We start from the raw sequence: 115,343 nt of genomic DNA, 5'->3' as shown, positions 1-115,343 counted from the left end.
CCCCGACGCAGGTCGTCATCACTTTCTCCGCCGAAGCCCCGACCCTCGACGACGCACGCTCGCCGATGCTCGACCTGCTCCGCGGAGTGGTTTCGGAGCTCGCGCCCGATGAGATTCGGCGTCTGCGCGGGGCCGGCGCGGGCGCCGGCGCGCGGGCGGCCGAGGTTCCTCTCGACGCGCCGCCCCCCACGTGGTTCGCGCACGCCTCGGGCGATCGCGGCGGGAAGATCATCGAACTGCACCACCTCTCCGACGGGCGCCTCGTTGCCCGCGAGCAGGGCGCCGGCAAGGGCACCGAACTCGACCGCGACAAAGTCCTGGATCTCGCACGCACGTGGGCGCGATTCGACCCGCGCCGCCCGCCCGCCCACCCGGTGCGCCCGGGCGTCGCGGGCGCGCTGGCCGGACAGCACACGCGCGCGCTCGACACGATGGACAAGCGCTCGCTCGGCGAGCGATTCCTGAACGGGCGGCCGACCTCGATCGCCGGGGCCGTGCGGCGGGCCCCCGAGCCGTTCCTGTACCGCGCGCCCGCAACATACGACCCGCGCACGCCCGTGGGCGTGATCGTGTGGATCGACGCGCGCCCGCGGGCGGCGCTCGACGAATCGCTGTTCGACGCCTGCGACCGGCTGGGGTTTGTGCTGATCGGGGCCGCGGCCACGGGCAACGACCGTCCGACGGCCGATCGCTTTCAACTGGCGCTCGATGCGCTCGCGACCGCGCGGGCGCGCCACCTCGTGGACGCCCGGCGGGTGTACGTGTCGGGCCTGTCGGGCGGAGGGAAGATCAGCACGCACCTGTGGGCGTGCTTCCCCGACGAGTTCACCGGCGCGCTGCCGATCGTCGCCCTCGCCTCGTACATCGACGTGCCCGCCGGGCCGGGAAAGGTCTGGAAGGGCGACTACCAGCTCCCGCGCGACCGGGCGCGCCTCGCGTTGCTGCGGACGCATCGCATCGGCGTGATCACCGGCGGGGCCGACTTCAACCACGCGCCGATCGTCGGCACGGCGATCGTCATGGAGCGCGACAAGCTCCCCGTCCGCGTCTTCGACTACCCCGACATGTCGCACACCATGCCCACCTCCGAGCGGTTCCTCGAGGCGATGACATGGGTCGACGAGCCGAACGCCCAGGCGGTGCGCGCCGAGCAACAGGCCGCCCGCGAGCGCTGGGCCGCCCTGCCCGGGCCGCAGGAGCCCGCACGGCGCGGCGGGCTGGTCGAGATCACCCGACGTGCGCCGTGGACGCCCGAGTCATGGAAGGCGGCCGAGGAACTCGGCATCGCGCTCCCGCCGCCCGTCGCGCCCGCCCGCTGACCCGCTGACGGGCCGGCGCCGACCAGGCGTCACGCCGCGTCCGTCGCTTCCCGTGCTCCCTGCGCTTCCCGCAAGGCCGGCGTTCCCTTGATCTCCCGGAACGCCTCGATGGCCCGCTCCCGCGACGCGCCGAGATCCACCAGCGGGTCGGGATACTCCACGCCCGCGCGCAGCAGCCCGGGGATCGTCCACGGCTCGTGGATGCTCTTCGCGTCCAGCCCCGCCAGTTCGGGCACGTACCGCCGGATGTACGCGCCGTCGGGGTCGAACTTGCGGCTCTGGCTGACCGGGTTGAAGATCCGGAAGTACGGGGCGGCGTCGGTCCCCGTGCTCGCGCTCCACTGCCACCCGCCGTTGTTGCTCGCCAGGAATCCGTCGATCAGGTGACGCATGAACCACGATTCGCCCAGGCGCCAGTCCAGGAACAGGTTCTTCGTGAAGAACATCGCCGCGATCATGCGCACCCGGTTGTGCATCCAGCCGGTCGTCAGCAGTTGGCGCATGCCGGCGTCGACGATCGGCACGCCCGTGCGCCCGCGCTGCCACGCGTGCAGGTGCGCGGGGTTGTCCGCCCAGCGGATCCGCTCGGTCGCCGGCTGGAACGCGCGGTGCATGCACACGCGCGGGAAGCCGACCATGATGTGGATGTAGAACTCCCGCCACACCAGCTCGCTGATCCAGTGCACCGGGCCGGCCAGCCCGCTGTCCAGCGGGCTGCGCGCGCCGCGGTTCGCGTCGATGGCCGCCGCCAGGCACTGGCGCGACGAGATGGCGCCGACCGCGAGATACGGCGACAGGATGCTCGTGCCGTCTTCGCCCGGATAGTCGCGCCGGTCCTTGTACGGGCGGATCGATTCCGCCGCGAAGTGCGCCAGGCGCGCCCGCGCGTGCGACTCGCCCGCCGGCCACAGCGCCGGATCGACCGTGGACTCAAACCCCGCGATCCGCTCGGGCACGTCGTGCGACGGGCAGGGCATCTCGGGCTGGCGGGCGGGCGTGCCCCGCACTTCCGGCAGGCCGATGCGCTGCATCCGCGCGTACAGCGCCTTCTTGAACGGCGTGAACACGCTGAAGTACCGGTCGTCGCCGGTGCGCACCTCGCCCGGGGGCGCGAACACCTGGTCGTCGTACGCGTCCACGCGCAGGCCACGCGCCGCGAACGCCTCGCGCACGCGCTCGTCGCGCCGGCGCTCGTTGAGTTCATACTCGCGGTTGAACGCCAGCGCGCCGCACCCGCGGCCCGCCGCCACCTCCAGCAGCACGCCCGGGATGTCCGCCGGCGTCGGGGCGTGCGCGACCAGCAGCGGGATCTGCAGCGCCGCCAGCGACGCCGACAGTTCCCGCAGCGTTCGCAGGATGAAACCCACCTTTACCGGCGCGTACTCGTGCGACCGCCACTCCCCGGGCGAGACCACGAACACGCCGACCACCCCGCCCCGCACCCGGGCGGCGTGCCACAGCGCGGTGTTGTCCTCGACCCGTAGATCGCTGCGGAACCAGACGAGTGTGCGCATGGCGATGACGACCTCTTGCCCTCCGGGTTCGTCGTCGTCGGACGCCCGGATGCGGGGCGACGCGGGGGAATAATCGCCCGTGACCAACGCGGACGTGCTGCAGATGACGGAACGCGGGCTGTGGTGCCCCGCGGGGGGGTTCCACATCGACCCCGCCGTCCCCGTGCCCGTCGCCGTCGTCACGCACGCCCACGCCGACCACGCCCGGCCCGGCAGCGCGCTGTACTACTGCGCCGAGGAGGGACGCACCCTGCTCGCCCGGCGCATGCCGCCGGATGCACGCATCGTCGGCGTCGACTACGCCGCCCCGTTTCATCTCGGCGGGGCGCGCGTCTCGTTCCACCCGGCCGGGCACTTGCGGGGTTCGGCGCAGGTCCGCGTCGAGGTCGGGGGCAGCGTCTGGGTCGCCTCCGGCGACTACAAGCGCCAGCCCGACCCGACATGCACGCCATTCGAGGTCGTGCACTGCGACGTGTTCATCACCGAATCCACCTTCGCGCTGCCGATCTACGCGTGGGACCCCACCGAGCGCGTCGTCGCCGCGCTCGCCGCGTGGTGGCGCGACAACGCCGCCCGGGGCCAGGCGAGCATCGTCTGCACCTATGCCCTGGGCAAGGCGCAGCGCCTGCTCGCAGAACTCGCGCGCCTGGCGCCGGGGTCGCTGCCCGCGGGCGAAGACGCCGGGCCGCCCCGCGTGCTGCTGCACGGGCTCATGGAGCCCCTGACCCGCGTGTACCGCGACGCGGGGGTGGCGATGATCGACACGGCCCCCGTGCTCGACGACGACCGCCCCCGCGCACGCCGCGCCCGCGGATCGTTCGCCGGGGCGCTCATCGTCGCACCGCCGTCGGCCGTCGGCACCCCGTGGGTGCGTCGCTTCGGCGCGGGGGTCCGCACCGCGTTCGCGTCTGGGTGGATGCTCGTGCGGGGCGTCCGTCGTCGGCGCGGGTTCGACGCGGGCTTTGTCATCTCCGACCACGCCGACTGGCCCGATCTGCTCCGCACCGTGCGCGAGACCGGCGCCACGCGCGTCCTCACGACGCACGGCTCGGGCGCCACGCTCGCCCGGTTCCTGCGCGAGCAGGGCGTCGACGCCTCGCCCCTCCAGGGCCCGCCCGCCCCCGCCGGCGAGGACGACGCGTGAACCGCTTCGCCCGCCTGTTCGAGGCCCTGGACGCGACCACGTCCTCGGGCGAGAAGGCCGACGCCATCGGCGCGATGCTCGCCGAAGGGGCCGACGAGGAAGCCTCGTGGATCCTGCACGCGCTGCTCGGGCGGACGATCGCGCGCACCGTGACGCCCCGCACGATCGCGCGCTGGGTGCGCGACGCGGCGGGCCTGCCCGACTGGCTCTTCCGCGAGTGCTACGTCGCGACCGGCGACCTCGCCGAGGCCGTCGCGCTCGTCATCGACGCGTCGGGCCTGGCGCGCGGGGGTGGTGGCGACGCGTCGCTCCCGGTGCACCGCTGGATCCGCGAGCGCCTCGAGCCGCTCGCGCTGCTCGACCCCGCCGAGCAGCGCGCGCACGTGCTGCGCTACCTGGGCGAACTGCCGCGGACCGAGCGGTTCCTGCTGATGAAGCTGCTGACGGGCGCGATGCGGGCGGGCGTCGCCAAGGGCATGGTCGTCCGCGCGCTGGCGCGCCACGCGTCGCTCGACGAAGAACTGATCGCGCAGCGACTCGCCGGCGCGTGGTCGCCCGGGCCCGACGCCATGGCGCACCTGCTCGCGCCCGCCGACGCGCCCGACCGCACGCCCCGCCCCGCCCCGTTCTTCCTCGCCTCGCCCGTCGAGGAGCACCCCGGCGCACCCGACGCGCTCGGGCCGATCTCCGACTGGCTGCTCGAATGGAAGTGGGACGGCATCCGCGCACAACTGCTCCGCAGCGCGGGCGAACTCTCGCTCTGGTCGCGGGGCGACGAACTCCTCACCGAGCGGTTCCCCGAGATCGCCGACGCCGCCGCACGCCTGCCCGCGAGCGTCACCCTCGACGGCGAGATCGTCGCGTGGCGCGACGGACGCCCGCTGCCCTTCAGCGTGCTGCAGCGGCGCATCGGGCGGCGGGCGCTCTCGCGGGGCGTGCTGCGCGACGCCCCCGCCGCGTTCCTCGCGTTCGACGTGCTCCGCGTGGGGACCGACGACCTGCGCGAGCGCCCGCTCTCCGACCGGCGCGCCCTGCTGGAGCAGGTCGTGGCCCGAGCCGCCCACCCGCGCCTGCTGCTGTCGGAGGTCGTCTCGCCCGCGACCTGGGACGACGCCCGCACGCTCCGCGCCGCCTCGCGCGAGCGCGGGGTCGAGGGGCTGGTGCTCAAGCGCCGCTCGTCGCGCTACAGCGCGGGCCGCGTGCGGGGCGACTGGTGGAAGTGGAAGATCGCCCCCCGCACGTTCGACGCCGTGCTGCTCTACGCCGAGCCCGGGCACGGCCGGCGCGCCGGGCTGCTCACCGACTACACCTTCGGCGTGTGGGATCGCGGCGTGCTCGTGCCCGTCGCGAAGGCGTACTCGGGCCTCACCGACGCCGAGATCGCCGAACTCGACCGCTGGCTGCGCGCGCACACGCTGGAATCGTTCGGTCCCGCACGGCGTGTCGAGCCGACCCGCGTGTTCGAGATCGCGTTCGAGGGGATCGCGCGCTCGCCCCGCCATCGCGGGGGCATCGCCTTCCGCTTTCCCCGCATGCTCCGCCAGCGCCCCGACAAGCGCCCGCACGACGCCGCCACCATCGAGAGCCTGCTCGCGCTGCTCCCGCCCGCCCCCCGCGAGGAGACGCTCTTTGGCTGAGCCCTCCCGCCCCCGACGCGCACGCTCGCCCCGCGCTGCACGCCGCCCCGACGCAGACCCCGCGCTCGCGTGGCGGCCCGGCGAGCCCGGGCGCGCGGCCCTCGAACGCTGGTTCGCCTCGCGCGGGTGGACTCCCTGGCCATTCCAGCGTGCCGCCTGGGACGCGCACGCCACGGGACGCAGCGGGCTCATCGAGGTCCCCACCGGCGCCGGCAAGACCTACGCCGCCTTCGGCGGCGCGCTCGCGCACCTGCTCGACGACGCTGGCGCGCCTCGCCCCGCCCCCGCGCCGGGCGAGGTGCGCCCGGGCAGCCTGCGCGTGCTGTACCTCACGCCCCTGCGCGCGGTGGCGCGCGACATCGAGCTGGCCCTGCGCGCGCCGGTCGAGGCGCTGGGCCTGCCCTGGCGCGTCGAGGGGCGCACCGGCGACACCACCACCGCCGCGCGTGCCCGCCAGCGCGTCGCGCTGCCCGAGGTGCTCGTCACCACGCCCGAATCGCTCACGCTGCTGCTCGCCTCCGACGAGCCGCGGGCGCTCTTCGCGGGCCTGCACGCCGTCATCGTTGACGAGTGGCACGACCTGCTCGCCACCAAGCGCGGCACGCAGGTCGAGCTCGCGCTCGCGCGCTTGCGCACATTCGCCCCGGCGCTGCGCGTGTGGGGCATGTCCGCCACGATCCCCAACGTCGACGACGCGCTCGCGACGCTGCTCGGCGCCCAAGCCGACGCCAGCCCCCGCGCGGGCGCGCTCGTCCGGGGCGGGATGTCGCGCCCCATCCACGTCGACAGCGTGCTGCCCAGCGACCCGCGCCACCTGCCGTGGGCCGGGCACCTGGGCCTCACCATGCTCCCGGACGTGCTCGCGACGCTCGACCCCGCGACGCCGACGATCGTGTTCACGAACACGCGCTCGCAGGCGGAGCGCTGGTTCCACGCGCTCGCCTGGAGCCGCCCGGCGTGGGAGGGCGTGCTCGCGCTGCACCACGGCTCGCTCGATCGCGACGAACGCGAGCGCGTGGAAGCGGGCCTCAAGGACGGCACCATCCGCATCGTCGTCGCGACCAGCTCGCTCGACCTGGGCGTGGACTTCGCGCCCGTCGAGCGCGTGCTGCAGATCGGCTCGCCCAAGGGCATCGCGCGCGTCGCGCAGCGCGCGGGCCGCGCCGCACACCGCCCCATGGCCCCCTGCCGCATCACCTGCGTCCCCACGCACGCGATGGAGCTCGTCGAGATCGCCGCGGCTCGGGCCGCGCTGCACGCGGGCGACCTCGAACCCCGCAGCCCGCACGAGCGCCCGATCGACGTGCTCGCGCAGCACCTCGTCACCTGCGCGCTCGGGGGCGGGTTCCAGGCCGACGACCTCTACGCCGAGGTCCGCACCGCCTGGTCGTACCGCGCGCTCGACCGGCGCGACTTCGACCACGCCCTCACGCTCGTCACCAACGGCGGGGTGCTGCACGCCTACCCGGACTTCACCCGCGTCGTGCGCGAGCCCGACGGGTCGTACCGCGTCCGCGACCGGCGTATCGCCCAGCGCCACCGCATGAACGTCGGCACCATCGTGTCAGACTCCACCATCGAGATCCGCTACGTCGGCGGGCGATCGCTCGGACGCATCGAGGAGCACTTCGTCGGCAACCTCCGCGAGGGCGAACGCTTCGTCTACGCCGGCAAGGTCCTCCAGTTCGCCTTCCTGCGCGACATGATCGCGTACGTCCGCGCCGCCCGCGGCTCCACGTCGCTCACGCCCATCTGGGGCGGCACGCGCCTGCCCATCTCCGAATCGCTCGCGCAGGCCATCCGCGAGGCGCTCCAGGCCGGCGGGCGGGGCGAGTTCGCCACGCCCGAGATGGACGCCGCCCGCCCGCTCATCGAGACCCAGCGCCGCCTGAGCGCGTTGCCCGACGCCGACGAAACGCTCGCCGAGATCCACGACACGCGCGAAGGGCGCCACCTGTACCTGTTCCCCTTCGAGGGACGCCTCGTCCACACCGGGCTCGCCGCCCTCATCGCCCTGCGCCTCACGCGCCGTCGCACCGCGACGCTCGTCACGTCGACGAACGACTACGGCCTGGAGATCCTCGCGCCCAAGGCCTTCCCGTTCGAGGACCACCTCGCCGCCGACCTCTTCTCGCCAGAGCACCTCGCCGCCGACGCGCTCGAGAGCGTGAACAGCGGGCAGCTCGCACGCCTCCAGTTCCGCGAGATCGCCCGCGTTTCCGGGCTCGTGATGGAGAACGACCAGGGCCGGCGCAAGACCGGGCGACAGACCATGGCCTCGGCCGGGCTGCTCTTCGACGTGCTCAGCGAGCACGACGCGGCCAACCCGCTGCTCGAGCAGGCGCGCCGCGAGGTGCTCGAGCGCCACTTCGAGGGCTCGCGCCTCGCGCGCACGCTCGCGCGCCTCAGCGCCGGGGCCCTGCGCCTCACACGCCCCGCGCGCTTGACGCCCCTCTCGTTCCCGCTGCTCATCGAGCGCCAGAGCGCGCTGCTCTCCAGCGAGACCATCGCGCAGCGCGTGGAGGCGATGCGCCGGGAATGGCAGGAGGCCGCGTCCCGCCCGTAGCCCTACGCTCGCGCGTGCTCGACCTCCCCGCCCAGCCCACCGCCCCGCCCGACGCCCCCGACGCGCTGGCGCCGGGCACGTTCGCGCCGTGCGCGGCCCGCGACGCCTGCCTCACCATCGCGGGCCAGCGCCTCGTGCTCCTGCCCGAGCGGGCGATCCTCTGGGGCACGACGCTGCTGGTCGCGGACCTGCACCTGGGCAAGGGCGAGGCGATGTGCCGCCTGGGCGTCGGCGTGCCGCGGGTCGTGCTCGACGAATCGCTCGACCGCCTCTCGCGCGCGGTCGTCCGCACCGGCGCCTCGCGCGTGCTCGTGCTGGGCGACCTGCTGCACGCCCCGCTGGGAATCACCCAGGGGCTGGTCGAGCGCGTCCGCGCGTGGCGCGATTCGTACCCGGGCGACGTCACGCTCGTGCCCGGCAACCACGACCGCGCGCTCGCCCGCGTCGCCGACGCCTGGCATCTGCGCCTCGCGCCCGACGTGCTGCACGAGGCGCCGTTCGCCTTCGCGCACGATCCGCAGGCGCTGCGCGAGCACCACTCTCCCTACGCCTGGTGCGGGCACATCCACCCCGCGGTGCGCCTCGGCCCGCCCCGCCTCGCGACCTCCCTCCCGGCGTTCCTCCTCTCGCGTGCCGTCGGCGTCCTCCCTGCCTTCAGCGCCTTCACCGCCGGGGCGCCCGTCCGCCCCGCGCCCCACGACCGCCTGTACGTCGTCGCCGACGGGCGGGTCATGGAACTGACGGCGTAATCGAACGCTCCCGCGGGCGCGCCGGCGATTGACAGACCCGAACCCTCGCTCGCGCGTGGCGCTCGCACACCCTCGCTCGCCAACGGGCCCGCACGCAATCTCCGCTATCCTCCGCGCATGTCCTACGTCGCGCAGCGATTCCGACCCTTCGGCCACTCCATCTTCGCCGAGATGACCGCCCTCGCGCAGGCGCACCACGCCGTCAACCTCTCGCAGGGCTTCCCCGACTTCGACGGCCCGGACATCGCCAAGCTCGCCGCCATCGACGCCATCCGCGACGGGCACGCCCAGTACGCGCGGATGGCCGGGCTGCCCGCCCTGAACGCCGCCATCGCCCGCGCGTGGCAGCGCGACGGGCGCCCCGCCATCGACCCCGAGCAGCACGTCACCGTCACGAGCGGGTGCTCCGAGGGCATCGTCGCCTCGATGCTGGGCCTGCTGAACCCGGGCGACGAGGTCATCCTGTTCGAGCCCTTCTTCGACTTCTACGTCACCGGCGCCGCCATGGCCGGCGCCACCGTCCGCCCCGTGATGCTGCACCCGCCCCGCGATCCCCGCGCCCCGGGGGCGGCGTTCTGGTTTGACGAGGCCGACCTCGCCGCCGCATTTTCGCCCCGCACGCGCGCCATCATCGTCAACACGCCCCACAACCCCACCGGCAAGGTCTACACGCGCGACGAACTCGCGTGCATCGCCTCGCTCGCCGCCAAGCACAACGTGATCGTCATCACCGACGAGGTGTACGAGCACCTCACCTTCGACCCCGCCCTCCCGCACGTCAGCCTCGCCACCCTCCCGGGCATGTGGGACCGCACGCTCACCCTCTCCAGCCTCGGCAAGACATTCAGCCTCACCGGCTGGAAGGTCGGCTGGGCCATCGGCCCCGAGCCCCTCACGCGCGCGATCCGGGCGGCCCACCAGTTCATCACGTTCTGCGCCCCCACCCCGCTGCAGCACGGCGCGGTCGCCGCCCTCGACGGCGCCCCCGAGTACGCCGCGTGCGTGCGCGAGCTCTTCACCGCCAACCGCGACACGCTCGCCGCCGCCCTCTCGCGCTGCGGGCTCACCGTCTTCCCGTCGCACGGCACGTACTTCGTGATGGCCGACCACACCCCGCTGGGCTTCGCCTCCGACCGCGCATTCTGCGAGCACCTGACGCGCGAGGTCGGAGTCGCCGCGATCCCGCCCTCGGGGTTCTACCTCACGCCCGGCGCCGGCCGCTCGCTCGTGCGCTTCGCGTTCTGCAAGCGTGCCGACACGATCGCCCAGGCCGTGCGCCGCCTCGAGCGCCTCCGCCCGAGCACGCCCGGCTGAGACGCCGCTAGAACGTGCCCCGGCGCGCGGACCGCAGCATGCCGATCAGCACCGGCGCGCCGATCAGGCTCGTGAGCGCGCCCAGGGGCAGGTGCCCCGCCCCCAGATCCACCGCGCGCACCAGCACGTCGCACCCCACCACCAGCGCCGCCCCCGCCAGCACCGACCCCGGCACGAGCGTCCGGTGCCCCGGCCCCGCCAGCAGACGCACCACGTGCGGGCACACCAGCCCCACGAACCCCACCGGCCCGGCCAGCACCACCGACGCCGCCGTCAGCACGCCCGACGCCACGAACAGCACGCCCCGCAGCCGCCCCAGCCGCACCCCCGCGCTCCGCGCCTCGTCTTCCGACAGGCTCGCCACGTCCATCGCGCGTGCGCCGACGCACCCCACCGCCAGCCCACCCGCCAGCGCCAGGCCCGCCGCACCGATCTCCCACCACCCCGCGTCGCGGATCGATCCCAGCAGCAGCCGGGCGGCACTCTCACCCTGGTCGGGCAGCAGATGGCGCACGATCATCGTGCCGGCGCTCGCCATGATGCTCACGCCCACGCCCACGAGCACCAGCGTGATGGGATCCAGCACGCCCCGGCGCACGCTGAGGGCGTACACCAACGCCAGCGCTACCAGGGCCCCCGCGACCGCCGCACCGGCCGTCGACACGCCCAGGACGTCCGCCGACGCCAGCCCCTGCCCGCCGAGGTACCCGACGTACGCCGCGATCATCACGCCCAGCCCGGACCCCGACGCCAGCCCCAGGATGTCCGGCGAGGCGAGCACGTTCCGAAGCAGCGACTGCAGGAACACGCCCGCCAGGCCCAGGCACCCTCCCACCACCATGCCCGCGCCGACCCGCGCCCCGCGCAGGTCCAGCGACTCGAACGACCACGTCAGCCCGCCGCCCGGCGCGCGCCCGATCGCCAGGCGCAGCGCCACCGCTCCCAGCAGCAACGCGCCAAGCAGCAAGACTGTCGGGGCCGGTTTCAGCCGGGGCACGCCACAATCTATCGCCCCCACGCCCGCCGCGGCGTACCATCACCACTCCGCCGGAGTCAGCACGTGGCCAAGAAGTCCTTCGTCTGCACCGTCGTCACCCCCACCGCCTCGCTCGTCAGCGGCGAGGTCTTCTACGCCAACGTCCCCGCCTGGGACGGCCAGATGGGCTTCCTCCCGGGACGCGCGCCCATCCTCGCCCGCCTCGGCAAGGGCGAACTCCGTCTCGACTTCGCCGACACCCAGAAGTTCAAGGGCGGCACCGCCTCGTACCGCATCGACGGCGGCTTCATCAAGATGGCCGACGACAAGCTCGTCATCCTCGCCGAGAAGGCCGAACCCATCAACGCCTGATCGCGCCCGCCCCCGCCCGCGCTCGTCAGTCGGTCTTCGTCGGGTCGTCGGGCTTCACCACCAGCGGCTGGTCGGGCAGCCTCCCCAGCCACGGATCCCGCTCCAGCGTCTGCGCCCCCGTAAAGATCGCCCCGTCGCGATAGACGTGGTTGATCACCGGCGGGATGTGGGGCCACCGCAGGTCCATCCGGTTGTACTCGCGCGGCAGCCAGTAGTGCCGGATCTTCACGCCCCGCCAGCGCTCGAACACCATGTCGAGCACCGTGTCGTCGGGAATCGTCGGCTCCTGCTCCGCCGCCTTCACCCACGCGTACATCAGTTGCAGCGCCGGGGGCGTGTAGTTGAAGAACACCACCCCGCTCGTCGCCTGCAGACGCTTGCACGACTGGTCCGGACCGTTCGTCCCCGGGTCCGGGTCCGCCGCCCAGTTGTACACGGCGAAGTCGAACTTGGGCGCGTCCAGCAGCGCCGGGAACTGGCACACCTCGCAGTCGGCGTCGCACCAGATGATCGGACGCTTCAGCCCCAGCAGCTTGCGCTGCATGAATCCGGGCTTGCGCGAGTTGTTCCGCGCCCACACGCCGGTGGACTCCAGCTGGTCGACGTGCGGCGTGATCCCGAACCGCTCGCAACTCGCGCGCAGCTTCGTCGCGAAGTCCTTGTACGCCCCCTCACCCGTGTAGAAACTCACGATGTCCATGGAGGTCAGAAGCGTACGGCGCGCGCCGAACCCCACGGCCCCCCGTGGCCAGCAGAGCGCACCGCCGCCCGGGGGAATCTCCTCCGGTCCCCCCGGGCGGGCGATCTCGAATGTCCGGAAAGACCCGCGTCCTTGCACGCCGCACGCTCGGCCGGGGAGATTCGCACGCGATTGGGCGCGCGGCCCGCATCCGCCACGCCCCCGGGGCGGATGCAACGCCGGCGCGTGGTACCATCGCGTCCTTCGAAAGGAACCAGTTCTGTGCCGCGTTCGGCGCTCCTGGCCGCATGGCGGGGTCGGAATCGGACATGCACCCGTGAGCGACGAATCGGTCCAACCTGGAATGTCCGAAGACATGGGCACCGGCGGGCCGGCAGATCGCCTGTCGCCGCAGGAGTTCGCACTCCGACTCCAGGAGTCCCGCCGCGTCGTGTGGACCATCGCCGCCGCCATTCTGCACGACTCGAGCCAGGCCGATGACGTGGTCCAGGACGCCGCCGCCATCGCGCTCGGCAAGCTGGGCGACTTCGACCCGGCAACCAGTTTCACCGCGTGGTTCGGGCAGATCGTCCGGTTTGTGGCCCTCAACGAAACGCGCCGCCGACGCCGGCATCCCACCTCGGGGCCCGACGCCCTCGACGGCGCCCCCGCCCGCCGCGCCGACGGAGCCTCCCCCTTCGACCGCCGGGTAGACGCCGCACTTGCCACGCTCTCCGATGTCGCCCGAACCTGCCTCGTGCTCCGCACCGTGCACGGGCTCTCCTTCGCCCAGATCGCCGAAGCCCTCGACCTCCCGGAGGGCACGGCCATGAGCCACGTTCATCGCGCTCGCGCCGTGCTCCGCGAGCGGCTCGCCTCCAACGCCGAAGAAGGGGGGTCGCCATGACCGGCCTCCCGCCCATCTCCCCCGCCGACCAGCTGCTCCTCGACCAGTTCGTCGACGGGCTGCTCGCCCCGCCCGAGCGCGACGCGTTCGAACGCCGGGTGCAGTCCGAGCCCGTGCTCCGCGACGCTCTCGCGCAGCAGCGCGCCCTCGACGCGGCGATCTCCCGCCTCTACGCCTACCCCGAATCGGCCGCCGCCAATCCGACCGCCCCTGTCCCTGCCCCGACCCCCGCCCCTGCGACGGAGGCGGGCCCGGGGCCCTTCCGCCTCACCCGGCGCCTCGGCTGGCTCTCCGGCCTGGCCGCGGCCATCGTCATCGCCTCGATCGCGCTGTTCCTCTACCAGCCCTCCGGGCTCACGTTCCGCGAGCCCGATGCGCTCTACGCCCAGTACCAGGCCGCCGGGTTCAAGCCCGCCTGGAAGTGCGAGAACGACCAGGAGTTCGCCGACGCCGTCGCGTTCTACCTCGGGTCGGCCGTGGTCGTGCCGCAGGCGACGCCCGGCGTCGAGGTGATCGGCTGGTCGTACGCCGACGAGTTCGGCAAGGGCACCCCGATCTCGCAGCAGACGCTCTCGCTCTTCACCCGCGTCGAGGGGCAGAACGTGCTGGTGCTGATGGACCGGGCCGAGCGCGACCGGCGACTGTCGGTCGATCCCGACTCGGGCCTGCGCCTCTTCCGGCGCGAGGTCAACAACCTTGTCCTGTACGAGGTCACCCCGCTCGACAGGCCCCGCGTGCTGCCGCAGGCCATCCCCGCCACGCCCACCCCGCGCGGCGGCGAGCCCCCCGAACCCGCGCCCTTCGATCCCGAAGCGCCCGGCCCAGCGCGCCCGCCCGAGTAGCGCTACTCGCCCAACCACCAGCGCCGCTTGGCGAGCTTTGCCCGGCGCACCACGTCCAGGTCCATCCCGTGCCGCACAAACGAGATCGCTTCCGCCGGGTCGTCCGTCACGTGCACCAGGTCCAGATCCCGCGCGCTGATGGTGCCCGCCTCGATCATCCGCGTGTTCATGAACTCCACCAGCGGGGCCCAGTAGTCCCGCCCCATCAGCACGATGGGGAACGACAGGATCTTGTTCGTCTGCACGAGCGTCGCGGCCTCGAACAGCTCGTCCAGCGTTCCGAATCCGCCCGGCAGCACGACGAACGCCACGCTGTACTTCACCAGCATCACTTTCCGGACAAAGAAGTACCGGAACGTGATGAACCGATCCACGTACGGGTTGGGCGCCTGCTCTTCCGGCAGTTCGATGTTGCACCCCAGCGACCGGCCCCCGGCCTCGCGCGCGCCGCGGTTGGCCGCCTCCATGATCCCCGGCCCGCCGCCCGTGAGCGTCGTCAGGCCGATCGCGGCGATCCGCGCCCCAACCTCGCTCGCCATCATGCAGTAGGGGTTATCGGGCTTGAACCGGGCCGATCCGAAGACGGTCACGCACGGGCCCACAAAGTGCAGCGCGCGGAACCCGCGGAGAAACTCTCCCGAGATCCGCACGACGCGGAATGCCTCGGCCAACCGAGCCCGCGGGCCGCCGAGAAACACCCGTTGGTCCGCTTCCTCGGCCCCGGGCGACCATCCAGCGGGGCGGAAATTTCCAGTGTCTTCCATAGGTGGGCCCGAATCCAGCCGCCCGGCTACAGCGAAGCGCTAGCAGCACTCGTGAAAATCAGGGCAAGTTGACTGGGACATCCGATTTGGGATAATCCTTGGTGAGTGAATACTCTTTCACTTCCAGTTTCGAAACGTTCTGATGAAGGGATGGAGAGCCCATTGATGAAGAGTTCATTCATGACAACTCGGCCCACGGCGGTGGACGCGACGGTGATCTGGGAAGCCCTCATCGCGGACTCTGACGCCGGGGTGCTGATCCTTGACTCCAAAGGAGTTATTGAGTTCGCGAACGAGCGCGCGGTCGAGATGTTCGGGCTGCGGGATGGCGCGGCGTGCGTCGGGCACCCGCTCGCGGAGTTTGTTCCGCCTGATGTTTTTAGAGACCGCATGAGTCTCGCGCAGGAGAGTTTGGCCGCGGGACGAGCCGTCACTGTCGAGGGGATGATCGCCGGACGCCTGCAGCAAAGCACGTTCAGACCGATCCCCGGATCGGCAGGCGCGCCCGCGAGTGTTCTGGTGGTGAGCCGTCTGGCCGGCCCGAGCGATCCGCTGAGCCGTCTGCCCTCCCCGGGCACCGTGCGAGCCCACGTGGATGACCCCGGCGCGCTGGGCGTGCTGACCGCGCGCGAGATGGAGATTCTGAAGCTCATCGGGCTGGGCCTGTCGTCGGCCGAGATCGCCCGCCGCCTTGAGCGCAGCGTCAAGACGGTCGAGTGGCACCGCGTCTCCCTGGGCGACAAACTGGGCGTGTCGAACCGCGTCGAACTGGCGCGCATCGCCATCGGGGCGGGGCTGGTCGGGGTTGATCCCACCCCGCCGGGCGCCGCCGCCAAGCCCGTCGCGAGCGCTGATCGGGCCGATTGATCCATTCCCGTCCCGAAGCGCTTGACGCGCGGGCGGCGGGGTGGTTTACTTTCTTCTGATGAGACGGCATTCTCATCTTGAGACGGGCGGCCCGATGCGTGTGGCGGCGGTGATGCTGCTCATCGTGCTCGCGATGATCGCGCGCCCGCTCGCCGGATCGCTGCACGCCTGGTCGCACGAGGCCGATCCGCGTCTGGGAACCCACGCACACGCGCCGCACACGCACGCCGAAGACTGCGCCGGGCACGCGCACGAGCACGCGCCCGGGCACACGCAGGATCACGGGCAGCCCGCGCCGCACGAACCCACGGACCGCGACGGCGGGCACGATCGCCCGGCGACGTGCAGCACCTGTCACGACCTGTACCTCGCCAAGGCGGTGGACGCCGGCGCGGCCCCGCGGGCGCCGGCGCCGCAGGCCGCGGGCGAGTACGTGTGCACGCGAACGGGGCGCGACGCGCCGCCGGAACGCCGCTCGCTCGTGGCCGCCCCGCGCGGGCCGCCGGCGCGGGCGTAGCCGGTCGTTCGCTGCGCGCGTGTTCTCGCGCGTCCACCCGTTTCGCACCCCGTGCTCAATCCTCGCACCGTTGCCGGCGCCGTCGCCGGCTGGAGTTCGCGCATGCGAACCCGCGCGTTCACGCTCATCGAGCTGCTGGTGGTCATCGCGATCATCGCGTTGCTCATCGGGATCCTGCTGCCGGCGCTGGGCAAGGCCCGGCTCGCCGGGCGCGAGGTCAAATGCCTCGCCAACCTGCGCAGCCTGCAGGCGGGGCAGCTCGTCTACTGCGACGACTACAAGGGCCTGTTCGCCGACGTCGGCCTGCCGCACGGCGGCTCGGGCGACCCGCGCCTGTCGTTCATCTACACGCTGAGCGAGTACGTCGGGAGTCTGCCCCGGGCGTACGACCCGTCGTCGACCGGGGACGACTACTACACGCCCGAGCTGCTGCGCAGCCCGGGGGATGCGAGCCGCTTCTGGCTTTCGCGCGAGGGCGGGCAGCAGGAGCAGTCGAGCGGGGTGTGGCGGAAGACCAGCTATGGGATGAATAACTGGCTGAGCCGCACGTACAACCCGGGGACGTCCGATCGCGAGCCGTTCGATCGGCTGGCGAAGATCGAGCGTCCGTCGGGGACGGTGCAGTTCATGCTCATGACCGAGGCCGGGCACCCGACGACGGGCGCACCGGAGTTCGCGGTGTCGGACCACCCGCACGTGGAGAACTGGGGCACCGCCGTGCAGGCCCCGGCGCGCGCGGGGGCCGAGGCGCACATCGCGAAGTGGGGCGGGCGGGCGCGGACACCCTCGGCGGTGTCGACCTACTCGTTCCTGGACGGGCACGCGTCGGCGGCGGCGTTCGACCGCCTCTACGCGGGCCAGACTCAGAACTCGTTCTACCCCGACGGCGCGCCCTAGCGCCCGCGGGCTCTCGAACAATCGGAGACATCACCATGCATCGTTCCATGCGCGTTGCGGCGCTCGCCACGGCGGCCTGCGCCGGCACCTGCCTCGCGCAGGTCCACCAGGGAGACATCGAGCTGCGCGTCGAGGGCGCGCGGATCACCACGCACGCGCCGACCGGCCCCGACCGCGTGTTCGCGTCGGTCATGGGCACCATCGATCCGGGCTACGCGCGAGACCCCGGCTTCGACTGCGCGACGGGCACATTCCCCCTGAACTCGCGCATCGGCTTCCGCGTGCTCGACGCGCTGCGCGTCTGGGACGGGCAGGACTTCGACGAGGTCTCCCTCCCGCTCATGGAAGTCGCCTTCAGCACCCTCTCCGCGACGACGCCCGCCTCGCCCGGCGTCGTCGAGGGGTTCACGCTCTCCGTCGGGAGCAACGGCACGTGGCACCGGCACCTGGAGTACACGCTCCTGGCGCCCGCCACGCCCGGGACGTACCTGCTCACGCTCGAACTCTTCAGCACGGCGGGCACGATCGAGGACTCCGAGCCCTTCTGGCTCGTGTTCTCGCACGAGGCGCCGACGGGCGACCTCGCCGCCGGCGTGCAGTGGGTGCGCGACACGTTCATGAACCCGCCCCCGCCGTGCGATCCCGATGTGAACCAGGACGGCAACGTCGATCAGGACGACGTGGCGTGCCTGGCGCAGGTGGTCGGGGGCGACCCGACCTGTTCGAACGCCGATCCGGACTTCAACCGTGACGGCAACGTGGATCAGGATGACATCAGCACGCTCGCGCAGGTCGTTGCCGGCGCGGCGTGCCCGTGAGGAATGTGCCGCCCGCGTGCGTGCGCGAGCGGCGTGAGAACGTGGACATGAACCGTCTCCGGCCATCGGCCGGCGACTCGACCGAAGGAGCAGAGATCATGCGGACGAATGTGATGGCGATGGTGTGCGTGCTGGCGATGAGCGGCGTGGCGCTGGCGCACGAAGAAGGCGACGTGTTCCTCGAGATCGTGAACGGGCGCGTCGAGATCGGGCTCATCAGCGAGGACGGCTCGGAGATCATCCGCGGGCAGCGCGTGTTCACGGCGGAACTGGGCGCGGACGTGCCGAACGTCGGGGGCGAGCCGGGGTTCCAGTCGCTCGTGGGCGCGTTCGATCCCAACGGGTGGGTGCAGTTCAACTTCACCCGGGCCGTGCGCCGCTGGAACGGGACTGACTTCTCGACGCTCGACGGGTCGTTCACGGCCGAGTACGGGTCGCTGAGCGCCCTGACCCCCGCGACCGACGTGTACACCCCGGGGTTCCAGCTCCCCGTCGACACCAACGGCGAGTTCCACGAGCACCCGTTCTGGATCCTCAACGCGCCCGCGGCCGACGGGGTCTACCTCGTCTCGCTCTCGTTCTTCGCGAACAACGCGACGGAGTCTGACGAGGCGTGGATCCTCTTCGGCCAGAACGTCGACGAGCCCACGCTCGACGCGGCGGCGGACTGGGCGAACGCGAACATCCCGGCCCCGGGCGCGGCGATTCCGCTGCTCGCACTCGGGTTCGGGCTGGCGCGTCGCCGGCGGTAGGACATATGGGCGATCCGCTTGAGCAGGCGGTCGCCCGTCCCCTGGCCCCGCGTGGCGAACATCCGCGCGGGGCTATTCTCGGTTTCTCGCGGCGCACGGGCGTCCGCGACTTGGCGCAGAGCACCGCATGACGAACCAACCGGCCGCGCTCCAGCTCGTCGACCTTGAGTTCGAGTACCCGCGCGGGGACGTCGACGCCCCGTTCCGCCTGCACATCCCCGCGTTCACGCTCGCGCCGGGCGAGCAGGTGCTCATCACCGCGCGCTCGGGGGGCGGCAAGAGCACGCTGCTCTCGCTCATCGCCGGGCTGCTCGAACCCCGGCGCGGGCGCGTGCTGGTCGATGGGCGGGCGGTGCACGAGCTGCGCGGGGCCGCCCGGGACCGCTTCCGGGGCTCGCGCATCGGCATGATCTTCCAGACGTTCAACCTGCTGCAGGGCTTCAGCGCGCGAGAGAACGTGGAGGCGGCGCTCATGTTCTCCGACGTGCCCCCGGCGGACCACGGCGCCCGCGCGGGCGCGCTGCTCGGCTCGCTGGGCATCGCGGCCCTGGACCGGCGCGTCGAGCGACTGAGCGTGGGGCAGCAGCAGCGCGTCGCGGTGGCGCGGGCGCTCGCGTGCGGGCCGGCGCTGGTGCTGGCCGACGAGCCGACCGCGAGCCTCGACCCCGAGAACTCCGCGACGGCGATGGAACTGATCCTGAACGCCTGCCGCGAACGCGGGGCAGCGGTGCTGTGCGTCAGCCACGACCCGGCGATGCCCGCGCGGTTCGCGCGTCACGAGCGGCTGGAGGACATCGGTCGTGCGACGGGCGACAGCCCCTCGGCGTCCGGGCGTGCGCGAGCGGGGGGCGGGGCATGACCGACTGGACGATCGTGGCGCGCAGCCTGCGCGTGCGCCTGTTCTCGACGTGCACGACGGTGCTCATCGTGGCGCTGGGCGTGGCGCTGATGGTCGTGCTGCTCACGCTGCGCGACGCGGGACGCTCGTCGTTCGAGCGGGGCACGGGCAACGTGCACCTGCTGGTGAGCCGCGACGCGAGCCCGCTGGCGAGCGTGCTCAACGGGCTGTTCTACGCGAGTTCCCCGCCGCGCCCGCTGCGGATGGCGGAGTACGAGAAGATCGCCTCGCTCCCTCCCGTCGAGTGGGCGATCCCCGTGCAACTGGGCGACAGCTACCGCGGGGCGTACCCGGTGCTCGCGACGACGCCCGAGTTCTTCGCGAAGTTCCAGCCGGCGCAGGGCGCCGCGTGGCGGTTCGCCGACGGTCGCGCTTTCGCCAAGGACTTCGAGGTGGTCGTGGGCGCCAGCGCCGCCCGGGCGACGGGCCTGCGCCTGGGCGACTCGGTGGTGCTCACGCACGGCACGGGGGGCAGCCGCGCCGGGGGGCACGTGCACGACGAGTTCGCGTACGCCGTCGTGGGCGTGCTCGAGCCCACCGGCACGATCCACGACCGCGCGCTCTTCACGAACCTCCAGAGTTCGTGGCTCATCCACGCGTTCGACCGGCTCGAGCGCGCGGGCGGGCACGACGACCACGACCACGAGGGGCACGACCATGCGGGCATGCCCATCGGCGAAGAGGACCTCACCGACGCCGACCGGCTCATCACGAACATCTACCTCCGCGTGCTCACGCGGCCCGGGTCCGACGTGTCCGCGTCGGTGCCGGTCGTGATGGAGACCATCCGGCGCGATCCCGCGTTCGTCGCGTCGCCCCTCACGGTCGCGGGGCCCTTGCAGGAAATCCGGCGTCTCATGGCGATCGTCGGGAACATCGACCAGATCCTGGTGGCGATGGCCGCCGCGGTGATGATCGTGAGCAGCGTGGGCATCCTGCTCGCGCTCTACAACTCGATGGAGCAGCGCCGGCGGCAGATCGCGATCCTGCGGGTGCTGGGCGCCAGCGCGGGGCGCATCTTCTCGCTCGTCATGACCGAATCGGCGATCATCGGGCTGTGCGGCGCGCTGCTCGGGCTGGCGCTGGGGTACGCGGGCTCGCACCTGACGGCGGGGGTCATGCGGGCGCGACTGGGGCTGGTCATCGAGCCGGCGCTGCCGCTCAACGTCCCCGCGACCATCCTGCTCATGACCCTCGGGCTCGCGTGCCTCGCCGGGCTCGTTCCCGCGGTGGTGGCGTACCGCACGGGGGTCGCGAAGAATCTCCGGCCGGCGGCGTAGGCGGCGGGGTGGCAACGGTTGGGGGCTCGGGAGTCGTTCGCATGAAGATCTTCTGGCTCATCCTCGCCCTCGTCGTGATCCTCGCCGGCGGGGCGCTCGCCTTCCCGCTGCTGCGGGGGTCGGCGTCCCAGCCGACGCCGGCGCCCGCACGCGACGACGGCCCCATCGCCGCCGACACCGGCCCCGCGACCGGTACGCCTTCGACGCCCGCGAACGCGCAGCCGTCCCAGGCGGGCGCCACACCCGACGCCTCCGCGCCACACGCGGGGGCCGCACCCGGCGCGACGGGGGCGACGCCTGCAGCGCCCGACGCGACGCCGCCGCCCTCCGGTGCGGCCAGCAACGCCGACAGCAGCATCGAGACCGCCGCGCCCCGCGATGAGAAGGCCCCCGGCGGATCGATCGCCGACGCGCAGGAGCGCGCGCTCCGCGAGCGGCTGCCGGGCGTGTCGGTGACGGTCACGCCCGCGCCGGACGCGGACGCCCGCAGCGACGAACTTCCCCAGGGCGCCCCGGCCACGCTCCCGGCCCTGCCCGAGAAGATCGGCGCGTTCAACGTCTCTCCCGATGTGATCGAGGCCCGCGGCGACACGCTGGTCGTCGACGGCAAGTACGTCGTGAAGGGGTCGGGAACGCAGGCCGACCCGTACGTCGTGACGTGGGAGATGCTCACGTCGGTCGCGACGGCGTTCGATCCTCGCGCCGGCAAGCGCAGCATCCCGGGGCGCGTCGCCATGCTGCACGAGAAGCACGTGCGCATCACCGGGTACGTCGCGTTCCCCATGATGGTGAAGCAGCCCCGCGAACTGCTCGTCATGCTCAACCAGTGGGACGGGTGCTGCATCGGCGTCCCGCCCACGCCCTACGACGCGATCGAGGTGGAGCTCACCCGCGCGGTCGAGGGCAACACGCTCTTCGCCACCGCCGGGTCGGTGCACGGGGTCTTCGGCGTCAAGCCCTACGTCGTGGGCGACTGGCTCGTGGGGCTCTACGTCCTCGCGGGCGGGGAGCTCAACGCGACCGACTACGGCGGCGCGGGGTTCTAAGACCCACGCCCCCTCGCCCGCCCCGGGACGCACTTCCCCCGGTCGCCCCCGCGCGTCCTACGCCTCGTCGTCGGGGATGAACACCTCGTACCCGCGCGACAGCAGGCCCGTGCGCCCGCGGTGCCCCTTCAGCAGGCGCCTCACACCGTCGTCCACGCAGCGGGCGGCATCGGCCAGGATGTCCTCGCCCTTCGTGCTCGCCCCCGTGCCCATGAGGTACGCGAATGCCCGCGCCATCCCGCAGTTCGCGACGAAGTCCGGGATGATCTCGAAGTGCTCGTCGGCCTTGCGCTGCAGGTCCAGCATGTCGGCGACCCACTTGACCAGGTCGTGCTTCTTCGTCCGGCGCGCGAACGGGTTGTTCGCCCCGCAGCTCCACACCTTGACCCCCGAGCGGCGCAGCTGCTTCAGGCGGGCGCCGTCGATCGTGTGCGACGCCGCGGCGGGGATGAAGATGTCGGCCTCCACCTCGAACAGCTCGTCGGCGTCGTCGCTCGAGAAGATCGCGCTCTTGCGGGCCTTGGGCTTGGGCAGCGACGTCCCTTCGCGCGACGCGATGAGCGCCCGCACGTCGAACCCCTCCTCGTCGATCGCGACGCGGAACCCGCGCGCGTCGCGCGTCGACGCGGCGACCAGCCGGCACCCCCGCTGCTCCAGGTAGTACGCCGCGAACGCCCCCACCGCCCCGAAGCCCTCCACGCTCACGCGCTCGCCCTCGAGCTTCATGCCCCGGGCGGCGTAGTACGTCTCGACCGCGCGCGCCACGCCCAGCCCCGTCACGACGTCGGCGACCATCCACGCCCCGTCGCGCGGGCCGGGAAGATCGTCGAGCTTCACCATCGCCTCGCACCCGCTCGTCAGGCGAGCGACCTTCGCCGCCACCGCCTCCCCGTCCGCGGGCGACATGTGCCCGGCGCAGATTCCCTGCTGCGGGTGCCCGATGCCGACGACGGCGGCGGTGATCGCGCTGGCCTCCGAGACCTCGTCGACGTTGACGTCGCCCCCCGTCCCGTAGCAGTCCTTGAGGTACGGGCCCACGTGGCGGTACCAGCGCTCCAGCACGCCCCGCTTCTCCTTGGGGTGCGTGAGCGGATCAAAGCGGATGACGCTCTTGCCCCCGCCGATGTCCGGCCCGCACACCTGGAACTTCACGCCCATGGTCTTCGCGAGGAAGACGGCCTCTTCCCGCGAACCCTCGGCACGCATGCGCGTGCCCCCGCCCGCCGCCCCGCCCCGCAGCGTGTCGATGCACAGCCAGCCGACCGCGTCGGTGCGGTCGTCGTGCCATTCCACGACGATGGACGGCTGACGCTCGAAGAACCGCGCGTACTTCTTGAACCCCGCTGCGCCCATGCGTGCCTCCAGGTCCGCCCGAGGGGCGGGGAGCAAGCGTAGCGGCGCGCGCGGGCGAGGCTACAAACACGCACGCCCCGCGCGGGAGGCGGGGCGTGCGGACGATTGCTCAGAGAATCGATCGGGCCCGCGGCCCGCGGGGCGGGGCGCCCGGCACGAGGGCGCGCCGCGGATCAGCCCTTGCCGGCGAGGGTCTTCGCCAGGCCCAGGGCCTTGTCCTTCTTGGCGTCGAACTTCTTGTCGGCGACCAGCTTGTTGATGCGCTCCGTGCGGGTCAGCACGCTGCGCTTGCCGGACATGTTCGCGGAGATCTTGAGGGAGCGGTCGAGACTCATGGCTTCTTCCTTGCGCGACGCCGCGCGGGATCCTACTGATGCTTCATCCACCCGGGCTTCGCGAAGTTCGACGAGCCCCGCCGTTCCTTCTGCCACGCCGGGCCCACCTGCGCGATCCTCGCCTCCAGATTCGTGACGACGGTCTGGTTGCTTCGGAGTTCGTCCCGCGTGACCCCCGGGAGCGCGTACAGGCGGTACCGCGCGACCGGGCCCGGATTATTGACTTCCGCCCCCTTCGCGTCCACCGGCACCGCGAACGACCCCACATTGTTCTCGGACAGGAACGCCATCGCCGAGACGGCGTCCTCGCGCGGCAAGACCGCCAGCGCAAGGTAGTTCAGCCCCGATTCCCGCGGGTCGGCGATGTCGCCCGTCGCCCCCAGCACCCGCCCCGCGGGGATCGCCCGCGGGGGCGTCGCTCCGGGGCCCGGCGCGGGGCGTGCCGCCTCGCGCCGCTCCGGCTGCGCGGGCGCCGGCGAGGCCGGTCGCTCGACCGTCCCGGGCTCGTTCACCGCGGGACGCGCCAGCACGTCGCCGAGCTCTCGCTCCACCCGGGCGGCCTCTCGCGCCGACCCCCACTTCACTCCGCCGATCCACGCCCCCAGCAGCAGCACCAGCACCACCGCGACGGCGATGTACACCGTGTTCATCGGCAGGCGCAGGAACGTCGGCTCGTGCACGTCCTCGGCCTCGGGGGGCTCGGGACGCACGCCCGGGGCCGGCCGCACCGGCTCTCGCACCGGACGCGGGCGGGCCGGGGCGCTGACGCGCGCCGCCGCGGGCCCGCCTCGGGAGAGCAGATCGAACAGGGGAGTGGTGGAGCGCCCGCCGGCCATGACGCATGGTACATCGGCGGAACGGCTCGGGTATACTCCACCCGCGAATGGCAATCAGCGAACAGGACGTAGTGCGACTGACTCCCCGCCCGATGAGCCGGCTGGAGGCGGTCTACATCCCCGAGATCGTGAAGGGCTTCGGCACCACGCTGCGCCACATGATCACCAGTTTCGGGCACGGCAAGACCAGCCGCACCATGCAGTACCCCGAGGTGCGCCGCGAGGACCTGCCCGTGCTCGAGGGCGGGCAGAACGCGTCGAACTTCCGGGGCGTGCACCGCCTGAACCGCGACGAGCAGGGACGCGTCAAGTGCGTCGCGTGCATGATGTGCCCGACGATCTGCCCGGCCCGGTGCATCCACATCACCGCCGCCGAGAGCCCGTGGGAGGACCGCGAGAAGTACCCCGCGAAGTTCGAGATCGACGAACTCCGCTGCATCTTCTGCGGCATGTGCGAAGAGGCCTGCCCCGTCGACGCCATCGAACTCACCCCCGAGTACGACGTGGTCGGGTCGTCCCGTCAGGAGATGATCTTCGACAAGGAGAAGCTCCTGCACGTCTACGACGTCACGATCGGCCGCAAGCCGATGTAGCAGGGGCGGGGCAGCGAGGCAGCAAGACAGCGGAAAAGAAGAACGCCCGTCCAGGCTTGGACGGGCGTCGGTGTCTTTGGAGGTCGTGCTCGCGACCGACCCGCTCGAAGGGCGGGTCACGCGTGCTCAGCGCCGGCGGCGGACGATCGCCAGCCCGCCCAGCCCGAGGAGCACCAGGGCGCCGGGGGTGGGGACGACGCGGCCAGAGAAGCTGCCCTCGGCCGTGAACTCGGCGCCGATGTTGCCGCCGTTCTGAACCGGGACCGGGTTGCGGGCGAGGTCGAACAGGTCGGTGAGGGTGAACGCGAAGCTGTTGTCGCGCCCCGAGGCGATGATCCCGCCGAGGATGCCGCCGGTGGTGATCACCATGCTGGGGTCCGCGGCGGAGTTGGAGAGCACCGAGCCGGAGGGGCCCAGCGCGTTGGGGCCGGGGCCGAGCGACGTGAACGCGCCGTTCTGCCATTCCACGCGGAGGATCAGCCCGCCGCCGGCCGCTTCGTTGAACTGGAAGTACCCGCTCGTGTTGTAGACGTGCACGCCGCCCGCGTAGGCATAGGAGTTGAGCGTGGCGTCGAAGTCGAACGTCGCCGGGATGCTCACAGGGCCGCCCGGGCCCTGCTCGTCAAGATCGACGAGGAAGTTCACCGACACCGGGGCGTCGTCCTGCAGGCGCCCGAGGGCGGCGCCGACGGGGAAGCCGCGGAACGTGGGGCCGGCCGGGTTGGTATCGGACGCGAACGAAACGAAGGCCGCCTGGGCAAGGCCCGACGCGGCCAGCGTCGCGAGCGAGGCAAGAACTGCGGGACGCATGGGAAATCTCCTCTCAGACCGCCGCTCGCCTCCCGGGCGCGCGGTGGACGCATAGCCCCCGCCTCCGCGGGGGATCTCTTCATGCTCCACCGTGACACGGCTTCCGGCGTTGGCCACCGATCTGGCGGAAAATCTCGCCCGGATTGCCAGTCGCCCTGGGACGGACCATGGCAAGTCCGACCTTCCACCGAACGCGGGCGATGTGAATCGCATGTGAAAGGAGGCAACCCGCATCGAATTTATCGACAGTTCGGTTGTCACCGGCGCGACGTGTTGCACCTTCCCATTGGGTGATCGGGCCCGCGCTGCGTGGGAGCGCCGCGCGTCCCGAACGAAGCCTGAAGATCAGGGAGGGCGTCGATGCGCGCTATTGCCGTCTCACTGTGTGTGCTCGCGGGCGCTGGGGTGGCGAAGGCCGACTTCTTCAGCTTCGCGTCTGACATGAACACCGACGGTCCGACGTTCGCCGGGGCGCCCTTCCTGCCCCCGGGGCTGGGCACCATCACCGACGGCGCGCACATGAACATCGACCACACGGTGCGCGTCAGCCTGCTCTGGGACGCCGACGAGGACGGGCCCGGACCCGCCGTCCCCATCACGTCGAACTTCGTCATGCAGATGTCGCTCAACTCCTACAGCCCCGCGCCGGTCAGCGGCGGGTTCCTCCACTCCTACGCCGGCTCGGGCTCCTTCGAGTTCCAGGATCCCACCACGCTCGCGTCCTTCCTGCGGGTCGAGTTCTCGAACGCGATCTTCTCGACGTTTTCCGCCAGCGCATTGACCTGGGGCAGCACCGGCACGATCCAGGCGAACGCCGGCACCGATGCGGCGCTCGCGTACATCCCGGGCGCGACCGGCCCGCTCGCCGGCCGCTCGCTCACCGACAACGAGGGCTTCGCGTTCACGCTCACCGCGCTCCGCGCGATGGGCGGCGGGAACGTCCCCGTGCTCCAGAACGGCGCGGTCACCACCGAGTGGCTGAGCGAGGGATCGTGGTCCGGGCACGCCGTGCCCGCGCCCGCCGGTCTCGCGCTCGCGCTGGCCGGCCTGGGCGTGTTCGCCCGCCGCCGTCGCGCCTGAACGCCCCGCGCTTCACCCTGTCAGACGACTTCCACGGAGATTCGAGAGATGAAGAACATCGCCATCGCCGCGACCCTCGCGCTGAGCGCCGGCGCCGCCCACGCCACCACCTTCAGCTTCGCGTCGGACTTCGCCGCCGACACGAGCTGGACGTTCACCGGCGCGGGCACGCCCAGCGCCGCGACGATCCGCGACGCCGTGCCCGTCACCGATCTGCTCGCACTGTTCCGCGACGACGACAACGGCCCGCTCCCGCCCTCGGGACCATTCCTCGACTTCAACGCAAACATGGGTATCCGCTGGGTCTCCAGCACCCCCACCACCGGCGGCGCGTTCGTCCACATCTATGCGATGGATGTCGGCGCCTTCCAGTTCGACGACATCCTCGGCAACACCGAGTTCCGCGTGACGTACTTCAACGCCGTCATGACCGTCCTCGGCACCGAGTTCGCGTGGGGCTCCACCGCCACGATTCAAGGGGCGGACAACGCGAACGGCGGGTCGGTGACGTGGTTCGCCGCGAACACCGACGCCGCGTATGGCATCTTCGCCGGCAACTCGGTCGGGCCCGACGATTTCGCCTTCACCCTCACTGAGATCAACACGTCGGGCCGCCGCCCGCTGGGCAATCTGCCCCGGGGCGTCGCCATCGACCAGCAGACCCGGCTGCCGACGCAGCAGTGGTGGTCGGAAGGCTCGTTCTCGGGCGGCGCGTACTGGGTGCCCGCACCCGGCGCGACGGCACTGCTCCTCGCCGGCGCCGGGCTCGTGGCGCGCCGGCGCCGGATCTGACCGCTACGCCGAGGCCCGGACCACCGCGCCGATCTCGTCGCGCAGGCGCTCGGCCGCTCGGCGCACGCCCTGCGTCCAATCGGCGTCGCCCGCGCCCATCGGCTCGTAGATGATCGAGCGGCTCGCCGTCACGAGCACGCCCCGACCGTCCGGGCGCAGCAGCGCGCGGACATCGTCCGCCGTGCCCCCCTGCGCGCCGTACCCGGGCACGAGAAAGACCTGCTCGGGCATGCGCGCCCGCAACGCCGCCCCTTCGCCGGACTTGGTCGCCCCCACCACCGCGCCGACGCCCGAGAGCCCCGACGCGCCCAGGCGCCCGGCGCCCAGCGCGCGGACGGCGTCCGCCATCATCGCCGCCACGGTGCGCCCGTCGGCCAGGGGCGCCCCCTGCACCACGTCGCTGTCGGGGTTGCTCGTCCGCACAAGCACGAAGACGCCCAGCCCCGCGTCGAGGAACGGCTCCACCCCGCTGGGCCCGAGGTACCCGCTCACGGTGATCGCGTGCGCACCCGCCCGAGCGGCCCCGGCGGCGTAGTGGCTCGCCGAGATCCCGATGTCCCCGCGCTTCGCGTCGAGCACGACCCAGTACCCCTGCCCCCGCGCGTCGGACATGTGCTCTTCGAGCACGCCCACGCCCCGCGAGCCGTACCGCTCGTAGCACGCCGACTGGAACTTCACCGCGGGCACGACGCCCGCGGCGGCCCGGAGCAGCGCGTGCCCGAACTCGCGGATCGCGCCCAGCGCGTCGTGGTGCCGGGCGCGCACGTCCGCGTGCAGGTGCTCGAGCACGGGGTCGATGCCCATGCACACGGGCGACCCGGCGCAGCGCTCGACGCACGCGAGAAGGAGGTCGGTCGGGTGGTTCACGCCTCGGCTCTCCACGGGGCACCGGCGCCCCGGCGCAGCGTACACCCGCGTCTACGCTTGCGCCGTGGCGCCCGACGCACCCCGAACACTCGACGTCCGCAAGGATCGCGGGCTCACCATCGAATGGGCCGACGGCTCGACGTCGTTCTACTCCGTCGCGTACCTGCGTCGCATGTCGCCCAGCGCCGACATGAAGTCGCTCCGCGACGAGATGGCGAGCAACCCGCTGACGGTGCTGCCCGCGGGCGCCGCGAGCGGCCCGCTCACCATCCTCGAGGCCGAACTGCGGGGCAACTACGCCATCTGGTTCAGGTTCTCCGACGGGCACTCGACGGGCATCTACTCGTGGCAGTACCTGCGCGACATCAGCCCGCCGTCGGGCGAGTAGGCGCATCGGGTTCAACATCTCGGTCGGACTCGCCGCCGGAACCTTCCTCGTCGTGCGCTCTGGGCTCCGACAGATCGAGCCCCGCCGCCTCGCGCACGAGCCCCAGCAGTTCGTGCTCGCCGGATTCGAACCGCAGGTCGAGGGTGGGCACGTACACGGGGCACGGCCAGCGGGCGGGGTGCACCGCGTCGAGCTTGGTCCAGTCCTTGGGCGTGACGAGCAGCGCCTCGGCGCGGGTGCGCTGCAGCGCCTCGACCAGGCGCGCGAGCGTCGGCGGCGCGTACGGGTCGTGGTCTCGCAGGATCAACGCCCCGGCCAGCGGCCCAGCACACGCGCCCCGGGCGGCGTCCAGGAACGGGTCCGGGTTGCCGATCGCGCACGCCGCGAACACACGACGCCCGCGCAGGGCGCCCACCGGGGCCGCGACCGGCGCGCCCGCGGCGTTGCGATCATCGGTGCCCGGGTCGTGCCGCGTGAACCCGCCCCACGCGTGCGCACACGCCGCCACGACCGCGCGGGGCGGCAGCACCTCACGCACCCGGCGCGCGAGCGCCGCCACGCGCTCGCGCCCCGCGCGATCGGCGTGGGTGAGCAGCACGGCGTGCGCGCGCGCGAGCGACGCCACCGGCTCGCGCAGCCACCCGGCGGGCAGGAGCGCGTCGTCGAACGGGCTGCGCGTCGCGTCGATGAGCACGATGTCGCACTGGCGCGCGACGCGCCGGTGCTGGAAGCCGTCGTCGAGCAGCACGCAATCCACCGCGCGCCCGCGCTCGGCCGCGAACAGGTCGAGCAGCCCCTCGACCCGGTTGGGCTGGGCCACGATCGGCACGCCGGGGAACGCCGCCGCGTACAGGCGGGCCTCGTCGGAATCTTCACCCCGCCCGGTGGGCGAGGCGTAGCCCCGCATGGCGACGCAGGGGCGGCGCTGGTCGTCGAGCAGCGCGCGGATCAGGCGGAGCACGGCGGGCGTCTTGCCCGTGCCGCCCACCGAGAGATTCCCGACGCTGATCACCGGGCGGTCGAAGGTGATGACGCCCTCGCCCCGGTCCCAGGCGCGGTTGCGCCGGGCGATGACGCGGGCGTAGACGCGCGACGCAAGGCGCCCCAGCGGGCCGGCGAGCGGCGGACGCCGCGTCGGCGGCGAGGCGGTGGGCTGGGCGGCAAAATCCGCGACGGTCATCGGCCCGGCAGCGTACGCGAGGCGGCCTCGTCGCGGGCGTCGCGCAGCGATTCGCGCAGCGTCCGCCGCAGGGTCCGCAGGTCGCGCCGGTGCAGACGCCAGGTGTTCAGCAGGTCCAGCCCCGCCAGCGCCAGCAGCATCACCACCAGCCCCGTCGTCAGCATCCACGCCAGCACGAACGCTCGCTGGTCGCGCACCGGGTCGGCCAGCGACAGCGCGTACGAGCCGATCGGCAGCATGAGCATCATCACCATCGCGCTCGCCAGGCGGATCCGCCGGCGGCTCGCGGGCATCTCCGCCTTCGCCAGCGACAACGCGTGCGCCGCCACGATGATCAGCGACAGCCCCATGATCGGCAGCACGAGGAACGCGTGCGCGACCGGCCCCTGCCCCAGCGGCACCAGCATGCCCGGCAGATCCGTCACGCCGCGGTCCCCCGCCCGCCCGCGCCGCAGAACTGCGCGAGTTCCTCGCGCAGGCGCGGCATGGGCAGGCCCATGATCGTCGAGTCGTCCCCGTCGAACTCGATCGGCCAGCCCGCGTCGAGCCGCTCCGACAGGTTGTACGCCCCCGCCTTGCCCGCCCAGCCGCCCGACGCGACGTACCGGTCGACCTCGTCGTCGGCGAGCGCGCCGAACCGCACCTCGGCCCGCTCGGCGAACAGGCGCCGGCGCCCCGTCCCGCTCTCGACCAGCGCCACGCCGGTGATGACCTCGTGCGCACGCCCGACGAACGACTGGATGATGCGGCGAGCCTCGTCCCCGCAGGTGGGCGTGCCGATGAGGCGCCCGTCGACCAGGCACGTGGTGTCGGCCCCGATCACGACGCGCCCCGCGGGCGCCTCGAGCGCGCGGGCCCAGGCTTTCAGGTACGCCAACGCCATCACCCATTCATCGGGCGAGACGTTGCCCGGCTGCAGGATCGCGTCGTCGAACCCGGGGTGTTCGGAGACATGCGCAACACCCGCGCGTTCCAGGAGTTCACGCCGCCGGGGAGAGCGGCTCGCCAGCAGCACGCTCGGCACGTTCGCGGGTCCGTCGTGCACGTCGAAAGCCTCCGCCGGTTGCAGTTCGCAGATCATGCCGGTCCCTTCGGTCAGCGCTCGGTCCTACCGTGAAATCCGATGACCTCCGCGCTTCCCAGGGCCCACCTCGTGCAGTTGGACACCGCGTGGGAGGACCACGAGGCGAACATGGAGCAGGTTCGTACGCTGCTCGACGACGCCCGGGTCGCGCGGGGTGATTTCATACTCCTCGGAGAGATGTTCGATACCGGGTTTTCCTTCAGCACCGAGGCGACGGCCGACGTCGACGCCCGGACGCTGGGGTTTCTCGGTGAACTGGCCCAGGAGTTTCATGCAACCGTCCAGGGCGGACGGACGAGCGCGCCCTGCCGGCGGTGCGCCGCCAGGAACGTCATGAGCGCGCTCGGGCCCGCAGAACCCCATGCGACGCATCTGGCCGAATACGCCAAAGTTCATCTCTTTCCCAACGAGGCGGCCCACCTCGAACCCGGAGGCGCGATCGTGACGTACGGGTGGGAGGCCGCGGGGCTGCGCGTCTGCCCGGCGATCTGCTACGACCTGCGGTTCCCGGAGCTCTTCCGCGCCGGGCTGGCGCGCGGGGCCGAGCTGTACGCGATCGGCGCCTGCTGGCCCCGCCAGCGCGCGCACCACTGGCGGGCGCTGCTGCTCGCGCGCGCGATCGAGAACCAGGCGTTCGTGCTGGGCGTGAATCGCGTCGGCAAAGATCCCGCGCACGCGCCCAGCGCCGGCTGGGAGTACGCCGGGGGCTCCATCGCCATCGACCCCACCGGCGAGGTGCTGGGCGAGCTCGGCGACCGCGCGGGCGTGCTGAGCGTGCCGATCGACGCCGCCCGCCTGCGCGCGTGGCGCGACGCATTCCCGGCGTGGCGGGCCGTGCCGCCTATCCCGCCCGGCGACGCCCCGACCCGCGCGTGATCTTCACCCCAGCCCCGCGACGCGATCGACCTCGTCCAGGCTCGTCGCGCCCTCCGCGACCATCCGCCAGCCGAACTGCGCGAGCGTGGTGAAGTGCCCCGAGTCGATCACCTTCTTCATCGCGCCGATGCTCGGCTCGCCCAGCACGATGTCGCGCAGCTCGTCGGTGAAGTCCAGCAGCTCGAACAGCGCCCGCCGCCCGCGGTACCCCGTGCGCAGGCACCGCGCGCACCCGACGGCGTGGTAGATGTAGTTCTTCCCGCCCAGCCACTTGCCCAGGCGCGACGACTGCCCCGGCAGCACCGGCGTCTCGCGCTTGCAGTTGTCGCACAGCACCCGCACCAGGCGCTGCGCCACGATCAGGTCCAGCGAGTTCGCCACCAGGTACGGCTCGACCTTGAGGTCCAGCAGGCGGAACACCGCCGAGATCGATTCCTTCGCGTGCACGCTCGAGAAGACCAGGTGCCCGGTCAGGGCGGCCTGCATCGCCGTCCGCGCCGTCTCGTCGTCGCGCACCTCGCCCACCAGGATCACGTCCGGGTCCTGGCGCAGCACGCTCCGCAGCAGCCCCCCGAACGTGTTCCCCTTCGCCTCGTCCACGGGGATCTGCGTCACGTTGTCCAACTGGTACTCGACCGGGTCCTCGATCGTCACGACGTTGCGGCTTGTCCGGTCGATCGTCCGGATCGCGTTGTAGAGCGTCGTCGTCTTCCCGCTGCCGGTCGGGCCGCAGGCCATGAGCATCCCGCTCTCCTGCTGGCACAGACGCTGCACGCGGTCGAACATGTAGGGCAGCAGGCCCAGGTCGCTCATGCTCGTGGGCTGCCACTTCTGATCGAGCACGCGGAGCACCAGCTTCTGCCCCTGCACCGTCGGGGTGAACGACACGCGGTACTCCACCCGCCGGTCGGGGAAGACCACCGAGAAGTGCCCGTCCTGCATCGCGTCGCGCCCCGCGACCATCATGTGGCACGCCGCCTTGATCACGCCGAACACCAGCTCCGCCACCCGCTTGGGCAGGTCCACGATGTGCACCATGTCGCCGTCCACGCGCATCCGCACGTGCCCGGCCTCGGCCTTGGGCTCGATGTGCACGTCCGTCGCCCGCGCTTTGCTCGCCAACTGGATCAGCAGGCGCAGCGCGTTGGGCCCGTCGCTCTGCCCCAGCAGCACGTCCGTCGGACGCCCGTTCGCGTCGATCACCCGCACCGTCTCGGGGTCCGTGTCCTTGGGCGGGACGGCCTGGATCAGCTCCGATAACTCGAACATCCACCCGATCTCGCGGCTCTGCACCGGCGAGGCGTTTGCCACCTCCGCCGGCAGCTCGCGCAACGCCGCCCCGACGTGGAACGCCCCTTCCGCGTCCGTTTCGTCGGGCGAGGCCCCCGCCGCGCGCTCCCGCTCCACCAGGAACTCGTGCGACCCGACCTTCAGGACGTCGCCGGGCGAAATCGGCGACTCGGTGATCTTGACCTCGTTCAGCTTCGTGCCATTGCGCGAGCCCAGGTCGCGCACGACCCACCCGCCCTTGCCGTCGGGCTGGAGGACGCAGTGCTGGCGGCTCGCGCGCTCGTCGATGATGGGCACCGCGCAGTCGGGGCTGCGACCGATCACGACGCGCCCGCCGCTGAGCGTCACGGGCTTCGCCGATCCGCGGATGGGGGTGAGCTTGAACTCCGGCATAAGAGCCCATGGTACCGGACGCGTCGGGGCTGGATGCAGCCGGCGGGGCGCGGCGCCCCCGGTTTCCTACACTGACGCCCCATGATCGACCTGAAGGCCCTGCGCGAGAACCCCGCCCACTTCGCCCTCGGGGCCAAGGCCAAGGGCGTCCACGTCGACATCGAACGGCTCGTGGCGCTCGACGCCCAGCGCCGCCAGTTGCAGGGGGAGAGCGACCGGCTGCGGGCCGAGCAGAACCGGCTGGCCAAGGAGGTCGGCCCGCAGATCGGCAAGCTCAAGGGGCAGCTCAAGTCCAAGCCGCCCGAGGAGGCCGCCGCCCTGCAGCGCGAGATCGACGCGCTGAGCGCCAAGCCGACGGAACTGAAGGCGACGCTGCAGGCGATCGAGGCCGAGGTAGCGCGCATCGATCCGGAACTGCACGCGCTGCTGCTCCAGGTGCCCCTCCCGCCCGACGCGGACGTGCCGGTGGGAACCTCGAGCGACGACAACGTCGAACTGCGCCGCTGGGCCGCCCCGCCCAGCGACCTGCTCCCGCAGGGCTTCGACCCGGGAAAGACCTTCGAGGCGAACAAGGGGTTCAGGCCCAAGGGGCACATGGATCTCGTGCGCGACCTGCGCCTGTGCGACTTTGAGCGCGGCGTGAAGATCGCGGGCTCGCGCTCGTACATCCTGACCGGCGACGGGATGCGCCTGCACCAGGCCGTCCTCCGCTACGCGGTGGACTTCATGACCGAGCACCATGGCTTCACGCCCATCAGCGTGCCGACGGTGGTGCGCGAAGAGACGATGATCGGCACGGGGTTCTTCCCCGCTGGACGCGAGCAGGCGTACCACATCCCCGAGAGCACGCGGGGCGGCGGGTACGACCTGTACCTCACGGGCACCGGCGAGGTCGGGCTCATGGGCCTGCACGCCGACGAGATCCTCGACGAGGCGGCCCTCCCGCTGAAGTACGTCACGGTCTCCACCTGCTACCGGCGCGAGGCCGGGGCGGCGGGCAAGGACACCGCCGGGCTGTACCGCATCCACCAGTTCGACAAGGTCGAGCAGGTGGTGATCTCGCGCTCCAGCGAGAGCGAAAGCCGCGACTGGCACCGCGCGATGATCCGCTACGTCGAGGCGCTCTTGAAGTCGCTCGAGCTCCCCCACCGCCTGCTGCAATGCTGCACGGGCGACCTGGGCGTCAAGAACGCCGACATGATCGACATCGAGTGCTGGATGCCCGGGCGGGGCGAAGCCGGGATCGACGGCGTGCCGACGGGCGCGTTCGGCGAGACGCACTCGGCAAGCCGCCTGTACGACTTCCAGTGCCGACGTCTGAACATGCGCTATCGCCCGGGCGGCGCCGCGGGCAAGGGCGAGACGTTCTTCTGCCACTCGCTCAACAACACGGTGCTCGCGTCCCCGCGCATCCTGATCCCGCTGCTGGAGATCCACCAGCAGCCCGACGGGAGCGTGCGCATCCCCGCCCCCCTGCGCCCGTACATGGGCGGACGCGAGCGCATCGGGTGACGCGATGAACGACCATCTCGCCCAACTCGACGCCCGGCTCAACCAGGTGCACGGCGGGCTGCTCCAGGTGTGGCGCCAGTTCCTCGGCGTGCGGCGCACCGTCGCCCGGCTCGACGCGCTCGACCGCCTCGCGCGCGCCGGCCAGACGCCCCACCTCGCCCTCGACTTCAAGTCGCAGTTCGGCGAGGACATCACCTCCTGGGAGCTGCTCGGCAAGCCCCTGTCGGGGTTCTTCATCGAGGTCGGCGCGTTCGACGGCGTGTCCTACTCCACCACCTACGCCCTCGAGGCCATGGGCTGGACGGGCCTGCTCGTCGAGCCCACGCCCGCCCGCGCGGAGGCCTGCCGCGCGAACCGCCCGCACTCGCGCGTCGTGCACAGCGCGCTCGCCGGCCCCACCGCCCCCGCCGAGGCGACGTTCCACGTGCTCGAGGACGAGTACGGCGGGATGCTCTCGTACGCCGAGGGCCTGAGCCAGGGGCACCACGTCGAGCAGGTGCACGCCGCGAACGTCCGCAAGGTCTCGGTCCGCGTGCCGGTGACGACGCTCGACCGTCTGCTGGAAGGGCACAACCGGCCGATCGACCTCGTGACGATCGACGTGGAGGGCGCGGAGCTCGAACTGCTCGCGGGCTTCGACCTCGCCCGCTGGCGCCCGCGCCTGATGCTCATCGAGGACAGCACCTTCGGCAACAACCCCGCGCTCGACGCGCTGGTGGCCCGCGGCTCGTACCAGGTCGTCGGCTGGGTGGAATCCAGCCGCGTCTACGCGCGGAGCGACGAAGCCGACATCATCCGGCGCGCCCGCGAGGTGCTGTAACGCGCGACTCCGTGTGCCGGGGTGCCAGAGTGCCGGGGTGACGCCGGCGAGGTCCGCCGGAACGCCCCCGAGCCCGTTCGGCAATGCCGCCCGTTCCCGGGCGTTATGCCCGTCGCCGCGAGGGGGTAATGCTCGTCGGCGTGGAGTAAACGCATGGCGCGGAATCGAGCATGGAACGTCATCGGCGGTTTGCTGGGCATCATCGGCGTCTTCGGCGCGCCCGCGTGGGCCCAGCCCGAACTCGGCGAGCAGCCCCCGATGGAAGAGCAGGCCCCGGATCGCGAGCGCGGACCGGATCGCGAGCGCGGGCCGGGTCGTGAACGCGGGCCCGATCGCGAGCGCGGGCCGCAGCGGCGCGAGGCCGATCGAGGCAGGCCCGAACGCGGGCAGATGGGCGGGAAGCAGATGGATCGCGGGCAGAAGGAGCGTCGCGGGCCGCGGCACGCGGGCCCGGACGCACAACGTCAGGATGGTCCGAACGCACGCGGCGGAGAACGCCGCCGTCAGGGCGAGAAGATGGCGCCCGGCGGTCGCGGCCCGCAAGGGGACGGGCCGCGGCCGGGGCGCGGCGGGCGAAACGACTTCGCCCCGCCGCGTGACGGACAGGGCGGGCGCGCACAGCACGGCCCGCGCGACATGGACCGCCCTGCCATGGATCGCCGCGGCATGGGCGGCCGCGGAATGGAGCCCGGATTGGGCGGGCCGCCCCGCGGGCGTGAAGGCGATCGCGCCGGCCCGCCGCAGCGCCCGATGCCGCCGCACTTCGACGCGCCCCGCGGGCGCGGCGACGGACCCGACGCGCGACGCGGGCCGCACTTCCCCGAGGCGCGCACGCACCGTCCGGACGATCGCGCGCCCCGCGGCGAGTTCGGACCCCGCGGTTCGGGCGGTCCCCAGGACGCCCCGCACGACTTCGACGCGCCCCGCGGCCGCGGCCAGCCCCCGCGCGGGCGTGGACAGGGCCCGCGCCCGATGCCCTCTCGGGGCGGCCCGGGCGAAGAGATCTGAATCCTCGCGCGATCTTGACATACAGACGGCGATGTACAGGCCCGTTCGGACAGACACGTCCGCGCGGGCCTTGTACCATCGGCGCTTCGTCGCGGAGGAGCCGATGTTCGGACGCAAGCAGCAGGACACCCCACTCCCGGAAAAACGCAAGGGCCGCATCGACCTCGAGAAGCTCGCCAGCCAGGCGACCAGCACGTCCGCCGAGCGCGGCACGGGGAAGAAGCGGGCGATCGCCCCGACGACCAAGGCGGCGCCCGGCGGCGCGGGCGTGCAGAACTTTCTCGGCGCCGACAGCCCGTGGTTCACCGATCCCGTCCGCTTCCCGCGGACGGGCCCGCGGGGCGAGCAACTGCGATTCTGCGTGGCGTACGCGACGCTGGCGCCCTCGAGCCACAACAGCCAGCCGTGGAAGTTCCGCGTCGACGACGACGCGGTGTTCGTCTACGCCGATCGCACGCGCGCGCTGCCCGTCGCGGACCCGAACGACCGCGAACTCACGATCTCCGTCGGCTGCGCGGTGGAGTGCCTGTCGATCGCGCTGCACCGCTTCGGCGTGGAGCACACCGTCGAACTCCCGCACGCCGACGAGCGCGACCTGCTCGCGGTGGTGCGGACGGGCGCGGAGCGCGAGGCGACGTCGGACGCTCGGCGCCTGTTCGACGCGATGCTGCGCCGGCGCACGACGCGCACGCCCTTCGAGGACACGCCGGTCCCGGAGATGGCGCTGAAGGAGATGGTGGCCCTCGCCGCCGCCCGGCACGCGACGTTCTTCCCCATCACCGACGCTTCCACGCGCTTCCGCGTCGCGAAGCTGGTGCACGAGGCCGACGTCGTGCAGTTCGGCAACCGCTCGTTCCGCCGTGAACTGGCGATGTGGCTGCACCACAACCGCTCGCACGCGCTCGACGGCATCCCCGGCTACGCGCAGGGCATGGACGAGATGACCTCGCTCGTGGCGCCGCTGGTCGTGCGCACGTTCGACCTGGGCGAGAACCGCGGCGCCCGCGACGAAGACCTCCTGCTGCACTCGCCCCTGCTGGCCTGCCTGGGCACCGCGCGCGATACGCCCGCGGACTGGGTGAACGCCGGGCGCGCGCTCGCGGCGGTGCTCGTGCGGGCCGCCGGCGCGGGCGTCACCGCGTCGTACCTCAACCAGCCCATCGAGGTCGCGGAACTGCGCGGGCACTTCAAGCACATGGTGCCCGAGGCCGGCTGGCCCCAGATCCTGCTGCGCATGGGCTTCGGGCCCAAGCTCTCGCACACGCCCCGGCGCCCCGCCAAGGACGTGCTCATCATGCCCGGCACGCCCGAGGTCAGACCCAAGAAGAAGCCCGCGAAGCGGTAGCCGCGGCGCGACTCGTTCACATCGCGTCGCGCTCGGGCACGGCCTTCGCCAGGTCCACCGTCGCGCCGGGCGCGTCCACACCGGTCGTCTTCCCGCCCCGCAGCACGTGCACCAGGCGCCCGATGTCGCCCCGCAGCGGCGCGGTGAACTCCATCGGCGCCTCCGTCACGGGATGGCGGAACCCCAGCGTGCACGCGTGCAGCGCCTGACGGCGGAGGATCGCCCGCACGCCCTCGGGCGTCTCGTGGTCGCCCGCCGCGAAGAGCTCGAGCACGCCATCGCGCAGCCCCACGCCCTTCCCGGCGTACATGTCGTCGCCGACGATCGGCCACTGGTTGTACGACAGGTGCACGCGGATCTGGTGGGTGCGCCCGGTCTTGAGTTCCAGCTCCACCAGCGAGAACTTCTCGACGCCCGACGCCGCGGGCACCTCGTACCGCTCGCGCACCCGCGCGATGGTCACCGCGTGCTTGCCCAGCTCGTCGTGGCGTACGACGTACTTCTCGCGGTACCCCTTCTCGCGCGACGGGTGCGGGCCGATGGGCAGCTCGATCACCTGCACGTCCGGCTCGATCGCCCCGTGCGCGATCGCCAGGTACCGCTTGTCGACGCGCCGGTGCTCGAAGTGGTGCGCGAGCTTCCAGTGCGCCTCCTCGGTCTTCGCGAAGGCGATGCACCCGCTCGTGTGCCGGTCGAGCCGGTGCACCACGCCCGGGCGGGCGAACTCCTCCCCCACCGCCGACAGCCCGCCCCCCGCCTTCGACCGGTGCAGAAAGTGGTACGTCAGCGCCGACAGCAGCGTGCCCTTCAGGTGGCTCCGCGCGGGGTGCACGATGATGTCGGGCTGCTTGTTGAGCACGATGATGTGCTCGTCCTCGAACAGCACGTCCAGCGGGATGTCCTCGGGCTGGATGTTCGAGGGCGGCGGCGCGGGGATCACCACCTCCACCACGTCGCCCGCGCCGATCTTCGTCGAGGCCTTGGGTGCGCGGTCGTTCACCCGAACGCCCCCCTCGTCGATCAGCCGCTGCAACTGGTTGCGGCTCAGGAATCCGATCCGGTCCGTCAGGTACTTGTCCAGACGCTTGCCCAGATCCCGGCGGATGTGGAACACCACCGTTCGCAGCGCGCTGTCGTCATCCAGCCCGAGTTCCTCGGCCTTCTCCACCGCGCGGCGAACCGCCTCGGCGTCGACCTTCCCGCCCGGCAGCACCAGCCCCGCGGCCGAGGCCTCGTCGTCCGCACCCTCGCCTTCGCCGACCGGGCCGCGCGTTTCGCGTGCCATGACCCGCCCCTCCCGCGATCACTTCGGCGCGGGCCCGGGTTCGGTCGGCGACGGCGCGGGCTCCGTTGGCGCCGGCTCGCTCGGCGCGGGCAGCACCGGGGGCGGCACGGTCACCGGCACCGGTGGGGTCACGGCCTGCGGCTGCGGGGGCGTGGGCACCTGCGCCCGCGTCGGCAGCACCAGCGGCTCCTTCAGACGATCCATCGACGTGATGCGCCGCAGCGCCACCGCCGCGTGCATCGAGTACGTCCCGTCCTTCGTCAGGTCCGCGATCTGCTCGTACCAGCGCCGGGCGTCCTCGAGCTCGCCCCGCGACTCGTGCACCGCCGCCATCCCGTACATCGCGTTGAGCGCGAGCAGCACGCGTGCCGGCTCGTTCTTCGCGCGCTCGTACACCTCGGCGTAGAGCGTGCCCGCGCGCGCCAGGTACTGCTCGCGGTCCGCGTCCGTCAGCACGTCGTCGGCGTTCTGGAGCTCGCCCGTCGGGTTGCCCTGCGCGTCGAGCGTGATCACCGCCCCGACCTTGAGCCCGCGCGCCACGGCACGCAGGTACGCGTCCGCCGCCTCCAGGCGCGCCAGCAGCCCGACGGCGCGCACGCCGTCGTACTCGGCCGCCACCGCCGCGAGCGCGTCGGGGTTGGGGTTCCCCTGGCCCGACGCCTGGTGCAGCTCGATGAACGCGCGGTCGACCTTCTCCTTGCCCGAGCGCTCGAAGTAGTTCTTCGCCCAGACGACCGCCGACGCCGCCGCCGCGAGGAAGAGCAGGGGCGTGCCCCACTTGCGCAGCCAGTCGATGAACTCGACGTTCAGCCGCGACTCTTCAAGTCCTGCCCGCTCGCGAATCTGTGCCTGACGTTCGTCCATGTCCGCTCCGATCGGCGTCTCGCCGGCCCGGCGATGCGCCCCAAGAGGGGGATAGTAGGGAGCGCCCGATGTCGCCCGGGCACCGTGCGCCCCGACGCCCCGCCCTGCTACCCCGCCAGCCCGTCGTCCCAGAACCGCCACGGACCGGGGTCTTCCAGCACCTCGCGCGGCACCAGCCGCTCGCGGATCAACGCGACCAGTTCCTCGACCCCCGCGCCCGTCGGCGCGTGCACGCGGACGTCGACCGGCCCCCGCGCGGGGCCAAGGTCCGAGCGCAGCCCCACACGCAGCACGCGCGGGGCGTCCGCCTGTTCGCCCGGCCCCGGCGGCGCGGGCGTCGTCGCGTCCTCGCACAGCAGCAGCAGGTCGCAGCGGGACGCGAGCTCGCCGGCCATCTCCGCCGCCTCGCGCTCGACTTGCGGGGCGTCGGGCCGAACGCCGGGCGCATCGACATATCGCACCACCAGCCCGGCCAGGTCGAGCATGACGCCCACGTGGTCGCGCGTGGTGCCGGGCTCGTCGGCGACGATCGACACGCCGCGCCCCGCGAGCGTGTTCAGCAGCGTGGACTTGCCGATGTTCGTGCCCCCCACCGCGACGACCAGCGCGGGGTCGATCAGCCGGGCCAGCACGCGCGAGCGACGCTCCACGGCCGCCGCCGCCTCCGGCGCCCGCTCGTACGCCGCCCAGCGCGCCGGCTGGGCGAGCAGCAGATCCACGGCCAGAGGCGACGCCGCCCGCGCGAGCGCGTCCAGCATCCGCGCTTCGAGGAGCGTCGTGGCCTCGGGGTACGCCGCACGCGGGTCGAGGTCGTCCCCTCGCGCCGCCGGCCCGCCCAGAACGCACGCGAGTTCGCGCGCGAGCGCCCGGGTGACCGCGGCCCCGCCGTGGGGCATCAGGTGCACGCTCGTCGGCGTCCAGCGCGCGACGACCCCGCGATCAACGCCCGCGAGATCGCGCACGACGAGCGCCCCCGCCGCGATTCGTCCCAGCCCGAGCGTTGCGAGCGCACGGTCCATCGTGCCCGGGTCCGCGGCGCTCAGCTCGAAGATCGCGACCCCGCCCGGCACGCCCGCCGGCGTCGCCAGCCGCCAGCGCACCCCGATGGGCGGGCTCGGCGCGCGGTCCACTATTCCTCCCCGTCGGCGCGAGAAGCCCACACCTTGGCCACGCCGAGCAACTGGAGGTCTGGCACGATGTGCTCGACCAGGCCGTCGCCCTCGAAGAGCGCCGGCGCGTCGCCCCCGGTCGCGATGACCTGCGGGTACGCGCCGTAGTGGTCGGCGTAGCGCTCGACGACGTGGCGGACCAGGCCACGGGCCGCGTCGCGCACGCCCAGCAGCATCGCGTGGCGGGTGTCGCGCCCGAAGGGCCCGCGCGCTTCGTCGGGGAGTTCGAAGTCGATGAGGGGCAGGGCGGCGGTGTGCTCGTGCATCGCGCGGAGCATCATGTTGAGCCCCGGCGCGATGACCCCGCCCTGAAAGACCCCCTCGCCGTCGACAAAGTCCACGGTGATGGCGGTGCCGGCGTCGACGACGACGCACGCCTGACCCGCGCGGGAGTGGGCCGCCAGCGCGCACAGCGCCCGGTCCTGCCCGAGCGTGGACGCGTCGTCGAGGGCGTGGCGCAGCGGGATGCCGATGTCCTCGCCGACGAGCAGCACGACGCGCGGCGGGGAGGCGTCCTCGATCGCCGCCACCAGCGCATCCGCGGCGGGCGGGTTGACGCCCGCGACGAGAATGGCCAGTTCGGGCGAGGCGTCGGAGAGGGCGAGGACGCCGGCGGCGATCTCGTCGGGCCGCCCGGCGGGCGCGCTGCCGACGTCGTCGAGTTCATCGCCCCGCAGCAGCCCCCAGCGGGCACGGGTGTTGCCGATCGCCACACCGATGACCGGATCTTCGTGCGCCGTGTCGCTCATGCGTCGAGCGTAGACGGCGCGGCTTCGCCCGGCCCGAGCGCGTCCGGCCCGACCGCGCCCGGCGGCTACAGTGCCCGCGATGGAGGCGTGCAAGGTGGATCCCGCGCTCGCGCGGACACAGTTCGGCGATTTCCGGTTCCCGCTCGGCGCGTACCCGGTCGAGCCCATGACGCCCCGACCCGGCTACGCCCTGCAGTTCGAGCCCGCCGACGGCGGGGAAGACGACGCCGACTGGGAAGAGTGGCCCGACCGCTACGTCTTCGACATCGTCATCTCCGCCGAGCGCGTCGAGCCCCTCTGCCGCATGCTCTTCGCGCTCCTGCCCCCGCGCGTCTACCCCATCCTCGACGTCCTCGGGCACGACGCCTACCGCGAGATCGACCCGTACATCGCGTACGACCTGGTCTCGCTCGAGCGATTCCTCGACGGCGTGCGCCGCTACCGCGACTTCCTGCTCGAGGACGGGCTCGTCGGCTTCGGCGCCATGAGCGAGGAGCCCTTCGTCTACGTCTTCGTCGACGAGCACAAGATCCTCACCGTCCGCGTGCAGCCCGAGTACAAGGACCGCGTCGAGAAGATCCTGCACGCGTTCGACCTCGAGAACGTCGAGGAACCCGCCGGCGCCGACTCGGCCGCCCACGAGCACCGCACCGCGCTCCTCGCCCCCGAGGACCAGCCCGACCTGCTGGACCCCGACCAGATCGTCGAGCGCCTGCGCGACGACTGGCAGCTCGTGCTGAACATTGATCCCGATTCGAACGTGGACGACGACGCCCAGCCCCTCGGCGATACCCACTGGCGGTGCATCGCGCGCTGCCACGCCGACGCCGCGAACCCCGCGTACGCCGAGATCATCCTGCGTGCCCCGGACCTTCGCCACGCCGAGGAGACGGCGTTCGACGCGATCGACCTGCTGTCGGAAGACGCGACGGCGTGGGACGACGTGGTGATCGTGTCGTCGAACCGTCTGAAACCCGAACAGGTTCGGGAACTGAAAGGGCTCCGCAAGCTCCCGTCGCAGCCCGAATCGGGCGGGCACGTGGTGTCGGCGCGCTGGCTTGGTGAATAACTCCGAGGAGGGGGGTTTGCATCCGGCGGACGGGGCGTGTATCTTCCCCGCTCGGTCGGAACCCGGACCCTCAGGCATGCGCATGAGGTGACACCGGGGGCGACGCGGTGAGCAATCACCCGCGTCACGCCCACACCGCTGATCGACACGCCCGCGCCGCGGAGCGCGGGGAGCACGCTCGGACCATCGGGCCTGCGGCGTCGGACAGCACGCGTGTCTGATCGACGAGAGGCGCCGACCGGACTGGACCTTCCAGGGGGGCGGGACGTGGAGTTCCCGCCGAACGAACGGAGATGCACATGTTGACTCGCGACCGCGCTTCGATCCGAATCCTCCTCGCCGCCGCGGGGCTCGCCGCTTCCATGAGCCTGGCCTCCCCCGCGTTCGCCGACGGGGACAGCGTGCCCGCCGCACAGGCGGCGACCGCACGCGAGGTGCTCGATCGAGCCGCCGACCTGCTCGCGAACAACCAGCCCGTCCGGGCGCGGGCGCTGCTCGTGCCCCTCACGGCCAAGAGCAACATCTCGCTCACCGGCGCGGAGAGCACCCGGCTGTACTCCCTCCTGGCGAACGCGACCGCCCGCGTGAAGGCCCTGGGACCCGTCGAGGCCAGCACCCAGCTCGCCGAGGACGCCCTCCTGCACGACGACCTGGTCGAGGCCGACCGGCACGCGGCCGCCGTCATCGACGCGCCCCGCGCGACGAACGAGCAGGTCGGGCGTGCCCGGCGCGTGAAGGACGAGGCCGCCGCCCGTCGCCTCGCCGTGGCGCACACGGTGCCCGACACGCTGTCCCAGGCCGCCCGGGCGCTCGAAGAGGGCCGCCCCGCCGAGGCGCGCGACACGCTCGACCGCGTGGTGAAGCTGGGGATCGCCCTGCCCGAGCAGCAGGCGGCCGAGCTCGACACGCTCCGCGGGCGCGTGCTGGGCTTTGGGGCGATGGACGCGAACGCCGGCGCCATGCAGCAGCCGGGGATCATTCGTCGTCGTGAACGCGGAAGCGAAGACGCGCAGCCTTCTCCGCAGCCCCAGCCTTCTCCGCAGCCCCAGCCGGCCCCGGAGAACCAGCCCGCGCCGCAGGGACAGCCGGCCCCCCAGCCCGAGCCGGCGCCGCAGCCCGCGCCCCAGCCCGAACCGGCCCCGCAGGCGCAGCCCGACGTGATCCAGCAGGCCCAGCAGTTCGAGGCCGCCTCGATCCTCGCCGACGCCGACTTCGCGTTCGACCAGGGGCGCTACACCGACGCCGCGACCGGGTACCGCCGGGTGCTGGCGGCGTACGCGGGGGTCATCTCCGCGGAGCAGCGGACCCGGGCCGAGCAGCGTCTGGCGGAGACCAACGCCCGCCTGAACATCAACCCCGGCCAGGGCGGGGACATCCTGAGCGGCGCGCTGCGGGCGAACCAGATCGCCCGCGAGCAGACGCTGGCCGAGTTCAACAACGACGTCGAGCAGGCCTCGCGGGCGCTGGAGGCGGGCGACCCCGGCCGCGCCCGTGATCTGGCCGCCGCCGCCAATCTGCGCCTGAGCGCCGGGCGCCAGTACCTGTCCGCCGCGGAGTTCGAGGAGAACAAGGCGCGTGTGGACCAGCTCCGCACGACGATCGACCAGAACGAGGAGCGGATCCGGGCCGAGCAGGCCCGCATGCAGGAAGAGCGTCTGGCGGCCGAGGCGCGCCTGCGCGAGACCGAGGTCGCCCGCAACAAGGAAGAGCGCATCGACCAGGCCCTGCAGCGCGTCCGCGCCCTGCAGCGTGAGATGAAGTACGAGGAGGCCCTGCAGGTCGTCGACCAGGTGCTCTTCCTCGACCCGATCAACCCGTCGGCCCTGGTGCTGCGCGACGTGCTGCAGGACGTGATCCTGACGCTCCGCGCCCGCGGGTACATCGAGCAGCGCGCCCGCAACGTCGCCCTGCAGTCGACGGACAACCTGGGCGCCACCGTGCCCCCGGCCGACATCCTCGACTTCCCCGAGGACTGGCCGGCCATCTCCGAGCGCCGGGGCGAGCCGATCGCCTTCGCCGATTCCGAGGACAACCGTCGCGCGCTCTCGGTGCTCGAGTCCAAGCGCATCCCGGTGGACTTCACCGACACCCCGCTCTCGAGCGTGCTGGGCTTCGTCCAGGCCGTCACGAACCTCAACGTGGACGTCGACTACCAGAGCCTCGAGTCGGTCGGCATCGACCGCGAGTCGCTGGTGACGCTCAAGCTCTCCAACGCCTCGGTCCGCACGGTCCTCGACCGCGTGCTCGAGAAGGTGAGCACCGATTCCAGCAGCGGCGCCGCCTGGTCCGTGAACGACGGCATCCTCGTCATCGCCTCGCAGGACGTCATCAACCGCACCAAGAACCTCGTCATCTACGACATCCGCGACCTGCTCATCGAGGTCCCCGACTACACCGGCGTCCCCGACTTCGACCTCCAGTCCGTCCTCCAGAACACCGGGCAGGGCGGCGGGGGCGGCGGGCGGTCCCCCTTCCAGGAGAACAACGAGGAAGACGTCCAGCGCCGCACCCTCGAAGAACGCACCAACGACCTCATCAACATCATCACCACCAACGTCGACCCCCAGGGCTGGCAGGAGAACGGCGGCGACGTCGGCTTCATCCAGCAGCTCCAGGGCAACCTCATCATCACCCAGACCCCCGCGAACCACCGCGCGATCCACGGCCTGCTCGCCAAGCTCCGTGAATCCCGCGCCATGCAGATCAACGTCGAGACCCGCTTCCTCCTCGTCTCGCAGGACTTCTTCGAGCAGGTCGGCGTCGACATCGACGTCTACTTCAACGGGCGCAACAACCAGGTCCGCACCGCCCGCGGCACCATCCCCACCCTCCGCCCCTCCGAACTCTTCGACCCCGTCACGGGACGCATCAGCCCGACCTTCCCCACCGCCGGCCCGGGCGCCAACGCCAACCGCACCCCGCTCCCCTCGCCCCTCTCGGTCGTCGGCGCCGGGCAGAACAGCCTCGGCATCGCCGAGAGCCTCCTGCAGAGCGACTTCGGCTCGGGCATCATCGCCGGGGCGCCCGCCCTGGGCGTCGCCGGGCAGTTCCTCGACGATCTCCAGGTCGACTTCCTCGTGAAGGCGACCCAGGCCGACCGGCGCACCGTCAGCCTCACCGCCCCGCGCCTCACGTTCACCAACGGGCAGACCTCGAACATCTACGTCGCGACCCAGGTCTCCTTCGTGTCCGACCTCACGCCCATCGTGTCGGAGTCGGCCGTCGGCTTCGACCCCGACCAGGGCGTCATCAGCGAGGGCGTGGTGCTGCTCGTCGACGGCACGATCTCCGCCGACCGTCGCTACGTCACGCTGAACGTCGACGCCGCCGTCTCCCGCATCGAGGGCTTCACCGCCGTCCCCGTCACGGCCGTCGCGGGCGGGCAGCTCGTGAACTCCGCGGCCACTCAGTCGTTCATCCAGAACCCGACGCTGACGGTCACGCGGGTGCAGACCACCGTCACCGTGCCCGACCAGGGCACCATCCTGCTGGGCGGGCAGCGCCTGGTCACGGAGTCCGAGGTCGAGTCGGGCGTGCCCGTGCTCTCCAAGATCCCGATCATCAACCGGTTCTTCTCGAACCGCGTGATGTCCAAGGAAGAGCAGACCCTGCTCATCCTCCTCAAGCCCACCATCCTCATCCAGGCCGAGGAAGAAGAACGCAGCTACCCCGGCCTTGCCGATTCCATCCGCATGCCCTTCGGCAACTGACGAAGCCGAGCGATCCGGCGGCCTCGGGCGCCCACCGTCCCGAGGCCGCTTCTTTTTTGCCCCGTCTCCCGCGCGCGTTGGAGGCAACCCGGAACTTCGCTATCATCGCGTGAAGTTTCCACAGGAGGCAGTCGATGCCAGGCCAAGAGTCCCGCGTCCGTGTCAAGCGGATCGACGGCGTCATCCAGGTTGAGTTCGTCGACCGGAACATCCTCGACGAGAGCAACATCCAGGCCATCGGCGAGGAGATCAGCTCCCTGGTAGACGCCGAAGACGCCACGCCCAAGCTGCTCATCTCGTTCGCCAACGTCGAGCACCTGTCCTCTGCGGCGCTCGGCACCCTCATCACCATCAACAACCGCGTCCGGGGCCGCTCCGGGCAACTCCGACTCTCGGACATCGACCCGCAGATCTACGAGGTCTTCGCCATCACCCGCCTCAACAAGCTGTTCCAGATCCACCCCACCATCAGCGACGCCATGCGCAGCTTCGCGTGATCACCCACGCCATGACTCCCCCCTCGGGCGGACAGCACCTCCGGGCGGCGCTTGACGTGCCGCACGATCCCGGCGCGATCGGCAAGGCCGAGGAACGCGTTCTGGACGCCCTCGCCGCCTTCTCGTTCCCCAAGGCATCTGTCTTCGCCGTCCGCCTGTGCCTGCACGAGGCGATCAGCAACGCCTTCCGCCACGGGCACCGCAACCTCCCACCCCACACGCCCATCAGCCTCCGTTACGACGTCTCCGCCGAACGCGTGGAGATCCTCGTCGAAGACCAGGGCCCCGGCTTTGACCCCGGCGCCGTGCCCGATCCCACCGCCGATGAGAACCTGGAACGCGGGTCAGGCCGCGGGCTGCTGCTTATCCGGGCGTACATGGCCAGCGCGGAGTACAACGCGAAGGGCAACGCCCTGCGGATGGTCTACCAACGCCCCGCCGATGTCGGCGGAATCTCGAACTCGCCGAGCATCTAAAGCCTAGACTGAGACTAAGACTCAGAGGCGAGGTGCTTATGGCGACGTCCCCCCGAATCTACTTGGACCACGCCGCGACCACACCGTGCGATCCGCGCGTGGTCGAGGCCATGCTGCCCTACTTCACCGCGAAGTTCGGCAACCCCGGAAGCCGCAATCATCAGTTCGGCTGGGAGGCGGAAGAGGGCGTGGACATGGCCCGCGCCCAGGTGGCCGCCTTGCTCGGCGCCGACGAGAAAGAGATCCTCTTCACCTCCGGCGCGACCGAGTCCAACAACCTCGCCATCCGCGGCGTCGCCCAGATGTACGAGCGGGCGCCCGCGGGCTCGACCGGACGCGGGCACATCGTCACCGGGCTGATCGAGCACAAGGCGGTCCTCGACCCCTGCAAGCGCCTGCAGCGCGAGGGGTACGAGGTCACGTTCCTGGAGCCCGGGCCCGACGGCATCATCACCGCCGACGCCGTCCGCGCCGCCCTGCGCCCGGACACGATCCTGGTCTCCGTGATGTGGGCGAACAACGAGATCGGCACGATCAACGAGATCCCGCAGATCGGGGCGCTCTGCCACGAGAAGGGCGTGCTTCTCCACACCGACGCGACGCAGTGGGCCGGCAAGATGCCCGTTGATGTCGAGCGCGACAACGTCGACCTGCTCTCCTTCAGCGGGCACAAGATCTACGGGCCCAAGGGCGTGGGCGTGCTCTACGTCCGGCGTCGCAAGCCCCGCGTGCGCCTCACCCCGCTCGTCGACGGCGGCGGGCAGGAACGCGGCTTCCGCTCCGGCACCCTCAACGTCACCGGCATCGTCGGCATGGGCAAGGCCTGCGAGATCGCCCGCGCCGAGATGGACCGCGACGCCACCCGCCTGCTCGAACTCCGCACGCACCTCGAGCGCCTCGTCACCGGCGCGCTCGACTCGTGCCAGGTGAACGGGCACCCCACGAAGCGCCTCCCCCACCTCGCGAACATCTCCTTCGGCTTCGTCGAGGGCGAGGGCCTCATGATGGCCGTCAAGGAGATCGCGTGCTCGTCGGGCTCGGCCTGCACCAGCGCCAGCCTGGAGCCCAGCTACGTCCTCAAGGCCCTCGACCTGTCGGACGAACTCGCGCACTCGTCGCTGCGCCTCAGCATGGGCAAGTGGACCACGCGCGAGCAGGTCGACACCGCGGCCGAGCTCATCATCGCGGCCGTCCGCAGGCTCCGCGAGATGTCGCCCCTCTACGACATGCACAAGGAAGGCATCGACCTGAGCAAGGTCGAGTGGGGGCACCATTAGAAAAATGGGCAAATGGGCAAATGGGCAAATGCGGCAGAATGAGACGGGAGTGCACGCGGGGTGAGCAAGGGTCGGCTGAGAGCGGAGTTTCTCGAGCGAACCGAAGCGTTCGCGGATCGCGCCGTGGCGGTCGCGGAGCAGCTCGCGGCCGAAGGTCGCTTCGCGCGACTCGCCGAACAGCTCGCCGCGGCCGCCTGCTCGGTGGGCGCGAACTGCGCCGAAGCGGACCAGGCAATGAGCGACAAGGACTTCCGCAAGTGCCTCGCGATCGCCGCGAAAGAACTCGCCGAAACCCGATTCTGGCTGCGCCTCGTCGTTCGGCGCGCCTGGATCCCCGACTCACGCCTCCAACCGTTGCTCCTCGAACTCGCGGAGATCAAGCTCATCCTCGGGACCATTCTGAACAAGACCGATCCGCGGCGAAGATCCCGGCTTCCTCGGGTATCGATCGCCCTGCCCGTCACCCCCAACCCGGATGTCGCCCCCTGAACCACGTGACCATTTGACCATTTGACCATTTGACCATTTGACCATTTGACCATTTGACCATTCGCCTCCGGAGGCTCTCATGGCGTACGGCCCCAAGATCATTGATCACTACGAGCGCCCGCGAAACGTCGGCAACTTCGGCACCAGCGCCGAGATCAAGACGCGCAAGGACATCGGCGTCGGCCTCGTCGGCGCGCCCGAGTGCGGCGACGTCATGCAACTGCAGATCAAGGTCAACGACCAGGGCGTCATCGAGGACGCCAAGTTCAAGACCTTCGGCTGCGGGTCGGCCATCGCGTCGTCCTCGCTCGCCACCGAGTGGCTGAAGGGCCGCACCGTCGACCAGGCCGCCGAGATCCGCAACACCATGATCGTCGAGGAACTCAGCCTCCCGCCGGTCAAGATCCACTGCTCGGTCCTGGCCGAGGACGCCATCCGGGCCGCCATCGAGGACTACAAGGCCAAGAACGCCCAGACGACCGCCTCGCCCTCCGGCGCCTCGGCCTGAACCGTCGCCACGCCCCGATCGTAATTTGTTTGAGCAGTTCGACTTTTCTCAGGGAAACCCATGGCCACGCACACCACCGAACCGCAGACGCAGGACGCCACCCAGCAGACGGGCATCGTGCTGACGGAGTTGGCGGCGAAGGAGATCCACCGGATCATCGAGGAACAGGAGCTGAACAAGGAGGCCGTCCGCCTCCGCGTCGGCGTTCGGGGCGGGGGGTGCTCGGGCTTTCAGTACCTGCTCGACCTCACCGAGACCCAGAAGGACACCGACGAAGTGTCGGTCCAACACGGCGTGACGGTCATCTGCGACCCCAAGAGCCTGCTGTACCTCAACGGGGTCACCGTGGACTTCCGCGACGAGATCATGGGACGCGGGTTCGTCTTCAACAACCCCAACGCCTCGGGCACCTGCGGCTGCGGCAGCAGCTTCCAGGTCTGACGTCCCCCGGACCACGCCGCCCGCGGCGACACATCCGCCCGCGCGGTGTGCCGGCGCCCGGTTGTTCCTCCGCCGCGTGCGGGGTACTCTCATCCCGACGACCGGGGTTGGCGGGGTGCGGGGTGCGGGGGCGTGGGGCCCGGCCGGCAGGCGCCCGCCGACGCGTCGTTCTCGGACTTTGCGCCATGACGCACGCGCCCCTTCCGCCCGAGACCGCCCGCGGCTATTCCGCCCCCACGGTCACGCAGTACAGCGTCTTTCTGACGAACAAGGTGGGCAAGCTCTTCGACCTCGTGCAGGCCTTCGAGGGGTCGGTATCGTCGATCTGCGCCGTCTCGGTGCACGAGGCGTCGGACCACGCGGTGGTGCGCGTGATCACCACCAATGCCGACGCCGCCGCCGAGATCCTGCGGCGTGAAGAACTCCCGTACAGCTCGCGCGAGGTGCTCGTCGTCGAGATCGCCCCGCCCCACACGCTGTCGGGCATGTGCCTCTCGCTGCTGGCGGCGGAGCTCTCGATCCAGTTCGCCTACCCGCTCATGCAGAGCTACAGCGGGCACGCCAACATCGCGCTCGCCGTCGACGACCTCACCCTCGCGGGGCAGATCCTGCGGCGCAAGGAGTTCCGCCTGCTGGGCGAGGCCGACCTCGTCCGCGCCGAGGGGTAGCCCGTCACGACAGCAGCAGGACGTTCACGAGGGCGTAGCCCGCCCCCATCACCGCGAACGACGCCCTGTCCACGCGGATCGCGCGTGCCTCGTTGCCCGCGTGACAGAGCATCAGCGCGATCGTGGACTCGATGAGGGAGACCACGATGAACGCGATCGACCACATCACCACGCGATCGGCGATCGTGACCTGGTTGCTGTCGGGCAGTGTCGAGGAAATGACGTACGCGCTGGCCATGGCGGCGAACACGGCGCCGATGCCCAGCCCGAAGCGCGGGTCGAGGTCGGTCGGCTTGATCCAGAACGCGACGAGCGCGACGAAGACCGAGAGGTACATCGACCAGAAGAGCTTGAGCGTGTACCCCAGGCCCGGGCGCGCCACGGGCACGACGATCGAGAACATCGCGTACGACGACTCGGACTCGCTGGGCAGCGCCGGATCGCCGAAGTTGCTCGCGTACAGCTTCTCGCCCGCCTCGACGCGCGGGGCGCCGATCGTCCAGCCGGAGAGCGTGACGCCCGGCTCCAGCCGGCTGTTGAGCTCGTCGGGCACGTAGACGATGCCCGACACCGAGGCGGTGGTCTCCTCCACCGCGACGCGCAGGTCGTGGGCGTCCTGCGGGAACCGGGCGATGTCGAAGGTCTGGCGGATGGTCGCGCGGACCCGCGCGATCTGGTAGTGCTCGCCGTCGTGCGTGCGGGCGTCCTCGTTGTCGAGCGACTCGACCTGCCCGCCCACCACCTCGAACTTCTGCATGGGGTTCAGCGACTCGTCGCCCCGCCAGCGGAACCACAGCCAGAAGACGCTCTGGAACGTGCCCGCGCGCAGGTCGGGCTCGGTCAACTGCACGATGAAGATCCCCGCGCGCACCGGCGTGGGCGCGTCGTCCGCCCGGGACACGCCGCCGAAGCACGCGATCGCCACCAGCCACGCCGCCGCCGCCACCCAGTGCCGCATCACGCCACCTCCCCCAACGGGGACGCATGCTACCGGCGTTGCTCCGCGAACGCGAGTTCGCCCGCGCGCGTCAGGCGGCGTGCTCGGGCTCGCCCGGGCGGGGCTTGACGCCCTGCATGTTGAGGCTGATCGGCATGCCCCGGAACGTCATGTTCGACGTGTCGGGGAACAGGTTGAACCCGTCGACCTTCTGGATGCGCCGGAACCCCGCGGCGTGCATGAACTCGCCCATGAGCTCGAAGCTGTACCCGCCCTTGTGGTAGTCGAAGGCGTCGGTCTGCCCGCCGTAGATCATCCGCATCACGTAGAACTGCTCCTCGCGCGTGAGCGATGGATCGAGGAACAGCGCGCACAGCACGGACAGATCGGGCACGCCGAGCTTGAAGACCCCGCCCGGCTTCAGCACGCGGTGCACCTCGCCGAAGGCCTGCAGCAGCTCGGTGCTGTACGACAGGTGCTCGTAGATGTGCGAGCCGTACACCTCGTCGACCGTGGCGTCGGCGAACGCGGAGAGGTCGGTCGCGCTGCCGACGAAGTCGACGTGCGGCAGGGCGGGGTCGATGTTGACGATCTTCCAGCCCGGCGCGGCGTGTTCCCCGCCGATGTGCAGCCGCAGCGGCTCGCCCTGGGACGCGTGCGCCATTGCCCTCTCCCCGGTGCTCAGTGGATGCCCTCGGCCGCGAGCCACCGCTCGGCGTCCAACGCCGCCTGGCACCCCATGCCCGCGGCGGTGACGGCCTGGCGGTACTCGCTGTCCGCCACGTCGCCCGCGCCGAAGACGCCCGGGATGTTCGTGCGGCTCGAGCGCGACCGCAGCATCAGGTAGCCCTTGTCGGTGAACTCCAGCGTCGTGCCCTGCAGGAACCTGGTCGTCGGCGTGTGCCCGATCGCGACGAACAGCCCCTTCACCGGAAGCGTGCTCCGCTCGCCCGTGACGGTGTCCTCGAGCAGCAGCCCCTCGATGACGTCCTGCCCCAGCACGTCGACCACGACCTTGTTCCAGTGGGCCTTCACGTTCGGACGCGACAGGAACCGCTGCTGCATGATCTTGCTCGCGCGCAGCGTGTCGCGCCGGTGCACCAGGTGCACGGTGCCCGCGAACTTCGTGAGGTACGAGCCCTCTTCCATCGCGGTGTCGCCCCCGCCCACGATCGCGACGTCCTGCCCCCGGAAGATCGGCAGCGCGCCATCGCACACCGCGCACGCCGACACGCCCCCGCCCGAGCGGGCCAGGCGCATCTCGTTCTCCAGCCCCAGCCAGTTCGCCGTCGCGCCCGTCGCGATGATCACCGCGTGGGCCCGCACCACGCCCCCCTCCCCCGCGTGCAGCGTGAAGGGACGCGTCGTGAAGTCGCACCGGACGATGTCGTCCTCGATCACCCGCGTCTTGAACCGCTCGGCCTGGGCGCGGAACTTGTCCATCATCTCCGGGCCCATCACCCCGTGCGGGAACCCGGGGTAGTTCTCCACCTCGGTGGTCAGCATCAACTGCCCGCCCGGCAGCACCGGGCCGGGGTCCTGCTTGGGCACGCCGATGTAGACCACCGGGTCGAGGGCTGCCCGGGCGGCGTAGATCGCCGCCGTCCAGCCCGCGGGCCCGGATCCGATGATGACCACCTTGTGCACGTCGCCGGCGGATGCGCTCACTTCAGTTGCCCCAGGTCCATCAGGTGCTGGCGCTGCAGGCTCACGACCGGCGGCCAGATGAGATAGTCCGCTCCCTGCACCACCGACGACGTGTTCATCGTCCGCTTCGCGAAGTTCTTCGCGTTGTCGGAGCCCCACGAGTACAGCACGAACACGTCGTCCGTCAGGCGAAGCGACAGCGGACGCGACGGGTCGCTCGTCACCACGTCGATCGCGTAGGGCTCCTTCACGCCCCCCTCCCCCGCCGGCGTGTCACGCTGCGGGACGAAGAACTCCAGCGGGGGCTTGCCCCCACGATCACGCGTGCTCGGGTTGTACGGATCGTCGTCCAGCTCCGTCACCCAGCGAGGCCGCACCGCCGACAACTGCGGCGGGGCCGACTGACGCTGGTACGTCGCCCCCAGCACCGCGAGCGCCGTGCGCGTCCCCACGCACTCCACCTTCGCGATCTGGCGCAGCGAGGCGAGTTCGCCCATGTCGGGCGTGGTGGCCTGCAGCACCGCGAGCGAACTGATCTCGTCCTGCACCGCGCTCCACGAGGTCCGCAGCGACTGACGCCGGTCGAACCAGTCGAACAGCCACCGGTTCTGCCAGTCGTCGTACACGCCCTTCACCTTCTCGGTCGCCACGTTCCAGTCCGCCTGCGACCCGGCGGCGCTGCCCCACCGGGCCGCCTCCGAGAACAGGCGCAGCGGATGGTCGGACGCGCCCAGGCGCGCCATCGCCGACGCGAAGTTCTGCTCGTCGACCCGCCCCCGGGGCACGTACACGCGGGCGAGCATCTGCTCGGCCCCCGCGCGGTCCGCCATCGGGAACTGCATCCGCGACAGGTCCAGATACTCCGTGCAGCTCAGGCGCTTGAGCTGCTCCAGCAGCCGATCGACCTTGATCGCCCGGGCGCCGCGGCTGTCGACGTACGCCACGTCGCGGATGCGCTCCAACGCCTCCGCCAGCGACCGCAGCCCCCACGACGCTTCCTCGAAGAACTGGCGGTCGCACATCGAGCGCGACAGGTACGCCCAGTTCGTCAGCACGTCGATCGCTTCGCCCGGCTTGCCCTCCCCCACCAGGCGGCTCGCCTCCACGTTCACCAGGATCGCCACACGATCGAGCGCCGGCAGGTACCCGTGGCGGGCCGCCGCCAGCGTGGGCGGATCGCCCAACTGCGTGTACAGCCCGGCCTCGATCAGTTCGGGCTCGACGTTCTCGAACCCGTAGGGCTGTCCGAACGCGTACGCCCGGCGCCAGTCCGTCTCCTGCGTCACGCGTGCCAACGCGTCCAGCACCGCGCGCTGCGCGGGCGCACCCGCCCACGCCGCGACCGACGCGAACGACGGCGCGCTCGCCGGCAGCAACGCCGCCCGCTCCAGCGAGTCCATCTCCGGCGGGGGCGCGTCCATCTTCGCCATCAGCGGCAGCAGGACCAGGTCGCTGCGGCGCGACGCGTCGATCGGCGCGTACGCCCGGTTCACCTGGTTCAGATAGTCACCGCTCTGCGCTCGGGCGACGAGGCAGCCCGAGGCGAGCACGACGGCAGCGGCCAAGGCCCTCGCACGCGACAGGCGGCCGGCGAAACGCTGAAGTTCATGCATGTGCCGATGGTAGCAGGACGCCCCGGCGCACGCGCGGTCAGATCACCCGGGGGGTCAGTTTCCCGCGCGGGCCCCGGCGACGGCGGCCTCGGCGTCGGGCGTGCCCGACAGACGCTCGTTCAGGCGCGTCAGGCCCTCGTCCACGATCTGGCGGACGCGTTCCCGGCTGATGCCGATCTCGTCGGCGATCTGCCGCAGCGTCAGGGGCTCGCACCCATCCAGGCCGAACCGCATCCGCAGCACCTTCGCCTCGCGCTCGTCGATCGTCTCCATCAGCCGGCGCAGGGTTTCCAGTTCTTCCTCGCGGAAGACGCGGTCCTGCGGCGTGCCGACGCGCGGATCGGCCATGATCTCGCTCAGGTTCACCAGCTCGGCCTTCTCGCTCACCCCGCCCTTCGACGCCGACTGCATCGCCTTCACGGCGCGCCGCACGATCCGCACCTTGTGCAGCGGCAGGTCCATCGCCTGCGCCAGGTCCTGCAGCGTGGGCGTGGTGCCCAGTTCGGCCTCCAGACGCCGGTACGCGACCTTCCACTTCGCGATCAGTTCGACCATGTACGCCGGAACGTGCACCTGCTGGCACGAGTTCACCAGCGCCCGCTTGATCGCCTGCTTGATCCACCACGAGGCGTACGTGCTGAACCGGGCGCCCTGGGCGGGGTCGAACCCCTCCACCGCGCGCAGCAGCCCGATATTGCCTTCCTCGACCAGGTCCGACATCGGCAGCCCGCGCCCGGCGTAGTTCTTGGCGATCGCGACGACCAGGCGCAGGTTCGCCCGGATCATGCGCTCCCGCGCGATCGGATCGTTCTCGTTGACGATGCGCCAGCCGTACTCACGCTCCTCCTCGGCGGTCAGGAGCGGGGTCTTGGAAATCTCACGCAGGTAGACCTGGAGGTCGCTCTGGACGCCGCTCGACGCGCGTCGCGATCCCCCGGCGCTGGTACGCACTGCACTCACGTCTCAACCCTACCTTCCCGGCGAGAACCGCCGCTCCTCCCGCGTCCACTCGAACGAGGCGAACGTGAGATGCTCTAGACACATAAGAGCACCGTGAATGTTCGCCTGCGCCCGTCCTGGGGTTGCATCGTCCTGGGGAGGGGGAAGGCTTCAGGGCCTGACTCTCTCTACCACCTCCCACTCTGACTCTGTCACGCCCACCGCCAAAAGCAAGGCACTTTCGGAAAAAGTTTCAAGTTCCCTCAAGACATGCCATTAGCATTCCCGCCCCCTTCCGAACCCCACACGCCGCCACGCCGAACCTACTGTGGAGTCACCGGTCGCTCCGACCGGCATCCGAACGAAGAGCACGCCGTGGACATCAGCAAGATCCTCTCCGAATGGCCCTACGAGTCCGGTCAACTCTCCTGCCGGCTCATCATGGGCGAGGACGGAGAACCCTACATCCAAGTTCGTCTCGACATGGGCCTCCTCCAGATGCGTGCGGACGGCCGCCCCGACGGCGAACGCCCCCACGGTTTCTCCAGCCTCCTTGATTATTACCAGGAAGTCCTCGACGAGAATCGCACCGCCCCGCAGGACGACGACCCAAGGTCCGAGAAGCGTTCGCTGAACGAAGACGACTGCCGCCAGCTCCGCGACGAGGCCGAGATGTACTACCGCCGGTACATCGCCCTGATGGTGCTGGAGGACTTTGATCGGGTCGTCCGGGATACGACCCGAAACCTCCACCTGCTCGACTTCATCGCCGCCCACGCCGAGACCGAGGACGACCGCACCTCGCTCGAGAAGTTCCGCCCGTACATCACCATGATGCGGACGCGGGCGCTCGCGAGCCAGGCCGTCAAGGACGGCGAGCCCAAGGCCGCCCTGCTCGCGATCGACGAAGGGCTGGAGGTGCTCCGGCGCCACTTCGAGGAAGCCGGGCGACCGCAGTTGTTCGACGCGAGCAACGAGGTGCAGGCCCTGCGGGGCATGCGCGAGGCGCTCGTGCCCAAACTGCCGGTGAGCCAGAAGTCCGAACTCAAGGACCGGCTGGCCCGCGCGATCGCCGACGAGAACTACGAGCTCGCCGCGATCCTCCGCGACGAACTGAAGCAACTCAAGGAATGACGTCCGGCGTGCCTACGCGGGGACGATGTCCGACGGCGCCGGGCGGGCCCCGGCGCGGCGGTCGAGCTCACCGGCGACCTCGCGCGCCATCGTCTCGGCCGTAACGAGTTCTTCCACGACCATGTGGTCGGCCCCGAGGGCGCGCGCCCGCAGCCCGACGCTGAGCGCGCTCACCCGGATCGAGACGAACACGTCGTCGCGGAACGACCGGATCGACTCGCACGCCCGGAGCATCGCGTCCTCGTCGGGCGCGGAGAGGACCACGGCCTGGGCATGCGCGATCCCCGCCGACTCCAGCACGCCGCGGCTGGACACGTCGCCGTACACCACCTGGCGCCCCAGCGTCGCCTGGCGTGCGATGGTGCGCGGGTTGAGCTCGATGATCGTGATCCGCACCCCCCGCTGCTCCAGTGCGTCGGCCACCGCCCGCCCGACGGGGCCAAACCCCGCCACGATCACGTGCGGGGGGCTGGCCTCGCCCGACGCCAGGGGCGCATCCGGGGTGGTGGCGGCGAACGCCGCCCGAAGCGCCGAGGACTTCACCCACGGGGCGGGCGGGATGCGGTTGGGCCAGGTGGACCGATGCCCCGCCCAGACGATGAGCGGCGCCGCGACGAGCGAGAGCCCGACGATGGCGGTCGCGTACGCGACGTGCTGGGCGTCGAGGATGCCCTTGCTCTGCCCGAGCACGACGAGCGTGAACTCTCCGGCCGGTGCGAGGGTGATCGCCGCCAGCACCCCGTGCCGGGCGGGCGCGCCCAAGGCCCACGCCGCCCCGGCGATGCCCACGAGCTTGAAGACCCCGAGCGCCAGCAGCCCGAGCAGCACGATCCACCAGCCCGAGAGGACCTCCATGAAGGGCACGGACATGCCCACGACGGTGAAGAAGACCGCGAGGAAGAGGTCTCGCAGCGGGAGCAGGGCCGACGCGACATGGAACCTAAAGGGCGTGGACGCGAGCAGGAATCCCGCGATGAAGGCGCCCATCTCCGGGCTCAGACCGAGCACCGCGCTCAAGATCGCCGCCCCCAGCGCGACGCCCGCGCACACCACGATGAGCACCTCGCTGCCGACCCGGCTGGCCTGATCCAGCAGGCGGGGCAGCAGCCACCGCCCGCCGAAGATCAGCACGACCATGCCCCCCACCGCGACCATGCCCCGCAGCGCCAGCCCGCCGGTCGTGCCGCTGATGGCGCCCTCGCCCTTCCACATCGCCAGCAGCGGGAGCACCGCGAGCATGCCCACCGCGATCAGATCCTGGAACAGGGTGACGCCGAACGCCAGGCGACCGAACGCCGAGTGCGTCTCGTGGCGCGTCTCCAGCATCCGCAGCGGGACGGCCGTCGCCGCCACCGAGAACGCCAGCGCCAGCGCCAGGCCTGCCGGGGCGGACCCCACCCACGCCGACGCGAGAGGCCAGGCGAGGGCGGCCATCGTGCCCGTCGCCAGCAGCGTCACCCCGACGATCGACAGCAGCCCGGTGCGCACGCGCGTCATGTCCAGTTGCAGGCCGATGACGAACATCAGCAGGATCGTCGACAGGCTGCCGATCGAGGCCAGTTCGTCGGAGTCCTGCACCAGCGCGAGCGTGTGAGGCCCGATGATCGCGCCTGCGATCAGGTATCCCGGCACCGTCGGCAGCCGCAGCCGCCCCAACGCGAGCGCAACGGCCCCGGCCGTCGCCACGACCAGGAGCAACTGAACACCGGCGTGCGAGACGCCCTGCTGTGCGAGCACCGCGAGCATCCGCGATCCTACCCCGTCGCCCGGCCCTCGCCGCGGCGCGCCTTCTCGAGCAGCACCGCGAGCAGCGTGAGGTCCGCTGGCGTCACTCCCTCCAGGCGCCCGGCCTGCCCGTACGTTCGTGGGCGGAACCGGTGCAGCGCCTCGCGCGCTTCCGCCCGCAGATGCGTCAGCACGCGGTAGTCCACGCCCTCGGGCAGGCGACGTTCTTCCATGTCGGCCCGACGCCGCACGTCCGCTCGCTGACGCACCACGTACGCCTCGTACCGGCGGTCGGCGTGCACCGTGCGGATCGCGCCGTCGAGCACGCGCGCCGGCAGCCCCGCGGGCAGCGCGCCCAAGGCGTCCAACTCCCGCCGCAGGTCGCCCGCCTCGAACACGTCCGAGCGGCATCGGTGCGCCAGGCCCCGCTCGCCCTTGCCCGTCCGCTCGATCGCCGCGTGCAGGCCGCGCATGATCGCCCCGCGCCGCTCGAACAGGCCCGCCCGCGCACGACCGAGCGCCGTGCCGCCGAGCAGACCCATCTCGATCGCCAGCGGGGTCAGGCGGTCGGGCGCGTTGTCGCTCCGCAGGCACAGGCGGTGCTCGGCGCGGCTCGTGAACATCCGGTACGGCTCCACCGGCGTCTTCGTCACCAGATCGTCCATCAGCACGCCGATGTACCCCGCGTCACGCCCGATCACCACCTCGCCCGCGCCCAGGACGAAGCGCGCCGCGTTGATGCCCGCCACCAGCCCCTGGGCCGCGGCCTCCTCGTAGCCGCTGGTCCCGTTGATCTGCCCGGCGAGGAACAACCCCTCGACGAGCCGGGTCATGCCCGTCGCGTGGATCTGGTGCGGGCGCACCATGTCGTACTCCACCGCGTAGCCGTAGCGCAGGATCTCGGCCGCGGCGCACCCGGGCATCGAGCGGATCACGACGTCCTGCACGTCGGGCGGGAGGCTCGTCGAGACCCCGTTGCAGTACACCCAGTCGTCGCGCAGGCTTTCGGGCTCCAGGAACACGCCGTGACTGTCGCGCTCGGCGAAGCGCACGACCTTGTCCTCGATGCTCGGGCAGTAGCGGGGTCCGGCGCTCTCGATCTGCCCGCTGTACATCGGCGCCCGGTGCAGGTTTGCGCGGATCAGCGCGTGCGCCTCGGGCGTCGTCCGTGTCTGACGACATTCAACCTGCGACAGCACGGGAAACCGGTCGAGCGACGACGCCGGTCCGTGCTCGTCGTAGTGAGGCTCGCCCGCGCGCTGGGGCACAGGCTCCCCCTGCCCGCTCGCCCACCCGATGATGCCCTCGCCGGTGAGGTCGCTGAACGGAACGGGGCTTTCGTCGCCGAGCGCGGGTTCGAGCGCGTCCCACTCGATCGACCCGCGCCGAAGCCGCGGCGGCGTGCCGGTCTTCAGCCGCCCGAGCTCGAACCCGAGCTCCCGCAGCGCGCCCGAGATGCCCACCGCGGCCCCCTCGCCGAAGCGCCCGCCCGGCGTGCGCTGCTCGCCGCAGTGCATCAGCCCGCGCATGAACGTGCCCGTCGTCAGCACCACCGCCCTGGCCAGCAGCGTCTCGTGCGAGCCGTCGGACCGGCGAACTTCAACGCCCTCGATCTTCCCGTCACGCACCAGCAGTCGCTCGACGCTCCCGCCGACGACGTCGATCTCCGGGCGCGACGCGATGAGCGCTCGCACGCATTCGGCGTACGCGTGCTTGTCGCACTGCGCCCGCGGGCCGTGCACCGCCGGGCCCTTGCTCTGGTTCAGCACCTTGAACTGGATGCCGGTGAGGTCGGTGGCAAGGCCCATCAGCCCGCCCATGGCGTCGATCTCGCGGACGAGCTGGCCCTTCGCGAGCCCGCCGATCGCGGGGTTGCACGACATGACGCCGACGGTGCCGGGATCGAGCGTGACGAGCGCGACAGGCCGCGGCTCGCGGGCCTCGCGCTCGGGGCGGGGCCTTTCGGGCCCCGTGTCTGCGGGGCGGGGCCCTGTGCCTCCGACGCCCGACGCGGCGAAGATGTTGGCGCACGCCCACGCGGCCTCGACGCCCGCGTGCCCGCCGCCGATCACGATGACCTGGTAGTGCGCGGCCATGACCGGCGAGAGGGTATGAGCCGCCCGGGGACGGCGCGCGCTCGGGTGCCCGTGCTCGTTGGGACGCTGTGTTGGGGCGCTAATGCGCGTTGGGGTGCGCAAAGCCCCGCAGGATCGTGAGCCACAGGATCTTGACATCAAACCCGAGCGACCAGTGGCGCACGTAGAACAGGTCGTGCTGGAGGCGCTTCTTGAGGCTGGTGTCGCCCCGCAGGCCGTTGACCTGCGCCCAGCCGGTCATGCCGGCCTTCACGTGCTGGCGGAGCATGTAGCCCCGCCAGTCTTCGCGGAAGCGGGCGATGAGCTCCGGGCGCTCCGGGCGCGGGCCCACGAGGCTCATGTCGCCCGCGAGGACGTTGAACAACTGGGGGAGTTCGTCCAGGCTCGTGCGCCGGAGGAACCGGCCGATGCGCGTGACGCGGGGGTCGTTGCGGCTGGTCCAGCGGGCGGGGCCCTGCTCGTCCGCCGCGTGACGCATGGTGCGGAACTTCAGGATGCGGAACTCCTCGCCCCCCAGCGAGACCCGGCGCTGGCGGAAGATGACCGGCCCGGGCCCGCTCGCCCGCACGGCCAGCGCGATGCCCGCGAGCAGCGGCGCGAAGAGCACCAGGCCGACGAGCGCCCCGGCGATGTCCAGCACGCGCTTGCCCGCCCCGCCCAGGCCCATGAGCGGGTTCTCGCGCACGCTGAGCACCGGCATGCCGTCGAGCTCGCTGAGCGTCATGCCGTGCGCCATGTAGCGAGGGTGCACGTCGGGCACGACGCGCACGCTGACGCAGAACTTCTCGAGCCGGCGCAGCAACTGCGGGCGGAACGACGCGCGCGTGCTCGGCAGCGCGAGGTACACCGCGTCCGGGCACTCGGCGTCGAGGATCGATTCCAGGTCCGCCAGCCCCCCCCGCACGGGGCGTCCGAGCAGGATCGTGCCCGCGGGCACGTGCTCCTGGTGCGAGATGAAGTACGCGACGTGGATGCCCGTCCACGAGTTGCGGTCAAGCGTGCGGCAGCAGATGCGCGCCAGCCGCCCCGTGCCGATGATGCACACGTGCCGAAGGTTCCAGCCGCGCTTGCGGAGCTGGCGCAGCGACACGCGGAAGATCAGTCGCGTCGCGCACACCATCGTCGTGCCGATCACGCCCAGCGCGCCCAGCTGCACGCGCCCCGCGTCCACGCTCATCGACGCCCCGCCCAGCCCCAGCCCCAGGCGCACGATCTGTCCGTCGCGCGAGATCTCCTGCCCGCCGATCAGCCAGATGACCACCACCAGCCCCACCAGCGCGCCGATCGTCGCCTTCAACAGTTGTCGCTGCTCTTCCCACAGCGCCTGATCGCGGCGCGGGCGGTACAGCCCGAACACCCACAGGCTCAGCAGCGTCAGCGGGACCAGCGGCACCAGCAGCGGCTCGCGGATCCACGCCTGCGGATCTTCGAACGGCGAGGGCACGTGCCCCTCGACCAGCACGCGCCGCACCAGCCACGCCAGCACGCACGCGCAGCTCGCCACCGCCGCGTCCGCGACGCTCAACAGAAACACGAAAACCTGATGGCGCTGCTTGAGCACCGCTGTGTGCTCCCGGTTCCGGCGGCCCCCGCCCCACGGGCGTCCTCGCGTTCCGCCGACGACCCAGCGTCCTGCCGGGCGCGACCTGTGTTCGGATGCAAGTTTCTCCGCCCGCGGTTCGCGCGTCAAGTCTTTACCGCGATTCCGCTCACGTCGTTCGCCACTCGGGACCCGAACGCGGCGTGAGTGTCTTCTCACCCAGCACGATCAACGCGGCCTTGTCCTCGTCCGTTAGCGCCCCCGGCGCCACGATCCGCAGCACCGCGTACAGATCTCCCTCGCGCCCCTCGTCATCGCGGATCCCACGACCGCGCAGACGCAGCCGACGCCCCGACCCCGAGAGCGCCGGCACCTGCAGGTCAACCGGGCCGCCCGGCGTCGGCACCGTCACCGTCGCGCCCAGGAACGCCTCCGCCACCGTCAGCGGAAGATCCACGAACAGGTCCAGCCCCTTGCCCTCGCTCGCGCCCTCGCCCCGACGCCACAACGGGTGCGGGGAGACGCGCACCGTCAGGATCAGGTCCTGCGGCGACTTCGCGCCCCCGAGCGCGCCGCGCATGCGCAGGGTCGCGCCGTCCTCGACCCCCGCGGGGATGCGCACCTCGATCCGCTTCGTGCGCCCGTTCTCGCGCACGCCCACCGTCTCGGGCCCACCCACCGCCGCTCGCACAAACGGCACCGTCACGTCCGCGCGCACCGGCTCCGGCTCGGCGCGGGGCGTCGCACGCCCGCGCCCCCCGCGCGGCCCGCCCGGCCCGCCCTCGCCGGGGCGCGTGCCGAACCCGCCCGACCCGCGCCCGAAGAACGACTCGAAGATCTCCGAAAGCTCCTCGGGGTCGAAGTCACCGACCGTGTGCGGCGTGCCGGGCGCGCCCCCCGGCCTGGCGCGCCCCCGGGGCGGGGGCGGCGCGCCGCCCTCCACGCCCGCAACCCCGTACTGATCGAACAGCCGGCGCTTGGTCTCGTCGCCCAGCACGTCGTACGCGCGCTGCACCTCCGAGAACTTCGCCGTTGCGTCCGGAGACTTGTTCACGTCCGGGTGGAACTTGCGCGCCAGCGCGCGGTACGCCGCGCGGATCTGATCCGCGCTCGCGTCGCGCGCCACCCCGAGCGTTTCGTAGTAGTCCCGCTCCGCCATGTGTGCCGCGCTCACCGGCCCAAGCCGCTTACTTCGGCTCGGACGGCTTGATCTCCACGGGCTTCACCTCGAACTTGGGCTTGCCCTCGCCCTGCGGGTCCGCCGGGGGCGCGGGCGGCGCGGGCGGCGGCGGCGCCGGCTCCACGGCGAGCACCTCGATGTCGAACACCAGCGTCGCGTTCGGCGGGATCGTCGGCGGACGCCCGCGCTCGCCGTACGCGAAGTTCCCCGGCACGATGATCCGGCGGACCATCCCCGCCTGCATGTCTTCCATCAGCGTGTTCCAGCCCTCGATCAGCGGCTGGCCCTTGGCGTACTTGAACGGCTGCCCGCGCTGGTACGACGTGTCGAACGTGCGCCCGTCCTGCAGGTAGCCCGCGTAGTGCACCGTCAGCAGTTCGCCCTGCTTGGCGGGCTCACCGGTCAGTTCGGTCGGATAGGTGATCGACACGAGCCCGCCGTCGCGCGTGCGGACCTTCAGCCCCAGGTCGTGCTTCTGCCACGATGTGCTCGAGCCCGGCGCCGGGCCCCAGACCTGCGACCCGTCCGCGCCGATGCCGCGGTCCGCCGTCTCGAGCGAGGTCGGCGTGATCGTGAGCGACGTCGTCATCTCGACCGCGCCGTGCATCGACGACGGGTACGCATGGGGCGAACGCCCCTCGTAGCGTCCGGCCGAGCCGGTGAGGTCGACCATCATCGTGGCGACCAGGTCGTCGGGCGTCACGCGCGGGAACGTCTCCGGGGCCGCCCACGTCCAGTACGCGCTGGGCAGCAGCCCACCGCTGCGCCGGAACTCGTGGGTGGTCATGCGGACTTTGCCGCCGACCCGGGCGAACGAGAGCACCGTCTGGCGGTAGGGAACGCGCGGCGCGTCGGCCCGCACCACTTCGCAGTACATGGCGTTCGGCACGCCCTCCACGCGCACCGGCGCGAAGCTCGCGATGACCTGCGACTTCGCATCGCCCTCGCCGACCGTGCTCACCGCACTGTCGGAGATCCACGATCCGTGGAGCATGCCCGCGATGGCCTCGAACTCCGGGTCCGTCCACACCGGGGCCCGGGCCGCCTTCTCCCGTTCCGCGAGCAGGCGCTCCACCTCGCGGACGGCCTTCTCCGGCACGCCCTGCGCGCCGTCCTGCGCCCACGCCGCCCCGCCCTGCAAGAGCACCGCCGCCAACACCAGGTAGCTTCGCTTCATTTCTGGTCCCTCGTGTGTCCGCCTCTGCTGCGCGTGTCGATCCGCCGAACATTCCCGCCGCGATCCGGGCCGCTTCCGCACGCCGGCCTACGCCAGGTCGGGGAAGAGCTTCACCGTCGCGCCGATCAGGTCCTTCACATGGCTGATCGACTCGTGCATCGACTTCTGCTCCGTCTCGTTCATCGAGAACGTCAGCACCTTCTCTACGCCCTTGGCCCCCAGCACGCACGGCACGCCGACGAACAGGCCCTTGCCCCCGTTCATCGCCGCGACGCCGAACTCCCGCTCGCAGTACGCCGCGCACGGGATCACGCGCTTCTTGTCGCGCACGATCGCCTCGACCATCTCGATCGTCCCGGCGCTGGGCGCGTACCACGCGCTCGTGCCCATCAGCTTCACCACCTCGCCGCCGCCGACCTTCGCGCGCTCCACGCACGCCTGGATCTTCTCCGCCGGCAGCAGGTCGCTCACGGGAATCCCGTTCACGCTCGTCAGGCGCGGCAGCGGGACCATGTCGTCGCCGTGCCCGCCCAGCAGCAGCCCCTGGATGTCCTCGACGCTCACGCCCAGCTCCATCGCCAGGAACGCCTTGTACCGCGCCACGTCCAGCGCGCCCGCCTGCCCCAGCACCCGCGACGCCGGGAACCCCGTCACCTTCCACATCACGTACACCATCGCGTCCAGCGGGTTGCTCACCACGATCACGATCGCGTTGGGCGCGTGCTGCTTGATCTGCTGCGCCACGTTCTTCACGATCCCCGCGTTGATCGCCACCAGGTCATCGCGGCTCTGCCCGGGCTTGCGCGGCACGCCCGCCGTCACGATCACCACGTCCGACCCCGCGATGTCCGCGTACTCGAACGTCCCCGTGATCTTCGCGTCAAAGTTCTCCACCGGACCGCAGCACGCCAGGTCCAGCGCCTTGCCCCGCGGCATGTGCAGTTCGGGCTTGTCCTTGTTCGGGATGTCGACCAGCACGACATCACCCAGTTCCTTCATCGCGATCGACCGCGCGCACTCGCCACCGATGTTCCCCGCCCCGATCACGCTGATCTTCGCCCGACGCATCATCGATCAAGTCCTTTCGCGGGCTTCACCCGCACCAAAGGGCCAATACTAGCGCCCGCGATCCTCGCCCCGCGCGTCGCCCGCAAACTCCAGTTTCGGCGGCGGCGCGTCCGCCCCGCGGATCGGCATCGCCACCGGCCTCGCCTCCCCGCCCACGATCGCCGGCACCAGCAGCGGCTGCCCGCCCGGCAGCTCCGCCGACATCGGCACCACGTAGTCTCGCACCACCCGCCCGGCCCCAAAGTCCCACTGCCGGTACGCCTGCCGCATCTCCCACACCCGCGACGGGCCGTCTACCTCGCCCAGGAACTCCCCCACCGCGTCGCACGCCTCCTCGGTCGGGGCGGCCCCCGTCTTCTCCCGCATGAACCCCGCCGGGCACCCGCGCGACAGCACCACCCCCGCCGCGGGCACGTACAGGTCGCCCCCGAACCCCGCCGCGATCAATCCCGAGACCAACTCCGCCGGGTGCTCGCCCCGCAGCGTCGCGCCCGCGACCACCCACTCGACGCCCGCCGTCCGCGTGCGTTCCAACGCCGCCCGCGCGTCGTCGATGATCTCCCGCACGCCCGCCGGCATCTCCTCGCCCCGCCAGATCGCGTGCACCGCCCCGGCGTGCTCGCGGATCAGCACCTCGCCCCGGTCCTGCGCCACCGCGTACTCGTCGGGCGCGAGCGAATCAATCTCGCCCAGCGCGTGGAACACGGCCTGCAACGCGATGATCGACGCCACCGCCTCGCGCAGCCGCCCGCCCTCGCCCTCCTTCGGCAACGCCGCCGCCGACCGGGCGAAGTCCGTCCACCGCGCGAGTAACGCCGCCCAGCCAACGACTCGATCGGGCATGTCGAACGGTACGCGCATCACACTACGATGCGCCCATGCACCTCGATCCCGCGGCGCTCGCGGCCGAAGACCGCTACAAGCTCCTCATCGGCGCCATCGTGCCGCGCCCGATCGCCCTGGTCGCGACGATCTCGCCCGATGGACGCACCAACCTCGCGCCCTTCTCCTTCTTCGCCGGCGTCGGCTCGAACCCGATGACCCTGCTCGTCTGCCCGGCCAACAACGCCGACGGCTCGGAGAAGGACACCCTGCGCAACGCCAAGCCCGCGAGCGAGGGCGGCACCGGCGAGTTTGTCGCAAACATCGTCTCGCACGCGTGGGCCCGGCGCATGGCCGCGTGCGCCGAGCCCCTGCCCTACGGCGACAGCGAGTTCGACCTCTCCGGGCTCACGCCGGCTCCGAGCCGGCGCGTCGCGCCGCCCCGCGTGGCCGAATCTGTCGTTTCGTTCGAGTGCGTCACGCGCCAGATCATCCGCACGAACCCCGGCGCGCCCGCGGGCGGGAACGTCCTGCTCGGCGAGGTCGTGCAGGTGCACGTGCGCGACGACGCCATCAACGAGCGGCACCACCTCGACCCGGGCATCATCGACGCCATCGGACGCATGGGCGGGTTCAACTACTGCACGACGCGCGAGCGGTTCGCGATGCCGCCGGGCCGGGCGGCGTTGGAATCGCCGACGCCCTGAAGTGCCGCCATCGCAGGTTGCCCATCGCCCGTCGCGACGCATCCGAGACGTGCGATCCGTGACACGCGACGAGGGCCGTCGCTGTGATGGTGCGGACGGCCGCGTTTCAACCCGGTGCACGCGAGGCGGGTCGCCGCGTGCGGGAAAAGACAACGCCCCGGCGCGAAGCCGGGGCGTTGATCGGAAACCGGAGTCAGCCGTGCCGATCAGCGGCGGCGGCGGGCGACGACGAGGCCGCCCAGGCCCAGCAGGGCGGCAGCGCCCGGGGCGGGGAGGATCTGCATGGTGGCGCCCGTCGAGACCATGTCGAACGGGGTGGCGAAGAAGTTGCCGGGGGGCGAGAGGAAGAGCTGCGTCACAGCGCCGTCGTAGACGCCCGAGCCGCCGAAGAGCGTGCTGAACGAGCCCGACGACGTGCCGTCGAACGAGGTGCCGGTGAAGACGACGTTGGACATCGCACCGTTGAAGAACACCTGCGAGCCGCCGTCGATCCAGGTGCCCGAGATGTTGCCGCTGACGGTGTCGCCGTCCGCGTCGGTGACGATGAACGAGCCCGTGCCGCTGCCGACGCCGGGGCCCATGCCGACGAAGTCGAGCGTGAGGCGGAAGTCAGCGGGGCTCGCACCAGCGACGAAGCCGGGCTCGAAATCGGCGGTGCCGATCGGGGCGACCGTGCGGGCGATCGAGCCGCTCGAGTTCATGCCGGGGAGCGCCTCCGCGTTGGCGCGGAAGAGAGTGCCGTCCCACGAGCCGCGAAGGTCGAAGTACGTGGCGGACGCGATGACCTGACCCGAGGCGACCGCGCTCATGGCGCAGACGGTCCCGGCAACAGCGACAACAAGGCTACGGGTACGCATATCTCTTCTCCTCCAGTTCCTACGAACGATCCTCCCGGATCGGTCTATCTCTCTCTCGGGGGCTCGACCCCATGTGCTTCAGTATGACACAGGTTCGCGACGGCGTCAAGAAAATTACCACACACACTTTGCCGCACACACACCGAACACCGTCGCCAACCTCAGTCTCGCTTGCTTCAACACCTGTCTCGTAAAAAAAGCCACGGTGCCATGTCGCCCCGTGGCTTCGGAGTTTGGTCCGTTCAGCCGTGCTTAGCGGCGGCGGCGGCCCATCACCAGCCCGCCCACGCCGAGCAGCGCCAGCGCGCCGGTCGAGGGAATGAGCTGGGCGGTCACGCCCGTCGCACGGTCCGCGAAGTCCGCCGTGAAGAACGACGGCGCACCGAAGACGAGCTGCACGATCGCGCCCTCGTACGGGGACGCGGCCGGGAGATCAAAGCCCCAGGCGCCCGCGGCCGAGCCGTCGAACGTCGAGTTCGCGACATCGCCGCCGGCGGGGGTCACCACGACCTCGGTCAGCGTGCCGTTGAAGAAGATGAACCCGGGGCCGCCGTTCACCCAGCGACCATCAACGCGACCCGAGATCGTGTCGCCGTTCACGTCCGTCGCGACGAACAGGCCGTTCACGCCCAGTCGGACGTTCGGGTTGCCGGTCGGGATCGAGGGGATGCGGATGTCGAAGTCGGCCGGATCACCGCCGCTCACGAAGCCCGCCTGGAACGTGGCGGTGCCCGCCGGAGAAACCAGACGCGAGACCGCGCCCGTCGAACGCAGCATCGCAGAGTCGGCCGCACGCGCCCGGAACTCCTGCGTCGCGGTCGAGTACGAACCCGCGAGCGAGTCGTACCGCATCGACACAAGCACCACGTCCGCGTTCGCCACCGACGCCGAGAGCCCGACGCAAGCAATGACGGCGCTCGAAATCACATTCGTACGCATGGCCTCATCTCCTCCTTGTGCAGTCCGCTCCCGCGGATTGCACGCTGCCTCTCTCGGCAGGTCCTCTTACTCCGGAGCAAGTTTCGCGAGTTCAAGGACCCATGTCAAGGGTCTTTCCTCGACTTGCACGATTTTTTCGCGGATTGCCTTGTCTTTTGCAGTTCCGTTCCGCGTTCCGCCACCCCTCGGTTCGACGGTTCACGAAGTCCTCATCAAGTGGTTATCAAGAGACAACTTGCCGAGACTGTTCCGCATCCGTTCGTTGCTTGAAACAAAGAACCCCCGGGGCGGTGGTTCCCCGGGGGTCGTGAGTCGCGGAGCCGAATGCCCCTCAGAGGGGGTCTGGCCGGGGTGGACGGCACTCCTCGGCTCCGCATGGGTGGGTCCGACGCTGACGAAAGAGGCGGCGCAGGGTTCTCGGACCAATGCCGCGTTCGGGGTATCCCTCTGACAACTGGCCTCCTGGCGTGCTCGCGGCTGCCCGCGGGCGGGTGTTCCGTGCTTCCCCGACCCTCCACGATCGCTCGCGAAGGCCGGGACGCCTCTAGCCATCCGTCGGAGTCGGCGCGGGGCGTCGTCAATCCTCGACTCGGCCCGCCGGCGGTTTCCGTACCGCCGGCCCGTGCTCCCGACACGCGAGCGGAGCGTTCCTCGCCCCGTCGCGCAGCCTCCTTCGTCGGCGCCGGCATCCTGCGGGGCGGTGGGGACGCCGCCCGCCGGCGCGCCCGCTTAGCTGCACCCCATGCTGTTCCCGCAGTTGAGGCACTTGTAGCACGTGCCGCTGCGCACCGTGACGTTCCCGCACACGTCGCACGCGGGCGCGTCGCTCACGCGGTCCATGTAGTCCGACAGCATCGCCGACGCGGACATGCTCGCGCCGTCGCGCCCCGTCACCACCACCTTCACTTCCGTGTGCTGCTCGACGCTCTCGGAGATCACCCCGCGGGCCGGGCGGGCCGGCTCGATCCCGCCCGGGGCGACGCCCGGGAGCGCGACCGGCACGCCGTGCGGGGTCGCGTCGTGGCGCGTGCGCTGCGGCGCGTGCGTCTCGCGATACCCGGGCACGAACTGCATGCCCATCCACCGGAAGATGTAGTCCACCAGGCTCTTGGCGAAGGGGATGTCGACGTTCTCCGTCATGCCCGCGGGCTCGAACCGCTGGTGGCTGAACTTCGACACCAGGCTCGACACCGGCACGCCGTACTGCAGCGCGACGCTCGTCGCGGTGCCCAGCGAGTCCATCAGCCCGCCGATGGTCGAGCCTTCCTTGCTCATCGTGATGAACAACTCGCCCGGCTGCCCGTCCTCGTAGAGCCCCACCGTCAGGTACCCCTCGTGCCCGGCGATGTTGAACTTGTGCGTGATGCTGCTGCGGGTATCGGGCAGGCGCCGGCGCACGGCCCGGACGGGCGCCGCGCGCTCAATCGCCGCAGGCGCAGGCGGGGCCGAGGTCTTCTCCGCCGCCGGGACCGGGGCGGGTTCCTTCTGCGCGGGCTCTTTTCCCGCGGGGTTCTCCGCGCCGGATTCCTTCTTCGCCTCGTCGGCCGTGGCGGAGAGCGGCTGGCTGAGCTTGCACCCGTCGCGGTACAGCGCGTTGGCCTTGAGGCCCAGTTCCCACGACAGCCGGTAGCACGCCGTGATGTCGTCGACGCTCGCGTCGTTGGGCAGGTTGATCGTCTTGCTGATGGCCCCGCTGATGAACGGCTGGGCCGCGGCCATCATGCGGATGTGCCCCTCGGGCGCGATGAACCGGCGCCCCAGCTTCCCGCACTTGTTCGCGCAGTCGAACACCGGGACGTGCGCCGCCTTCAGGTGCGGCGCACCCTCGAGCGTCGACGTGCCGCAGATCACCGTGTTCAGCGACTCGATCTGCTCGCGCGTCAGCCCCAGGTGCGAGAGCAGGTTGAACGACGGGCTGGCGGCCTCGGCGGGCGAGACCCCGCACGCCGCCAGCGCCCCCGCGGGCACCGCCCACCCGGCGAACGCGAACGAGAGCTCGAACACGCCCGGCAGTTGGTCGGAGATGGCCTTGAGGTCGGCGTCCGACACGCCGCGCGCCTTGAGCATGCCCCCGAGGGTCTGCGCGGGCGAGCGCCCCGGCACGGGAACCTCGAGCGAGAGTTCGCCGAGCAGGTACGCCATGATCTCGCGCACGTGCGTGTCGGAGTAGCCGAGGGCCTTGAGGGCCGGGCGGACGCTCTCGTTGGCGATCTTGAAGTACCCGCCTCCGGCGAGCTTCTTGAACTTGACGAGGGCGAAGTCGGGCTCGACGCCGGTGGTGTCGCAGTCCATGAGCAGGCCGATGGTGCCGGTGGGCGCGATGACGGTGGTCTGCGCGTTGCGGTAGCCGTGCTTCTCGCCGAGCGTGAGCGCGTCGTCCCACGCGGCGACGGCGCGGTCGAGCAGGGCACCGGCGTTGGCGATCGGCACGCCCCCGGCGCGGACGAGGGTGTGGTCGATGGGCACGGGGCGGGTGGCCGGGTGGAGGCCTTCCCACTCGGCGCTGTCGCGCGCCACGCCGTGGGCCGCCCGCCGGTGGTTGCGGATCACGCGGAGCATGGTCTCGCGCTCGGGGGCGTAGCCGGGGAAGGGCCCCATCTGCCGGGCGAGCTCGGCCGACATGCGGTACGAGCGCCCGGTGAGGATCGCGGTGAGGCACGCGCACACGGCCCGCCCGGTCTCGCTGTCGTACGGGATGCCGGCCTGCATCAGCATCGCGCCCAGGTTCGCGTACCCCAGGCCCAGCGTGCGGTACTTGTACGACAACTCGGCGATCTCGCGGCTGGGGAACGCCGCCATCAGCACGCTGATCTCCAGCACGACCGTCCAGATGTCCGTCGCGTGCTCGAACCGCTCGACGTCGAAGGTGCGTGCCGTGGAGTCGTAGAACTTCAGCACGTTCAGCGACGCCAGGTTGCACGCGGTGTTGTCGAGGAACATGTACTCCGAGCAGGGGTTGCTCGCGTTGATGCGCCCCGCGCCCGGGCACGTGTGCCACGCGTTGATGGTCGTGTCGAACTGCACGCCCGGATCGGCGCAGCGCCACGCGGCGTAGCCGATCTTCGCCCACAGGTCGCGGGCGCGGAGCACCTTCGCCACCTTGCCGCTCGTGCGCGAGAACGTCTTCCACTCCGCGTCGGCGTCGAGGGCCTCGAAGAACGCGTCGGGGATGCGCACGGAGTTGTTGCTGTTCTGCCCGCTGACGGTCTGGTACGCCTCGCCGTTGAAGTCGTAGTCGAGCTTCAACTTGAAGTCGTCGCACTGGCGGGCGAGGTCCGGGTCGTGCTTCTTCAGCAGCGCCAGCCCCTCCACCATCGCCTGCACCTTGATCTCCTCGCGCACCTTCCAGTTCACGAAGTCCTCGATGTCGGGGTGGTCCATGTCGAGGCAGACCATCTTGGCGGCGCGGCGGGTGGTGCCGCCGCTCTTGATCGCGCTCGCCGCCCGGTCGCCGATGCGCAGCCACGACATGAGCCCGCTGGAGCGCCCGCCGCCGGAGAGCTTCTCGCCGTCGCCCCGGAGGTTGCTGAAGTTGGTGCCCGTGCCAGAGCCGTACTTGAACAGGCGCGCCTCGCGCACCCAGAGGTCCATGATGCCGCCCTCGTTCACCAGATCGTCAGAGACGCTCTGGATGAAGCAGGCGTGGGGCTGCGGGTGCGTGTACGCGTCGTCGGCGAGGCGCGGCTCAGCAACCCCGCCTTTCGAAGAAGGGGGCTCGACGATCCAATGCCCCTGCGCCGGGCCGTTGATGGCGTACGCCCAGTTCAGCCCGGTGTTGAACCACTGCGGGCTGTTGGGCGCGCACATCTGGTGCACCATCATGTACGCGAGTTCGTCGTAGAACGCCTGCGCGTCGGCCTTGGAATCAAAGTACCCGTGCGTCTCGCCCCAGTGGCGCCAGCAGCCGGCCAGGCGGTGGATCACCTGCTTGGCGGACTTCTCGGGGCCGAGCGTCGCGTCACCCTTGGCGGCGCCCGGGCTGGCGATGCCGTTGGGCCCGCCCCCCTGAGGCACGCCGGCCTTGCGGAAGTACTTCGAGACCATGATGTCGGTCGCGAGCTGCGACCAGGTCTCGGGCACCTCGGCGTCCTTCATCTCGAAGACGACCGAGCCGTCGGGGTTGGTGATGCGGCTCGACCGCTTCACCCACGCGACGGAGGCGAAGGGGTCGGAGCCGGCCTTGGTGAACTTGCGGGAGATCTTCATGCGTGATTCCTGACCTGGTCGTCCGCGTTACGCAGATGCGCTCTGCGGCATTCGTGATTCGGCATTAGGCATTCGATTCGATACGCTTGATCAAACCTGCGAGCACCTTGCTGACCTCATTCCAATCGGTGTGCAGGCTCTCGTGTCCGGCGGGCTTCAGATATCCCAAGTCCAGCGCAAATCTCAGTTGCGTGTCGACCTCGAACAAGCTGCCCCGCGCGATCTTGAGAAACCTCAGGTAGTCGGCGCGGCTGCCTCGTCCGAAGCCCTCCGCGATGTTGGACGGAACGGATACCGAAGACCTTCGCAGTTGCAGCGAGAGCGCGAACATCTCGTGCTTCGGAAATGTGCGGGTCGCTCGCACCACCCGCAAACCCAGGGCGTACGCGAACTGCCATGCCCGCAAGTCTCGGTGTGATCTGATCGCACTCATGACCCGCCCCACGCATGTGCCACCTCGAATGCCGAATGCCCAATCCCGAATGCCTGCTGTTCAATCCACTTTCGGCAACGTCAATCCACCCTGGTCCTGGTACTTCCCACCCTTGTCGGCGTAGCTCTTCTCGCACACCTGCTCGGCCTGCAGGAACACGAACTGCGCGACGCCCTCGTTCGCGTAGACCTTGGCCGGCAGGGGCGTGGTGTTGGAGATTTCCAGCGTGACCTTGCCGCGCCACTCGGGCTCGAGCGGCGTGACGTTCACGATGAGCCCGCAGCGGGCGTAGGTGCTCTTGCCCAGGCAGATCACCAGCACGTCGCGCGGAACCTCGATGTACTCCACCGTCTCGCACAGCGCGAAGGAGTTGGGCGGGATGATCACGTGGTCGAGCCCGAGCGCGCCGCAATCGACCTCGACCATCAGGTCGTCGGTGAAGGCCTTGGGGTCCACGACGGTGATCTGCCCGGTGCGGGGCGTGGGGGTGAAGATCTTGAAGCGGTTGCCCACGCGGACGTCGTACCCGTACGACGACACGCCGTAGGAGATGCGCCCCGGGCGCTTCACCGCGGCCTCGAAGGGCTCGATCCGCACTCGCTCTCGGATCTGGCTGTCGCAGAGCACGCCCACCGAACCACCCACCCTTCCACGTTCGCGCACCACACTCATCCGTACAAGATACGCACAAAACTCGAACCGAACTCCCGTCGCCCGGCGCGGCGTCCGAACCACCCAACTCGGGAACGGTCCGCCCGGAACGAACGGATTTTCTCGAAGACGCCGTTCGCGAGCGGTCGCGGACGGGTTGAAGACATCCGGAGCATACCACTACCTATCGTGTGTGCAAGCCGGTTGAGCCCCAAAACTTTGGGGATGAACTGTCGGATGCACGCAAATCTCGTCCGCACGGCGAGTTGAAGATCGCCCGCCCGCGGGCGGGCGCGGCCGATCGGCCTGTCGGTCGGTGTGGCGAAGTTGGCGGTTGGTGGCGGGCGGATGTCGGGCGAATGCGGTGTTCGGGTGGGGCCGGCGTTAAGGGCGTTGGGCGACGGGCGTTACGGGCGGACGGCACGCGCGCGTGCGCGGGCGTACGGATTCGACCGGCGCGCCGGGACTCGGTACAGTGGTGCGCGGGCCGACGCCGCCCGCAACGCTCGGCGTCCCGGAGAGTTGTGCGATGGTGCGAGCGCTCGCGTACGCGGCGGTGGGTGTGGTCGTGGCGATCGCCGCCGGCCTGTCCGGCTGCGCTCCCAAGACCCCCAAGGCGATCCCGACGCAGGAGGCGATCACGCGCGACGTGCACCCGCTGCTGCGCGGGACGATCGGCGCGGAGGGTCAGTTGCGGGGCGTGCAACCGGTGCTCGTCTCGGGGTTTGGGCTGGTCGTCGGGCTTGATGGCACGGGCGGGGACATCCTGCCCGAGAGCGTCGCCTCCACCATGCAGCGCCAGATGAGCCTCATGGGCGTCGGCGGCGTCGACGCGTTCCGCGGAACGGCCCTGGAAGGCAAAACACCCGCCGAGGTGCTGCGCAATCCGAACACCGCGGTGGTGATCGTGCAGGCGGCGATCCCGCCCGGCTCGCCCGCGAACTCGTCGTTCGACGTCGTCGTGCGCGCCATGAACGCCACGAGCCTCGAGGGCGGCACGCTCTGGACGACCGAACTGCGCCTGGGCGACCCGGCGGTGTTCGGCGCGGTGCAGGCCAGGCCCATCGCCACGGCGCGCGGGCCGATCTTCATCAATCCGTTCGCGGAAGATCGTCCGAGCGGGGCCGACGGCGTGACGCGGACGGCGGGACGCGTGCTCGGCGGGGGCTCGGTGACGCAGCCGTTCTCGGTGGAACTGGTGCTCGACAGCAACAGCCACGCGCGGGCGCGGGCGATCGTGTCGGCGATCAACAGCCGCTTCCCGAAGGGCCCGGGAGACCCCGGCGACACGGCGCGCGGGCGGGCGGTGTCGGACGCGGGGGGCAGCGTGGCGCTGCGGATCCCGCGCCGGTACCGCCTGGAGCCGGGCGAGTTTCTCGAACTGGTGATGCACCTGCCGATCGACGGGAGCTTCCCGGAGGAGCAGGCGAGGCGGCTGGTGCAGGGCGTGCAGGCCGAGCCGGCGCTGGCGGAAGAGGTGTCGTGGTGCCTGGAGGCGATCGGCAGCCGCGGGCTGCCGTTTGTGCGGCAGTTGTACGAGCACCCGGACCTGGCGCCGCGGATGGCTGGTCTGCGGGCCGGGGCGCGGCTGAACGATTCGCTGGCGTCCGAGCCGCTGCGTGACATCGCGCGGACGGGCACGGGGCGGGTACGGACGCGCGCGATCGAACTGCTGGGGGAGTTGGACGGCGGGCCGCGGGTGGACATGGCGCTGCGCGACCTGCTGTCAGAGCCTGCGCTCGAGGTTCGGGTGGCGGCGTACGAGGCGTTGGTCGAGCGTGCATCGCGCGAGCAGACGGCGCGCCTGGCGGCGTTGCTCGAGAGCAACCCCGACGCCCCGCGGATCTCGCCGACGCGCCTGGAAGTGCTGGGGCGGGCGCGGTGGGCGCGACGGAACGTGCAGGGCATCCGGCGGGAGATCGTGGGCGAGAGCTTCATCCTGGACATCGTGCCCTTCGGCGAGCCGCTCGTGTACGTCACGCAGGTGGGCTTCCCGCGGATCGTGGTGTTCGGCGAGGACCGCGCGATCCTGCGGCCTTCGCTGGTGTCGGCGTCGGACGACCGGCTGCTCATCACGGCCGAGCCCGGGGCGACCTCGGTGCGGGTGCGCTACGTGGGGTCGGACGGGGTGAGCGTGCGGACGGGCGAGACGCCGGCGGACATCGTGTCGCTGGTGCAGTTCCTCGCGACGTCGCCCCGAGACCTCAGCGGCACGCCCGGGCTGGGCATGACGTACAGCGACGTCGTCGGCGCGCTGGCCGCGATGTCGGCCAAGGGCGGGGTCCGAGCCGCGTTCGCGACGCAGGCGGACAAGCTGAAGGCCGACCTGCTCGCGGCGTCCACGTCGCAGGACATGCTCGAGCGCCCGGACCGCCCGGGGGACGAGCCGATCGTGCTGCACGAGTCGCCGACGGCGGTGCGGACGGAGGTGCCCGGGTCGGAGCCTCCGCCCCGGATCGTGCCGATCGTGCCCCCCGCGAAAAAGTGATGAGATCTGGCGCTTGTCGGCGGGAAGGGGTTCCGCCCGCGCGCGAAAGTCGATATCGTGAGAGACGCCGGCACGGACGCCGGGGGCGGGGAGCGTCGACGCACCCCGCGGGCCGGACGCGCGTGAGCGCGTGCACGCGACACGGAGGTTGCGGATGCGACTGCGGAAACTCACCCTGAGCGGCTTCAAGAGCTTCGCGGACGTGACGGAGTTCACGTTCGACGACGCCGTCACCGGCATCGTTGGCCCCAACGGGTGCGGGAAGAGCAACGTCGTCGACGCGATCAAGTGGGTGCTGGGAGAGCGGAGCAGCAAGAGCCTGCGCGGGCAGGAGATGGTGGACGTCATCTTCGCGGGCTCGGCGGGGCGAAAGCCTATGGGCATGGCCAGCGTGGCGCTGACGTTCGACAACCCGGTGCTGACGGGCGGGGTCGGGGCGGCCGCGCCGGCGATCGAGATGGCGGTCGCTGGCGACGCGTCGCGGGACCCGCAGGCCGGCGCGGCGAGCGCGCCGGCCGAGCCGGGTGCACCGACCGCGCACGACGCCGAAGCGCAGGGGTCCGACGCGTCGCCCGCGCCGGCGGCGAGGGGCCGCCGGGCGCTGCCGGTGGACAGCGACGTCGTGGAGATCGAGCGGCGGCTGTACCGCGACGGGGACAGCGAGTACCTGATCAATGGTCGCGTGGCGCGGCTCAAGGACATCCGCGAGATGTTCCTCGACACGGGCGTGGGCGCGGACGCGTACTCGATCATCGAGCAGGGCAAGGTCGACGCGATGCTGCTGGCGAGCCCGCAGGAGCGCCGGGTGATCTTCGAAGAGGCCGCGGGCATCGCGAAGTACCGCCAGCGCCGGGTGGAGGCGGAGCGGAAGCTGGCGCGGACGCAGGCGAACCTGACGGGCGTGCGCGAGCAGTTGGAGAGCACGGAGCGTCGGCTGCGGGTGGTGAAGGGGCAGGCGGCCAAGGCGCGCAAGTTCGTGGAACTGGACACGGAGCTGCGCGCGTGGCGGGCGGCGCTGGCGTTCGAGCAGTACGACGAACTGGAGTCGCGCCTCGCGGGGCTCACGAGCCGCCAGGCGCTGCTGGACACGGAGCGCGCCGAGGTCGGGCGGCTGCTGGCGGAGGCCGAGGCGACCAAGCAGGCGCGGGAGATCGAGCGCCACGAACTGGCGGCGACCGCGCAGGACCTGGAGCGGGCGCGCCTCGCCGCGTCGCATGAAGAGCAGCAGGCGGCCCAGCGGGCGACGATGCTCGCCCGGGCGGCGGACGAGGCGGTGCACCAGGCGCAGAGCGACCGGCGGCGGCTGGACGAGATCGAGACGTCGCGCGCGGCGGCCGAGCAGCAGGGCGAGGAGCAGCGCGCGCTGCTCGCGGACCTGTCGCGCGACTTGGCGGCGCGGGAATCATCGCTGGCGACGGCGCAAACGCGCCGGGCCGAGTGCGTGCGGGCGCTGCAGGCCGCCCGCGCCGAACTGACCGCGAAGACGAGCGCGGCGCAGCGGATCGACCGGGAGCGCCTGGGGCTGGTGGCGTCGATCGCGGGCGAGGCGCGCCGGAGCGAGGGCGTGCGGGAGCAGGCGGAACGCCTGCGCAAGCGGGGCGAGGCGCTGGACGCCGACGAGCGCGCGGCCCGCGAGGCCGTGACGCAGGGCGAGGCACGCGCGCGCGACGCGCAGGCGCGGGTGGCGGAGCTCGAGGCGACGGTGCGCGGGCTCGAGTCGCGGATCGACGCGCTGGGGGCCGAGCGGCGCGAGCGGGCGGAACTGCTGGGGCAGGTGGAGCAAGACCTGGCGCGGGCGGATTCACGCCGGGCGATGCTGCACGAGATGATCGAAACGCGTGCGGGGTTCGACGAGGCCGTGCGGCGGGTGCTGGACATGAAGGCCCGGGGCGAGGGTTTCGCGGACGTGATCGCGCCGCTGGCGGACCTGATCGAGACGCGCGCCGACGTAGACCCGGACGCGGCGGGCGCGGTGGAGGCGGCGTTGGGCGCCGATCTGCAGGGCCTGGTGGTCGCGTCGCTGGCGGCGCTGCCGGGCACGGAGGAACTGGCCCGCCTGGGCGGGCCGGTGGCGTTCCTGCCGCAGGCGGTGCTGGGGTGCGCGGGATCACTGCCCTGCGCGGGCTCGGGGCTGGGGACGCTGGCCGAGGCCGGGCTGCGGACCGACGACCCGGCCGGGCGTCTGGTGTGTCTGCGCTCGCTGGTGCGCCCGCGCGCGGGCGACGCGGCCGACCCGGGGCTGGTCGATCTGCTCGACCGGCTGCTCGGGCGGACGTTCTTGGTCGAATCGCTGGACGCGGCGGTGCTGCTCTCGGGCGGGCCCCTGGCGGGCGCGCGGGCCCGGTTCGTGACGCGTGAGGGCGTGCTGCTCGACGCCGACGGGCGCGTCCGCGCGGGCGGGCGGGCCGGGGCGGACGACACCGGACGACTGCTCCGTCGCCGGGCGGACCTGAAAGGCCTCACGCGCGAGGTGGCCTCGCTGCGCCAGGTCGTGGAGGGCGAGCGCGACGCACTGCTCGCGGCGGACGCGGAGGTCTCGGCGCTGGCGCGCGAGGTGAGTGCGGCACGCGCGGCGCTGCTCGACGCCCAGCGCGAGGCGATTGGGGCGAGCGGCGCGGTCGAGCGGCTTGGCGCGGAGATCGCACGCGTGGCGCGCGAGCGCGCGGGCGTGGAGCAGGACCTGGCCCAGTCGCGCGAGCGACTGGCGAGGCTCGAGCAAGACCGCGAGGACATGCAGCGACGGGCCGACAGCCTGTCGCGCCTGCTCGCCGACGAGCAGGCCGGCGCCGAGGCGCTCGACGGGCAGGTACGGGCGGCGCAGGCCGCCGCCGACGCGGCCCTCGAGGACGTGTCGGGCGCGACCATCGAGGTCGGGCGGCTTGGGTCGGCCGTGTCGCAGGCGCGGCGCGAGGCCGCACGCCTCGACCTGCTCCGCGACGACCTGGCTCGCCAGGCGCGCGATCTGGGCGCGGGGCTCGCGAGGCTCGACGAACGGGCGGCCGGGCATCGGGCGGGGGTAGACGAGGCCCGCGCGCGGAGCGTGGACGCGGCGGGACGGGCACGCGAGCTCGGCGAGTCGCTCGCGCAGGTCCGCTCGGCGGCGGACGATGCCGCCCGCGCGTGCGAGGCCCTGGGCGAGCAGTTGCACGGCGTGCGCCAGCGCTTCGGCGTCGTCGAGCGCGACTGGCACAGCCTCGAGGTCTCGCGGCGCGAGGTCGAGGTGAAGCGCGAGGCGGCCCAGGAACGCACGCTGCACGAGCTGGGCGTCGACCTCACGGCAGAGTTCGGCGACTATCGCGCGATGATGGCCGACGGCGACGTGGCGCGCATCGACACGAACGAGGCGGCCCGGGCCATCGAGATCCTGCGCGACGAGGTCCGGCGCCTCGGGCACGTCAACATGGACGCGCTGCAGGAAGAGACGACGCTGCAGGCGCGCAACGAGGACCTGGTGCGCCAGGTGGCGGACATCGACGCCGCTCGCACGCAGCTCGCGGACCTCATCCAGCACCTCGACACCGTGAGCCGCGAGCGGTTCGGCGAGGTGTTCGAGCGCATCCGCGAGACGTTCGGGAGCGAGCAGGGGATGTTCCGACGCCTGTTCGGCGGTGGCAAGGCGGAGGTGCGGCTCATGCCGCTGGTGCGCGAGGTGGAGCGCGACGACGGCACGGTGCAGAAGGTCGAGACCGACGAGACGGACCTGCTCGAGAGCGGGATCGAGGTGATCGCCAAGCCCCCGGGCAAGGAGCCCCGCAGCATCAGCCAGCTCTCGGGCGGGGAGAAGACGCTGACGGCCGTGGCGCTGCTCATGTCGATCTTCCGCAGCAAGCCGAGCTGCTTCTGCGTGCTCGACGAGGTGGACGCCGCCCTCGACGAGGGCAACGTCTCGCGCTTCACGCAGGTCGTGCGACAGTTCACCGACCTCTCGCACTTCATCGTCATCACGCACAACAAGCGGACGATGCAGGCGACGGACCGCCTTTACGGCGTGACGATGCAGGAACGGGGCGTCTCCACGCGCGTCAGCGTGCGCTTCGACCAGGTGGACGAGCACGGCAACGTGCGCGTGACGCCGGGGCGGGGGGCGTCCGCGGCGGCGCACGACCCGGGCGAGTCGTCGCGCCCGTCCGGCGCCGTCCGCGCGATGGCCGAGACGTCTGGCTCGCCCGAGACGCCGGCGGCGACCGAGGCGCCGGACACGCCGCCGGCGCCTAAGCCCCGCGCCCGGCGCCCCAGGCGCGAGGCGCCGATCGTCAACGTCGCGCCGCCCTCGGTGCTCGATGAACTCGTGGCGCGGCACGGCAAGTCGAACGCGCACAGCGGGGCCTGACGCGGCGCTACTTCCCGCCGGCGTCGCGGGCCGCGTCGGCGTTGGACGCCAGATGACGCTGGATGAGCGCCCCCACCGCTTCGTCGGCCGCCTTCGCGCCCGCGTCGCCCCCGATGTTCGTGCAGGCGAGCACGGCGAAGTCCCTCTTGGGCGCCACCCACACGACGCAGAACCACATCGTGTTGCTCCCGGCGTGCGTCAGCACGACGCCCCCGGCCCACGGACGCGACCCGCGGCCCCAGCCGCCCGCGTACTCCCCCGCGTCGGGCGTGTGCAGCAGGTCGAACGATTCACGCGAGATCAGGCGCTCCGCGCGGCTGGGGTTCTGCGCGTTGCCCCGCAGGTGCAGCGCGATGAAGCGGGCCCAGTCGCGCAGCGGCATGTGCAGCCCGCCCGCGGGGGCGATCCACGGCGGGTTGTCCGCGCCATGCCCGGGCTGCACGGGCGTGCGCGGGCCCGTGTGCCCGCGCGGCTGGCTCACCACACCCCGCAGCCCGGGGGCGCCGAAGCCCACACGATCCGCCCCCAGGGGCGAGAGCACCCGGCGACGCACGAGCGATTCGTACGGCTCCCCCGCGGCACGTTCGCACATCGCCCCTGCGATCGCGTAGCCCACGTTCGAGTACTCGTGCGACGTCCCGGGCGGGGACGCGGTCGGCGCTTGCGTCAGCGCCTCGACGAGCAGACGCCGCTGCACGTGGGGCGGCTCGTTGCTCCGCGCCAGGCGCGTGCCGAGTGCGCCCGTCGCGTTCGCGACGACGCCGCCGCGGTGCGTCACGAGGTGGCGGAGCGTGACCTTCCGCCACGACTCGTGCATGTCCGGGGCGAGTTCGGGGAAGACGTCGGCGGGCGTGGAGCCCCACGTCAGGCGGCCTTCCTCCACGAGCACGGCGCACAGCGTCGCGGTGATGGCCTTGGCGCACGAGCCGATGTGCCAGAGGTCGTCGACGGTCGCGGGGTCGTTGCCGTTGGCCTCGCGCACGCCACTGGCGCCGATCATGGTGACCGTCTCGCCCGAGACCAGACACGCGGCGAGCGCGGGGACATCGTGTTTCGCGCGGATGGGTTCGAGCAGGGCCGAGACGTCGTGCGCGATGAGCGCGGCGTCGGGCGGAGCCTCGGGGAGCGCAGGCTGCTGCGGCGCGGGGGCCGGCCGCTGGGGCGCGGGGGTGGGCTCGTGTGGCTGTGGCGAGGCTGGCTGCCCGATCGCGCCGGGCACGAAGGCCACCGGAGCGAGCACGCCGAGCACTGACAGCACCGGCACGGCGAAGCGACGCATGCGCTACTCCTTCGGGGGCGAGAGGTCGACCGCGCCGACCAGGTCCTGCACGCGGGCCACGCCCTGGGCGCGTGCCCACGTGGCCAGCCCCTGCGCGACGCGCACGGGGCTGCGCGGATCGACGAAGAGCCCGGTGCCGATCTCGACGGCGGTGGCGCCGGCGAGGACGAACTCCGCCGCGTGCTCCCAGCGCAGCACGCCCCCGAGCCCGATGATCGGCGTGTGCGTGTCGCGCGCGACATCGCGGTAGACGTCGTGGACGAGCTTGACGGCGATGGGGTGCAGCGCCGGGCCGCTGAGCCCGCCGGTGACGTTCGCCAGGCGCGGTCGCCGGGTGGTGACGTCGATGGCCATGGCGCTGATGGTGTTGCAGACGCACAGGGCGTCGGCGCCGGGGCGCTGGTTGGGCCCGCGGGGCGAGGATCCGGGGGGCTCGATGGCGGCCCGGGCGAGGGTCGAGAGCTTCATGGGGCCCATGGCGATGGGGCTGAGCTTGGCGAACAGGCGCTGCGCGGGGAGCACCGCCCGCACCTCGCGGATGAGTTCGGCGAGGAGCGCGGGGTCAGACCCGAACTCGGTGCCGTGCTTCACGTTCGGGCACGAGACGTTGAGCTCGACCGCGCGGATGGCCTCGACGTCCGCCATGCCCGAGGCGACGCGGACGAAGTCCTCGACGCTGAAGCCCGAGATGGAGCCGATGACGGTGGTCGGCACGCGGGCCGCCCGCGGGGCGACATCGCGCAGGAACGCGTCGAGCCCGACGTTCGCGAGCCCGATGGCGTTGAGCATGCCGGCCTCGACGGGCAGCATGCGCCACGTGGCGTTCCCCTCGCGGGCCAGGGGCGTGATGGACTTGGTCACCACCCCGCCGACGCGCGCGAGGTCGACGGCGTCGGCCATTTCGTCGAGGGTGCCCGCGGTGCCCGCGGCCAGGAGCACGGGCGTGCGGAGCGCGAGGCCCGCCAGGTCTGTCGCGAGGATGGCGTCGTGGGGGCTGGTCAACCGGACGCATCGTACCGCGGCCTCCCGCCTATCTTCCGCCATGGACGTCAATCAACGCATCGCCCAGTTCGAGACGATGGTCCGACCCGGGGCCGACCCCGACAACGACATGGCCTGGTTCAGCCTGGGGCGGGCGTACGCCGACGCCGGGCGCGACGCCGACGCCGCGACGGCGTTCGAGAAGTGCGTCGCCCTCAACCCGGCGATGTCGAAGGCGTACCAGTTGGCGGGCGAGTCGCTGGTGAGGATCGGCGAACTGAGCCGGGCGGCGGACGTGCTGCTGCGCGGGCACGCGATGGCCCGGAGCAAGGGCGACCGGATGCCGATGCTGGCGATGGCCGACCTGCTGCGGAAGATGGGCCAGGAACCCCCCGAGGCGCCCGCGCCCGAGGCGCCGGGCGGGTCGGGCGGCGCGGCGGCGGACGGCTCGTTCGTGTGCCGTCGTACGGGGAAGGCGGGGTGCCGGCTGGCGCGAGCGCCGTTCCGCGGGTCGCTGGGGGCGTGGATCCACGCGCACATCTCGCAGGAGACGTGGGACGCGTGGGTGCGCCAGGGGACGAAGGTCATCAACGAGATGCGGCTGGACCTGTCGCGCGAAGAGGACGCCGAGACGTACGACCGGCACATGCGCGAGTACCTGGGCATCGACGACGACGTGCTGCGCGAGATCGCGGGCGGGTCGAAGGCGTAGCCCCGCTCGAGGGAGGACCGTCGATGAACTATTACGAGATCTGGGTGAACCTGAAGGAATCGCACCGCGACCTGGAGTTCTGCCGCGCGGTCGACGCGTACATGGGGCACCTCAAGGCGCAGGGACGCCTGGAATCATGGCGGATCACCCGGCGGAAGTTCGGCTTCGGGCCCGCCGCGCTGGGCGAGTTCCACATCTCCATCGCGTTCCGCGATCTCACGCAGCTCGACGCGGCGTTCTCGCACGTCGCCACGCGCGAGGGCGAGGTCGAGCGCCTGCACCACCCCGTGTACTCGATGGTGACCGACTTCACGAGCGCGCTGTACAGGGATTTTCCCGACGGCGAGCGGGCGCCGGAGGCCCGCTGATCATGTGAGCAGCCCGCCGCGGCGCAGCGCGCTCGTCACGAGTTCTTCCAGGGGCGTGCGCGTCGTGACGAGCAGGTGCGCCATGCCACGGGCGTGGCACGCGCCCCGCAGCCCGTCGATCGACCGGCGCATCGCGACGCGGTACGCCTCGATGGTCGCGGGCGTCACGGTCACGTCGCGGGCGGCCCCGGTCTCGACGTCGGTTAATCGCAGGTCGCCGAAGAGCCCGCGCGGGGCCTCTTCCGCGGGGTCGAGTTCGCCCGGCGACAGCGTCTGCACGCAGAACACGTCGAGCGCGCCCTCGGCGACGCCCGCGGCGAGGTAGTCCAGCCCGCGCGTCGGGTCGAACAGGAAGTCGGACAGCACGACGCACACGCCACGGGCCGCCCGCTCGCCCGACAGCCGACGCATCGCGTCGGCGAAGGTGTCGGCCGGGCCGGTCGCGACGGCGGGGGCCCCGCGCCGGAGCGATTCGAGCAGGAAGAGCCCGACCCGCCGGACGTTCGGGCGCCCGCGCAGCGGCGCGAGCGTGCGGAGCGCGTCGGCGCCGGTTCCGCCCGCGGCGAGGGCCACGCGCACGCGGTTCTGGTTCACCAGGCCGAGGTACGCGAGCGCGAACGCCAGGCGGTGGGCGTACACGCCCTTGGGCGGATCGCCCGCCTGCATCGAGCCCGAGGCGTCGACGACGATCGTGAGGGAGAGGTCCTCCTCGGCGCGGAAGAGCTTCACGAACAGCCGGTCGAGGCGCGCGTAGACGTTCCAGTCGACATGGCGGAGATCGTCGCCCGGCGCGTACTCGCGAAAGTCGTCGAACTCGACGGATCGCCCGCGCCGCTTCGAACGCCGCTCGCCGGGCATCGTGCCCGAGAGCACTTTGCGGCTGAGGATGTCGAGGCGGTCGAGACGGGCCGCGAGCGCGGGGCCGAGCAGATCGTCCAGTCGCTGCGGGGGGCTGGCGAGGCTGCCGACGATCATGGCGAGGGGACGGTATCACCCGGGGCCGGGTCGCGCCGGTGGGGCGGCGTGCGTGCGCCCTCGAGGCGGGCGCGCAGGGCGCGCACGTCGCGCTCCACGTGCGCGAGGGCCTGCTCCGTGCCCTCGGCGAGCAGCGTCGACGCGGGGATGGGCTGGCCGAAGAGGACGCGGACGCGTGGGCCCCGCACGCGGGGCCACCGGCGCGCGACAGGCCAGCGCTCGAAGGCGCCGTCGATCGCGGCGGGCACGACGGGGCACTTGGCGCGCTTGAGGAGCAGCGCAACGCCCCGCTTGAAGTCGCGCATCTCGCCGTCCGGCGTGCGCGAGCCCTCCGGGAAGATCAGCACCGCCTGCCCGCGCGCGAGGCGGGCGAGGATCTCGCGGATGGCGGCGGCGTCGCCCTGGTCCTCGCGGATGGGAATGGAGTTGAGCGTGCCGATGAGCCACGCGAACGGCTTGAACGCGAAGAGCCCGGCGCGGGCGACGTACGTCAGGTGGCGCTGCGTGACGGACGAGCCAATGCAGGGCGGGTCGAGGTACGACTCGTGGTTCGCGACGATGAGCAGCGCACCGGTCGCGGGGACGTGCTCGACGCCCTGCGCCCGCAGCCCGAAGCAGAGGCGGAGGGTGAGCCGGGCCGCCCGACGGCACGCCTCGTACACCAGCGTTCGGGCCAGGGAGGCGCCGGGCTGGCGTGCTCGAAGTGGTGTTCCCATGTCGACGCGGAGCGTAGAGGGTTCGGCGGGTGCGAGGCGGCCTAGGGCTCGGCCGCCCGGCGGCGGACGATGCGTTCGAGTTCGTCCACCACGCCGTTGAACTCGAGCGTGGAGGTATCGACGAGAACGGCGTCGGCGGGGCAGACGAGCGGGCCGTCGGCGCGTCCCATGTCGCTGCGGTCGCGCGCGATGATCTCGTCGAGCAGGCGGGCCTCGTCGGCGGGCTGCCCGGCGTCGCGGAGCTGCCGCGCCCGGCGCGCGGCGCGCACCGCGGCGGACGCGTCGAGGTAGAACTTCACCGGGGCGTTGGGGAAGACGACCGAGCCCTGGTCACGCCCCTCGGAGACCAGGCGCGGGTGCTTGCGGGCGATGTCGCGCTGGCGCTCCACCAGGTGCGTGCGCAGCGCGCGGATCCCCGCGACCTGCGAGACGATGGCCGTCACCGCCGGCGACCGGATCGCGCGTGCCTCGGGCTCGCCGAACACCAGCACCTCGGGCGGGTCGAGCGACCAATCAAACCGGATGTCGGCGTCGACCACGCGGGGCACGAGGGCGACGGGGTCCGCCGGGTCCAGGCCTTCGCGCAGCGCGACGAGCGCCGCGGCCCGGTACATCGCGCCCGTGTCCAGGAAATCCAGGCCCAGGCGACGCGCGAGCATCCGCGCGACCGACGACTTGCCCGTCCCCGCCGGCCCGTCGATCGTGATGATGGTCGGCTGGTCGAGTCTGAACACGTCGCACTTCCGACCCGAGGGCCCCGGGGCGCCCGTCGCCCCGAGCGGCTCAGGGCTCCTCGTCGCCACGCGCGGGGTCGCCCCCACCGATGGTGGCGAGCAGCGCATCGCGGCTGAGGCGCACGCCCTGGGTCACGTCGCCCGCGCCACGGTAGTCGATCGCCAGCGGGCCGTCGTACCCCACCGCCCGGATCGCGCCCACATACGCGCTCAGCGAGTACGGGCGGTGCTCCCACGCGCCGGCGCGGAACGCCTCCACGCTCGGCTCGGCGCCGGGCTTCTTGCCGGGCGCGAACTCCACCGTCGACGCCGACACGACGGTGGCGTAGGGCGTCAGGCGATGCAGGTACGCCGCCGGGTCTTTCGACTTGCTCGCGCTCTCGAAGTCCGGGAAGGTTCCCACGCGGAACCCGCCGACCTTCTTCAGGAGTTCCGTCACGCGCTCGGGCCGCTCGGTCAGGCCCGTGTGCGGCGCGATGAGGACGTTGAGGTCGAGCTTCTCGGCACGCTCGACGGCCTGGCGCAGCCGCCCCGCCACCTTCACCAGCGACTCGTCGTCGTCGCTCGCGACGATCCGCACCGCCGCGGCGCTGCACCCCAGGATGTGCGCCGCTTCGACGACGCGGGTGAGGCGCTGGACGGCGTTGGCGCCGGCGTCGGTGCCGCCCCCGAAGTTCTGCGCGTCGGTCTCCACCAGCAGCAGGCACGCGCAGCCCTGGCGATCGGCGCGCTCGCGCAGGCTCTCCAGCCGGCCGCGGTCGGCGCCCGCCAGAACTTCGGTCGAGAGATTCAGCCCCGCGAGCCCCAACTGTTCGCGAACAAACGCCGGCAGATCGAGCAGCCCCACCGCCGGCGGCTTCTTGCTCCGCCCGGGCGGGAGAACGAGGGAACGGATGCAGCTCGCGCTGAGGGTCAGCAACATGCGGGCGCCACTCTAGTCGCAGCCGGTGCCGTCCCGCAAACCGGAGGGCCCGAGGGGTGGTGCGCAAGCGCGGCGCAAAGATAAAAAGAAGACGGCCAGACCCGCTAGGGTGCTGGCCGTCCGGAGGGGAGAAACAAGCCCGAGAATACCTACCCAGACTCACACCGTCAATGGAAGAGAAGCGCAACCGCCTGCGGGAAAACACCGGCACGCACGCGGGAGCCAAGACGCTACCATCTGGCCCCGAGCCGCCGCGACGGCCTCAGAAAGGTGCTTTGCGCATGCCCAGCCCGACGGATCGCGTCTACTCCCCTTCCCACGAATGGCACAAAGTCGAGGGGGGCGTTGTCACGCTCGGCCTCACGCAGTTCGCGGTGGACCAACTCACCGACGTCACGTTCGTCGAGATGAAGAAGCCCGGGTTCGTCTTCAAGGCGGGCGACATCGTCGGCGAGGTGGAATCCGTGAAGACGACGAGCGACATCTACTGCTTCGTTTCGGGCGAAGTCGTTGAGGTCAATCCGGCGCTCGCCGATCAGCCGGGCCTTCTGAACAGCGACCCGTACAACGCGGGGTGGCTTCTCAAGGCACGCGTGACGGACGCCGCGGGACTTTCCTCGTGCATGGACTCCAAGGCGTACGACGCCCAGCACCCGTGACCGACATCGCCGGGGCACCGTCCGACGGCGCGGCGCACGCACAGCCCGCGCTGCGCTGCACCGACGTGCACAAGTCGTACACGCTGGGCGACGCGCGCGTCGCGGCGCTGCGCGGGTGCTCGCTCACCATCGACCGCCCCGGCTTCTACGCCATCATGGGGCAATCCGGGAGCGGGAAGTCGACGCTGCTGCACCTGCTCGCGGCCCTCGACCGCCCCGACTCGGGCGAGATCCACCTGGGTAGCCGCGCGGTGCACGCGCTGCGCGAACGCGAGGCGACGCTCTTCCGCCGGCGCGAGATCGGGATCGTCTTCCAGCAGTTCAACCTGATCCCGACGCTGCGCGCACGAGAGAACGTCGAACTGCCCGGGCTGCTCGCGGGCGAAGACGCGCGATCGCTGCGCGCCCGCAGCGGGGAACTGCTCGAGCGCCTGGGGCTCTCCGCGCGGGCCGATCATCGGCCCGACGCGCTCTCCGGGGGCGAGCAGCAGCGCGTGGCGATCGCGCGGGCGCTGCTCTTTGCGCCGCGGGTGCTGTTCGCCGACGAGCCGACGGGCAACCTCGACTCGGCGAGCGCGCAGCGCCTGTGGGAGCTGCTCGCCCAGATCGCGCGCGAACGCGAGATGCTCGTGGTCATGGTGACGCACGAGCCCGCCGCCGCCGCACACTGCGAGCGCGTCTTCGTGCTGCAGGACGGCGTGTGCCGCACCTCGTTCGAAACGGGAGGACTGGATGCGCCCGGCGTGGCGTCTCGCTATCAGCTCGCTGTCCGCCAGGGGTAGCCGCTCGGCGCTGCTGGCGGGCACGGTGGCGCTCTCGGCGGCGCTGGTCGCGGCGATCGCGTGCGCGATGAACTCGGTGCAGGTCTCGGCGCGGGCGCAGATGCACCAGCTCGTGGGCGAGGCCGACGCCGCGATCGCCCCCGCCGGACGCGGGCAGCTCCTGCGGGCCTCGCTGCTCGACGAGGTCCGCGCGTGGCCCGGCGTGGCGGGCGCCCAGGGCGTGCTCAAGTCGCCCGTCACCGTCACCGCGTCGTACGACGTGCTCGAGCCCGACGGCGCCGGCGGCGCCCGCCGTGCGCCGCGCGAACGCAGCGTCACGGCGCTGGCCTTCGGGCACCAGCCGGGCGCCGAGCCCCCGCTCGACCTGCTCGAGGGACGTCTCCCCAGTGCGCCCGGCGAGATCGTGATCGACGCGACGCTGGCGGCGTTCCTGTCGGCGGCGGCGGGCGATTCGGCAACGATGTTCGACCTGCCCGGGCGCGTGGGCGGGCAGCGGACGCACCTGACCGGCCCGCACCCGTCGCTGCCCGAGCGGGTCGGAGCGCTCGACGAGGCCGCTCGCCTCAACGAGCAGGTGGGCGTGCGCGTGGGCGACGTGGTGGAGGTGTCGCGCCGGGTGCTGCCGGACGTGGACCTGTCGAAGGTGCGGGGCGATCCGGAGAAGGCCGCGGCGTTCGCGCGGGCGACGGGGGTGGGCGTGCCGCTCGACGCGTTGGGCGGGCTGCTGCGCCGGCCGGTGGAGCTGACGGTGGTCGGGGTGGCGAAGGCCCCGCCGCTGGGCGGGCGGGCGACGCTGGTCGCGACGATCGAGACCGTGGAGTCGATCACGGGGTCGAAGGGTCGATTGAGCGAGATCGGGCTGACGGTGGCGCCGGGCGTCGATCCCGACGCGCTGGTCGCGGCGCACCGCGAGTCGATGCCGCGGGGCGTGCTGCTGCGCACGAGCGCGAAGGTGTCGTCGAAGCTCGACGAGAACATCGAGGCCAGCCGCCTGGGCTTCCTGCTCGCGACGACGATCGCGTTCTTCTCGGCGGCGTTCATCATCACGACGGGCATGTGCACCGCGCTGGCGGAGAAGCGGCGCGAGCTGGGCGTGCTGCGCTGCGTGGGGGCGTCGCGCGGGCAGTTGGCGCAGAGCCAGTTGCTGGTGGGGCTCCTCATCGGCGGGATGGGCGCGTTGGTCGGCGTCCCGCTGGGGGTGGGCGTGGGCGCGGGGCTGGTCGAGATCCTGCAGACGCAGATCGAGGTATCGCTGCACGTGCCCGCGTGGGGGGCGGGGCTCGCGCTGGGCGGCGCGGTGGTGTGCGGGCTCATCGGCGCCGTGTACCCGGCGTGGAGCGCGGCACGCGTCAGCCCGCTGCAGGCGATGGCGGCGCGGAGCGAGCCGGCGCGCGCCGCGGGGGTGCGCCGCGTGCTCGTCGCGGGGCTGCTGCTGGCGGGCGTGCCGCTCGCGATCGTGACGTTCACCACCGACGGGCAGGTGCGGTTCTGGTCGTACGTGTTCCTGGGGCTGCCGACGCTCTTCCTCGGGTACTTCCTGCTCGCGGTGCCCGGGCTCATGGCGGTGACGGCGGCGTGCGGGCCGCTGGTGTCGCGCGTGTTCGCGCTGCCCCCCCACCTGCTCGCGCGGACGATCCGCGCCACGCCCTACCGCTACGGCTTCACGGCCGGGTCGATGATGATGGGCCTGGCCCTCATGGTGAGCATCTGGACGCAGGGCGGGGCGGTGCAGCGCGACTGGCTCGACCGCCTGACCTTCCCCGACGCGTTCGTCACGGGGTTTGACCTCGACGAGGCCGCCCGACAGGAGATCGAACGCATCGAGGGCGTCACCGGCACGTGCGCGATCACGATCCACCCAGTGGAGACCGACGCGTTCGGCGTGCGGGCGCTCCAGACGTACACGACGGCGTTCATCGCGTTCGAGCCCGAGGCGTTCTTCCGCATGGTGAACCCGGTGTGGGTGCAGGGCGATCGCGACACCGCGACCCGGCGCCTCAACGAGGGCGGCGCGGTCATCGTCGCCAAGGAGTTCATGATCGCCAAGGGCATGGGCGTGGGCGATACGTTCGTCTGCCGCGAGGAGGGAAACGAGCACCGCTTCGAGATCGTGGGCGTCGTGACGAGCCCGGGGCTCGAGGTCGTCAGCCAGTTCTTCGCGGTGGGCGAGAACTTCGCCGACCAGTCGGTGCACGCGGTCTTCGGCTCGCGATCGGACCTGCGCGAGCGCTTCGGCGTCGACGCCGTGCACCTCGTGCAGGTCGAACTCGCCGACGACGCCGACGACGAGCGCGTGCTGGGCGAGATCCGCACGCGCCTGGCGGACGCGGGGATCCTCGACGTCGGCAGCGGACGCCAGGTGAAGGACGCAATCCGCACGTTCGTGAAGGGCGGGCTCCTCGCGTTCTCGCTCATCGCCGTCGTCGCCATGATCATCGCGGGGCTGGGCGTCGCGAACCTCATCATCGCGGGCGTGACGGCCCGGCAGTTCGAGTTCGGCGTGCTCCGGGCCGTCGGCGCGCACAAGCACCTCGTCACGCGCCTCGTGCTCGGCGAGGCCGCCCTGGTCGGGCTCACCGCGGCGTTCGTCGGCACCATCATGGGCCTGCAGGGCGTCTACGCCGTGCAACGCATCGACCAGCTACTCCTGGGCGTCGAACTCCGTCTGCGCCCGCCCCCGGGCCCGATCGCCATGGGCTGGGGCATCACGCTCGCGATGACCCTGCTCGCCGCGGCACCGGCGGTGCTGGCGCTCGCCCGCAAGGGCCCGCGCGAACTGCTCGCGGCGATGAAAGGCTGACGACGCGAGGCGACGGCGGCCAGCCGGACCGCCCTCTGACCCGTCTACGCCGCCCGGGCCATTTCCTGCTCTTGGCGCGCCAACGCCGCGATGCGCTTCTCCATGGGCGGGTGGCTGGCGAAGAGGCGGAGCACCGTGCTGGCCCCGGTGAGGGGCTCGACGATGAAGAGGTTGTTCTGCGCCGGGTTGGGGTTGTCGAGCGGGATGCGCTGGTTGTACGCCTCGAGGCGCTGGAGCGCGGACATCAGGCCGCGGGGCGAGCCGGCGATCACCGCGCCGTCGTGATCGGCGACGTACTCGCGGCTGCGGGAGATCATGGCCTTGATGAGCGCGGCGCCGATCGCCGCGAGGATCACCGTCGCGAGCATGATCAGCGGGTTGCTGTCGCGCCGCCCGCCCAGGAACATCCCGAAGTGGGCGAGGTACGCCAGCACGCCCGACACCGTCGCGGCGATGCAGCTCGTCAGCGTGTCGCGGTTCTTGACGTGCGCCAGTTCGTGCGCCATCACGCCCCGCAGTTCCTCGTAGTTCAGCACGCGGAGCGCGCCCTCGGTCACAGCGACGGCGGCCTTCGACGGCGAACGCCCCGTCGCGAACGCGTTGGGCGCTTCGTGCGGGCAGATGCAGACCTTGGGCATGGGCAGGCCCGCGCGCTGGCGGAGTTCGTCCACCATGCGGTAGAGTTCGCCCCCGGCGCCGGGCGTGTCGGGGCCGACTTCCTGGGCGCCCATGGCGCGCAGCGCGATGGTGTCGGAGAAGAACCAGGCGCCGACGTTCATGAGCCCGCCGAAGATCAGCGCGAGGATGAGGCCCTGCTGGCCGAACTGGCTACCGACGGCGAGGCACAGCCCCATCAGGCCGCCCATCAGCAGCGCCGTCTTGACGTTGTTGATGAACCGGGTCATGGCGATCGTCCTCCTGCCCCATGATTGGGGCTGCGATGGTACGTCTGTCGGTTGTATTTTGTTCGATTGCGTCTGATTCTCAGACGCAGCCTCTGGGTGTTTTCCTCAATGGCCGGATTCTGTCTGCGCGGCGTGTAGGGTCTGTGCGGGGGAGATTGACGCAAAGTTCGCTGGTATTTCGAGTTACGAGTGCCGCCCATGCCTACCCGGGCTATCTTCCACCCCGTCGTGGCAGCGGTTCCGTACCCGGGATTTTTCCGGGTTCTTGCGCCGGACCTGCTGACGTATGTGCGGTGCGCGAAGCCTGTCGGTTAGACTTCGCGCCGTGTGGTGGGTTGGGCAACCTTGATCGAGCCGGTCCGGGCTGGTGGGCCCGGGCAGGCGAGAGGTGCCCGACACGTGGAGGTGGGCGGTGAAGACTCGATCGCCCCGCGCGGCGCGTGCCAAACGCGTGATTGCGCGGCTCCGGAAGTGGCGGGTGCCGGCGCTCAAGGCCGTCGGCGCGGCAACGCTCGTCCTGGGCGTTGCCGGTTCGGCCATCCTGGCCAAGGAATCGGGCAAGCGGCCTGTGCCGCTGGCATCGTTGTCGCTGCCGGAAGCGGGCGGCGTGCCGATCATGCCGGTGCGGCTGGTGACGCTGGGCGAGCCGCGTGCGGAAGCCGCACCGACGCACGGCGAAGGGGCGTGGTCGCAGGCCGATCTGCCTCCCAAGCCCGAGGCGACTTCCGAAGGCGCGCAGAAGCCAGACCCAGCCCGGGCCGACGAGCCGGGGCCGCGGCTGCCCGCGGGCGTGTACAGCACCGACCCGAACGTGCGGTGGTTCAACGGGCGTCCCGTGCGCCCGGCGCGCGTGATGGAGATGGTGGTGACGGCGTACTCGCCGGACTGGCGCTCGTGCGGCGATTCGGCCGACGGGAAGACCGCCACGCTGCACTCGGTGGAGACGAACGGGCACGCGCTGGTCGCGGCGGACCCGAAGGTCCTGCCGTACGGCTCGATGCTGACGATCCCCGGGTACGACAACGGGCGGATCGTGCCGGTGCTGGACTGCGGCGGGGCGATCAAGGGCCGCCGCCTGGATGTGCTGTACCCGACGCATGAGCGGGCACGTCGCTGGGGGCGGCAGAAGCTGCAGGTCATCGTGTGGGAATACGCCGACGGGGCCCCGCGCGAGAACCCCCGGAAAGAGCGGTAGCCGGCGCGGGTGCGCCGTCAGTCTTCCAAGTCCGGCAGGCCCAGGTCCGGGATGTTGCCGAACGCGATGCGCCGGGGCGCGGACTTGCGCGCCTCGTGCATCGCGGCGGGGTAGACGGCGTCGGCGCCGAACCGCTGGTTGATGCGGTCGATCGCCGACGACAGACGCCCGTCGCGCCGGGCCGCGTCAAAGAGCGACGGCGTGGCGGCCTCGCGCCGCGCGAGGTCGTGGAGCGTGACGCCGATCTGCAGCAGGTGCCCGGGCGGGCGTCTGGCCCACATGGACGCGAAGGCGCGGAGGAGCGCTTCGGCGTCGGCCGCGCCCGCGAGCGAGGCGCGATCGTGCCAGCGTTCGGGCGGGCCCGAGTCGGGCGCGTGCAGCCGGTCCTCGCGCGAGCGGAGGTATCGCAGCGAGAGCGTGAGCCACTCGGCGACGTAACCAAGGTGTCTCGCCCGCTGCCCGACCTTCGTGAGCAGGCGCACGCCCACCTGGCGGGCGCGATGCTCGTCGCGGCTGTCGGGGCCGAGCACGTGCGAGTGCCCGATGGTGCGTCGCGGACGCGGCCCGTCGAAGGGGTCGTTCACGGGCAGCCCGCGCAGCAGGTAGTACCACTCCGCGCCGACCACGCTGCCCCAGGCGCGCCGCAGCCCGGCTTCGTCGAGGGCGTAGAGATCGGAAATCGTCCGCACGCCCGCGCGATCAAGACGCACGCGCATCTTCGGGCCGATGCCGGGCAGGTCGGTGATCGCCAGGTGCAGGAGGCGGGCGGGGATGTCGGCGTCGTCGAGGATGGTGAGGCCGTCGGGCTTGTGCAGGTCGGCGGCGACCTTCGCGAGGAAGCGGTTGGGGGCCACGCCCACGGACGAGGTGAGGCACTCGCCCACGCGCGTGGTGATGGCGCGCTTGACGCGATGCCCGATTGCCTCCGCCGCGCCGGGCGAACGCTCGGCCTCGACGAGGCGGCACGAGCACTCGTCGATCGAGTGCACCGCGTGCACGGGCAGCACGGTGTCGATCGCCGCGAGGACCTCGTGGTGCACGCGGACGTACAGGTCGGGGCGCCCACGGACGAGGATGAGCCCCGGGCACATGCGCTTGGCGTCGCCGACCTTCGTGCCGGTGCGCACGCCGTACGCCTTCGCGGGGTAGCTGGCGGCGATGCAGGAGGTGGTGTCGGCCTCGACGGGGACGACGGCGATGGGCTTGCCGCGCAGCTCGGGGCGGAAGTGCTGCTCCACCGAGGCGAAGTAGGAGTTCATGTCGATGTAGAGGACGCGGAGCATGGGGGATGGTAAACCGATCCCGCCGGCGGGCGCGGTATGCTGTGCGCCCGCGTGTGGAATCCGTTCCGCCAGACTCGTTCACCGCTCACGTTCCCGTTCAGGGACGATCGAGGACAGTTGTGTTATTTGGCGCCGCGTCGAGAACTGCTGCGAGCGCTGGATTAGGTCGGATTGAAACACTCGGGGCTTCGACATCTGCTCACGACTCTGCCGCTGGCGACGGGGGCTACCGCGGTATTGCTGCCGCTCTCCTTCTTCACGATACTCTTGTGGTACGCGAACGTCGACGCGGTGTTCGTCGGCCTGTGCGTGTTCATTGTCATCATCATCCCGAAGCCTCACGGAATCAGTGTGCCGGCCAAGTTCATCGCGTCCCAGTTCTGCACGCACGGCCTGTGCGGGCGGTGCGGGACGCCCCTCGACGATCGGCCCGTCGCCCCCGATGGCAACCGGGAGTGCCCGACGTGCGGGCACGCGTGGCGACCGGATCGACAGGCAACCCGCAGCGGTTCGGAGCCGCCGAAAGACGACCTCTGCCCGGGTTGCGGGTACTTGATGGTCGATCTGCCCAGTCGGCGCTGCCCGGAATGCGGGCAACTCGCCGCGAAGGCGACGGGAGCGCCGATGACGCTTCCGCGCTGGGATGGTTGCGACGACGAGCGCACGCCCGTCCGCGTGTTCCTGGTGCGAGAGCTCCATGACAGGTGGGAAGGGTCACGGCTGAACTCGGCGATTTTCGACGCCTGCTGCACGCATCAGCTGCGATATCGACTGCGGGTGAGCGGCGTCGTGTTGCTCGCGGGTGCGCTCGGCGTCGGCGCCGTCAGGCTGTTCGCCCCGGGGCTGCCGCCCGGTTGGTGGATGGTCATCGCGATGAGCACGTTCGCCGGCGCTGTCTTCCCGTTTCTAGTGCCGTTCCCGTGGCGAGACCGATGCGACATCGCGCTGCGCAGGGGTGTGTGCCCCAGTTGCCTGACCGATCTTCACACGAGCGGGCGGCGGCGCGGGCTCATGGTCCGCTGTGCCGTGTGCGAGAGCGCGTGGCTCGCGTCCCGTGTGAAGTCGAGCGCCCGCTGACCGTGCCGTGCGGGCGGGCGACGGCCTCTCCCCCGCTACCCTCCGCCGATGCACCGCCCGTTCGAGGTTGTCGCGCCGTTCGAGCCCACGGGGGACCAGCCCGGCGCGATCGAGCAGTTGACGCGTGATCTCGGGGCTGGCAGGCCGTACGTGACGCTGCTGGGCGCCACGGGCACGGGCAAGACCTTCACGATGGCGCACGTGATCGCGCGGCTGGGAAAGCCGACGCTGATCCTGAGCCACAACAAGACGCTGGCGGCGCAGCTCTTCGAGGAACTCCGCGAGTTTCTGCCGAAGAACAGCGTGAACTACTTCGTGTCGTACTACGACTACTACCAGCCCGAGGCGTACATCCCGCAGCGCGACATCTACATCGAGAAGGACAGCTCGCGCAACGACGACCTCGACCAGCTCCGCCTGCAGGCGACCAGCAACATCCTGGCGCGCCGTGACACGGTCGTCGTCGCCAGCGTGTCGTGCATCTTCGGCCTGGGCTCGCCCCTCGCGTACGGGCAGCGGGTGCTGACGATGACGAAGGGCTCGCGCATCGACCGGCGTTCGTTCCTGCTCGCGCTCGCGGGCATGCAGTACCAGCGGACCGACATCGAGTGGAAGCGCGGGCAGTACCGCGTGCGGGGCGACGCGATCGACGTGTGGCCCGCGTACGAGAAGTACGCCGTGCACGTCGAGCTCTTCGGCGACGAGATCGACCGCATCGACCTCATCAACCCCGCGAGCGGGGAGATCCTCGCGGAGGAGCGCCAGTTCTTCCTGTTCCCGGCGGTGCACTACGTGATGCCCGAGGAGCAGATGCAGGCGGCGCTGGCGGCGATCCGCGCGGAGCTCGACGAGCGCGTGATGCACTTCCGCTCGCAGGGCAAGCTGCTGGAGGCGCAGCGGATCCTGAGCCGCACGAAGTTCGACCTGGAACTGCTCGAAGAGACGGGCACGTGCCCGGGGATCGAGAACTACTCGCGCTTCATGGACGGGCGGATGCCGGGCGAGCGCCCGTACACGCTGCTGGACTACTTCGACTTCGCGCCGCCGGCGGGGGGCGTGTCGGCGTTCGCGTCGTCGCCCGAGACGCTGGCGGCGGAGGGCGTGCGGGGCTATCGCTCGACGGACACCGACCGCCCGGCGGCGGAGAAGATGCCCCGCCCGAACCTGGGCGACTGGCTGCTGATCATCGACGAGAGCCACGTGACCATGCCGCAGGTGCGCGCGATGTTCAACGGCGACCGCGCGCGCAAGGACGTGCTGGTGGAGCACGGGTTCCGGCTGCCGAGCGCGCTGGACAACCGCCCGCTGCGGTTCGAGGAGTTCGAGAGCGTGGTGCCGCGGATGATGTTCGTGAGCGCGACGCCCGGGCCGTGGGAACTCGAGAAGTCCGGGGGCGTCGTCGCCGAGCAGGTGATCCGCCCGACGGGCCTCCTCGACCCCGAAGTGGAGATCCGCCCCACGAAGGGCCAGGTGCCCGACCTGCTGGAGCGCTGCCAGCAGCGCGTGGCGAGCGGGGAGCGCGTGCTGGTGACGGCCCTGACGAAGCGCATCTGCGAGGACCTCGCGGGCTACCTCGCCGAGAAGGGCCTGCGCGTGCGCTACCTGCACAGCGACATCGAGACGCTGGACCGCATGCAGATCCTGACGGACCTGCGCCTGGGCAACTTCGACATCCTCGTGGGCGTCAACCTGCTGCGCGAGGGGCTGGACCTGCCCGAGGTCTCGCTCGTCGCGATCCTCGACGCCGACAAGGAGGGGTTCCTGCGCTCGCCCACGAGCCTGATCCAGTTGATGGGCCGGGCGGCCCGCAACGTCAACGGGCGCGTCGTGATGTACGCCGACGAGATGACCCCCGCGATGCGCCACGCGCTCGACGAGACCGACCGCCGGCGCGCCAAGCAGGTCGCGTACAACACGGCCCACGGCATCACGCCCAAGACAATCATGAAAGAAGTGCGCCGGGGCCTGGAGGCGGAGCTTTCGGCCCGCAAGACGGCCCGGGCATCGTTCGAGAAGGCCGAGCCCGAGCACGACATCGCGGAACTCATGAAGACGATGGAAGAGGAGATGGTGAAGGCGGCGCAGTCGCTGGAGTTCGAGAAGGCCGCGTCGATCCGCGATCAGATGATGCGCCTGCGCAAGCGCGCGGGCGAGCTGGAGCGCAGCGGGCTGCCGACGCGGGCGCGCAAGTCCGACTACGAAGAAGGCGAGCGGGCCGGCCCGTCGCCCCGCGGCACGCCCGGCCAACCCGGCACGCGCAAAGGGCGGCGGAAGCGGTAGCGCGGACGGCGCAACGACGGTCGCTCGAGCCCGCTGAACTCCGTACGGGTGACGAACACTGCGTTTGATGATTCTTAGCACGACGCAACGGCGTGATGCTTGCACGCATGGGTGCGCTCAAGTATTCTGACGCACGAGAGAGACAGGCGGAGGAACTCATGAACCGCTCGTCTCGCCTGGGATGTGTTGTCGGATTCGTACTCGCGGGCGCTGCCGTTCAGGCTCGCGCCAGCATGCTGAATCTCTCCAGATACAGCTACGTCACCGTCTCAACGTACGGCGGCTCCGCGAACCCCGGGAGTTTCAGCGAAACACAGGAGACGAACTCGCTCGACCCATGGTCGGCGGCAATACAGAGCACCGCAGGTGCATCCGGGAGAGCCAGCCAGTTTTCTTGGGTCAACGAATCGATGTTCTTCATCGATGGCTGGAGCTCCATCGGCGGCGGCGCCGGACATGGCGGCGGTCAAACGCCAACCGAGATACGAGTGAACTTCGATCTCATTCACGTGCATACGTTCACTTTTTCCAGCACAGTATCCGAGGCTTGGTTCGGATACGGCTATTTCAAACTTTCGTACTTCGGCGGCGCCGACATCGTGAACTTCGCAACCGATCGGAATGAAACCGTCTCCGGCGTGATTGGGCCCGGCTCCTATCAGGCGTCGATCAGGTTTCAAAGCGGCAGCATGATGGGCTTCATCGGCGGCACGGGGCAGTTCGAGGTCGCGGTGGTGCCGTCGGTCGGGACAACGGGCCTGCTCCTGATGGGTACGCTCACGGCACTTCGCCGCAGGCGATGACTCACGCTTCGCTCGCGACGTCGCCGGTTACAGCAGGTCGGCGGGCTCGACGCCGAGCGCCTCGGCCACGCGCTTGAGCTGCCGCAGCGTGGTGGAGTCCGGGTGGCGCTCGAGGCGCGACACCCGCGACTGCGGCACGCCGAGCAGCCGCCCGAGTTCGCGCTGCGTCAGCCCGCGTTCTTCGCGCACCTGCGCGATGCGCCCGCGACGCAGCGACGTCAGCGCCGCGTCGGAGTCCACCCATCCGGCGTCGCCCGCGTCCAGCACCTGCGCCGCGCGGCGGGCCGCCTGGCGGACGACGAGCCGCTCGTACTCCGCCGTCGGGACGAGCACGTACTCGCCTCCGCGCCGCACGCGCGTGGCCGCCGCCCGGTGCCCGCTCGCAGACGTCGGCTTGGTGCGGGTCTGCACACCCGCCTTCGCTCCCGGCTTGGCCGATGGCCTGGCGGATGGCTTGGCGGGCGACTTCACGGCTGCTCCGGTCGAACGCTTCGGCATGTCACCACCCTCACCGTCCGAGTCGCGGCCTCGGACACGAACACCGCGATGTACGACCCGTCCCGACCGAACCGAAAGAACCGCAGCAGGTACTTCGAGCCCGGTTCTTTGATCGGCTCGCCCAGGTCAACGCCCGAGCGCACCCTGCCCAACGCCGCCGCGAACGGCTCCACCAGCGCGGGCCTCGCCCGCAGCCACCCGACCACCTCGCGCGAGAGCACGGCTCGGAACACGCGTTTCCCCCGCTCGAGGCCATCCTTCGATCCATCACTTTTTCGTACTTCACGATACCATATACGATATACCTGTCAAGCGGTTCGCCCGCACGCGCCGTGCCCAGATTCCCCACGCCGTACACTCCGGCATGTCGGACCTTCGTCCCGCGCCCGGCTTTCGCCAGCGCCTCGGCTACTACCTCGTCGGGCTGTCCATCGGCTGCGCGATGCTCGGCATGATCTGGTGGATCAAGGCGCAGGTCCGCCAGAACCCGGCCCCGCCCGGGCCCCCGCCCGCGCACCAGACCTCGAGCACCCCGCCCCCACCGGGCGCGGCGTCGCCCGGCCCGACGCCTGCCGGCACGGCCCCGTAACCTCGCACGCCGAACTGCGCATCACGGAGCAGCGCATGCCGATCCACCACGACACCGTCGCGTACAACGCCGCCCGATCGGCGAGCGAAGCACGCACTTGCGACCTGCTCGCCCGGACGATCGACCGCAACCTCCCCGGCGCCGAGAACAAAGTCTGGCACCGCCACCCGGTCTGGTTCCTCGACGGCAACCCGATCGTGGGCTACAGCACACTCAAGGACTGCGTCCGCCTGCTGTTCTGGAGCGGGCAGTCGTTCGATGAGCCGGGCCTCGAGCCCGAGGGGAGCTTCAAGGCCGCGGAAGCGCGCTACACGTCCGTCGACCAGGTCGACACGGCCGCCCTGGCCCGCTGGCTCGCGAAGGCTGCGTTGCTCCAGTGGGATTACAAGAACATCGTGAAGCGCCGCGGGCGGCTCGAGTGGCTGGGCCCCGCACCCGCCCCGGAATCGCCGCGTCCGCCGGCGCCGAAGCCCTCCCGCACGCCCGCGAAGAAGGCCACGAAGAAGGCCGCCAAGAAGGCGGCAACGCGCGCCAATCGCAAGGCGCCGCGGAAGTCCACGAAGTCCTAGGCCGTGCGATCGCTCCTCACGCGGCGGGCTGCTCGGGCGTGGCACGAACAAAAACCTTCCAGTTCGCCGTGCACGGCCTAGCATGGACGCTCAAGGAGGAGCCGCCGTGCAGGGAGGAGCCGCCGCCGTGCCGCAGAATCGCCCCGTCGCTGTTGAGGTTGGCGCACAGGACTCGCCTTCACAGCGGTCGATCCGCGTGCGCGGGGCGCGCGAGCACAACCTCAAGAACATCAGCCTCGAGATCCCGCGCGACCGGCTGGTCGTGATGACCGGGCTCTCGGGCAGCGGCAAGAGCAGCCTCGCCTTCGACACCATCTTCGCCGAGGGGCCGCGCAAGTACATGGAGTCGCTCTCCGCGTACGCCCGCCAGTTCCTCGAGCAGCTCAAGAAGCCCGACGTCGACGAGGTCGAGGGCGTCCCCCCCACCATCGCGATCGAGCAGCGTTCGGCGAGCGGCAACCCGCGCTCGACCGTCGCGACGACCACCGAGATCTACGACTACCTGCGCCTGCTCTACGCCCGCTGCGGCACGCCGTACTCCTGGGCGCCGACCAAGGTGAAGAAGGACGGCACGGTGCAGGAGCGCAGCGGGCGCCCGATCACGGCGACGACGAGCACGCAGATCGTCGATGCCTTGATGGGTACCCCCGCACTCCGTGCGGGCGACTCACCCCACGCGGAGCGAGGGAGTACCCGACGGGTCATGATCCTCGCCCCGGTCGTGCGCGCGAAGAAGGGCTTCCACCGCGACGTGCTCGAGGACCTCTCGGGCCAGGGCTGGAACCGCGTGCGCGTGAACGGCGACCTCAAGGACCTGCGCGAGGTGCTGAAGGAGCCCGGCGAGAACCCGCTGAAGCTGGGACGCTACGAGAAGCACTCCATCGACGCGGTGATCGACCGCGCGACGCTCTCGCCCGACGCGCGCCAGCGCATCGCCGAGTCGGTGGAGGCGGCCCTGCGGATCGCCAAGGGGCTGGTGGTGGCGAGCGTCGAGGGCGAGGGTGGCGCGTGGCGCGACACGACGTACTCGACGCTCTACGCGGACCCCGACCACCCGGAGGTCGCGCTCGAGGAGCTCGAACCCCGGCTGTTCTCGTTCAACTCGCCGCAGGGCGCGTGCACGACGTGCAGCGGGCTGGGCACGCTGCTGGAGCTCGACGAGGCGATGGTGATGCCCGACGCGGGCAAGAGCCTGCGCGAGGGGGCGATCGAGGCGTACGCGAAGAACATGGCGGTGCGCGCGTGGTTTCACCGGGCGCTGAAGAAGTTCTGCCGCGCGTACAAGGTGAGCTTCGAGGACCCGGTCTCGAGCTTCCCGCCGGACGTGCGCCACAAGCTCATGCACGGCGCCCCGGCGGAGGAGACCCGCAAGGTCGCGCTGGGCAAGTGGGAGGGCGTGCTGCCCGAGCTCACGACGTGGTGGAAGAACACGGACAACCCGTCGGTGAAGGAGTGGCTCGGGCAGTTCATGTCGAACACGCAGTGCCCGGAGTGCCGGGGTGATCGCCTGCGGATCGAGGCGCTGCACGTGCTGATCGAGAGTTCGCACGGCGTCGACCGGGCGGCGTGCTCGGACAACGTCATCGGGCGTCCGGCGGGCGCGGAGACCTCGGCCCGGCTGCGCATGCTGAACATCGCGGAGTTCTCGCGCCTCACGATCACCGACGCCGCGGCGTTCGCCCAGGGGCTGCGCCTGAGCCCCGAGCAGCGGACGATCGCCGAGCCGATCCTGAAGGAGATCAACAACCGCCTGCGGTTCCTGGCGGGCGTCGGGCTGGAATACCTGAGCCTGTCGCGCAAGACCTCGACGCTCTCGGGGGGCGAGGCGCAGCGCATCCGCCTGGCGAGCCAGGTGGGCAGCGGGCTGGTGGGCGCGTGCTACGTGCTCGACGAGCCGACGATCGGGCTGCACCAGCGCGACAACGACCGGCTGATCGGCACGCTGCGTCACCTGGCGGACATCGGCAACACGGTGCTCGTGGTGGAGCACGACGAGGACATGATCCGGGCCGCGGACCATGTGATCGACATCGGCCCGGGCCCGGGCGTGCACGGCGGGCGGGTCGTGGCGCAGGGCACGGTCGCGGAGATCTGCGCGAACCCCGACTCGCTCACGGGCGATTATCTCTCGGGGCGCAAGTCCATCGAGACGCCCGCGAAGCGCCGGCGCCTCAACACGAAGCAGGCGATCATCGTGAAGGGCGCGCGCGAGAACAACCTGCAGCGCGTGGACGTGGCGTTCCCGCTCGGCGGGCTCGTGTGCGTCACGGGCGTCAGCGGGTCGGGCAAGAGCACGCTGGTGAACGACATCCTGCTGCGGGCGGCGCGCCAGCACCTGCTCGGCACGCGCGAGAGCCCCGGCGCGCACGGGTCGTTCAAGTGGCCCGGCGCGCTCGAACGCGTCATCGAGGTCGACCAGAGCCCCATCGGGCGCACGCCCCGCAGCAACCCGGCGACCTACACCGGGTTCTTCGACGAGATCCGCAAGGTCTTCGTCCAGACCAAGGAGGCCCGCGTCCGCGGGTACAAGCCCGGGCGGTTCTCGTTCAACGTCTCGGCGCAGAACGGGGGCGGGCGCTGCGAGGCCTGCCAGGGCCAGGGCCTCAAGAAGATCGAGATGCACTTCCTGCCCGACGTCTACGTCGAGTGCGAGGTCTGCGCCGGCAAGCGCTACAACCGCGAGACCCTCGAGGTGACGTACAAGGGCAAGAGCATCGCCGATGTCCTCGACATGACCGTCGAGGACGCCTGCGGGTTCTTCGAGAACCACCCGAAGATCGCCCGCTTCCTGCGCTGCCTGCACGACGTCGGGCTCGACTACGTGCAGCTCGGCCAGCCCAGCACGCAGCTCTCCGGGGGCGAGGCACAACGCATCAAGCTCGCCACCGAGCTCGGCAAGGGCTCCGGCGAGCTCGGCCCCGCCGGACGCACGCTGTACATCCTCGACGAGCCCACCACGGGCCTGCACTTCGAGGACATCCGAAAGCTCGTCCTCGTCATGAACCGCCTCGCCGACGCCGGAAACACCCTCGTCGTCATCGAGCACAACCTCGACGTCATCAAGTGCGCCGACTGGATCATCGACCTCGGCCCCGAGGGCGGGGGCGGCGGCGGACGCGTCGTCGCCAGCGGCACGCCCGAGCAGGTCGCCCGCGTCGATGCCAGCCACACCGGTCGGTACCTCGCGCGCATGCTCACTCAAAACTGAGGTGCGCGGGCCCGCCCGCACACTGCTTGACAGCCGCACGACTCGCTGCGATGCTGCGGGTTTCTCCGGGCTGACGCCCGGGCACGGGGGTTTTCCGCATGCTGCACGCCAACTGCACGCTCGGGTCCGGCGCGCCGATGGTTCTCGCGGCGGTCGCGGTTGGTTCGCTCTGGCTGCCGATCCTCGCCAGCGCCGTCGGCGTCTTCGTCGCGAGTTCGCTCATCTGGATGGCCACGCCGCTGCACAAGCACGACTACAAGAACCCCGGCGACAAAGAGCCGCGGCTGCTCGACGCGCTGCGCGACGCCGCCCTCGCGCCGGGCGTGTACTTCCTGCCCTGGTGCATGGGCATGGCCGACAAGGGCGCGATGATGGAAAAGCTCAAGGCCGGGCCCTGGGCGCTCGTCTACGTGCAGGGCGGCCCGCCGAGCATGGGCAAGAACCTCGGCGCGTGGTTCGCGCACCTGCTCATCGTCGGCGTCTTCGTGGCGTATGTCGCCGGCACCGGGCTTGCCGCCGGTGCGCCGTTCCTCGCCGTCTTCCGCGCGGTCGGGGCCGCCGCGTTGCTCGCCCACGCCGGCTACGCGTTGCCCATGGCGATCTGGCACGGCATGCCGTGGTCGCAGGTGCCCGGGCGACTGATCGACGGCGTGATCTACGCGCTCGTCACCGGCGGCATCTTCGCCTGGTTGTGGCCGGGCGTGCAGCGCGTCGGGGAGTTGCCGGCGGGTTGATCGGTGAACAGTGGCGATGCACGCCCACGCCCGTCGCTAGATCGTGCCGCGGAGTTCTTCGTCGATCCGCGGAAGCCAACGGCGCACGCGGGCGGCGTCGAACCGGGGCGGGATCTCGCCGTCCCAGTGGTCGAGCACGTACTCGACGACGGACTGCACGACGCGGGAAGGCGCCGAGGCCCCGCCGCACCAGTAGTCGTGGTCGCGCCAGCCGAGCGTGACGTCGTGGGCGGTTTCGGCGCCGTCGGGCCAGAGGATGAGCACTTCGTACCGCCATCCGCCAACGGATTCGCGCTCGGTGAGCACCCGCGCGGCGGGCTTGGGAAGGGCTCGGGATGCTCCGGGGCGATCCATGGTCTGGTCATCGGTCCGGCAGAGGGGCGGCTTTCGGCGGATTCCGCGGGGCGCTCCCCGGTCGGCCGCACATCTTTCGGGGGCGTAGCATCGATCCGCACGAACCCTACCCGCGGACGGGAAAAGTGCGAGACAAGTTTGCGACAATTCGGCGCATGCACGCCCCCTCGGAGCCGAGCGCACGGTGAGCTTCATCCTCGAGATCATCCGGCTGGGTCTGTCGAACCTCCGCCTGCACATGCTGCGGTCCATCCTCACCGCGCTGGGGATCATCTTCGGCGTGCTGGCGGTGATCGTGATGAGCAGCCTGGGCGAGGGCAGCAAGCGCCAGGCGCTCGCGCAGATCGAGCGCCTCGGGGCGAAGAACATCATCGTGCGCTCGCAGAAGCCCCCGGAGTCGCAGAACCAGCAGAGCGGGCAGCAGCGCAGCTTCGTGAGCCGCTTCGGCATCACGCGGCTGGACCTGGAGGTCATCCAGGCGAACTTCCCCGATGCCGAGGCGATCGTGCCGCTCAAGGAGATCGGCGGGCAGGTGATCAAGGACGAACTCCGCCGCACAAGCCAGGCCTACGGCACCACGCCGGACCTGCAACGCGTGGCGAACCTCACCGTCGCGCAGGGGCGGTACCTCACGACCACGGATCTGGAAGCGCGCCTGCCCGTGTGCGTCATCGGGGCGGAGGTGGCGAACCAGTTGTTCCCGCTCGAAGACCCCATCGGCAAGACGCTGCGCGTGGACGCCAAGCCGTTCACGGTCGTGGGCGTGCTCGCGCCCATCGGGCTGGCCGGGGGCGCAGGGGCCGCTCTCATCGGACGCGACCTCAACCTCGACGTGCACGTCCCGCTCACGGCGGCCCGCGAGATGTTCGGCGACCTGGTGATCCGCGGGAGCAGCGGGTCGATGCAGGCCAACTCCACCGAGATCAGCGAGATCTACATCGCGTGCCCCAACCGCGACCGCGTGCTCAACGACGCCGACCGCCTGCGCCTCATCATGAAGAACCGGCACCCGGGCCTGCCCGACGTCACGCTCATCGTGCCGTACGAGCTGCTCGAGAACGCCCGCCGCACGGCCCTCACCTACAACCTGATCTTCGGCGCCATCGCCGCGATCTCGCTGCTCGTCGGCGGCATCGGCATCATGAACATCATGCTCGCCAGCGTGACGGAGCGCATCCGCGAGATCGGCATCCGCCGGGCCCTGGGCGCCACGCGCAAGCACATCATGTGGCAGTTCCTGGTCGAGACCGGCGTGCTCTCCGCCATCGGCGGGCTGGTCGGCGTGGGCGTCGGCGTCGGGGGAAGCCTCGCCGTCGGCTGGGCCGTGCCCAGCATGCCCACCGCCCTCACGCTCTGGTCGATCCTGCTCTCCTTCGCGGTGGCGACGGCGACGGGCCTGATCTTCGGCCTGTACCCCGCCCGACGCGCCAGCGCCCAGGACCCCATCGTCGCGCTGCGCCACGACTAGCGGCGTGGTTCAACGGCGGCGAAAGTCTGTTCGAGCCCGCTACTCGCCCCACGCACGCGCGGGCGTGTATCCGGGCGTCTCTTCCGGCGTCAGCGGCCTGCCGCGCTCGTCCGCGAGTTCCAGCCTCGCCCCTTGCGAACGCAGTTGCGCCAGGTGTCGGCGTCCGATGTGCGCGACGATCGTCACGCGGTCGGCGTCGTACTCGCGGGCCGTCACCTCGCCGCGGGTCTCGATCATGTGGATCGTCTTCGCGTCCGAGATCGGCAGGGTGATGCGGAACGTCTCGACGCCGCCGAGGCAGGCGTCGCGCACGACACGCTCCAGTTCGTCGGCCCCGATCGACAGGCGGCCGTCGGGCCCGGGGAGTGCCGAGATGCCGATCGCGCCGGGCACCTTGCGCTGCCAGACCAGCAGTTCGGCATTGTCGGTGAGGCGATCGACCTTGTTCAGCAGCAGCACGCGCGCCGGGCGGGCGTGCAGGCGGTCTTCCTCGTGGCGCGAGCGTTCCAGTTCCTCGAACAGCTCGTCCAGCACGCGGTTCACGGCGGCGTACTGCAGTTCGGCCGCGGGGTCCGAGACGTCGAGCACGATGAGCAACATGTCGGCGTGGGTGGCTTCCTCGAGGGTCGCCTTGAAGGACGCGACGAGGTGGTGCGGGATGTCGCGCACGAAGCCGACGGTGTCGGAGAGCATCACGCCCCCGCCGCCGCCGAGGTCCCAGTGGCGCGTGCGGGTCATGAGCGTGGCGAAGAGGCGGTCGTCGGCGTAGGCACCGCCCGCGGTGAGGGTGTTGAAGAGCGTGGACTTTCCGGCGTTCGTGTACCCGACGATGCCGACGGTGAAGTGCTCGCGCTTGCGGGCGGCGACCTCGCGCCGGCGCCGGGCCTGGATGACCTCGAGCTCGCGCTGCAGGGCGAGCTTGCGCCGCTGCACGAGGCGCCGGTCGATCTCGAGCTGCTGCTCGCCCGGGCCGCGCGTGCCGATTCCTGCGACGCCACCGCCCCCGACGATGCGCTCCAGGTGGTCCCACATCGCCTTGAGGCGCGGGTACGTGTACTCGAGCTGCGCGAGCTCCACCTGCAGCTTGGCCTCGTTCGTGGTGGCGCGGCTGGCGAAGATGTCGAGGATCAGCTCCGAGCGGTCCACCACCTTCCGCCCGATCGCCTGCTCGATGTTGCTGATCTGCTTGGGCGAGAGGTCATGATCAAAGAGCACCGTCGAGGCCTCGAGCATCTCGCACAGCCCCTTCAGTTCGCTGATCTTCCCGCTGCCCATGTACGTGCCGGCCACCGGGCGCTCCAGGCGCTGCGAGCACTCGCCCACGACGGTCGCGCCGGCCTGCTCGGCCAGGGCGCGCAGCTCGCCGAAGGGGTCGCGCGGGTCGAATGTGGAGTCCGGGAGTCGGACGGCCGCGAGGACCGCCCGTTCGGACGCCACGCGGAGTTCGGTTCGTTCCTTCGCCATCGTGTCGGGACATGGTAGGGGCCGCCCGCCCGGGCGCGAAGACCCGCCCGGCGTGAAGACCCGGCCCCGCGTGCATCCGTGCAACCGCCCGACGCGGAAACCCTACCATCGCCCGGTGCGTGCGCGGCCTGCCGCCGCCCACCCCCCACGCGAAGGAGCGCCGTGTGACCAAGAGCGAGCGATATCGGACGCAGCCCCGTGCGGCGTGGAAGCGCGCCCTCATCGCCGTGCCCGTCGTGGGCATCAGCGTGCTGGGGCTCGCGGCGGGTGCGGCCATCGGCAAGCGCCTCGCCACCGGCGCCTCCGCCGACGACTACGCGTTCTTCGACGAACTCGTCGAGGTCAAGCACCTGCTCTCGCAGCGGTACGTCGACGCACCCGACGACGCAAGGCTCCGCGAGGGCGCCATCCGCGGCATGGTCGAGGCCCTCGACGACCCGTACACCGTGTACGTGCCCGCGGCCGAGCAGCGCAACTTCAACAAGGACCTGACCGGCGAGTACGTCGGCATCGGCGCGCAGGTGAACCAGCAGGAGGGCTGGCTCACCATCGTCTCTCCGCTGGAAGATTCACCCGCGTTCCGCGCCGGGCTCATGGCCGAGGATCGCGTCGTCGAGATCGACGGCAAGAGCACGCAGGGCCTGAGCGTCGACGAGTGCATCGACCTGCTGCTGGGCGAGCCGGGCACCAGCGTCGTGCTCACCGTCGAGCGGTCGGGCGAGCGTTCGCAGATCACGATCGTGCGCGAGCGGATCAAGACCCGCGCCGTCAAGGGCTTCCGCCGCTCCGACGCCGACCCCAACGCGTGGGACTACCTCATCGATCCCAATCGGCGGATCGCGTACATCCGGCTCACGCAGTTCACGCCCGGCTGCGCCGACGAGGTCGAGGCGGCGCTGCGATCGGTCGGCGCCGACTCGGGCGCGCTGGGCGGGCTCGTGCTCGATCTGCGGTTCAACCCGGGCGGGCTGCTGAACGAGGCCGAGAAGATCGCGGACCTCTTCCTCGCCGAGGGCGTCATCGTCTCGACGCGGGGGCGGGCGCACCCGGAGCAGGTGCGCCGGGCCGAAGCGCCGGGCACGCTGCCGGACTTCCCGATCGTGCTGCTGCTGAACGGGCAGTCGGCGTCGGCCAGCGAGGTGCTGGCCGGGGCGCTCGTCGAGAACAACCGCGCGGTCGCCGTCGGCACGCGCTCGTTCGGCAAGGGGAGCGTGCAGAGCGTGCTGCACCTGCCGAGCGGGAACGGCTCGGAACTCAAGCTCACCGAGCAGGGGTACTACCTGCCCAGCGGGCGCAGCCTCTCGCGCAAGGACGACTCGCCCGCGTGGGGCGTCGACCCGACGGACGGCTTCTACGTGCCCGTCACCGACGCCGAACTCATCGCGATGCTCGAAGTGCGCCGCAAGAACGAGGTGCTGCGCGCCGCCGGGGGCACGCCCCCGACGGGCAACTGGAGCGACCCGGAGTGGGTGCTCGAGGAACTGAAGGACGCGCAGCTCGCCGCGGCGGTCAAGGCCATGCGCGGCAAGATTGACACCGGCGCGTGGGTCAAAACCGGGCAGGCGGGCCAGGCCGTGACGGCGATCGGTCTGGCCGAGGCCGCCCGTCTCACGCAGCTTCGCGAGCGCATGCTCCGCGAACTCGACCGCACGGATCGACGGCTCGAGGCGCTCGAGTCGGCGGTGGGCGAGGTGAAGCCGCAGGACCTGTGGGCCGACAGCGCCGAGGTCTCGGGCGGCGTCGTCGAGATCCGCGACAAGAACGGCGCGCTCATCGCCACGCTCGACGTCACCGGGCCGGACCTGGAACGCTGGCTGGTCGATGCGCCCGTCAAGCCGCGCCCCGCCACGCCCCAGCGCTAGTCCGATGATCATCCTCGGGCTCGAAACCTCCTGCGACGAGACCGCGGCGGCGATCGTCCGCGACGGGCGGGTGGTGCTGTCGAGCGTCGTCGCCTCGCAGAACGACATCCACGCCGAGTACGCGGGCGTCGTGCCCGAGCTCGCCAGCCGCGCCCACGCCGAACGCCTCGTGCCGGTCGTGCGGGCCGCGCTGGAAGAGGCCGGGATCGGGCTGGGGATGATCGACGCCGTCGCGGTCGGACATCGCCCGGGGCTCATCGGCTCGCTGCTCGTGGGGGTGTCGGGCGCCAAGGCGCTGGCGTGGAGCCTGGGCAGGCCCCTGGTCGGCGTCGACCATGTGCACGCGCACCTGTACGCGGGCGTGCTGCACGAGCCCGGAGAGCGGCCCGCGACGCCGGCGGATGACCTGTTCCCCGCGGTGGGACTCGTGGTGTCGGGGGGGCACACGAGCCTGTACCGCCTGGAATCGTGGACGGGCCTGACGCGCGTGGGCGCGACGATCGACGACGCGATGGGCGAGGCGTTCGACAAGGCCGCCGCGATTCTCGGCATCCCGTTCCCCGGCGGGCCTCACCTCGACGCGCTGGCCGAATCACCGGGCGCCGACGACCGGGCGGCGGACCTTCCCGTCAGCCGCCTGGGGCGCGAGTCGCTGGACTTCTCGTTCTCGGGGCTCAAGACGGCGTTGCTGTACGCGGCGAAGGGCGTGCCGGGCGAGCGATCGAAGACGCCCCCGCCCCCGGCGCTGACCGACGGGCGCCGGCGCGATCTGGCGGCGAGCTTCCGCCGAGCCGCCTGCGACGCGGCGCTCCTCAAGATCACGCGCGCGTTCGACCATGCGCCCGTCCCGCCCCGCGCGCTGCTCGTCGGCGGGGGCGTGGCGGCGAACCGCCTGCTGCGGCGCGAACTGACGCGATTCGCCGCGGCACGGGGCGCGGCGCTCGTCATCCCGCCGCTGCACCTGTGCGTCGACAACGCCGCCATGATCGCGGGGCTCGCGCACGTCCTCGCCACGAGCGGACGCACATCGGACCTGTCGCTGCAGGCCCAGCCCACCACGTCGTGCTGACATGCCCTCCGGACGCCCCAACCCCTTCCGATTCGCGGGCAAGCCGCCGGCGCCGGGCGCTCGCGCACCCGACGCGCCCCCGGCGCGCGAGCCGCCCGTGCTCTGGCGCGATCCCCCACACCCCGCCACGCTCGACGAAGAAACACTGCTGCGCGAGATCACCATGGACCGCCAGCGCAGCGGCGGCCCGGGCGGGCAGCACCGCAACAAGGTCGAGACGGCCGTCGTCTTCACGCACCCGGGCACGGGCATCATCGCCCAGGCCGCCGAGCGACGCAGCGTGCGCGAGAACCGGCCCGTCGCGCTGCGGCGGCTGCGCCTCGCGCTGGCCATGGGCGTGCGTTGCCCGGTGCCCGACGGCGACCAGCGCAGCGCCCTGTGGCGATCGCGCTGCGACCGCGCCGGGCGCATCGCCTGCAACCCGCAGCACGCCGATTTCCCGGCGTTGCTCGCCGAAGCCCTGGACATGGCGTGGGCATGCGGGCTTGATGTCGCCAGGGCCGCGGCGCGCCTGGCGTGCACGACGAGCCAGCTCGTGCGGCTCGTGAAGGACCACCCGCCGGCGTTCGCCATGCTGAACGAGGCGCGCCGGGCGCGGGGCGAGCGCGCGTTGAAGTGACGTGGGGCCGCGGCGATGCTGCCAAGCGGCGGCGAGCCTGCAAAACGAAAGCACCCCCGCGGATGCCCGCAGGGGTGCGACGTTCCACTCCCGGATGGGATTCTGTCTTAGCGACGACGGCGGAAGGCCGCCACCGCGCCCAGGCCCAGCAGCGCCGCGGCGCCGGGTGCGGGAGCGATCGCCATCTCCATCTCGGCGTTCCAGGGCGTGGTGCTGACGATCGTGGTCGCCGCGCCCGTGGTGAGGTCGAAGGACGCGAACGCGCCCGTGCCCCCGCCGGTGTAGATCGCGCCGTACAGGATGCCGGTGGAGGGGTCAAAGTCCATGCCCTGCGCGAAGTTGGCGAGGAAGCCGGTCGGGCCGATGGTCGTGACGGCGCCGGTGCTCTTGTCGATCGACATGAGCGAGTCGGTGCCGATGTCGTGCGCGTACATCTGGCCGGTGGTCGGGTGCACGGCGATGTCGATCAGCAACATGCCCGTCGGCCCGCCGCTGAACGGCGCCACGAGCGTGGCGGCGCCGGTCGCGACGTTGATCGTGTACAGGTTCTGGCCGGCCAGGGCGTACATGTTGCCGTTGGTGTTGTCGTACGACAGCCCGCCCCAGTTGCTCTCAACCACGCCGATCGTGGTGATCGAGGTGAAGTTGCCGGTCGTGGTGTCGATGGTGCCCCACTGCTGGGTGCCGGCGACCCCGGCGGTGATGCCGTACAGCACCGAGGCGTCGGCGTTGAAGTCGATCGCGAAGCCGTCGTAGCTGGCGTTCGCCGAGATCACGTTGTTCGCCGGCGCGTTCACGGGGAAGCGCAGCAGCGTGTTCGGGTTCGCACGGAGGTTGATGGCGTACACGTCGTTCTGGGCCAGCGCAGCCGAAGACGCGCCGAGCACCGCCAACACACCGCACACCGACAGCAGACGACGAGTCATGTTTCTCTCCTTCTCCTCGAGAACCGCGTTCAAGTCAGCACCCACGCAACCGACCCGGGTTGCCCCGGGAAAGGTCCATTGATTGCACCAGAACTCCGCGAGTCGCACAAGCGGAAAGTGTGGGGCAGGAACAGAAAATCTCGCTCCCGCAGTGATTTGCGCGAACGTCCGCGAGGCGTGCCCGGACTTATCGGACCCCCGCCGTCAGTCGTTGTATCGCTCCCGCAGCTTCGGGCTCAGGCGCAGCAGCAGGTGCACCCGCTCGAACTCCCGCAGCCAGTCCTGCAGGGTTGCCTCGATCTCGTCGGGGGGCACCTCGGCCGTCGGCAGCGGGCACGAGGGGCCCAGCGACGCGGAGGCGAGCGACCGCAGACGCGCGAGCGACTTGTCGCCCATGAGCGAGACGAACTCGTAGTCCTCGTTCATGAAGATCGCGGTGGGCACGCGCCGCCCGCCGGCGATCATGACCATCTCCGCCAGGTCGGCGTGCGCGTCGCGGTCGAGGAATCGCAGGTCGATGAGGTCGGGCTTGCCCTCGGCGATGATCTGGAGCAGCGGGCACTGCGCCACGCAGTCGCCGCACCACAGGCCCGAGAGCACGAGCACGTTGACGCGACGGGCGAAGTCCGACATCGCCGAGCGCTGGTGGCTGTCGAGGCTGGCGTGGTTGCGCGCCACGCGCTCGAACGATCGCCACGCGTCGAGCTGGCTGGGCGTTCCCGAGCGGATGTACGCGTCGTAGGGCATCGCGTCGGCGAACTTCGATCGCAGCAGGGCTGTCGTGACCATGGGCAAGCCTCCCGGGGCATCGCGGCCAGACGTCATCGCCGGTCCTCGCCAGACTCTAGCCGCGGACCCGTGTTACCCGCCGCGGCGCGCCTGCTCGCTCAGGCGGCGGAGGGTCTCGAAGGCCTGCAACGGGCTGAGCGCGTCGATCTTGATCTCTCGCAGTTGGTCCACCGCCGGGTGCGCGACGTACCGCGTGAACAGCGGGAAGGGATCGTCGTCGGCCGGGGGCGGGGCGACGGGCGCGGGCGACCCGGGCGTCGCGTGGTGCACCGCCAGGCTCGAGAGCACCTCGCGCGCCCGCGCGATGACACCCGGGGGCATGCCGGCCAGGCGCGCCACGTGCAGCCCGTACGACTGGTCCGTGCGGCCTGGCAGGATCCGGTGCAGGAACACGATCTCCGCGTGCTCGCCCCCGGCTGGCCACTCGCGCACCGCCACGTGCAGGTTCCGCACGCGACCCGGCAGGCGCTCGGCGAGGTCGGTCAGTTCGTGGTAGTGCGTCGCGAACAGCGTGCGAGGCCCCTCCCGCGCGCTCGTGCCCGCCCCCCCGCCGGCCCCCGCGCCGGCCCCCGCGCCGGCCCCCGCGCCGGCCCCCGCGCCGGCCAGGTGCTC

Annotated in this window: 103 protein-coding genes and 1 pseudogene (1 of these 104 running past the window's edge); 55 read left to right on the top strand and 49 right to left on the bottom strand. The window is 71.4% G+C overall.

Features of this window, described 5'->3' with window-relative positions; genetic code table 11:
- On the top strand, positions 1-1,319 hold the 3' portion of the coding sequence (locus SFY69_12350; GenBank protein MDX2132832.1) for a hypothetical protein. 142 nt of this gene lie to the left of the window's left edge; 1,319 of the gene's 1,461 nt are visible here — the last part of the coding sequence; its start codon lies off the left edge, out of view; the stop codon is at positions 1,317-1,319.
- A gap of 29 nt (positions 1,320-1,348) precedes the next feature.
- Here SFY69_12350 and SFY69_12345 read toward each other — a convergent pair whose 3' ends face one another.
- Positions 1,349-2,833, bottom strand: a complete 1,485-nt coding sequence (locus tag SFY69_12345) for a deoxyribodipyrimidine photo-lyase (protein MDX2132831.1) — start codon at positions 2,831-2,833, stop codon at positions 1,349-1,351.
- A gap of 103 nt (positions 2,834-2,936) precedes the next feature.
- On the opposite strand from SFY69_12345, the gene SFY69_12340 reads away from it, so the two are divergent.
- The 5 genes from SFY69_12340 (at position 2,937) to SFY69_12320 (ending at position 10,243) form a co-directional block, all read left to right on the top strand.
- Entirely contained in the window at positions 2,937-3,977 is a 1,041-nt protein-coding gene (locus SFY69_12340; GenBank protein MDX2132830.1) for a ligase-associated DNA damage response exonuclease, read from the top strand.
- On the top strand, positions 3,974-5,614 hold the full coding sequence (locus SFY69_12335; GenBank protein ID MDX2132829.1) for an ATP-dependent DNA ligase: 1,641 nt from the start codon (positions 3,974-3,976) through the stop codon (positions 5,612-5,614). The genes SFY69_12340 and SFY69_12335 overlap by 4 nt, the downstream gene beginning before the upstream one ends.
- Positions 5,607-8,180: a ligase-associated DNA damage response DEXH box helicase gene (locus SFY69_12330; protein MDX2132828.1), complete on the top strand. Its 2,574-nt coding sequence runs from the start codon at positions 5,607-5,609 to the stop codon at positions 8,178-8,180. Before SFY69_12335 ends, SFY69_12330 begins: the two co-directional genes overlap by 8 nt.
- 14 nt (positions 8,181-8,194) lie before the next feature.
- Positions 8,195-8,929, top strand: coding sequence for a ligase-associated DNA damage response endonuclease PdeM (gene pdeM / locus SFY69_12325; GenBank protein ID MDX2132827.1), 735 nt, complete (start codon positions 8,195-8,197; stop codon positions 8,927-8,929).
- A gap of 117 nt (positions 8,930-9,046) precedes the next feature.
- Positions 9,047-10,243: an aminotransferase class I/II-fold pyridoxal phosphate-dependent enzyme gene (locus tag SFY69_12320; GenBank protein MDX2132826.1), complete on the top strand. Its 1,197-nt coding sequence runs from the start codon at positions 9,047-9,049 to the stop codon at positions 10,241-10,243.
- A gap of 7 nt (positions 10,244-10,250) precedes the next feature.
- Here the strand turns inward: SFY69_12320 and SFY69_12315 are convergent, their stop codons facing one another.
- Positions 10,251-11,240: an iron ABC transporter permease gene (locus tag SFY69_12315; protein MDX2132825.1), complete on the bottom strand. Its 990-nt coding sequence runs from the start codon at positions 11,238-11,240 to the stop codon at positions 10,251-10,253.
- A 63-nt stretch (positions 11,241-11,303) separates the two neighbouring features.
- On the opposite strand from SFY69_12315, the gene SFY69_12310 reads away from it, so the two are divergent.
- Positions 11,304-11,591 carry a F0F1 ATP synthase subunit epsilon gene (locus SFY69_12310; GenBank protein ID MDX2132824.1) on the top strand — a complete coding sequence of 96 codons (288 nt, stop codon included), beginning with the start codon at positions 11,304-11,306 and terminating at the stop codon, positions 11,589-11,591.
- Between the two features lie 25 nt (positions 11,592-11,616).
- Here SFY69_12310 and SFY69_12305 read toward each other — a convergent pair whose 3' ends face one another.
- A complete protein-coding gene (locus SFY69_12305; protein ID MDX2132823.1) occupies positions 11,617-12,291 on the bottom strand; it encodes a hypothetical protein in 675 nt (224 codons plus the stop codon).
- 316 nt (positions 12,292-12,607) lie between these two features.
- On the opposite strand from SFY69_12305, the gene SFY69_12300 reads away from it, so the two are divergent.
- Together SFY69_12300 and SFY69_12295 are read left to right on the top strand one after the other, a co-directional pair.
- Complete coding sequence (locus SFY69_12300) at positions 12,608-13,177, top strand: RNA polymerase sigma factor (protein ID MDX2132822.1); 570 nt, start codon at positions 12,608-12,610, stop codon at positions 13,175-13,177.
- Positions 13,174-14,019, top strand: coding sequence for a hypothetical protein (locus SFY69_12295; GenBank protein MDX2132821.1), 846 nt, complete (start codon positions 13,174-13,176; stop codon positions 14,017-14,019). Before SFY69_12300 ends, SFY69_12295 begins: the two co-directional genes overlap by 4 nt.
- A 2-nt stretch (positions 14,020-14,021) precedes the next feature.
- Here SFY69_12295 and SFY69_12290 read toward each other — a convergent pair whose 3' ends face one another.
- Positions 14,022-14,669 (bottom strand): TIGR00730 family Rossman fold protein, encoded by a 648-nt coding sequence (locus SFY69_12290; protein MDX2132820.1) that lies wholly within the window; start codon positions 14,667-14,669, stop codon positions 14,022-14,024.
- 294 nt (positions 14,670-14,963) lie between these two features.
- Here SFY69_12290 and SFY69_12285 point away from each other — a divergent pair, with 294 nt between their 5' ends.
- The 8 genes from SFY69_12285 to SFY69_12250 all read left to right on the top strand — a co-directional run bounded on the left by SFY69_12285 (position 14,964) and on the right by SFY69_12250 (position 21,858).
- Positions 14,964-15,650: a LuxR C-terminal-related transcriptional regulator gene (locus SFY69_12285; protein MDX2132819.1), complete on the top strand. Its 687-nt coding sequence runs from the start codon at positions 14,964-14,966 to the stop codon at positions 15,648-15,650.
- Positions 15,651-15,708: 58 nt separating this feature from the next.
- Positions 15,709-16,167: a hypothetical protein gene (locus tag SFY69_12280; protein ID MDX2132818.1), complete on the top strand. Its 459-nt coding sequence runs from the start codon at positions 15,709-15,711 to the stop codon at positions 16,165-16,167.
- 102 nt (positions 16,168-16,269) lie between these two features.
- Positions 16,270-17,064 carry a type II secretion system protein gene (locus SFY69_12275; GenBank protein ID MDX2132817.1) on the top strand — a complete coding sequence of 265 codons (795 nt, stop codon included), beginning with the start codon at positions 16,270-16,272 and terminating at the stop codon, positions 17,062-17,064.
- Between the two features lie 35 nt (positions 17,065-17,099).
- Positions 17,100-17,882, top strand: a complete 783-nt coding sequence (locus SFY69_12270; protein ID MDX2132816.1) for a hypothetical protein — start codon at positions 17,100-17,102, stop codon at positions 17,880-17,882.
- A gap of 98 nt (positions 17,883-17,980) precedes the next feature.
- The gene (locus SFY69_12265; GenBank protein MDX2132815.1) at positions 17,981-18,634 is read left to right on the top strand and encodes a hypothetical protein; all 654 of its coding nucleotides are present in this window, start codon (positions 17,981-17,983) and stop codon (positions 18,632-18,634) included.
- A 127-nt stretch (positions 18,635-18,761) separates the two neighbouring features.
- Complete coding sequence (locus tag SFY69_12260) at positions 18,762-19,493, top strand: ABC transporter ATP-binding protein (protein ID MDX2132814.1); 732 nt, start codon at positions 18,762-18,764, stop codon at positions 19,491-19,493.
- A complete protein-coding gene (locus SFY69_12255; GenBank protein MDX2132813.1) occupies positions 19,490-20,812 on the top strand; it encodes an ABC transporter permease in 1,323 nt (440 codons plus the stop codon). The genes SFY69_12260 and SFY69_12255 overlap by 4 nt, the downstream gene beginning before the upstream one ends.
- Positions 20,813-20,853: 41 nt before the next feature.
- Positions 20,854-21,858, top strand: a complete 1,005-nt coding sequence (locus SFY69_12250) for a DUF3299 domain-containing protein (protein MDX2132812.1) — start codon at positions 20,854-20,856, stop codon at positions 21,856-21,858.
- Between the two features lie 57 nt (positions 21,859-21,915).
- Here the strand turns inward: SFY69_12250 and SFY69_12245 are convergent, their stop codons facing one another.
- The 3 genes from SFY69_12245 to SFY69_12235 all read right to left on the bottom strand — a co-directional run bounded on the left by SFY69_12245 (position 21,916) and on the right by SFY69_12235 (position 24,382).
- A complete protein-coding gene (locus SFY69_12245) occupies positions 21,916-23,211 on the bottom strand; it encodes a Glu/Leu/Phe/Val dehydrogenase dimerization domain-containing protein (protein ID MDX2132811.1) in 1,296 nt (431 codons plus the stop codon).
- 173 nt (positions 23,212-23,384) lie between these two features.
- On the bottom strand, positions 23,385-23,546 hold the full coding sequence (locus tag SFY69_12240) for a small basic protein (GenBank protein MDX2132810.1): 162 nt from the start codon (positions 23,544-23,546) through the stop codon (positions 23,385-23,387).
- A 32-nt stretch (positions 23,547-23,578) separates the two neighbouring features.
- Positions 23,579-24,382, bottom strand: a complete 804-nt coding sequence (locus tag SFY69_12235; protein ID MDX2132809.1) for a hypothetical protein — start codon at positions 24,380-24,382, stop codon at positions 23,579-23,581.
- Positions 24,383-24,429: 47 nt separating this feature from the next.
- Between SFY69_12235 and SFY69_12230 the strand changes: the two genes are divergently transcribed.
- The gene (locus SFY69_12230) at positions 24,430-24,975 is read left to right on the top strand and encodes an NADH-quinone oxidoreductase subunit I (protein ID MDX2132808.1); all 546 of its coding nucleotides are present in this window, start codon (positions 24,430-24,432) and stop codon (positions 24,973-24,975) included.
- Between the two features lie 126 nt (positions 24,976-25,101).
- On the opposite strand, the gene SFY69_12225 is transcribed toward SFY69_12230, so the two are convergent.
- A complete protein-coding gene (locus SFY69_12225; protein ID MDX2132807.1) occupies positions 25,102-25,785 on the bottom strand; it encodes a hypothetical protein in 684 nt (227 codons plus the stop codon).
- Between the two features lie 360 nt (positions 25,786-26,145).
- Here SFY69_12225 and SFY69_12220 point away from each other — a divergent pair, with 360 nt between their 5' ends.
- Both SFY69_12220 and SFY69_12215 read left to right on the top strand, forming a co-directional pair.
- Positions 26,146-26,865: a hypothetical protein gene (locus tag SFY69_12220; GenBank protein ID MDX2132806.1), complete on the top strand. Its 720-nt coding sequence runs from the start codon at positions 26,146-26,148 to the stop codon at positions 26,863-26,865.
- 48 nt (positions 26,866-26,913) lie between these two features.
- Entirely contained in the window at positions 26,914-27,657 is a 744-nt protein-coding gene (locus SFY69_12215; protein MDX2132805.1) for a PEP-CTERM sorting domain-containing protein, read from the top strand.
- Positions 27,658-27,660: 3 nt separating this feature from the next.
- Here the strand turns inward: SFY69_12215 and pyrF are convergent, their stop codons facing one another.
- Entirely contained in the window at positions 27,661-28,524 is an 864-nt protein-coding gene (pyrF, locus tag SFY69_12210; GenBank protein ID MDX2132804.1) for an orotidine-5'-phosphate decarboxylase, read from the bottom strand.
- 64 nt (positions 28,525-28,588) lie between these two features.
- Between pyrF and SFY69_12205 the strand changes: the two genes are divergently transcribed.
- Positions 28,589-28,912, top strand: coding sequence for a DUF971 domain-containing protein (locus SFY69_12205; protein ID MDX2132803.1), 324 nt, complete (start codon positions 28,589-28,591; stop codon positions 28,910-28,912).
- Here the strand turns inward: SFY69_12205 and lpxK are convergent.
- From lpxK to SFY69_12190, 3 genes are read right to left on the bottom strand one after another with little or no spacing between them, the layout of a single operon-like run.
- Positions 28,890-30,092: a tetraacyldisaccharide 4'-kinase gene (gene lpxK / locus SFY69_12200; GenBank protein ID MDX2132802.1), complete on the bottom strand. Its 1,203-nt coding sequence runs from the start codon at positions 30,090-30,092 to the stop codon at positions 28,890-28,892. The two genes, SFY69_12205 and lpxK, sit on opposite strands and share 23 nt — an antisense overlap.
- On the bottom strand, positions 30,089-30,517 hold the full coding sequence (locus tag SFY69_12195; GenBank protein MDX2132801.1) for a hypothetical protein: 429 nt from the start codon (positions 30,515-30,517) through the stop codon (positions 30,089-30,091). The genes lpxK and SFY69_12195 overlap by 4 nt, the downstream gene beginning before the upstream one ends.
- Positions 30,514-31,137, bottom strand: a complete 624-nt coding sequence (locus tag SFY69_12190; GenBank protein ID MDX2132800.1) for a Maf family protein — start codon at positions 31,135-31,137, stop codon at positions 30,514-30,516. Before SFY69_12190 ends, SFY69_12195 begins: the two co-directional genes overlap by 4 nt.
- Before the next feature lie 78 nt (positions 31,138-31,215).
- Here SFY69_12190 and SFY69_12185 point away from each other — a divergent pair, with 78 nt between their 5' ends.
- The gene (locus SFY69_12185; GenBank protein ID MDX2132799.1) at positions 31,216-32,052 is read left to right on the top strand and encodes a nitrilase-related carbon-nitrogen hydrolase; all 837 of its coding nucleotides are present in this window, start codon (positions 31,216-31,218) and stop codon (positions 32,050-32,052) included.
- A 3-nt stretch (positions 32,053-32,055) separates the two neighbouring features.
- On the opposite strand, the gene SFY69_12180 is transcribed toward SFY69_12185, so the two are convergent.
- Positions 32,056-33,735 (bottom strand): ATPase, T2SS/T4P/T4SS family, encoded by a 1,680-nt coding sequence (locus SFY69_12180; protein MDX2132798.1) that lies wholly within the window; start codon positions 33,733-33,735, stop codon positions 32,056-32,058.
- A gap of 81 nt (positions 33,736-33,816) precedes the next feature.
- Between SFY69_12180 and serS the strand changes: the two genes are divergently transcribed.
- The 3 genes from serS to SFY69_12165 all read left to right on the top strand — a co-directional run bounded on the left by serS (position 33,817) and on the right by SFY69_12165 (position 38,420).
- Positions 33,817-35,247 carry a serine--tRNA ligase gene (serS, locus tag SFY69_12175; protein MDX2132797.1) on the top strand — a complete coding sequence of 477 codons (1,431 nt, stop codon included), beginning with the start codon at positions 33,817-33,819 and terminating at the stop codon, positions 35,245-35,247.
- 4 nt (positions 35,248-35,251) lie between these two features.
- Positions 35,252-36,067 (top strand): FkbM family methyltransferase, encoded by an 816-nt coding sequence (locus SFY69_12170; GenBank protein ID MDX2132796.1) that lies wholly within the window; start codon positions 35,252-35,254, stop codon positions 36,065-36,067.
- 1,111 nt (positions 36,068-37,178) lie between these two features.
- Complete coding sequence (locus tag SFY69_12165; protein ID MDX2132795.1) at positions 37,179-38,420, top strand: nitroreductase family protein; 1,242 nt, start codon at positions 37,179-37,181, stop codon at positions 38,418-38,420.
- A 16-nt stretch (positions 38,421-38,436) separates the two neighbouring features.
- On the opposite strand, the gene SFY69_12160 is transcribed toward SFY69_12165, so the two are convergent.
- The 4 genes from SFY69_12160 to SFY69_12145 form a co-directional block, all read right to left on the bottom strand.
- The gene (locus tag SFY69_12160; GenBank protein ID MDX2132794.1) at positions 38,437-39,705 is read right to left on the bottom strand and encodes an RluA family pseudouridine synthase; all 1,269 of its coding nucleotides are present in this window, start codon (positions 39,703-39,705) and stop codon (positions 38,437-38,439) included.
- An 18-nt stretch (positions 39,706-39,723) separates the two neighbouring features.
- Positions 39,724-40,569 (bottom strand): hypothetical protein, encoded by an 846-nt coding sequence (locus SFY69_12155; protein ID MDX2132793.1) that lies wholly within the window; start codon positions 40,567-40,569, stop codon positions 39,724-39,726.
- 107 nt (positions 40,570-40,676) lie between these two features.
- Positions 40,677-41,699, bottom strand: coding sequence for a GTPase (locus SFY69_12150; protein ID MDX2132792.1), 1,023 nt, complete (start codon positions 41,697-41,699; stop codon positions 40,677-40,679).
- Positions 41,699-42,487 (bottom strand): type III pantothenate kinase, encoded by a 789-nt coding sequence (locus tag SFY69_12145; GenBank protein MDX2132791.1) that lies wholly within the window; start codon positions 42,485-42,487, stop codon positions 41,699-41,701. The genes SFY69_12150 and SFY69_12145 overlap by 1 nt, the downstream gene beginning before the upstream one ends.
- Positions 42,488-42,566: 79 nt before the next feature.
- On the opposite strand from SFY69_12145, the gene SFY69_12140 reads away from it, so the two are divergent.
- From SFY69_12140 to SFY69_12100, 9 genes are all read left to right on the top strand, one after another.
- Positions 42,567-43,556 (top strand): hypothetical protein, encoded by a 990-nt coding sequence (locus SFY69_12140; protein MDX2132790.1) that lies wholly within the window; start codon positions 42,567-42,569, stop codon positions 43,554-43,556.
- A 299-nt stretch (positions 43,557-43,855) separates the two neighbouring features.
- A complete protein-coding gene (locus SFY69_12135) occupies positions 43,856-47,266 on the top strand; it encodes a hypothetical protein (protein MDX2132789.1) in 3,411 nt (1,136 codons plus the stop codon).
- A 134-nt stretch (positions 47,267-47,400) separates the two neighbouring features.
- Positions 47,401-47,763 (top strand): STAS domain-containing protein, encoded by a 363-nt coding sequence (locus SFY69_12130; GenBank protein ID MDX2132788.1) that lies wholly within the window; start codon positions 47,401-47,403, stop codon positions 47,761-47,763.
- A gap of 11 nt (positions 47,764-47,774) precedes the next feature.
- Complete coding sequence (locus SFY69_12125) at positions 47,775-48,239, top strand: ATP-binding protein (protein ID MDX2132787.1); 465 nt, start codon at positions 47,775-47,777, stop codon at positions 48,237-48,239.
- Between the two features lie 38 nt (positions 48,240-48,277).
- Positions 48,278-49,516: an IscS subfamily cysteine desulfurase gene (locus tag SFY69_12120; GenBank protein ID MDX2132786.1), complete on the top strand. Its 1,239-nt coding sequence runs from the start codon at positions 48,278-48,280 to the stop codon at positions 49,514-49,516.
- 60 nt (positions 49,517-49,576) lie between these two features.
- Complete coding sequence (locus SFY69_12115; GenBank protein MDX2132785.1) at positions 49,577-50,005, top strand: four helix bundle protein; 429 nt, start codon at positions 49,577-49,579, stop codon at positions 50,003-50,005.
- Between the two features lie 79 nt (positions 50,006-50,084).
- Positions 50,085-50,513, top strand: coding sequence for a Fe-S cluster assembly scaffold IscU (gene iscU, locus SFY69_12110; GenBank protein ID MDX2132784.1), 429 nt, complete (start codon positions 50,085-50,087; stop codon positions 50,511-50,513).
- A gap of 60 nt (positions 50,514-50,573) precedes the next feature.
- A complete protein-coding gene (locus SFY69_12105) occupies positions 50,574-50,954 on the top strand; it encodes an iron-sulfur cluster assembly accessory protein (protein ID MDX2132783.1) in 381 nt (126 codons plus the stop codon).
- A gap of 185 nt (positions 50,955-51,139) precedes the next feature.
- Entirely contained in the window at positions 51,140-51,622 is a 483-nt protein-coding gene (locus SFY69_12100) for a hypothetical protein (protein ID MDX2132782.1), read from the top strand.
- Positions 51,623-51,626: 4 nt separating this feature from the next.
- Here the strand turns inward: SFY69_12100 and SFY69_12095 are convergent, their stop codons facing one another.
- From SFY69_12095 to SFY69_12075, 5 genes are all read right to left on the bottom strand, one after another.
- Complete coding sequence (locus SFY69_12095) at positions 51,627-52,580, bottom strand: hypothetical protein (protein ID MDX2132781.1); 954 nt, start codon at positions 52,578-52,580, stop codon at positions 51,627-51,629.
- Between the two features lie 70 nt (positions 52,581-52,650).
- A complete protein-coding gene (locus SFY69_12090; protein ID MDX2132780.1) occupies positions 52,651-53,223 on the bottom strand; it encodes a methyltransferase domain-containing protein in 573 nt (190 codons plus the stop codon).
- A gap of 17 nt (positions 53,224-53,240) precedes the next feature.
- Entirely contained in the window at positions 53,241-54,227 is a 987-nt protein-coding gene (gene trxB, locus SFY69_12085) for a thioredoxin-disulfide reductase (GenBank protein MDX2132779.1), read from the bottom strand.
- Complete coding sequence (locus tag SFY69_12080; GenBank protein ID MDX2132778.1) at positions 54,224-55,819, bottom strand: hypothetical protein; 1,596 nt, start codon at positions 55,817-55,819, stop codon at positions 54,224-54,226. Before SFY69_12080 ends, trxB begins: the two co-directional genes overlap by 4 nt.
- A gap of 54 nt (positions 55,820-55,873) precedes the next feature.
- Positions 55,874-56,779, bottom strand: coding sequence for a sigma-70 family RNA polymerase sigma factor (locus SFY69_12075; GenBank protein MDX2132777.1), 906 nt, complete (start codon positions 56,777-56,779; stop codon positions 55,874-55,876).
- A gap of 354 nt (positions 56,780-57,133) precedes the next feature.
- Here SFY69_12075 and SFY69_12070 point away from each other — a divergent pair, with 354 nt between their 5' ends.
- Complete coding sequence (locus tag SFY69_12070) at positions 57,134-57,892, top strand: UvrB/UvrC motif-containing protein (protein MDX2132776.1); 759 nt, start codon at positions 57,134-57,136, stop codon at positions 57,890-57,892.
- Positions 57,893-57,904: 12 nt separating this feature from the next.
- Here the strand turns inward: SFY69_12070 and SFY69_12065 are convergent, their stop codons facing one another.
- The 7 genes from SFY69_12065 to SFY69_12035 all read right to left on the bottom strand — a co-directional run bounded on the left by SFY69_12065 (position 57,905) and on the right by SFY69_12035 (position 67,521).
- Positions 57,905-59,638 (bottom strand): cation:proton antiporter, encoded by a 1,734-nt coding sequence (locus tag SFY69_12065; GenBank protein ID MDX2132775.1) that lies wholly within the window; start codon positions 59,636-59,638, stop codon positions 57,905-57,907.
- 8 nt (positions 59,639-59,646) lie between these two features.
- Positions 59,647-61,713 carry an FAD-dependent oxidoreductase gene (locus SFY69_12060; GenBank protein ID MDX2132774.1) on the bottom strand — a complete coding sequence of 689 codons (2,067 nt, stop codon included), beginning with the start codon at positions 61,711-61,713 and terminating at the stop codon, positions 59,647-59,649.
- 79 nt (positions 61,714-61,792) lie between these two features.
- Complete coding sequence (locus SFY69_12055) at positions 61,793-63,247, bottom strand: undecaprenyl-phosphate glucose phosphotransferase (GenBank protein MDX2132773.1); 1,455 nt, start codon at positions 63,245-63,247, stop codon at positions 61,793-61,795.
- Positions 63,248-63,422: 175 nt separating this feature from the next.
- Positions 63,423-64,427 (bottom strand): DnaJ C-terminal domain-containing protein, encoded by a 1,005-nt coding sequence (locus SFY69_12050; protein MDX2132772.1) that lies wholly within the window; start codon positions 64,425-64,427, stop codon positions 63,423-63,425.
- A 13-nt stretch (positions 64,428-64,440) separates the two neighbouring features.
- A complete protein-coding gene (locus tag SFY69_12045) occupies positions 64,441-65,610 on the bottom strand; it encodes a CpcT/CpeT family chromophore lyase (protein ID MDX2132771.1) in 1,170 nt (389 codons plus the stop codon).
- 87 nt (positions 65,611-65,697) lie between these two features.
- Positions 65,698-66,678 carry a malate dehydrogenase gene (gene mdh, locus SFY69_12040; GenBank protein ID MDX2132770.1) on the bottom strand — a complete coding sequence of 327 codons (981 nt, stop codon included), beginning with the start codon at positions 66,676-66,678 and terminating at the stop codon, positions 65,698-65,700.
- 48 nt (positions 66,679-66,726) lie between these two features.
- Positions 66,727-67,521 carry a hypothetical protein gene (locus tag SFY69_12035; GenBank protein MDX2132769.1) on the bottom strand — a complete coding sequence of 265 codons (795 nt, stop codon included), beginning with the start codon at positions 67,519-67,521 and terminating at the stop codon, positions 66,727-66,729.
- A 35-nt stretch (positions 67,522-67,556) separates the two neighbouring features.
- Between SFY69_12035 and SFY69_12030 the strand changes: the two genes are divergently transcribed.
- A complete protein-coding gene (locus SFY69_12030; protein MDX2132768.1) occupies positions 67,557-68,207 on the top strand; it encodes a flavin reductase family protein in 651 nt (216 codons plus the stop codon).
- A 206-nt stretch (positions 68,208-68,413) separates the two neighbouring features.
- On the opposite strand, the gene SFY69_12025 is transcribed toward SFY69_12030, so the two are convergent.
- The 5 genes from SFY69_12025 to dcd form a co-directional block, all read right to left on the bottom strand.
- Complete coding sequence (locus tag SFY69_12025; GenBank protein MDX2132767.1) at positions 68,414-69,016, bottom strand: hypothetical protein; 603 nt, start codon at positions 69,014-69,016, stop codon at positions 68,414-68,416.
- 300 nt (positions 69,017-69,316) lie between these two features.
- Positions 69,317-70,003 carry a hypothetical protein gene (locus SFY69_12020; protein ID MDX2132766.1) on the bottom strand — a complete coding sequence of 229 codons (687 nt, stop codon included), beginning with the start codon at positions 70,001-70,003 and terminating at the stop codon, positions 69,317-69,319.
- 729 nt (positions 70,004-70,732) lie between these two features.
- On the bottom strand, positions 70,733-74,209 hold the full coding sequence (locus tag SFY69_12015; protein ID MDX2132765.1) for an adenosylcobalamin-dependent ribonucleoside-diphosphate reductase: 3,477 nt from the start codon (positions 74,207-74,209) through the stop codon (positions 70,733-70,735).
- Between the two features lie 64 nt (positions 74,210-74,273).
- Positions 74,274-74,642 carry a four helix bundle protein gene (locus SFY69_12010; GenBank protein MDX2132764.1) on the bottom strand — a complete coding sequence of 123 codons (369 nt, stop codon included), beginning with the start codon at positions 74,640-74,642 and terminating at the stop codon, positions 74,274-74,276.
- A 60-nt stretch (positions 74,643-74,702) separates the two neighbouring features.
- The gene (gene dcd, locus SFY69_12005; protein MDX2132763.1) at positions 74,703-75,275 is read right to left on the bottom strand and encodes a dCTP deaminase; all 573 of its coding nucleotides are present in this window, start codon (positions 75,273-75,275) and stop codon (positions 74,703-74,705) included.
- 547 nt (positions 75,276-75,822) lie between these two features.
- Here dcd and SFY69_12000 point away from each other — a divergent pair.
- Both SFY69_12000 and smc read left to right on the top strand, forming a co-directional pair.
- Positions 75,823-77,781, top strand: a complete 1,959-nt coding sequence (locus tag SFY69_12000; protein MDX2132762.1) for a flagellar basal body P-ring protein FlgI — start codon at positions 75,823-75,825, stop codon at positions 77,779-77,781.
- Positions 77,782-77,935: 154 nt separating this feature from the next.
- Positions 77,936-82,111: a chromosome segregation protein SMC gene (smc, locus tag SFY69_11995; protein ID MDX2132761.1), complete on the top strand. Its 4,176-nt coding sequence runs from the start codon at positions 77,936-77,938 to the stop codon at positions 82,109-82,111.
- Between the two features lie 7 nt (positions 82,112-82,118).
- On the opposite strand, the gene SFY69_11990 is transcribed toward smc, so the two are convergent.
- Both SFY69_11990 and SFY69_11985 read right to left on the bottom strand, forming a co-directional pair.
- A complete protein-coding gene (locus tag SFY69_11990; protein ID MDX2132760.1) occupies positions 82,119-83,390 on the bottom strand; it encodes a serine hydrolase domain-containing protein in 1,272 nt (423 codons plus the stop codon).
- A gap of 3 nt (positions 83,391-83,393) precedes the next feature.
- The gene (locus tag SFY69_11985; protein MDX2132759.1) at positions 83,394-84,392 is read right to left on the bottom strand and encodes a dihydroorotate dehydrogenase; all 999 of its coding nucleotides are present in this window, start codon (positions 84,390-84,392) and stop codon (positions 83,394-83,396) included.
- 40 nt (positions 84,393-84,432) lie between these two features.
- Between SFY69_11985 and SFY69_11980 the strand changes: the two genes are divergently transcribed.
- Both SFY69_11980 and SFY69_11975 read left to right on the top strand, forming a co-directional pair.
- Entirely contained in the window at positions 84,433-85,083 is a 651-nt protein-coding gene (locus tag SFY69_11980; GenBank protein MDX2132758.1) for a Fe(2+)-trafficking protein, read from the top strand.
- Between the two features lie 23 nt (positions 85,084-85,106).
- Positions 85,107-85,451: a DUF6614 family protein gene (locus tag SFY69_11975; protein ID MDX2132757.1), complete on the top strand. Its 345-nt coding sequence runs from the start codon at positions 85,107-85,109 to the stop codon at positions 85,449-85,451.
- Here SFY69_11975 and SFY69_11970 read toward each other — a convergent pair whose 3' ends face one another.
- The 4 genes from SFY69_11970 to SFY69_11955 are packed head-to-tail and all read right to left on the bottom strand — an operon-like array spanning position 85,452 to position 88,798.
- Positions 85,452-86,426 carry a DUF58 domain-containing protein gene (locus SFY69_11970; protein ID MDX2132756.1) on the bottom strand — a complete coding sequence of 325 codons (975 nt, stop codon included), beginning with the start codon at positions 86,424-86,426 and terminating at the stop codon, positions 85,452-85,454.
- Positions 86,423-87,142 carry a lysophospholipid acyltransferase family protein gene (locus SFY69_11965; protein ID MDX2132755.1) on the bottom strand — a complete coding sequence of 240 codons (720 nt, stop codon included), beginning with the start codon at positions 87,140-87,142 and terminating at the stop codon, positions 86,423-86,425. The genes SFY69_11970 and SFY69_11965 overlap by 4 nt, the downstream gene beginning before the upstream one ends.
- Positions 87,143-87,183: 41 nt before the next feature.
- The gene (gene cmk, locus SFY69_11960; protein ID MDX2132754.1) at positions 87,184-87,876 is read right to left on the bottom strand and encodes a (d)CMP kinase; all 693 of its coding nucleotides are present in this window, start codon (positions 87,874-87,876) and stop codon (positions 87,184-87,186) included.
- A gap of 49 nt (positions 87,877-87,925) precedes the next feature.
- Complete coding sequence (locus SFY69_11955) at positions 87,926-88,798, bottom strand: TIM barrel protein (protein ID MDX2132753.1); 873 nt, start codon at positions 88,796-88,798, stop codon at positions 87,926-87,928.
- 281 nt (positions 88,799-89,079) lie between these two features.
- Between SFY69_11955 and gcvH the strand changes: the two genes are divergently transcribed.
- From gcvH to SFY69_11940, 3 genes are read left to right on the top strand one after another with little or no spacing between them, the layout of a single operon-like run.
- Positions 89,080-89,457 carry a glycine cleavage system protein GcvH gene (gene gcvH / locus SFY69_11950; GenBank protein ID MDX2132752.1) on the top strand — a complete coding sequence of 126 codons (378 nt, stop codon included), beginning with the start codon at positions 89,080-89,082 and terminating at the stop codon, positions 89,455-89,457.
- Complete coding sequence (locus SFY69_11945; GenBank protein ID MDX2132751.1) at positions 89,454-90,239, top strand: ABC transporter ATP-binding protein; 786 nt, start codon at positions 89,454-89,456, stop codon at positions 90,237-90,239. Before gcvH ends, SFY69_11945 begins: the two co-directional genes overlap by 4 nt.
- Positions 90,190-93,039, top strand: a complete 2,850-nt coding sequence (locus tag SFY69_11940; GenBank protein MDX2132750.1) for an ABC transporter permease — start codon at positions 90,190-90,192, stop codon at positions 93,037-93,039. The genes SFY69_11945 and SFY69_11940 overlap by 50 nt, the downstream gene beginning before the upstream one ends.
- Positions 93,040-93,083: 44 nt before the next feature.
- On the opposite strand, the gene SFY69_11935 is transcribed toward SFY69_11940, so the two are convergent.
- Positions 93,084-93,944, bottom strand: a complete 861-nt coding sequence (locus tag SFY69_11935; protein ID MDX2132749.1) for a M48 family metalloprotease — start codon at positions 93,942-93,944, stop codon at positions 93,084-93,086.
- A 412-nt stretch (positions 93,945-94,356) separates the two neighbouring features.
- On the opposite strand from SFY69_11935, the gene SFY69_11930 reads away from it, so the two are divergent.
- A complete protein-coding gene (locus tag SFY69_11930; GenBank protein MDX2132748.1) occupies positions 94,357-95,139 on the top strand; it encodes a 3D domain-containing protein in 783 nt (260 codons plus the stop codon).
- A 17-nt stretch (positions 95,140-95,156) separates the two neighbouring features.
- Here the strand turns inward: SFY69_11930 and SFY69_11925 are convergent, their stop codons facing one another.
- Positions 95,157-96,422, bottom strand: a complete 1,266-nt coding sequence (locus SFY69_11925; GenBank protein ID MDX2132747.1) for a DNA polymerase — start codon at positions 96,420-96,422, stop codon at positions 95,157-95,159.
- A gap of 171 nt (positions 96,423-96,593) precedes the next feature.
- Between SFY69_11925 and SFY69_11920 the strand changes: the two genes are divergently transcribed.
- The 3 genes from SFY69_11920 (at position 96,594) to SFY69_11910 (ending at position 100,582) form a co-directional block, all read left to right on the top strand.
- The gene (locus tag SFY69_11920; GenBank protein ID MDX2132746.1) at positions 96,594-97,499 is read left to right on the top strand and encodes a zinc ribbon domain-containing protein; all 906 of its coding nucleotides are present in this window, start codon (positions 96,594-96,596) and stop codon (positions 97,497-97,499) included.
- Positions 97,500-97,547: 48 nt separating this feature from the next.
- Positions 97,548-99,779 (top strand): excinuclease ABC subunit UvrB, encoded by a 2,232-nt coding sequence (locus SFY69_11915; GenBank protein ID MDX2132745.1) that lies wholly within the window; start codon positions 97,548-97,550, stop codon positions 99,777-99,779.
- Between the two features lie 158 nt (positions 99,780-99,937).
- Complete coding sequence (locus SFY69_11910; GenBank protein MDX2132744.1) at positions 99,938-100,582, top strand: hypothetical protein; 645 nt, start codon at positions 99,938-99,940, stop codon at positions 100,580-100,582.
- Positions 100,583-100,609: 27 nt separating this feature from the next.
- Here SFY69_11910 and SFY69_11905 read toward each other — a convergent pair whose 3' ends face one another.
- Both SFY69_11905 and SFY69_11900 read right to left on the bottom strand, forming a co-directional pair.
- Positions 100,610-101,053 carry a helix-turn-helix transcriptional regulator gene (locus SFY69_11905; protein MDX2132743.1) on the bottom strand — a complete coding sequence of 148 codons (444 nt, stop codon included), beginning with the start codon at positions 101,051-101,053 and terminating at the stop codon, positions 100,610-100,612.
- On the bottom strand, positions 101,050-101,313 hold the full coding sequence (locus SFY69_11900; GenBank protein ID MDX2132742.1) for a hypothetical protein: 264 nt from the start codon (positions 101,311-101,313) through the stop codon (positions 101,050-101,052). Before SFY69_11900 ends, SFY69_11905 begins: the two co-directional genes overlap by 4 nt.
- A gap of 131 nt (positions 101,314-101,444) precedes the next feature.
- Here SFY69_11900 and SFY69_11895 point away from each other — a divergent pair, with 131 nt between their 5' ends.
- From SFY69_11895 to SFY69_11880, 4 genes and pseudogenes are all read left to right on the top strand, one after another.
- Complete coding sequence (locus tag SFY69_11895; protein ID MDX2132741.1) at positions 101,445-101,669, top strand: hypothetical protein; 225 nt, start codon at positions 101,445-101,447, stop codon at positions 101,667-101,669.
- A gap of 35 nt (positions 101,670-101,704) precedes the next feature.
- Positions 101,705-102,094, top strand: a pseudogene (locus SFY69_11890) (DUF1801 domain-containing protein).
- A gap of 271 nt (positions 102,095-102,365) precedes the next feature.
- Positions 102,366-105,446, top strand: coding sequence for an excinuclease ABC subunit UvrA (uvrA, locus tag SFY69_11885; GenBank protein MDX2132740.1), 3,081 nt, complete (start codon positions 102,366-102,368; stop codon positions 105,444-105,446).
- A gap of 98 nt (positions 105,447-105,544) precedes the next feature.
- On the top strand, positions 105,545-106,180 hold the full coding sequence (locus tag SFY69_11880; GenBank protein ID MDX2132739.1) for a hypothetical protein: 636 nt from the start codon (positions 105,545-105,547) through the stop codon (positions 106,178-106,180).
- A gap of 36 nt (positions 106,181-106,216) precedes the next feature.
- Here SFY69_11880 and SFY69_11875 read toward each other — a convergent pair whose 3' ends face one another.
- The gene (locus SFY69_11875) at positions 106,217-106,534 is read right to left on the bottom strand and encodes a hypothetical protein (protein ID MDX2132738.1); all 318 of its coding nucleotides are present in this window, start codon (positions 106,532-106,534) and stop codon (positions 106,217-106,219) included.
- A 184-nt stretch (positions 106,535-106,718) separates the two neighbouring features.
- Between SFY69_11875 and SFY69_11870 the strand changes: the two genes are divergently transcribed.
- Positions 106,719-108,002, top strand: a complete 1,284-nt coding sequence (locus tag SFY69_11870; GenBank protein ID MDX2132737.1) for an ABC transporter permease — start codon at positions 106,719-106,721, stop codon at positions 108,000-108,002.
- Between the two features lie 39 nt (positions 108,003-108,041).
- On the opposite strand, the gene hflX is transcribed toward SFY69_11870, so the two are convergent.
- The gene (hflX, locus tag SFY69_11865) at positions 108,042-109,466 is read right to left on the bottom strand and encodes a GTPase HflX (protein ID MDX2132736.1); all 1,425 of its coding nucleotides are present in this window, start codon (positions 109,464-109,466) and stop codon (positions 108,042-108,044) included.
- Positions 109,467-109,585: 119 nt separating this feature from the next.
- Between hflX and SFY69_11860 the strand changes: the two genes are divergently transcribed.
- Genes SFY69_11860 through SFY69_11850 form a run of 3 tightly spaced genes read left to right on the top strand, consistent with a single transcriptional unit; the run spans position 109,586 to position 113,016 of the window.
- Complete coding sequence (locus SFY69_11860; protein ID MDX2132735.1) at positions 109,586-111,328, top strand: S41 family peptidase; 1,743 nt, start codon at positions 109,586-109,588, stop codon at positions 111,326-111,328.
- 4 nt (positions 111,329-111,332) lie between these two features.
- On the top strand, positions 111,333-112,397 hold the full coding sequence (gene tsaD, locus SFY69_11855) for a tRNA (adenosine(37)-N6)-threonylcarbamoyltransferase complex transferase subunit TsaD (GenBank protein MDX2132734.1): 1,065 nt from the start codon (positions 111,333-111,335) through the stop codon (positions 112,395-112,397).
- A gap of 1 nt (position 112,398) precedes the next feature.
- Positions 112,399-113,016, top strand: coding sequence for a peptide chain release factor-like protein (locus SFY69_11850; protein MDX2132733.1), 618 nt, complete (start codon positions 112,399-112,401; stop codon positions 113,014-113,016).
- Between the two features lie 107 nt (positions 113,017-113,123).
- On the opposite strand, the gene SFY69_11845 is transcribed toward SFY69_11850, so the two are convergent.
- The 3 genes from SFY69_11845 to SFY69_11835 form a co-directional block, all read right to left on the bottom strand.
- On the bottom strand, positions 113,124-113,942 hold the full coding sequence (locus SFY69_11845; GenBank protein ID MDX2132732.1) for a hypothetical protein: 819 nt from the start codon (positions 113,940-113,942) through the stop codon (positions 113,124-113,126).
- 204 nt (positions 113,943-114,146) lie between these two features.
- Positions 114,147-114,731, bottom strand: a complete 585-nt coding sequence (locus tag SFY69_11840) for a thioredoxin family protein (GenBank protein ID MDX2132731.1) — start codon at positions 114,729-114,731, stop codon at positions 114,147-114,149.
- Between the two features lie 72 nt (positions 114,732-114,803).
- Positions 114,804-115,343: hypothetical protein (locus SFY69_11835; GenBank protein MDX2132730.1), on the bottom strand; the 540-nt coding region annotated here is incomplete at its 5' end.

The organism is Planctomycetota bacterium, assembly GCA_033763975.1.
In the GTDB taxonomy this organism is placed as follows: domain Bacteria; phylum Planctomycetota; class Phycisphaerae; order Phycisphaerales; family UBA1924; genus RI-211.
This window is presented reverse-complemented; position numbering and strand designations above follow the sequence as displayed.

Coding starts and splice junctions, on each gene's coding strand:
- SFY69_12185 (MDX2132799.1), top strand. CDS start 31,216: ATGACCTCCGCGCTTCCCAGGGCCCACCTCGTGCAGTTGGACACCGCG.
- SFY69_12135 (MDX2132789.1), top strand. CDS start 43,856: ATGTTGACTCGCGACCGCGCTTCGATCCGAATCCTCCTCGCCGCCGCG.
- SFY69_11915 (MDX2132745.1), top strand. CDS start 97,548: ATGCACCGCCCGTTCGAGGTTGTCGCGCCGTTCGAGCCCACGGGGGAC.
- SFY69_12305 (MDX2132823.1), bottom strand. CDS start 12,291: ATGGACATCGTGAGTTTCTACACGGGTGAGGGGGCGTACAAGGACTTC.
- mdh (MDX2132770.1), bottom strand. CDS start 66,678: ATGCGTCGGGCGAAGATCAGCGTGATCGGGGCGGGGAACATCGGTGGC.
- SFY69_12060 (MDX2132774.1), bottom strand. CDS start 61,713: ATGGCCGCGCACTACCAGGTCATCGTGATCGGCGGCGGGCACGCGGGC.
- SFY69_12045 (MDX2132771.1), bottom strand. CDS start 65,610: ATGAAGCGAAGCTACCTGGTGTTGGCGGCGGTGCTCTTGCAGGGCGGG.
- SFY69_11955 (MDX2132753.1), bottom strand. CDS start 88,798: ATGTTGCTGACCCTCAGCGCGAGCTGCATCCGTTCCCTCGTTCTCCCG.
- SFY69_11910 (MDX2132744.1), top strand. CDS start 99,938: ATGAACCGCTCGTCTCGCCTGGGATGTGTTGTCGGATTCGTACTCGCG.
- SFY69_12130 (MDX2132788.1), top strand. CDS start 47,401: ATGCCAGGCCAAGAGTCCCGCGTCCGTGTCAAGCGGATCGACGGCGTC.
- SFY69_12220 (MDX2132806.1), top strand. CDS start 26,146: ATGCGCGCTATTGCCGTCTCACTGTGTGTGCTCGCGGGCGCTGGGGTG.
- SFY69_12295 (MDX2132821.1), top strand. CDS start 13,174: ATGACCGGCCTCCCGCCCATCTCCCCCGCCGACCAGCTGCTCCTCGAC.
- SFY69_12340 (MDX2132830.1), top strand. CDS start 2,937: ATGACGGAACGCGGGCTGTGGTGCCCCGCGGGGGGGTTCCACATCGAC.
- SFY69_12160 (MDX2132794.1), bottom strand. CDS start 39,705: ATGGCACGCGAAACGCGCGGCCCGGTCGGCGAAGGCGAGGGTGCGGAC.
- SFY69_11880 (MDX2132739.1), top strand. CDS start 105,545: ATGCTGCACGCCAACTGCACGCTCGGGTCCGGCGCGCCGATGGTTCTC.
- SFY69_12095 (MDX2132781.1), bottom strand. CDS start 52,580: ATGCGGCACTGGGTGGCGGCGGCGGCGTGGCTGGTGGCGATCGCGTGC.
- SFY69_12180 (MDX2132798.1), bottom strand. CDS start 33,735: ATGCCGGAGTTCAAGCTCACCCCCATCCGCGGATCGGCGAAGCCCGTG.
- SFY69_12255 (MDX2132813.1), top strand. CDS start 19,490: ATGACCGACTGGACGATCGTGGCGCGCAGCCTGCGCGTGCGCCTGTTC.
- SFY69_12125 (MDX2132787.1), top strand. CDS start 47,775: ATGACTCCCCCCTCGGGCGGACAGCACCTCCGGGCGGCGCTTGACGTG.
- SFY69_12285 (MDX2132819.1), top strand. CDS start 14,964: ATGACAACTCGGCCCACGGCGGTGGACGCGACGGTGATCTGGGAAGCC.
- SFY69_11980 (MDX2132758.1), top strand. CDS start 84,433: ATGGACGTCAATCAACGCATCGCCCAGTTCGAGACGATGGTCCGACCC.
- SFY69_12170 (MDX2132796.1), top strand. CDS start 35,252: ATGAACGACCATCTCGCCCAACTCGACGCCCGGCTCAACCAGGTGCAC.
- SFY69_11895 (MDX2132741.1), top strand. CDS start 101,445: ATGTCGGACCTTCGTCCCGCGCCCGGCTTTCGCCAGCGCCTCGGCTAC.
- SFY69_12230 (MDX2132808.1), top strand. CDS start 24,430: ATGGCAATCAGCGAACAGGACGTAGTGCGACTGACTCCCCGCCCGATG.
- SFY69_12035 (MDX2132769.1), bottom strand. CDS start 67,521: ATGCCCGATCGAGTCGTTGGCTGGGCGGCGTTACTCGCGCGGTGGACG.
- SFY69_12245 (MDX2132811.1), bottom strand. CDS start 23,211: ATGGGCGCAGCGGGGTTCAAGAAGTACGCGCGGTTCTTCGAGCGTCAG.
- SFY69_12165 (MDX2132795.1), top strand. CDS start 37,179: ATGTTCGGACGCAAGCAGCAGGACACCCCACTCCCGGAAAAACGCAAG.
- SFY69_12145 (MDX2132791.1), bottom strand. CDS start 42,487: ATGAGCGACACGGCGCACGAAGATCCGGTCATCGGTGTGGCGATCGGC.
- gcvH (MDX2132752.1), top strand. CDS start 89,080: ATGCCCAGCCCGACGGATCGCGTCTACTCCCCTTCCCACGAATGGCAC.
- SFY69_11875 (MDX2132738.1), bottom strand. CDS start 106,534: ATGGATCGCCCCGGAGCATCCCGAGCCCTTCCCAAGCCCGCCGCGCGG.
- SFY69_12240 (MDX2132810.1), bottom strand. CDS start 23,546: ATGAGTCTCGACCGCTCCCTCAAGATCTCCGCGAACATGTCCGGCAAG.
- smc (MDX2132761.1), top strand. CDS start 77,936: ATGCGACTGCGGAAACTCACCCTGAGCGGCTTCAAGAGCTTCGCGGAC.
- hflX (MDX2132736.1), bottom strand. CDS start 109,466: ATGGCGAAGGAACGAACCGAACTCCGCGTGGCGTCCGAACGGGCGGTC.
- SFY69_12250 (MDX2132812.1), top strand. CDS start 20,854: ATGAAGATCTTCTGGCTCATCCTCGCCCTCGTCGTGATCCTCGCCGGC.
- SFY69_12275 (MDX2132817.1), top strand. CDS start 16,270: ATGCGAACCCGCGCGTTCACGCTCATCGAGCTGCTGGTGGTCATCGCG.
- SFY69_12155 (MDX2132793.1), bottom strand. CDS start 40,569: ATGGACGAACGTCAGGCACAGATTCGCGAGCGGGCAGGACTTGAAGAG.
- lpxK (MDX2132802.1), bottom strand. CDS start 30,092: ATGACCGTCGCGGATTTTGCCGCCCAGCCCACCGCCTCGCCGCCGACG.
- SFY69_12260 (MDX2132814.1), top strand. CDS start 18,762: ATGACGAACCAACCGGCCGCGCTCCAGCTCGTCGACCTTGAGTTCGAG.
- SFY69_11970 (MDX2132756.1), bottom strand. CDS start 86,426: ATGATCGTCGGCAGCCTCGCCAGCCCCCCGCAGCGACTGGACGATCTG.
- SFY69_12100 (MDX2132782.1), top strand. CDS start 51,140: ATGACGCACGCGCCCCTTCCGCCCGAGACCGCCCGCGGCTATTCCGCC.
- SFY69_12025 (MDX2132767.1), bottom strand. CDS start 69,016: ATGAGCGCGGTCGCCTCGGGTCAGGTCATCGCGTCCGCCACGTACTTC.
- SFY69_12120 (MDX2132786.1), top strand. CDS start 48,278: ATGGCGACGTCCCCCCGAATCTACTTGGACCACGCCGCGACCACACCG.
- SFY69_12225 (MDX2132807.1), bottom strand. CDS start 25,785: ATGCGTCCCGCAGTTCTTGCCTCGCTCGCGACGCTGGCCGCGTCGGGC.
- SFY69_12080 (MDX2132778.1), bottom strand. CDS start 55,819: ATGCATGAACTTCAGCGTTTCGCCGGCCGCCTGTCGCGTGCGAGGGCC.
- iscU (MDX2132784.1), top strand. CDS start 50,085: ATGGCGTACGGCCCCAAGATCATTGATCACTACGAGCGCCCGCGAAAC.
- SFY69_11975 (MDX2132757.1), top strand. CDS start 85,107: ATGAACTATTACGAGATCTGGGTGAACCTGAAGGAATCGCACCGCGAC.
- SFY69_12235 (MDX2132809.1), bottom strand. CDS start 24,382: ATGGCCGGCGGGCGCTCCACCACTCCCCTGTTCGATCTGCTCTCCCGA.
- SFY69_12105 (MDX2132783.1), top strand. CDS start 50,574: ATGGCCACGCACACCACCGAACCGCAGACGCAGGACGCCACCCAGCAG.
- SFY69_12020 (MDX2132766.1), bottom strand. CDS start 70,003: ATGCGTACGAATGTGATTTCGAGCGCCGTCATTGCTTGCGTCGGGCTC.
- SFY69_11845 (MDX2132732.1), bottom strand. CDS start 113,942: ATGACTCGTCGTCTGCTGTCGGTGTGCGGTGTGTTGGCGGTGCTCGGC.
- SFY69_12270 (MDX2132816.1), top strand. CDS start 17,100: ATGCATCGTTCCATGCGCGTTGCGGCGCTCGCCACGGCGGCCTGCGCC.
- SFY69_12065 (MDX2132775.1), bottom strand. CDS start 59,638: ATGCTCGCGGTGCTCGCACAGCAGGGCGTCTCGCACGCCGGTGTTCAG.
- SFY69_12000 (MDX2132762.1), top strand. CDS start 75,823: ATGGTGCGAGCGCTCGCGTACGCGGCGGTGGGTGTGGTCGTGGCGATC.
- SFY69_12090 (MDX2132780.1), bottom strand. CDS start 53,223: ATGGCGCACGCGTCCCAGGGCGAGCCGCTGCGGCTGCACATCGGCGGG.
- serS (MDX2132797.1), top strand. CDS start 33,817: ATGATCGACCTGAAGGCCCTGCGCGAGAACCCCGCCCACTTCGCCCTC.
- SFY69_12320 (MDX2132826.1), top strand. CDS start 9,047: ATGTCCTACGTCGCGCAGCGATTCCGACCCTTCGGCCACTCCATCTTC.
- SFY69_12030 (MDX2132768.1), top strand. CDS start 67,557: ATGCACCTCGATCCCGCGGCGCTCGCGGCCGAAGACCGCTACAAGCTC.
- SFY69_11965 (MDX2132755.1), bottom strand. CDS start 87,142: ATGGGAACACCACTTCGAGCACGCCAGCCCGGCGCCTCCCTGGCCCGA.
- SFY69_12280 (MDX2132818.1), top strand. CDS start 15,709: ATGAGACGGCATTCTCATCTTGAGACGGGCGGCCCGATGCGTGTGGCG.
- SFY69_12345 (MDX2132831.1), bottom strand. CDS start 2,833: ATGCGCACACTCGTCTGGTTCCGCAGCGATCTACGGGTCGAGGACAAC.
- SFY69_12015 (MDX2132765.1), bottom strand. CDS start 74,209: ATGAAGATCTCCCGCAAGTTCACCAAGGCCGGCTCCGACCCCTTCGCC.
- SFY69_12215 (MDX2132805.1), top strand. CDS start 26,914: ATGAAGAACATCGCCATCGCCGCGACCCTCGCGCTGAGCGCCGGCGCC.
- SFY69_12140 (MDX2132790.1), top strand. CDS start 42,567: ATGGAGGCGTGCAAGGTGGATCCCGCGCTCGCGCGGACACAGTTCGGC.
- SFY69_11850 (MDX2132733.1), top strand. CDS start 112,399: ATGCCCTCCGGACGCCCCAACCCCTTCCGATTCGCGGGCAAGCCGCCG.
- SFY69_12010 (MDX2132764.1), bottom strand. CDS start 74,642: ATGAGTGCGATCAGATCACACCGAGACTTGCGGGCATGGCAGTTCGCG.
- SFY69_11925 (MDX2132747.1), bottom strand. CDS start 96,422: ATGCTCCGCGTCCTCTACATCGACATGAACTCCTACTTCGCCTCGGTG.
- SFY69_11935 (MDX2132749.1), bottom strand. CDS start 93,944: ATGACCCGGTTCATCAACAACGTCAAGACGGCGCTGCTGATGGGCGGC.
- SFY69_11840 (MDX2132731.1), bottom strand. CDS start 114,731: ATGGTCACGACAGCCCTGCTGCGATCGAAGTTCGCCGACGCGATGCCC.
- SFY69_11990 (MDX2132760.1), bottom strand. CDS start 83,390: ATGCGTCGCTTCGCCGTGCCGGTGCTGTCAGTGCTCGGCGTGCTCGCT.
- SFY69_12265 (MDX2132815.1), top strand. CDS start 17,981: ATGCGGACGAATGTGATGGCGATGGTGTGCGTGCTGGCGATGAGCGGC.
- SFY69_11940 (MDX2132750.1), top strand. CDS start 90,190: ATGCGCCCGGCGTGGCGTCTCGCTATCAGCTCGCTGTCCGCCAGGGGT.
- tsaD (MDX2132734.1), top strand. CDS start 111,333: ATGATCATCCTCGGGCTCGAAACCTCCTGCGACGAGACCGCGGCGGCG.